Genomic DNA, 114,353 nt, shown 5'->3' on the forward strand with positions numbered 1-114,353 from the left:
ACCCGCGGACCATATCGGCCAAGGAAAGCAGTTTCACGGCTGCGGCATGATTGTCTGCGGTCAGCCTTTCCAGCACCTCGTCGACAAGCTTTTCGTAGCCGACGATCAGGCGGCGTTCCATCTTTCGCTCGATCGTATAGCCGAATGGATCGAACGCGGTGCCGCGTAAACGCTTTGCTTTCGAAAGCACGCTGAGAAGGGGGCTCATCCACCTTGTGGAGAATTCGCGCTTGCGCGGGCGACCGTTGACCGAGGCGCCACCCATGATCGGAGGTGCAAGATTGAAGCTGAGGCTGGCCTCGTCGCCGAATGTGCGCGACAGGTCGGCCTTCAGGCGCGGGTCGGTAAGCAGGCGCGCGACTTCGTACTCATCCTTGTATGCCAGCAGGCGCGAATAGTTTCTGGCAACGGCGAGTGCGAGTGCTTCCTTGCCCGCGCCGATCTTCTGTTCGGCATTGCTTATGCGGGCGATCATCTCTTTGTAACGCTTGGCGAGAGCGGCGTCCTGATACCGCGTCAGATGAGCAGACTGGGCTGCCACGACCTCGTTGAGCGTCTGGGGAAGAACGCGCTGCGGTGTGGACGGCAGCAGCGTTTCTACCTTTTCGCGGTCCGTGATGAACAGCCGGCCAAGGCGAAATGCGGTGAGATTGAATTCGACGGCGGTGCCGTTCAGCGCAATCGCCTGCTCAAGGGTTGCAGGTGCTATCGGCAAAAGACCACGCTGGACGGCCGCGCCGACCATGAACATGTTGGCCGCGATGCTGTCGCCCAGGAGTGCGAGCGCCAATGCGGTTGCATCTATGGGCGTGACCGCGTCCTCTCCGATGAGACGCTTTAGGCGCATCTGAAGCAGGCTGTTGTCGACCTTGGCGTCCCTGTTGAACTGGAAAGCGGCGGTCGCACTGACGTCGCTGTTGACGAGCGCGAGCGTCTTTCCCGACGCGAGCGTCGCGCTCGACTCGGCCGACAGCGCCGCCACCAGATCGAACGCAAGAAGCACGTCCGACTCGCCGCGCCCTAGCTTCTGGCTATGGATGTCGCCGGTCGACCGTGCGATGCGTACATGACTGAACACCGCTCCGTTCTTCTGGGAAAGCCCCGTCATGTCGAACAGGGACGCGGCAAGACCTTCAATGTGTGCTGCCATGCCGATCACTGCGGACACCGTTATGACGCCTGTTCCGCCGATCCCGGCCACCATCATCCCAAACCCGTCCTTGTCCAATGGCCTGCGGGCGGGGGTCGGCAGATCATCGAACCAGCGTGGATCTATCTTGGCGCCGCGCGGTTTTTTCGGTTCAGCGCCGCGCACGGTTATGAAGCTGGGGCAAAAGCCGTTGAGGCAGCTGAAATCCTTGTTGCAACTAGACTGATCGATCTTGCGCTTCATGCCGTGTTCGGTCTCGAGCGGCGTCAGGCTTACACATGTCGACTGGACGGAGCAGTCCCCGCACCCTTCACACACGGCCTCGGAAATAAAAAGCCTTTGCGGCGGATTGGGGAAGGTGCCACGCTTGCGTCGCCGACGTTTCTCGGCCGCGCAGGTCTGCTCGTAAATGAGAACCGTACAGCCAGGAATATCCCTCAGATCTCGCTGCACGCCATCGAGATCGTCCCGATGGGAGATTTGTACGCCGGGCGGAAGCCTCGGGTTTCCGCGATGATGATCTGGGTTGTCGCTGACGATCCGGATTGTATCGACGCCCTCGTGGCGTACCTGCTGCGCAATCTCGGCCACCGAGATCGGACCATCGACAGGCTGACCGCCGGTCATGGCGACAGCGTCGTTGTAAAGAATTTTGTAGGTGATGTTCACGCCGCTTGCGATGGCAGCGCGAATGGCGAGCAGGCCGGAGTGATAATACGTCCCGTCGCCCATGTTCTGGAAGATGTGCTTTGTGCCGGTGAAGTGAGACAGTCCGATCCAGTTGCCACCCTCACCGCCCATATGGGTAGGCGGCAGAGCCTCCTGCGGGCGCACCATGGTGACCATTGTGTGGCAACCGATGCCGGTCATTGACAGGCTGCCGTCGGGAATGCGTGTGGATCGGCTGTGCGGACAGCCGGAGCAGAAATAGGGCGTGCGGGCCATGATCGGCGCACCGTTGTCGGTCGGCTGCAAAAGCTTGAGAAAGAGGGCCGCCTTGCTCGATAAGTCGTCATTGTCGATGCCGAGATGACGCAGGCGATCAGCGATGGCGACGGCGATGCGCATCGGCTCAAGCTGTGTGGCCAAGGGCAAAAGAGGCTTGCCATGTTCGTCAAGCTTGCCGAGCAGATATGGCCTTCGCGCTTCATTCACGAGGAGCGAGGCAAATTGCTGTTCGATGAACCCCTTCTTTTCCTCGATGACGAAAACGGCGTCGTGATCTTTCGCAAAGCTGCGTGCGCCGGTGGGCTCGAGCGGCCAGATGCAGCCGACCTTGTAGAGCGAAACGCCGAGCATGGCCGCCTTCAGATCGTCCAGACCCAGCAAACTGAGGGCTTGGCGGGTGTCGCCATAACTCTTGCCGGCGGTGACAAGTCCAAGACGCGGGGTCGCGGCACGAAACGACGTGCGATCGATTTTGTTTTCGCGGACGAAATCGTGGATATGTGGAAGGCGATGTTCTGCAACAATCTGCTCATCGCGCAGCGGGCCGAACGCTTTGGGGCGAACATGCAGCCCTTCCGGCGGCAGTTCCCGATAAGACGGCAAAACCGGCGCGAAAGATGCGGCGTCGACGTCGCAGGAGGCTGTCTGCTCGACAACCTCGTTGACGAGTTTCAGTCCAACCCACGAGCCGGAAAAGCGAGACATCGCGTAGCCCAGCAGGCCATACTCGATAATCTCGCCGACATTGGCGGGATAAAGCGACGGTATCAGCGCCGAGGCGACGGCTTGCTCGCTGTGATGCGCGATCGTCGACGACTTGCCGCCGTGGTCGTCGCCGTAAAGGATAAGTACGCCACCGTTCGGGTGCGAGCCTGCGAAGTTGCCGTGCTTCAGCGCATCAAGCGATCGATCTATGCCGGGACCTTTGCCGTACCAGGCCGCGAAGACACCATCGTATTGAGGGTCGGGGACTGCGTCCAGTTGCTGGGTGCCGCGAACCGCAGTGGCTGCAATATCTTCATTGACCCCTGGAACGAACTTGATATGCGCTTCTTCCAGCCGCTTGGCTATGCCCCATAGCATCGCATCGACATTGCCCAGGGGAGAGCCGCGATAGCCGGAAACAAAGCCGGCCGTGTTGATCCCTGCTCGTATATCGAGCGCTTTCTGGGTCAGGAGCACACGGCCGATCGCCTGCGTTCCGTTCAGGAATATACGGCCTGCCTGCTTTTCCCATTTGTCATCGAGACTGATGGAGCCCGTTGTGGCCAGCGCTTGCGATCCCATTGATTCCCTCCGGTTTTCCCGCGCGTGCAAACGGCAACTGCGGAAATGCCTACTTGTGATGGCCTGCCGTCATCCCCGGCTCCGTATGTGGCGACACACATCCGGCTGCTTTTTGCAAGTTCATGAATGCGCGTGCCGACCTTTATGCTCGCGTGATCGGGAACACTCACTCCCTGATTGAGAATGACACAGACTTTGTCGTCTAGCAATCATACTCCGCATAGCGAACCGATAGTTCGTATTGCGGACATAGAAAGTTGACATTTGCAGAATACGCAGTCCATAAATCCGTTTTGCGAGACATGGCTGCGCTAGGCGCAGTTCGGGGGAGACGTGCAAGCAGCAACGAAGGCGAGCCGACTGGACGAGGGCGCTTCGCTGACAAGGGCGAGGGCGCGAACCGATCGTGAGGTCGCATCAGTGTCCAACGCCATGCGCCTGATCGAGGAGATGGGCCGTCGCGAATATGCAGGCGTTGCCGAACTTTCGCGGGCTTTGTCGCTTTCGAAGCCATCGGTCGACAGGCTTCTTTCCACGCTTATCAATTCCGGGTTCGTCGAGCAGGACGCCGATACAAAGAAGTACAGGCTGGGAATGAAGCTTGTCGCAATCGCCGACAGCATCAGGCCGCGCACCTCTCTGATCGACATCGCCAAACCCCACCTTGCCGTGCTGGCGCGACGGTTTGCCGAAACCGTCAATCTTGGCACACTGGTGGGAGGTTCGGTCATCTATGCCGACACGATCCCCTCGCAACGTCCTTTTCGGATCGAACTGCGTGCCGGGACGATGCTGCCTGCGCACAATACCGGCGTGGGGAAAGCAATACTTGCGTTCCGTCCAAACTGGGAGGTGGAGCGCTACATCGAAGAAAATGAGTTCGAGCGTCTGACACCTCGATCGACCGATTCGGGTGACGAGCTTCGAAAGCGTTTGTCGGAAACGCGCGCAAAAGGCTTTGCCGTCGATGACGGGGAGATTCTGGAAGAAGCGTGTTGTGCAAGTGCGCCTGTTTTTGACGCCGAAGGTTTAGCGATTGCAGCGATCTCGATCACTGCGCCCCGGTCGACATTCTATCGAATCTATGACGATGCCGTCGCGGCCATCCTTCATGCCGCAGCGCGGACCAGCGCCGACAATATCGTTGCGTCTGGACAAGGACGATCGCGGTGAAGAACGCACGGACGCTTCACGCAATTGTCGCGTTTAGCGATCGCCGCATTGCAGCCGACCGATCTGACCAGGTCTTCCAACCGATAGGAGTTGACTGACCGGCTTTGAGCATTGGTTTGGAAGGCACAGTCACACCCACCAATCAACGACTGCAACCGGCCCGCAGGGCCCAAATTCTGGGAGGAGAAAACCATGAACCGTCGTTCCCTTATCAAGGGTGCTGGCCTGGCAGGCTTCGGTGCTGTCGCCGCCACAACCCTTGCCGCGCCCGCGATTGCGCAAAGCACGCAGACCTGGCGAATGGTCACGACGTGGCCGAAGAATTTCCCCGGTCTCGGAGTGGGGGCTCAGCGGCTTGCCGATCGGATTACACAAGCTTCAGGTGGCCGGCTTGTCATTCAGGTCTATTCCGCCGGAGAACTCGTTCCTCCGTTCCAGGCGCTTGATGCCGTCATCGACGGTAATGCGGAGTTGAGCCATGGATCCCCGTACTACTGGCAGAACAAGAGCGAAGGCCTCTCGTTTTTCTCCGGCGTGCCCTACGGGATGACAGCGCGAGAACTCACTGCCTGGGTCAGGCACTTGGGTGGCCAGCAAATCTGGGACGAGATTTACGACCAGTTCGGTCTTCAGGGGTTCCTGATCGGCGATACGAGCACGCAGGCCGGTGGCTGGTTCAGAAACGAACTGACAGGTCTGTCGGACGTTCAAGGTCTGCGGTTCCGCACACCAGGTCTTGGCGGGCAGGTGTGGGCGAAACTCGGCGCGTCGGTGACGAATCTTCCCGCCGGTGAGATTTTCCAGGCATTGCAGGCAGGAACCCTGGATGCGGCCGAGTTCGTCGGACCCTATAACGATCTCGCATTGGGCTTGTATCAGGTTGCGAAGAATTACTACTTCCCGAGCTTCATCGAGCCGGGTCTTGCAGGCGAACTGGTGATCCAGAAGGAAAGATTGCTGAACCTCCCAGAAGATCTGCAGGCCATCATTCGTTATGTGTGCCAGGCCGACTACGACGAGGTAGCGTCCGACTTCGCCGCAAACGACCCAAGGGCCATGCAAACGCTTGTTCAGGACCACGGTGTCCAAGTGCGCCAGTTCCCCGACGAAATCCTGGAAGCAGGCGCAAATGCTTCCAAGGAAGTTCTCCAGACGTTGCTCGATTCGAGCGACCCTCTCACCAAGAAGACCGCCGAGAGCTTTGTTTCGGCGCTGAAGATCGTACGGCGCAAAACGGAAGACACGGACAGTCCATTCATTCTCGCGCGTGAAAAATACTTTGATATTTAAGATAAGAGCCGCTTGAATTTCAGACTGCAGGAGCGGTGGACGTTGCCGCTCCTGCGTAGACTGGTTGAGGCGTCTCAGTGAGGGCCGATGACGGCCCGTTCACCGAATGGTTCCAGGCCGACGATCAACCACATCGCCCGACATCAAACTGACGCTGATGTGGGCGTCTCCATAAAGATTGCAAGCTCTCGCCGGACCTCGCCGCGTTTCTGGAATAGCAATTCGTTGCGTGCCTGTTGTTGTTGGTTGGCCCTTTCTCAGCGCGGGTCAGAGCACTTCGAAAGCCAGCGCGATGCCCTGACCACCCCCGATGCAGAGCGTAACGATCCCCTTCGTCAGGCCGTCGCGCCTCATCGAATGCAGCAGTCGGGTTGTGAGGACCGCCCCGGTCGCACCGATGGCGTGCCCGTGAGCGACAGCGCCACCCTCGACGTTGACGATATCCTCGGGCAGGCCAAGCTCCCTGATGATGGCGAGCGGCACTGCGGCGAAAGCCTCGTTGATCTCGAAACGCTCGACGTCACCGATCGTCCACCCGGCCTTGTCGAGCGCGCGCCTCACGGCGGGCACCGGCCCAAGCCCGAACATCCCTGGCTCGACCGCGCCGACGCCATAGCCGGCAAGCCGCGCGAACGGTTCGAAACCGGCGCTATCCGCGAAACGTCTCTCGGCGACGACCATGGCCGATGCTCCGCTGTTCAGGCCCGGTGCGTTGCCGGCGGTGATAGTACCGTCCTTGCGGAAGGCAGGCTTCAGGCGGGCAAGTGTCTCGATCGTGGTGTCCGGCCGCGGCGCCTCGTCGACCGAGAAGGACTCGGCGCCCTTGCGTCCCCTGATCTCCACGGGCACGATCTCGGCCTCGAAGTGGCCGGCCTCGCGCGCGGCCGCGAAGCGCTGCTGGGAGCGCGCAGCGAAGGCGTCCTGTTCGTCGCGAGTGATTTGGAGTTTCTTTGCCAGATCCTCCGTATGCCAGCCTGAATGCTCTCCTGAAAAGGCGTCGTTGAGACCGTCCGTCAGCATACTGTCGAGAATCTGGGCCGGCCCCATGCGGTAGCCCCAGCGGCCGCCATTCATGAGGTAGGGCGCGCGGTCCATGTTCTCCATGCCGCCAGCGATCGCGGCATCGCTGTCACCGGCCTGCACTTCGAGCGCGGCCGAAAGGATGGCCTGCGCGCCGGAGCCGCAGACGCGGTTGACGGTGAGCGCCGGCACGGAGACCGGCAGGCCGCCGCCGATGGCGGCCTGCCGCGCCGGGTTCATCCTGTTGCCTGCCTGGATGACGTTGCCGAGGACGACCGTGCCGATCCTCTCGCCTTCGAGACCCGAGCGCCGCAGGGTCTCGCGGACGACCATGGCTCCCAGTTCGCTGGCCGGCACGCCCTTGAGAGCGCCGTTGTAGGCGCCGATGGCCGTGCGGACGGGATTGCAGATCACTAATTCTCGTTTGCTCATGTTGGTTCCTTCCTAGGTTCGCCTTGCGTCAAGCGACGACCTTGCCGGCCGGCATGGTATGTCCCCACGCCACTGGTGCTCGGGTGGGGGAGGCGGTGGCGATCCGGCTCACCTCATCTAGGCGGGTGATGTGGTCGACAGAGAGTTCCAGCGAGAGCGCTGCGATGTTGCTCTCGAATTGTGAGAGAGTGCGGGGGCCGATCAGAGGGACGGCGCCATGCGTGCCTGCCCATGCGATCGCCACCTTGTCGGGACTCGTCCCGAGCTCGGTGGCGATTTCCAGAACGGTGTCGATGATGCGGCTGCGCTGGTCGGAGTTCTCCGGCTGGAACACGCGGCCGCCAAATCCTTCGGCACGCCCTTTCTCGCCCTTGCGGTATTTTCCTGTCAGAACCCCGCCTCCGAGGGGCGACCAGGTGATGATGCCGAGGCCGAGAGCCTGCGCGGCGGGGAAGAGATCGACTTCCGGTTCGCGGTAGACAAGGCTGTGCTGAAACTGTGCGGCGGCGATCGGAACGGCGCGCGTCAGTTCCGCCAATGTAACCGCCCGCGATAGCCGCCAGGCCGGGAAATTGGAAAGACCTGCGTAGAGGATCTTGCCGGCACGCGCGAGGTCGTCAAAGCCGCGCACGATCTCCTCCATTGGCGTGATGCCGTCCGGATGATGGACCCAGTAGAGGTCGATCCTGTCTGTCTTGAGCCGCCTAAGGCTTGCTTCCACCGACGCCACCAGCGATTTGCGGCTGTTGCCTGTGACCAGACGATCCGCGTTCGGTTCAGCGCCATTGGTGAACTTGGTGGCCAGAACGAAGTTCTCGCGCCGACCCTTGATCAGATCGCCGACGATCTCCTCCGACTGGCCAAACTGATAGACGTCCGCCGTGTCGATGAAATTGCCGCCGGCCTCGACATAGGCGTTGAATAGGGTCGCGCTGTCTTCGGCATTGGCGCCATGGCCCCAGCCGGTGCCGAAGTTCCCGGTCCCGAAGGCGACTTGGGATACGCGCAGACCGGTCTTGCCGAATGGAATGTATTTCATGCTGTTTCCTTTCCGATTCGAATGGATGGCGCGAGCAGTGTCATGCCGTGGCGGGCGCGAGAGCGCTGCCGGATTTGCGGATGGCGAACACGGCCAGTGCCGCGATCAGGCAGAGGATTCCCGCTACGTAGAAGGCGGGGAGATAGGTGGCGTAGAAGCTTCGAATGAACCCCGCGCCATAGGCGGCGATCGCCGCGCCGAGCTGATGGCCGACGAAGACCCAGCCGAAGACGATCGTCGCCTTCGTGCCGAATCTGTCAGAGGCGAGCTTCACGGTCGGGGGCACGGTCGCGAGCCAGTCGAGGCCGTAGAAGACGGTGAAGATGGCAAGCTCGTAGATGCCGAAGTTCGTGAACGGGAGATAGAGCAGGGAGAGACCCCTGAGACCATAGTACCAGAACAGTAGCCAGCGGCTGTCGAAGCGGTCCGAGAGCCAGCCGGAGCCGATTGTTCCGATAAGATTGAATGCACCGATCGCCGCCAGCATTCCCGCCGCCATCACCGGCGCGATGCCGAAGTCTCCACAGATGGCGATGAGATGCGTTTGCACGAGGCCGTTCGTCGTCGCGCCGCAGATGAAGAAAGTCCCGAAGAGAACCCAGAAGGTGAAGGAACGCGAGGCTTCGCCAAGGACGCGGATCGGCGAGATGAGCATCGCCCAGAGCGAAGCGGACTGAGCCGGTTCCAGCGTTGCTTCGCTCGCGCCATAGGGCAGGAGACCGACATCGGACGGCCGATCGCGCATCAGGAAAAGGATGGCGAGCGATGCGATGAAGATCATTGCGAGTAGCAGCGACTGCGCGATGCGCCAGCCATAGGCTTCGGAAAGTGCGGCGAACGCCGGCAGGAACAGCAATTGTCCGGCCGCAAGGCTGGCGGTGAGCAGGCCCGTGACCATCCCGCGACGGGCGACGAACCATCTGGTTGCGACGGTTGCTCCGAGCACCATCGCCGTCAGGCCCGTCCCGAGGCCGACGACGACACCCCACAACAGGAAGAGCTCGACCAGGCTCGTCATGAAAAGTGAGCCGATCACGCCAAAGCCGATCAGCGTCATGGCAACCATCGCGACGCGCCCGACGCCGAACTGGATCAGCAGGACCGCGGCGAAAGGGCCGACGAGACCGAACAAGGCGAGGCGCACCGCGAAGGCGGCCGAGATGTCGGCGATGTCCCAACCGAATTCGGATTGGAGCGGGCCGATAAGCACGCCGGGAGCGCCGACGGCGCAGGCGCCAACCATCATGGTGAGAAACGTCACCGCGACTACGACCCAGCCGTAATGGATGCCCCGGCGCGCCAAACTGTCAGCGAAGAAGGACGGCTTGGTGACGGACGGGGATGGAGACGTCATAAACTCACCTGTTTGCGGGTATATGCCCGTTTTCCATAAAAGAATTTGTGCTCAGATCGAACGCAGAATGTCTTGCAGCGCCGTCACCTTCACAGGTCCGAGCCGCTGTTCGAACTCCTTCTGACATGACTCCCAGAGGGGACCTGCTTCCTCAAGCACCTCGATACCGCGTGGCGAAAGTGCAACCACCGCTTCCCTGTGGTCATCTTCGCTGCGCGCCGTCGAGACCATGCCCATTCGTTCCAGAACGCGGACGTTTCGACCCACGGTCGAGCGATCGAGTACCGCCTTGTGGCCGAGCTCGGTGAAGCTCACGGGCTGATACCGCTCTATCGTGCGAAGCAGCGAGTATTGAGCGATATTGATGCCCAAGGGTGCAAATGCTTCGTCATAGACCGAGCCAACCTTGCGGGCGGCAGTGCGCAGGAGGGTGCAATAGCAGCGAGACATATTGCGTGCATATACCCTCTTCCGGCCTATGTCGAGCGAGCGAGGCGTTTTTCCGCACCTGGCAGGGCGGACACGTTCCGTGAACCGCCGTCAAATGCCGGCCTCTCCAGACCTGCCACGAGAGTATCGACATGAAGGCGCAAGCCTGCGCGACGTGTATCGGGATCGGCCTTGTCTGACCTTAGGGTACCATAGGCTGCAGCTGTGAACATCCGTGCGGCGCCCGGAATCACCACGCCCTGCGATTCCAGAAGGTGGGCGATCAGCTCTTCAACCTGCGCCAGATGACGTTGGAGAATTTCCCTTGCACCGCGCCATGTGGGTTCGACCGCCTCCATTTCGTATGACGCGTCCCGCACCAACCGCTCGATTGCGCATATCTGGGTGTCTAGGATCGCGGCAATGCGGAAGGAGAGCGAGGCAGGCCGCGGTGCGACGTCGTCGACGACAAGCCGCACCGCGGCCTGCCTCATGATCTCCATGAGGGTAGCGAGGATTTCGTTCTTCGAGGCGAAATGGGTATAGACGCCGGGCCGGGAGACGCCTGCCCCTCCAGCTATGTCGCCGATCGACGTCCGCTTGAAGCCGTATCGGATGAAGAGCGTCCTAGCGGACTCCAGAATCCTCGCACGCTTCACCTCGGCTTCTGTGATTGGGCGGTCGCTTGGGCTGTTCATTGCTTCTCTGTGGTTTCTCCCGGTTGGCGTTCTACAAGCGCCCGTAGCCGGTCCAGTTCAGCCTCAACCGTGCGAACACGTTTCTCGAGCCTGACGAGATAGTCGCCCTGTGGGTCATCCATCCCCGACATTGCATCGAGTAAGGCAAGAGACCTTCGAAACAGCCGCGAGGTCGAGGATCGGATCGCCGGGTACATGGTTGGTTGCTCCAGATCGTGTCCGTAGGATTGGGAAAGCAAGCTTAAAAATGATAGCCATCATGAAAAGCGTCAAGGTATAATGATGACAGCTATCATTGATTGGTCGCGTCAGCCGAAAGGAGCCGTCGTTGCGTGTAACAAAGGAGAAGGCTCGGGAAAACCGCGAGCGCATCGTCGACACCGCGGCGATGCTGTTCCGTGAGCAGGGGTTCGACCGTGTGGGCGTTGCGCAGCTCATGGAGCAGGCGGGTTTCACCCATGGCGGCTTCTACAATCACTTCGCTTCGAAGGACGAACTGATCGCGGAAGCGCTTGCACGATGCTTCGACGAACGCTCCGAACAATATGCAGGCCATGAGGCAATTGCCATAGTCGAGCGCTATCTGTCGCGGGATCACAGGGATGCCCCCGGCCGCGGCTGTCCCGCCGCAGCTTTGGGCAGCGACGCATCGCGTCAGTCGGACGAGACGCGCTCGGCGTTTGCCGCAGGGGTCGAGAACATGATCGCGGCGATCGAGAAAGACGTGCGCCCGAAGCAGGCTCACGATCCGGTTTCGCGTGCGCGAGCCATCAGCGTACTGGCTCAGGCTGTTGGAGCAATGATCCTTTCGCGAGCTTGCCCGGAGAGTTCCTCATTGGCCGACGACATCCTCGATACCTGCCGTGCGGAGTGTATCTCGATCTTCGACAATCACGGGGAAAGAGAACTGTCCGGAGAATCGTAAGCGATGCCCAACAAGCATGACCAAGGACCGCACGACCATGCGGCACATGGCAGTTCAAGTCACTTGCCGCATGGCATCGCGGAGCCCTCGCCCGCTTTGAAAGACGCCGTCAAGGACCCGGTCTGCGGTATGACCGTGAATCCACAGACAGCGCAGCACAGGATCGAGCATCAGGGCACTGTCCACCATTTTTGCTCCTCCGGTTGCAAGGCCAAATTCGAGGCCGATCCCGAGCGCTACATTGCTACGGAATCGGCTTCCGACGGCGCTGTTGCCCACGACCATTCGCAGAGCGATCCTGCCGATGCCAACGCGCATCACCGCAAAAGACAAGTCGCTGCCGCTGAACCAGCGGCCGAACGCGCGGTGTGGACATGCCCCATGCACCCCGAAATACGGCGGAATGTACCGGGCAACTGCCCGATCTGCGGAATGGCGCTCGAACCGCTCGTGGCAGCGCCCGATACGGGACCGAGCCCGGAACTGAAGGACATGACGCGCCGGTTCTGGATCGGATTGGTGCTGGCCTTGCCGGTGTTCGTTCTGGAGATGGGTTCTCACCTAATTCCGGCTCTGCATCATCTCGTGCCGGGGCATATTTCCGTAGCGGTGCAAATGATCTTGGCCACACCGGTCGTGCTCTGGGCCGGCTGGCCGTTCTTCGAGCGTGCCCGGGAGTCAGTGCGCACGCGCAACCTGAATATGTTCACGCTGATCGCCATGGGCACTGGCGTCGCCTGGGCGTACAGCATGGTTGCGGCTCTCGTCCCAGGGATCTTTCCGGCTGCGTTCAGAGCCGGCGATGGAACTGTAGCGGTCTACTTCGAGGCCGCCGCCGTTATCACCGTTCTGGTGTTGCTCGGCCAGGTGCTGGAACTGCGCGCCCGTGAGCAGACCTCCGGCGCGATCCGCGCATTGCTGGACCTGGCCCCGAAAACTGCGCGCCGGATCGGAGAGGCCGGCGCGGAAGAAGACATACCCATCGACGCTGTGCAGATCGGCGACCTTTTGCGGGTACGACCGGGTGAGACGGTGCCCGTCGATGGCATGGTCACGGAGGGCCGCTCCTCGCTGGACGAATCCATGGTGACGGGCGAATCCATGCCGGTGACGCGCGCCGCCGGGGAAAATGTCGTCGGCGGCATGATGAACCAGACGGGCGCGCTCGTCATCCGGGCCGAGAAGATCGGCAAGGATACGATGCTCGCGCGCATCGTGCAGATGGTCGCGGACGCCCAACGTTCGCGAGCGCGGATCCAGCGCATGGCCGATCAGGTGTCCGGCTGGTTCGTACCGGTGGTGATCGCCATCGCGCTCCTCGCGTTTGCGGCATGGGGGATATGGGGGCCGGAACCGCGCCTTGCCCATGGCCTTGTCGCTGCCGTCTCGGTCCTGATCATCGCCTGTCCCTGCGCGCTCGGCCTCGCCACGCCCATGTCGATCATGGTTGGCGTCGGCAAGGGTGCGGGCGCGGGCGTCCTAATCAAGAATGCCGAAGCGCTGGAGCGCATGGAGAAGGTCGATACGCTGGTTGTCGACAAGACGGGAACGCTGACCGAAGGCAAGCCGGCGGTTACGAAGGTCGTCGCCGGGGAGGGGGTTGCGGAAGACGAGATCCTGCGGCTTGCGGCCGCGGTCGAGAAAGCGTCGGAACATCCGCTGGCGCTGGCGATCGTCGCGGCGGCGGACGGCAAGGGCATCGCCGTACCGGCGGTTAGCGATTTCGACTCTCCGACAGGCAAGGGCGCGCTCGGTACGGTCGAAGGACAACGGATCGTGCTCGGCAACGCAGCTTTCCTCAAGGAAAACGGCGTCGATGCGTCCGCGTTGTCGCAGGAGGCGGATGCCTTGCGCCATGACGGTGCAACGGCGATTTATATCTGTATCGACCATCGCGCAGCCGGCATCTTCGCGATCGCCGACCCGATCAAGGCCACGACGCGGGAAGCTCTCAAGGCTCTGCATGCGGACGGCATCCGCATCGTCATGCTCACCGGTGACAACCGTACGACCGCGGAGGCCGTCGCACGCGAACTAGGAATAGACGAGGTCGAGGCTGACGTGCTCCCAGACCAGAAGAGCGCCGTCGTTGCCCGGCTGAAGTCGGAGGGCAGGGTAGTGGCCATGGCCGGCGACGGGGTCAACGACGCACCGGCGCTCGCTGCCGCCGATGTTGGTATCGCAATGGGGTCTGAACCGATGTCGCCATCGAAAGCTCGGGCGTCACCCTTCTGAAGGGCGATCTGAACGGTATCGTCAAGGCGCGCCGCCTGTCGGAAGCGACGATGCGCAACATCCGGCAGAACCTCGTCTTTGCCTTCATCTACAATGCGGCCGGAGTGCCGGTTGCGGCGGGCGTGCTCTATCCGGTCTTCGGCATCCTGCTTTCTCCAATCATCGCCGCGGCGGCCATGGCGCTGTCTTCAGTCAGCGTCATCGGCAATGCTCTCAGGTTGCGTAGCGCCTTAGTGGCACATGACATCTAAGCGCTGTGCTCGGTAGATTGATTTCGTGCAAACGAATTCGCAGGAGAGGTCGGACGGCTTGCGATCAATGTGCCAGCTTGATCCTAGCGAAGTGCTTGGCAAATTCGGGCCTCATGTGCTCGGCCCTTTCTCTCAAGAGTGGACGGCATTCACCGCATTGGAGGCTAAGTTGCGGGTTACCCGCATCAATCAGTCCATCGGAACGGATTTTTCCAAATCATACTAATTCTATAAATTTTGTTCTTTATGGTTGGCGTCAGATTGGCATGATGAGCGCCTGCCTTTGCGCGGGTGTGTTCTTATCGAGGAGCATCATGTAGTCCCGATCAATATAGTCCCGCATTGTAACAGATTTTATTTTGCATCAGCCTGTAAAGATTCGGCTCGGTGAATGGAAACAATTATATGATCTCCACCATGTATATTATGATTTAGCGTTTAATAGTCTCTATTGAGTTTCTTAAATAGAAGAAAGAAGACAGTGACCTACTCGATCGTCGGCTTCTCCGGCAACATCACGCGTCCGTCCCGCACGCGCCAACTCGTGGACCATCTCGTTCTTTCGATTGCGGAGCGTGGCAGTGCCCAACGACGCCTTTTCGACATTGAGGATATCGGACCTTCTCTGGGCGCGGCGCGGAACGTGGGGCAACTCGACCAGAGTGGCCAAGACGTTCTACTACAGATCAAGTCGGCCGACCTTCTTGTCGTCGGATCGCCCACCTACAAGGGCAGCTATACCGGCCTCTTCAAGCACTTTTTCGACCTCATAGAGCCAGACGCGCTCCTTGGTAAGCCGGTGCTTCTTGCCGCGACAGGTGGAGGTCAGCGGCATTCTCTGATGATCGAGCACCAGTTGCGTCCGCTGTTCGGCTTTTTCCAGGCACTGACCTTGCCCACTGGTGTGTACGCCTCGGCTAAAGACTTCAGGGAGGGCGGTCCGGTGTCCAGCGAACTTCACGATCGCTCCCGGCAAGCCGTAGAGGAAGCGCTGCGACTGCTTCCCCGATCCTTCGCAGATGCTTCCATCGCCGCAGAGTGAGCGGCTCCTTGGCTAACGCGGGGCGACGCAGCTCTGCCACCGTAAACGAGGTAAGATCCATGACTGATCGCAAACTGCACATCGGTACATTCCTGGTTGGTATACATGCGGGACATTGGCGGGATGCCGAGACGCCAGCGGACGCCGTCTCCAACATCAAGTCCTTCATCAGATTTGCGCAGCTTGCCGAAGCGGCGAAGTTCGATTTCGGGTTCATTGCCGACTCCGCCTACATCAACAAGGATTCGGCATGGGCGCTTCTGAGTCGACTTGAGCCAATCACCGCGCTTTCGGCCCTGGCCACAGTGACCACCCATCTTGGTTTGGCCGGAACGGTCTCCAGCTCGTACTCGAACCCCTTCGAAGTCGCGCGCCAGTTCGCATCGCTTGATCGGATCAGCGGCGGTCGCGCCGGATGGAACGTGGTCACTTCGGCTCTCGAAGGGGCCGGTCGCAATTTCGGGCAAGAGCGGCTGCATTCCCACGAAAAGCGCTACCGTATCGCGGAGGAACACGTCGAGGTCGTGCGGGGGCTCTGGAACTCCTGGGCCGACGACGCCTTCACGCGGAACAAAGAGACCGGCGAATACTTCGATCGCGAGAAGCTCTTCACACTCAATCACAAGGGCGAGTTCTTCAAGGTGGAAGGTCCGCTCAACATCGAGCGGTCTCCGCAGGGGCATCCTGTCATATTCCAGGCTGGCGCTTCGCCGGCGGGCAAGCGGCTCGCTGCCCGGACCGCCGACGCGATCTACGCGCCTTCGCCGACCGACGAGGTCAAGGCTCGCGCAGATTACCAGGAATGGAAACGGCTCGCCGAGGAAAACGGGCGCAATCCGGACCATCTACTGGTCCTGCCTAATTTCCAGCCTGTTGTTGGGCGCACCGACGCCGATGCGCAGGAGCAATACGAGAAATCGAACCGGTTTATAGATGTTGATCACTCGCTGAGGATCATCAGCCGCTACTTCAACTATTTCGACTTCACGTCGATCGCGTGGGATAAGCCATTTCCGCACGATATCCTTGTTCATTCGAAGGAAGGCTTCGTCTCCGCCGCAGAACATCTCGTCGCCGATGCCCATCGCCATGGCCTTTCGGTCGCGGAGGCCGCGTTGAAGCACTCCAGGCCGTCGAAGGAGTTCGTCGGCAGCGCGGAACACATCGCCGACAAGATCGAGCGCTATTTCACCACCGGTATCCTCGACGGCTTCGTGGTGACGGTGAGCGAGGAGAACCTCGAGCGTTTCACCGATCTCGTGATTCCCATTCTGCAGCGCCGCGGCCTGTTCCGAACCGAATACGAGTCGACCACGTTGCGCGGACATCTCGGTCTGCCGTTCCCGGAAAACCCTAATGTGGCTACCGCCTCGCGCCGGGAGGCGGCCGAGTGATGAGCCAGACCATCCAGCTCAGGCGCTACTCGATTGCCGAGGGCAAGGAGGACGCTTTCCTCGCCTCGTGGTCGTCACAGATTCCGCAACTGCGACGGAAGTACGGCTTCGAGATCAAGTTCGCCTATCTCGATCGCGGGAATGGTCTCTTCGTTTGGGCGGTCGCGGTAGAGGGAGACGAAGAAGCTTTCCTCGCCGCGGAGCGAAGCTATTACGGGTCGCCGGAAAAGGCGGGGCTCGGAAACGGCGATCCTTCCATCCTGCGCGATATCTCGGTTGGCTTCGTCCAGCCCGTGCACTGACAGCCGCAATCGCAAGCACAATCAAGGTAATCACATGACACAGCTCATCGAAGCAGCCGACCTGCGCGCCGCGCCCAAGAACTACAGAATTGTCGCCATTCATTTCGATGCGGATACGGAGGACAGCCGCGCGGCGTTTGCTGCCGAACACATACCGGGTGCCGTTCTCGCAGATCGTCTCATTTTCTCCCGGGCGCCGGAGAAGGGAGAGGGCCGCAACCCTCTTCCGCGAAGGGAGCAACTCGAGAAGGATGTTCGAACCCTTGGGCTTTTGCTCGGTGATCGGATCGTCCTCTACGATGCGAAGAAGAACGTCTTTGCAAGCCGCGCCTGGTGGGTGCTGCGAAACGCCGGTTTCACCGATGTGCGGATTCTGAACGGCGGACTCAAGGCTTGGAAGGCCGCAGGGGGCGAGATCGCATCGGGTGACGTTACCGTCCGACCAAGCTCCGTCGAAATCAGTGACGATCGCCTGCCGGCCATCTCGGGCGACGACGCGGCAGTCTTTCCTCAGCGCGGCATCTTGCTGGACGCGCGTTCGGCCGCGCGTTTTTCAGGCCAGCCCGATCCGCTCGATCCCCGACCGGGCCATGTACCCGGCGCCGTCAACATTCCGTGGGAAGGGCTCATCGACGACCAGGACCGTTTCCTTCCCGCTTCAGAACTGCGTGAGCGTTTCGCCAGCCTCGGCATAAAGCCCGACACCGCAGTCGCGGCCTATTGTGGCTCGGGCGTCTCGGCCGCCCATGTCCTCGTATCGCTGGAAGTGGCCGGTTTCCCGACAGGAGCGCTCTATCCCGGATCGTGGAGCGAATGGGCGGCGGATCCGCGCCGGCCGGTCGAGGCGTGAGCGGCGTCATGGCGGGACTGCTGACAGATAAGGTCGTATTGGTCACCGGTGGCGGCCGGGGCATCGGCGCGGCCTCGGCTCGGCTTTTCGCCGCTGAAGGTGCGGCTGTCGTGCTTGCATCGCGCTCGTCCGATGAAATCGCGGCTGTCGCCGAAACGATCGAGGCAATCGGCGGGAAGGCATCGTGGCAGAGGGCCGATGTTTCGGTCGGCGACGAGGTCAGCGCGCTCATATCCTTCGTTGTCTCCAGGCACGGCCGTATCGACGGCGCGTTCGCATGCGCCGGAATGGGATCAGGCGGCTCCGGCAGCGTCTTAGACATCGAGGAAAAGGACTTCGACGCGAGTTTCGACGCAAATACGCGCAGCGCATGGCTAACCGTCAAGCATGTGTCGAAGGCGATGATCGCGGCCGGCAAGGGCGGGTCCATCGTGACCACGAGCAGCATCGCGTCGACCATGACCAACACGCGCGGTGGAATCTACGCAGCGGCAAAGCACGCCGTGGACCGGATTTCCACGGTTGCCGCCCGCGAGCTTGGTCCGTTGGGCATCCGCGTGAACACCATCGCTCCCGGCGCAACGCGCACCGAGATGTTCGCTAGGTGGGAGAAGAGCAAGCCCGGGATCACTGAGGAGATCGCCCGCACGACGCCTCTCGGGCGAATCGGAGAGGCCAGCGAGATCGCGGAGGCCGCCGCCTGGTTGCTCAGCGACAGGGCGTCCTATGTCAGCGGCGCCTTCCTGCTGGTCGATGGCGCGCGGAGCGTATGAGTCAGGTTCGAAAGAAGAAGGGGCATGTCATGTCCGATCCATTCATTTCCATTCACCTCGACCACAAGACCTTCCCTTCTGCCGCCGGCCCGGTCCGGGCGCTGTCCAAAATCGACCTCGATGTCGAGGAGGGCGGTTTCGTGGTGCTGATCGGGCCGAGCGGCTGCGGCAAGAGCACGCTGCTGCGCATCATCGCGGGGCTCGATCTCGACTATGCCGGTGCCGTGTCGGTCGGCGGAAAGCGGATTGACGGCCCCAGCCCGGAACGCGGCTTCGTGTTTCAGGAGCCGCGGCTCTTTCCCTGGCTCACGGTCGAACGCAACATCAGCGCCGGCTTTTCGCCGGCGCAGCCGGATGTCCGGCGCAAGATCGACGATCTCATAAGGCTGGTTCGCCTGGAAGGCTTCGAGAAATCCTATCCGAAGCAGCTGTCGGGCGGCATGGCCCAGCGCACGGCCATCGCGAGGGCGCTCTACAGGGACCCGACGACGCTGCTACTCGACGAGCCGTTTAGCGCGCTCGATGCCTTCACGCGTGCGCATCTCCAGAACGCCCTACTGGAGGCATGGCTGAAACATGGCACGACGACCGTCCTCGTCACGCACGACATCGACGAGGCCGTCACTCTCGCCAGGAGGATCGTCGTCATGGATGCGCGGCCGGGTTCGATTCGCGCGGTCATTCCCGTCGATCTAGAATATCCGCGGCGACGTGTGAGCCCGGAGTTCGAGGCGACCCGCTACAGCGTCCTTCGTGAACTTGAGACCGCCTACGGCGCCAAGGAGGAGGTTCGGCATGTCGCTTGATCTCGATCACCCCAGGGTGGGGTTCCAGCCGCGTGACATTGCGAGATGGGTTGTTCCGTTCGTCGCCGTCGTCAGGAACGTTGCCATCGGGTTCATCGCTCCGATAGTCGTGCTGGTGTTGTGGGAATATGCCGCGCGCAGCGGGCTTGTTCCCCGCATCCTTTTTCCGGCGCCCACGGCGATCTGGAAAAGCGCTGTCTCAGTCTACGACTCCGGCAGGCTCGCCGACCATATCACGGCGAGTGTGTCCCTGCAGCTCACCGGTCTCGCTGTTGGGTCGGTGCTGGGCGTGACGCTTGGGCTGCTCGTTGGTCTGCTGCGCAGCGCCGAAGACATATTCGACAGTTCACTCGTCATTCTCCAGGCCATACCAACCACGGCCGTGATACCGCTTTTCATCATCTGGTTCGGTGGTGATCAGGGCACTCGCGTCCTCGTTGTGGCGCTGGCCGTGTTCTTCCCTGTCTACGTCAACACGCTCGGCGGCATCAGGCTGACGGACAGGAAGCTTATCGAAGTCGGGCGCATCCTGAACTTTGGCCCGATCAACGTTGCCTTGCGAATCCTGGTGCCTCACGCCCTGCCGCAGATATTCGTCGGCATACGCCAGTCTCTGAAGATGGCATGGGTCGGGGTGGTCGCGGCAGAACTCCTGATCGCATCCTCTGACGGCATCTACTTCATGATGATGGAGGCGCGGTCCTTCGGCCAGACGCCGATCGTGTATCTCGGTCTCATCCTGTTCGGGGTTTTCGGCGTGGTGAGCGATCTGGTAGTCGGACGTCTTCAGCGAATTGCCCTGCCGTGGACGCATGAGGCGGGCCACGTGGGACGGCGCAAATGACTGCTGCAACCGGTTTCATTCGGCGTTGGGCGATTCCGCTGGCCGTCTTGGCTGCGTGGCAGGTAGCCGCCCCCCTGGGTTGGGTCGACCCGATCATGTTGCCCCCGCCGACCGCGGTTGTGGCGGAGGCATGGCGGCTGCTCCTGTCAGGCGAGCTTCTCCAGCATGTGGTGGCGAGCGGCACCCGGGTCTTACTGGGCGTGACCATCGCCGTGTCGCTCGGCTGCACCCTCGGTTTCCTGGTCGCCTCCTCGTCCGTGATGGCGCAGCTCTTCGACGGCACGATGCAGGCGCTTCGGCTGACGCCGGTCGTCGCGGCGGCGCCCTTGCTCATCCTCTGGTTCGGTTTCGGGGAGGCGAGCAAGATTGCCATCATCGGGGCGATGGGCATGTTCCCGATGTACCTCGCCGCGCTCAGTGCGTTCCGCGGCATCGATCCGCGCCTGATCGAGGTGAACAGAATCCTGCGGCCGGGACGCTGGTGGCTGCTATGGCGCTTCTACATACCAGCGGCGCTGCCTGAGATTCTGAACGGTGCGCGCTACGCGCTGGTGATTTCCTGGCTGTCGCTGGCCGTGGCCGAGCTCATCGGCACCAGTACCGGCATCGGTCATCTCGTTCTCGCGGGCAACGCCCACAAGAACCTCAACCTGCTGTTCGTCGCTGTCCTTCTTTTCGCCGTCTCGGGAAAACTCACGGACGCGCTGATCGCCCTCGTCCAGCGCCGTCTGCTGGTCTGGTCGGACACATTCTCCAATCGCGAGGCGGCAGGGGCCGCCCGATAACCCCCCACATCGATGCAAATGCAAACTCTGGAGCTCACGATGAAACTTCTAAAGGCCGCGGCTGCGGCCGCCTTCACTCTGGCGACCATATTGACGGTGTCTTCACTTCCGACCGCCGCTCAGGCGTCCGGCGCCACCCTGCGGTATGGTCACGTCAATTCCGGCTCGGCCGAACCGCTCGACGAGATCGGATGGGGTCTCCATCGCGGTATCATCCAGGAGGAACTGAAGAAGATCGGCATCACCGAAATCACGGTTGCGCCCGGAATGGTGGGGCCGGACCTGAACGATGCGATCAATTCGGGCAGTCTCGACCTCGTCACCTATGGTGACGGACCCGCCGTCGTGGCGCGGGCGATCGGCACGCCCACCCGGCTCATCGACTTCTCCTCGGTCACGCGCCAGTCGATCATCGTGACGAGGCCCGACTGGCCCCAGGATATCAAGTCTCTGGATGGCAAGAAGATAGCGGTCGTCGTCGGATCGACGATGCACCGCCAGACCGAGGAATTCCTCAAGAACAACGGCGTGAACGCCACCTTCGTCTCGGGCGGCAACGATCTGTCGCTGCTTCAGAGCGGAACCGTCGACGCCATCGCGGGCTGGCCCTATGGCGCGCAGTTGTACCTCCTTATCCATGAAAAGGGCTACAAGGTCATCTTCGACAGCGCGGATCATCCAAGCTACGCCTGGTCGCTGCTGAGCGCCTCTAGCGAGGATTTCCTGAAACTCCATCCGGACCTGCCGCGGGCCTGGGCTACCGCGCGCGCCAAGGCGACCGAGGACCTGCTTGCGAACCAGGACGAATTCTATGCGTGGTTCGGCTCAAAGTCCGGCGTGGACGCCGCATTGGCGAAGGCACTGTTCCCTGCGGACCAGATCGCGCGCGGCACGGAGGAGGAGTTTGCCCAGGGCACGCAGCTGATCGAGACGGCCAAGGCCATCCTGCTCAAGAGCGGCCGTATTCAGGAAGACTTCCCGGTTGCGGAATGGGTCGCGCGCTAGCAGCAAGGAGAAAGAGATGTCGCGAGAACCACAGGTCAGGCGTGTGCTTGTCAGCGGCGGAAGCCGGGGCATCGGCCTGCGCATCGCCCACGCATTCCACGAGGAGGGCAACGCGGTTGCCCTCCTCGCACGGGATGCCGAGCAACTCGAGCGCGCCGCGCGTTCGTTCGGCGGCGACGGGCAACGAATGCTCACGGTCGCTGCCGATGTCCGCTCGTCCCAATCCGTCGAGGCGGCAGTCGCCAGAACGGTGGAGGGGTTGGGCGGCATAGACATCTTGGTGAACACGGCTGCCGCTCCCGCCGATCAACTGGTCAACCGGCCGATTGCCGAGTTCGACGAGGACAGCCTGCGAGCGGAGCTGGAGACGAAGACACTCGGCTACCTGCGCACCATCAAGTTCGTGGCCCCGCACTTCATCGCCCAGCGCTGGGGGCGCATCATCAACATCGGCGGGCAGAGCGTAAGACATACGGGCTCGATCGCCGCGACGGTACGCAACGCCGCGATCTCGGCACTCACAAAGAATGTGGCCGACGAACTTGGATCGTACTCGGTCACGGCGAACGTGGTTCATCCCGGGTTCACCGTGACCGAGCGCACGCCAGAACTGCTAGAGGGGATCGCCGTTCGTACGAACTCGACAGTTGAGGAGGCCAGGAAGCGCCTGGAAGCTACCACCAGCAACCGAAAGCTGAACACTGCGGACGACATCGCGGCATTGGTCGTGTTCCTGGCGTCGGAACGCGGCAGCGTCATCAACGGAGAGGCGCTTCACGCCGGAGGGGGCGTCGCCGGCAGCATCTTCTCCTATTGAGTGGTGATCAGCTGATGGGAATATGTTCTGTCGCAGGGGCCGCTGGATCTGCAGCTCGATTCGAACAGATTGTACGCTCCACAGCCTTCTTCTAGGACCCGTGGCCGCAGGGGGCCATCCGGGCAAACCCTGCTCGTTCGCCGAGCATGTCCCAATCGCCTAGAGACGATCGTGTGGTGTGGGGACCTAGAAAGGCGATGCCTAAGAGCTCGCCTATCATTCGACGAGATCGAACTTACTAAAACCGAGTTCAGCTCTGACCAACGGTAGCGTCGAGGACCAGGGTTACGTTCGCAACAAACTGGCGTGGATACTGGAATTGCGATCCGTGTCCCGAGTCCGGATAGAGGATCAACTGTGCGTTCGGGATATGCTGTTGCAGGGTGAATGAATGCACCGTCGGCACCATGATATCGTTGCTGCCGTTGACCACGAGCGTCGGCTGGCGGATTTCCTTGAGATAGCCATAGCGCTCGCCGCGCGGCTGCCGCCATTCGCCGATCGCTGCCGCCTGCGCCTTCAGCGTATCGATAGAGGATGGCGGGTCCTGATCCTTACGCTCATGGCGACGCGCCCAGAAGGCACGGCCTGCGGCCTGGCTCGCTTCGGATGGCGAGAAGAACAGGTACAGGAAGTCGTCTTCCGTCGGTACCGGGTTGCCCGCGACCTGCAGAACCTTCGGATCGGGATTGGTCTCGCCGTTGCGCGGTCCCGTGCCGACCAGCACGAGCTTTCGGACGAGTTCGGGATAGCGGTGAGCGAAACTCTGGGCGACGAAACCGCCGATCGAGAAGCCGAGCACGTCCACTTGGGAGAGTCCGAGCGCCTTGACGAAAGCCGCGCCGCCATCCGCCATCCCGTCCACGGTAGTCGCATTCTCGCCGGACGAGCTCGCGACGCCCGCATAGTTGAACAGGATCACCGGGCGGCCCTTGGCAAGGCCGTCGGTGACCAGCGGGTCCCAGTTGTCGAGGCCGCCACGGAAGTGTTGGAAGAACAGCAACGGCGTTCCGGTCTCGGAGCCGAAGCGGCGATAGGCATAGCGAACGCCGTCGGCATCGACGAACTGTGTGGTGGCGGTGATATGTGTGCCGGTCATGTCATCCTCACTTTGAAGACTGGAGAATACGGATTGCTGGATGGCAGACCGCGATGACGCGGCCATGCCTCGGGACTGTGCGGCCTCAACCTGCCAGTGTGGGATAATCGGTGTAGCCCTCTGCGCCGCCGCCATAGAGGGTGGCGGGGTCAAGGGCGGCAAGCGGTGCGCCGCTCTTCAGCCGGGCCACCAGATCGGGATTGGAGATGAACGGGCGGCCAAAGGCGAACAGGTCCGCCTTGCCCTCCGCGAGGCGCTTCGCGGCAAGATCCAGATCGTAACCGTTGTTGGCGATGTAGGTGTTCGTGAACCTACTGCGCAGCGCGTCGAAGTCGAAGGGTGCGACTTCGCGAGGTCCGCCTGTCGCGCCTTCGACGACGTGAATGTAGGCGATTCCCAGTTCATCAAGCTTGCCGACGAGATAGTCGAACTGCGGTTGCGGATCGGAACTGGAAGCACCATTGGCTGGAGACACCGGCGAAATACGGATGCCGGTGCGCTCCGCCCCGATCTCGTCGACAATGGCTGCCGTGACCTCGAGAACAATACGGGCACGGTTTTGGACCGAACCGCCGTATGCGTCTGTGCGGGTGTTGGCACCGTCCTTGAGGAATTGGTCGAGCAGATAGCCATTTGCTCCATGGATTTCGACACCGTCAAAGCCTGCCTTGATCGCATTTGCGGCAGCCCTTCGGAAGTCCTCCACGATGCCGGGAATTTCAGTCAGCTCGAGGGCGCGAGGCTCCGATACGTCGACGAATCCGTTGTTAACGAAGGTCTTTGTCTCAGCACGGATGGCGGATGGGGCAACCGGGGCCTGCCCGCCGGGCTGAAGGTCGACATGCGAGATTCGGCCGACATGCCAGAGCTGCAGGACGATATGGCCGCCCCTGGCATGGACGGCATCTGTCACTTTGCGCCAACCGTCGATCTGCGCCTGGGTATAGATGCCGGGGGTATTCTGATAGCCTTGGCCCTGCTGCGAGATCTGTGTCGCTTCGGTGATGATCAGACCAGCCGAAGCCCGCTGCGCGTAATACTCGACGGCCAGGTCGCCCGGCACGAAGCCAGCGTCCGCCCTGTTGCGCGTCAACGGAGCCATCACGACCCGGTTGGAGAGCGTGATGTTGCCGAGTTCATAGGGTTCGAAAAGAGAGTTGTCGTTCATATGTTCCTAAGCCTTCCTTTTGTGCGAACACGGGAATCGCCAGACGATCCGCTTACGGGCTGCATCTAAGGTTCGTCTAATTAAAGATGACGGCCATCATCATAGACAAATATGATAGTCGTCATGAAAGAAGTCAAATGGCACACTGTGACTCCACACACAGCCGCTCTCGAGGAGACGAACATGACGCACCCTGCAGCCAAGCCACTCGCCCTTGTCACCGGAGTAGGGCCGGGGACCGGCACTGCCATCGTTCGCCGCTTCGCGAAGGGCGGTTATCGCGTCGCCATGCTGGCGCGGGACGCCGGGCGCCTTGCCGATCTTGAGGCAGAGATACCCAACACGATTGCGGTCCCCTGCGACGTGACGGATGACGACGCCCTTGAAGCTGCGATCGCCGGCCTGGGCGCACCGAAAGTCGTCGTCCATAACGCCGTGGGCGGCGCTTTTGGATCGTTCATGGAGATCGACCCCGACGTCTTGCGACGCAATTTCGAGGTCAACACGATGGCGCTTCTGCATCTTGCCCGGCTGACCACGCCGGCGATGGTCGAAGCAGGCGATGGCGCGCTGATCGTGACGGGCAACACGTCCGCCTTGCGGGGCAAGCCTAACTTCGCCGGCTTCGCCCCGAGCAAGGCCGCACAGCGGATTTTGTCGGAAGCGATTGCACGCGAGCTTGGCCCCAAAGGGGTTCACGTCGCCTACGTGATCATCGACGCCGTGATCGACGTTCCCCGGCAACGCGAGCGCTTCCCCGACGCAGCGGATGATTTCTTTGTCCAACCCGCGTCGATCGCCGCCGAAGTCTTCCATCTCGCTCACCAGCGCCGCGACGCCTGGTCGTTCCTTGCCGAGGTCCGGCCGTTCCACGAGCCCTGGTGATCGTCGCGATGCCCGACGTCGCAAGCGGGTCCGCTGACATGAAGTCGAAACCAGAGAAGGATTGAAGATGCCCACATACATATGCTGGACGGCCGCCGGTCTGCTCTCTTCGGAAAAGCGCGCGCAGATTGCCGAGGCCATAACGACCATCCATGCCGAAGAGGGACGCGCGCCGCTCTACTTCGTTCAGGTGCTTTTTAACGATGTGCAGCCGGCCAGTCACTTTGTTGGCGGCCAGCCCGCCGCCGACGGGCACATCTGGATACGCGCCGACATCAGAAGTGGCCGCACCGACGAGCAGAAGAAGGCCATCCTCGAGCGGATCGCCACCGAAGTAAGCACCGTCGCAAAGGTCGGCAGGGAAGACGTCTGGGTCTACATCTCGGACATTTCGGCGGCAGGGGTTCTCGAGTTCGGCCATGTCCTCCCACAGCCGGGCGAGGAAGATGCCTGGTTCGCTAAACTGCCGAAGGCGTTGAGGGAGCGACTGAAGGCGCTTTCCTGACCGCGTGCATCGGTCCTCGTTGAGCGGAGCATCAAACTTTCACACGAAAGCGCGGCACTTCGTCCGCGCTTGAGCCTCAAGCGTCCAGAAACGCCACGGCCTTTTCGACGAACGCCTCGTGGTTCTGGAAAATACCGCCGTGACCGGCATCCTCGTAAATGACCAGTTCGGTGTTTGGCAGACGGCGCGCGAGGTCGATCGAGTTGGGTGTGGGGACCATTATGTCGTTGTCACCGTTGGCGACCAGCACCGGCTTGCCGATGATGGACAAATCCTGCGGCGACTGTCTGCCCCAGGCGTGGATCGCCTTCAACTGTCTCAGCAGTATGGTGATCGTGGCCGGCTTGTCGCGATCGGCTTTCCGCTCCTTCAATCGTTCGAGAAAGGCTTTCGCGGCGCGGCGGCCGTTCGGGGTCGAAGTGAAGAACAGGAAGGTCTTCGGGTCCGTGAAGGTCAACACGCCCCTGATCATCAGCGGCCATGACACCGGCCCGACACGCGCGATCCCCTTGCCGCCTGCCGGCCCGGTTCCGGCCAGTACGAGTTTTCTGATCAGCTCGGGGTGTTCCACGACAATCTGTTGGGCGACGAAACCGCCGAGCGAGAATCCGATCAGATCGACTTCCCTGAAACCGAGCGCCCGGATCACGGCGACCATGTCCGCGGCCATTTCGCCAATCGTCACCGGCGCCGTGCCGCCAGATCTGCCGACGCCGCGATAGTTGAGTGCAATGACAGGGCGTGTCCGGGCAAGTCCATCGACGATGCGCGGATCGAAATTGTCCAACGTCGCGGCCCAGTGGTTGAGCAGGACGACGGGCACACCTGACGCGGCACCGAGTTGTCGATAGGCGAACGTCGTTCCCGCAGCCTCGATTCTTAAGGTGGGCGTGTCCCTCCAGGACGTCGCGCCAGCTTCGGATGGGTGTGGTCTTGTCACGACGGACTTCCTTGAGATGTGCCGGAACGAGCCCCGGGCGTCTACGGCTTCAACTTGACGACCACCTTGCCTTTGGCGCGCCCCGACTCGACGTAGGCAAGGGCATAGTTGGTCTCCGCGAACGGGAAGACCCGATCGACGACGGGACGAATGACGCCTTTCTCGATCAGGGCGGCGATCTGGCCCAACTGTTCGCCGTTCGCGCGCATGAACAGGAACGAGTAGTCAACCTGCCGCGCCCTGGCATTGCGGCGGATGCCCGAACTCAAGAGGCGCAAGACCTGCCGCAGGAGCCAGTTCAGTCCCTGCTCCTTTGCGAAGGCCGGGTCGGGCGGACCGGAGATCGAGATCAACTTGCCGCCGGCCTTCAGTACGCCGAGCGACTTCTCCAGCGTCTTCGCGTCGAGGCTGTTCAAGGCGACGTCGTAGCCTGACAGGATTTTTTCGAAGTCCTGCGTCCTGTAGTCGATGACGACGTCCGCCCCGAGGCTCGTGACCAGTTCGGCATTCGCGGCGCTTGTCGTCGTCGCCACCGTCGCGCCGAGATGCTTGGCGAGCTGGATGGCGAAGGTCCCGACGCCACCCGATCCGGCGTGGATGAGAACCTTCTGTCCCTTTGCCAGCCTGGCGCGTTCGACGAACACCTGCCATGCGGTCAGGCCGACGAGAGGAATGGACGCAGCCTCCTCCATCGTCAGGTTCTTCGGCTTCAGCGCGACATCAGCCTGATCGATGGCGATGAACTCCGCGAGCGTGCCGATCCGCCCGTCGCGCGGGCGGGCGTAGATCTCGTCGCCAGGCTTGAAGCGGCGCACGTTCCTGCCGACGCGGACCACGACGCCGGCCACGTCATGACCGAGGACGAGGGGGAAGCTGTAAGGCAGGATCAGCTTGAACTCGCCGTCGCGAACCTTGGAATCGAGCTGGTTGAGTCCCGCTGCGTGGACTTCCACAAGCACGTCTTCGTCCTGCACGACCGGTTCAGGCACGTCGCCGAACCGCAACGCGCTCTTCTTCCGGTATCGGTCGAGAATGAAGGCTTTCATGATATTCGGCTCTCTGTTTCGTTGCCAGGCCTGCGGGGCCGATGGCGGGTCAGTCAGGCGTTGACGTCGACAACGGTCCGGCCACGAACCTTTCCTTCGAGGATGCGCGGGGCGAGGTCCGGAACATCCGCGAGGCCGACGACCGTCGTGGTTTTGGCCAGCTTGTCGAGATCAAGATCGCGGGCGAGCCGCGACCAGGCTTCGAAGCGCACGCTTTGCGGCGCATTGACGGAATCGATCCCTGCAAGCGTGACGTTGCGCAGGATGAACGGCAATACGGAACCGGGAAGATCAGCGCCCTGCGCAAGGCCGAACGCGGCCACCACGCCCCGGTACTGCGTCTGTGCAAGGACGTTCGCAAGCGTGTGGCTGCCGACCGAGTCTATCGCGCCCGCCCATCGTTCGGAGGAGATCGGCTTGCCCGGTTCGGAGAGCGAGCGTCGATCGATGATTTCCGCCGCGCCAAGTTCACGCAGATAATCGGCTTCCTCCAAGCGTCCGGTCGAGGCGACGACCCGATAGCCGAGTGTCGAGAGCAGGGCGATAGCTATAGAGCCAGATCCCCCGTTTGCACCCGTGACGAGTATGTCGCCGCGGTCCGGCGTGATGCCGCCGTGTTCAAGCGCCAAGACCGAGAGCATGGCCGTGTAGCCGGCCGTGCCGATCGCCATGGCGTCTTTCGTCGAGAACGGCTCGGGAAGCTTGACGAGCCAGTCGCCGCTCAGCCGCGCCTTACGGGCGTAGCCGCCATGGTGGGTCTGGCCCAGGCCCCAGCTATTGGCGACGACCCGGTCGCCGACCTCGATGCCGGGATAGGAGGATGCTTCCACGGTTCCCGAAAGGTCGACGCCAGGGATCAACGGAAACTTCTGAATGATCGGCGCACGGCCGGTCAGGGCCATTCCATCCTTGTAGTTTACGGTCGAGTAGTCGACGGCGACCGTGACATCGCCTGGCATGAGATCGTTTTCTTCGAAGTCGACGAGATTGACGGAAAGCTTCTCGCTATCCCGCGTTGCCAAAAGAGCCTTGAACGTCATTGACCTGTTCTCCCGTATCCCAGCTTGGCACAGACTGGTTGCTATCCTGCGATCCTGTAGCGTTCGGCAGGTTGCGTCTGCCCGAACCCCTGGATCATGACCAGCCGCGCGGCCTGATAGGCATCCCAATGCGCGCCCTCGTGAAGGGCCGGGATGGTGATCGGCTCACGACGATCGAAACCCACGAGCGCGGCATCCACCAGTTCGCCAACGTCCATCAGCGGGGGAACCTTCTCCGGATCGGCGCCGGAGCGCTCCCAGATCTCGGTGCGCGTTGCCGCAGGAAGCACGGCCTGCACATAGACGCCCTTCGGGCCGAGCTCGAGGGCGAGTCCCTGCGAAAGATAGAGGACGAACGCCTTTGTCGCGCCGTAGACGCTCTGGCCGAACTCGGGCACAAGCCCCACCACCGACGAGATGTTGACGATGGTTCCCTGGCCGGCCGCCACGAAATTGCCGGCCGCCGCATGGGAAAGGCGCAGGAGAGCGGTCGTGTTGAGTGAGACGAGCCGTTCCACGTCGGCGATTGCCTGGCGCTCGAAAGCACCGGCAAGGCCCGCCCCGGCGTTGTTCACGAGAACTCCGATCTTGCGATCATCGCTCACGCGCTTTGCCACCAGGCCGAGATCGTCAGGATCGGTCAGGTCTGCGACGACGATCTCGACGGCAACGCCGGTCTCGTCGCGCAGCCGCGCGGAAAGAGCATTGAGGCGCGCCTTGTCTCTTGCGACGAGGACAAGATCGTGGCCGCGTCGCGCAAAGCGTTCGGCATAGGTTGCACCAATGCCGGACGATGCGCCGGTGATGAGGACTGAAGATGTGTCGGTCACGATACTGCTCTCGCTGTCGGATTATTATTCATGATGATTGTCATCATTGATGCTAAATATGATCGCCATCATCTCAATGTCAATGGCAGGGGGCGACGATTCCGACGGGTAGCGCCGGCCTGATCTGTCGATCGGCAATCGTTCAGGCCTGCCGTGGGAAGAACCTACGGCAAAGATGAACTCTGACGGTCAACGGGTCTTGGGCAGGTGTTCGCGCGATGCGGCTTGCCGCCCGTGCTGCGGTTCAGAACGACAGATAGCCCTGGAGTGCCAGAAAAAGCAGCGCCGAAGTCGGCAGCAGCGCATGCCTGTATTCCTTGTGGATCAGCAGCGTCGCGATCGCAGCCAGCATGACGGCAATGCCAAGTCCAACGCCCCAGACCCGCGTCGAGGCAAAAATCAGAAGAACCGCCACGACCAGCTCGAGGACCGCCGTTACGTAATGGAACCAGTCCGGATAGCCCCACCGGGCATATTCCGCCCGTACGTTCGCGGGAGCGATCCAGTTGCCGATCGCGCCCACGAAAAAGAATATCGCCAGAGCCCAGGCCAGCAGATCGTGCGCGGCGAGACCGAAAATCATGAGGGGGTCATCCTTCGCCATTTAGTCCAATGATGACATATATCATCATTACGCCAACGTATGACCGACATCATGATTATGTCAACGCTGTGGAAAACTGCTGCTGGAAACAAGCGCTTTTTCGCGGTCAACGATTGTGGCTCGACCGGCCCATCGTCCTAAAGAGCAAGCTTCAACCCCTTCAGGATCTTGTCAGCGATCTTGCGGTCCGCCCGGAACGCCAGTCCAATGACTTCGAGGGCGTCGGCGGACACGGCCGCGACGGCGGCGCGGTTATCGACATCGTTGAAGGTGCCAAAGAGATCCCGGGTAAAGATGGCGAACGGAACATCCCGGCTGCGCGCGCGCTCAATGGTGCGGCCAATCTCTTCGGGACTAGCGCCGAAGACGAGGACCGGGTCCTTGAACATCGGGAGGTAGCGATTGCCCGTTGCATCGAAATAGTCCTCGCCGACGGCGTCGGCCTGGCTCGCGACGCCGCTGATCGTAAAAGCGGCGACGTTCAGTCTCTGCCATGGCTCGAGGTCCGAGCGCAGAACGACGGCGATCTTCATCGACTGTTCGGTGGCGGGAGTTTCATCGCTATTGCCCGTTTCGTGATCGGCTTTGTTCATTCCTGCTTCACTCCGTCTCTTGTCCTCGCTCAAGGCAGGTTCGGCGCACGGCCGGATGGGCCGCCATTCATGTGCACGGAACTGACAGCAGCTCCGCTCCGGGATTTCCCTGTTGCCTGTCTTGGCGCTTCACCTATATACATGACAATTGTCATGATTGTAGGATGCGTTCGCATCCGCCTCGCAAGCTGGAGACGAAGGATGAAGGTCAGTCGAGAGCAGATGGCGGAGAACCACCGCCGGATACTGGATTCGGCCAGCCAACTGTTTCGCGAAAAAGGCTTCGAGGCCGTCACGGTCGCCGAGGTCATGAAGGCGGCCGGCCTCACCCATGGAGGCTTCTACGGCCATTTCGAATCCAAGGACGATCTGGTCGCCCAGACTCTCGCGCACGGCCTCACGCCACGCACCGACCGCAAGTTCGATCTCGATGCCTATATCGACAGGTATCTTTCGCCCGAACATCGCGACGATCCTGCCCACGGCTGCCCCACGGCTGCGCTTGTCGCCGAGACCCGCCATCAAAGCCCGGCGGCACGGGCAGCGATCACCGAAGGGTTCCGTGCGCAGATCGACAGACTGAGCGCGGCGGTCCCCGGGCCGAACGATGCCGACAAACGGCGTGCGGCCATCGCGACTTGGGCGGCGATGGTGGGGGCCGTGATCCTTGCGCGCGCCATCGACGATCCTGAGCTTTCCGATGAAATGCTGGAGCAGACACGCGCCTGGATCGGTTCCGGAACCGACCGCCTTTCTCCGGATCAGTAAAGGCGCATCGTGACAGATACCGTTGCGGCCATTGCTGAGCACCGGATAGACGCGCGTACGCAACGCCTTCTTGATGCTCCTGTTCTTCCGCTGCTTCTCAGCATGGCGTGGCCGAACGTTCTGATCATGGTCGCCCAGGCATCCACCGGGCTGATCGAAACGTGGTTTGTCGCAAAGCTCGGTACCGCGGAGCTCGCGGGCATGGCGCTGGTGTTCCCGCCCGTCATGTTGATGACGATGATATCGGGTGGAGCGGTCGGCGGCGGAATCTCTTCCGCAGTGGCGCGGGCGCTCGGCGGTGGGAGAAGGCAGGATGCCGATGCGCTCGTCCTTCACGCGGTCGTCATCAACATCGTTCTGGGCCTGTTCTTCTCGTTCATCTTTCTCGTGTTCGGCGAGCAGATCTACCGGCTGATGGGAGGTGAGGGCGCGGAGCTCGAGGCCGCGCTGATCTACTCGAACGTCGTCTTCGCCGGCAGCATCTTCATCTGGCTCATGAACGGTCTTGCCAGCGTCATCCGTGGCACCGGAAACATGCTATTTCCCGCTATTGTCATCTGCGTCGGTGTCCTCTTCCTCGTCCCGGTCTCACCGCTGTTGATTTTCGGCTTTGGTCCGATTCCTGCGCTCGGCATCGCCGGCGGGGGCGTTGCTCTGGTGTTGTTTTACGTTGCGGCGACTGTGGCGACCGCCTGGTACATCCTGGGCGGCCGCAGCTCCGTTCGATTCCGCTGGGTCAGGCTTCAGAAGGCCGCCACTACGAGCATCATGCGTGTCGGCGCCTTTTCCGCGATCAGTTCGATTCAGACGAATGTCGTCATCGGAGGAACAACCGCGCTGGTCGCGACCGTCGCCGGCGTCGGGGCCGTGGCTGGATACGGCACCGGAGCCCGCCTCGAATATCTGCTCATTCCGCTCATCTTCGGCATCGGGGCACCGCTGGTCGCGCTGGTCGGCGCGAACATAGGAGCCGGAAAGCCGGAACGCGCGCTCAGGATCGCCCTGACGGGGGGGGCATTGGCTTTTGTTCTGACCGAGGCGATCGGCATCGCCGCTGCCATCTGGCCCGAACAGTGGCTGGGGCTGTTCAGCACTGAGGCAGCAATGATCGAAACCGGAACCGCCTATCTGCGCATCGTCGGACCGGCCTATGGGTTCTTCGGCTTGGGATTGTCGCTCTATTTTGCCTCGCAGGGCGCGGCGCGGTTGTTCTGGCCGCTCTCCGGTGGCTTTCTGCGCATCGCAATAGCGCTCGGCGGGGGCTGGATCGCGCTCAGGCTGACCGGATCGCTGGAATGGCTTTTCGCGGCGATCGCTTTGGGAATGGTGGTCTACGGGCTGACGATCCTGGCCGCCGTCCGATCAGGCGCGTGGTTCCGATAAGGCCAATCTGTCACGTGCCAGGTCGCTCGACATCGGAGACGAGCAAGGTCGACGTCGCTGATGCGCAAAGACGGCCGGCAGCGTCGACAAGCGTGGCTTCTGCAAAGGCGACACGACGTCCGAGCGAGACCACTTTCCCCTCAGCTCGTACAGGACCGCTTTCGTCCGTCAGTCCACGATGGTAGGCGACCTTCAACTCAAGCGTCGTGTAGCCCTGTTCTGCTGATAGGCTCGAATGGACCGCACAGCCGCAGGCGCTATCGAGCAAGGTCGCCGCGTAGCCGCCGTGAACAGAGCCGATCGGGTTGTAGACCGCCGTCGACGGCTTGCCTTCAAAGACCGCCCGTCCTCGCTCGACAGCCACCAACTGAAAATCGAGCGTGTGGCCGATTGGGGGCTGCTTGCCCTGTTCGAGAAGAGCGGAAAGCTGTCCAAGCCCATCCCGCCGCTGCTGGTTGTCCGCAATGACATTCTGCGGCCTGACACTCATATCTGAACCCTTTCGTCGAAAATTCGGCCCTTCTGATACAGGGCCTTCCCCGATCGCTCGTGCGGCCGGTGCGTACTCCCTAACCTGCCGGCGGCTTCCTCTGTACGACGAGATTGTCGACTGAAACCTGAACGGCCTCGCCATTCTGATTGAGCGTTGTCGTTCTCGCCTTTATCATGCCTTGCGTCGGTTTTGTCTTCGAGGGCCGCACTTCCAGCACTTCGCTCTCAATGCGCAGTTCGTCGCCCGGTCGAACCGGCCGTGGCCATCGCAGCTCCTCGAATCCGGCACCGATAATGCCGCCGGCGGGCTTGAATGCGCTGCCGACCAGAAGACGCATCGTTATCGCCGCCGTGTGCCAGCCGCTTGCCGCCAGACCACCAAAGATGCTGGTGCGCGCGGCTTCGTCATCGAGATGAAACGGCTGCGGGTCGTAGACGCCAGCGAACGCCCGGATATCGTCTTCCCCGATGCGCAGGGGACCGGCCTTGAACACCTGACCTGCCGCAAAATCTTCCAGATAGAGCAAAGTCATCGATTGCCGTCCCTCCAATTTCTCATCGAAGCGCGATGGGTTTCGCTAGGACCTTTCGCGGCGAGTTGGTCATTCAGCCCAAGGCTCCAGACCCGTCTTGAGCACATCCGCCATGAGGCTGCGCATCGTCGCAGCCTTGGCGGCGCCGTAACTCTGTTCGAAGCTCTTCTGAGCCGCGCGCCACAGTGGCACGCAGGTTTCAACACGCCCCGCTCCATCTTCGGTTATCTCGATCAGGCGCGCTCGGCGATCGGACGGGTTCACCGTCAACCGTACCAGGCCGTCGCGCTCCAGCGGTTTAAGATTGGCAGCCAGCGTCGTGCGATCCATCGCCATCGACGCGGCGAGCGGCTTGACCTCCATCGGTCCCCGTTGCCGGAGCCTGTACAGGATCGTGAACTGGGTAACGCGCAGTCCGGAGGGCGACAAAGCCTTATCGTAGACCGCCGTCGTATACCTCGCGGCCATGCGCAAGGTTTGGCAGTTGCATGCGCTCGCCGCTTCTTTATCACCTGACTGCAATCACTGTGCCTTTATATTTCGGGCAGCCAATGGCCCTCGCCGGTCTAGATCCTGCATCAACAGCCCGAGCCTTGGCATGTGCGTCACTCGAATGGTCAGGCTTGCTTACAGAAAATAGGAGCATATACTCCCAAATTGCGCAAATGAAGAGGTCATGATGCCGGTTTTTGAAGCACACATTCCAGCCGGCAGGTTCAGCCGGCAAGAGAAGAGGGCGCTTGCGGATGCGCTCAATCGGTCACTGGTCGAAGGGCTAGGCATACCGGAAGACGACCGGTTCATCGTCCTGAGCGAGCATGGCGAGGATGAGCTTTTCCTGTCCCCGACCTTCATGGACATGAAGCGCGATCCCGCTAGCGCAATGATAATTACAGTTCTGGTTGGTGCTCACCGTCCCATTGAGGACAAGAGCAAGCTGGTCGCCGCGATCAACCGACTGGTCGTAGAGGCCGTTGGGGTATCGCCTGACGACGTGTTCGTCGCGCTCATCCCTGTACCCAACGAGAACTTCTCCTTTGGCAGGGGTGAGCTTCAATTGGCAGACGGCAAGCCACGCTGGTAGCCCAGGCGGGCCTCGCATCTTGCCTCCCGGTCGCCAGACTGACGACAGATGGCATCGGATTTCCGTCGGGTAACGTGGGGATGCATCGTGTTGAACAATTCGGGAGCAGACGTCACATGCCATCTTCCAGCAAGACCAATCGCCGTATTCTGCTTGCGTCGAGACCAAACGGTGCTCCGACGGCGGAGAATTTCCGCACCGAGGACGCAACTATCCCGGCCCTCTCGAAGGGGCAGGTTCTGTTGCGTGTGCTCTATCTGTCGCTCGACCCCTATATGCGCGGACGAATGAGCGCGGCCAGGTCCTATGCCAGACCGGTCGAAGTCGGCGACTTGATGGAAGGTGGTACAGTCGCGGAGGTCGTATTGTCGCGGCATCAGGATTTCGAGCCGGGCGATGTCGTGCTTTCGCATTCCGGGTGGCAAAGTTACGCCGTGTCGGACGGCGGCGATCTTCGCAAACTCGATCCCTCGCAGGCACCGGTCACGACGGCGCTCGGCGTTCTGGGCATGCCCGGGTTCACCGCCTATTCCGGTTTGCTGACCATCGGCCAGCCCAAGCCCGGTGAAACCGTCGTGGTCGCCGCCGCCAGCGGCGCGGTCGGGTCCGTCGTCGGCCAGATCGCGAAGATCAAGGGTGCGCGCGTGGTCGGCATCGCGGGCGGACCGGACAAGTGCGCATTCGTGCGCGACGAGCTGGGGTTCGACGCTGTGGTCGATCATCATGCTCAGGATTTCGAGGCCCAACTTGCAGCGGTTTGCCCCGACGGGATCGACGTCTATTTCGAGAATGTCGGCGGAAAGGTGTGGGACGCAGTGTTCCCGCTCGTTAACGAGTTCGCCCGCATTCCGGTCTGCGGCCTGATCGCACAGTACAACCATGCCGGCGACAGCTTCCCCGGACCTGACCGGCTTCCGCCTCTGATGCGCGCCATCCTGAGCAAAAGCCTGCTCGTGCGCGGCTTCATCCAGCGAGAATTCGTCGATCAGCGACCGGCCTTCTACCATGACGTTGCCGAGTGGATCGCTTCGGGACGGCTTCGTTACCGGGAGGATTTCGTGGACGGACTCGACAACGCTCCAAACGCCTTCATCGGCCTGCTTGAAGGCCGGAACTTCGGCAAGTTGATCGTGCGTGTCGCCGGCACATGATGCCGATGCCGATAGGGCATGAAGCTACATCCATTCATCGATAGACAGGAAGACATGCTATGATCGGAAAAATCGAGACACCGTCAAAAGGAAGCGTGCTCATCGCCGGCGTCGGTTCCGTTCAGGGACTCGGTGCAGCCATTGCGCGTCGTTTCGGTCGCGAAGGACATCCTATCGTTATCGCAGGCCGCAGCGCTGAAAAGCTGTTGGCAACGCGCGACGCTTTGCAGGCCGCGAACATCACGGTCGAAGCCGTTCTAGGCGATGTTTCGAAGCCGCACGACGTTCAGGGATTCGTCAAGGCCGCGCGATCGCTCGGTGCCCTTGTTGTTGCCGTTCATAACGCTGGCAGCAATCGGCCAACACCGTTTCTCGAAATGCCGGAAGAGGACTTCGAGATACACTGGCGAGAGCATGCGCTCGGAGGATACAATCTGGCGCGTGCGGCGTTGCCTGCCTTGCTGGAACACGTGAACACAGGCTCGCCCATTGATGAGAACCGCAGCCTGTTCTTCACAGGTGCCAGTGGCAGCCTTCGCGGCAAGGCGAATTTTGCGGCGTTCAGCGCTGCCAAAGGCGCTCTGCGCAACCTCTCACAGTCCCTGGCGCGTGAATTCGGGCCTCAGGGCGTCCATGTAGCTCATGTCGTGATCGACGGCGGCATCGAGGGCGAGCGACTGCTCTCGAAGTTGACGACGCTCAAGGAAGCCAGAGGTCCAGACGGGCTTCTCGGTATCGATGCGATCGCCGACGCCTACTGGTTCCTGCATCATCAGCATCGCAGCGCCTGGTCGCAGGAACTGGATCTTCGTCCGTGGAGCGAGAATTACTAACCGCAGGGACGGCCGAAGCAGAGTTCGAAGGATGCTCGAAAAGCATCCTCGCGGCGTCAGGCGATACAGAATACTACCGGTGAGCGGAATTTGAGCAGCTCATTCCTCTGCATCCAAGCCGCAGGCCACCATCTTACAGGGCGTCTCGGCGAACGGGGCGAATTCTGCCGATCGCCGCTCTGGAGTAGATCATGGCGAAGGATCGCAAACTACATCTTGGGGCGTTCATGCGGCCGGTGAGCCTTCACACCGGTGCCTGGCGTTATCCGGGAGCGTGGCCGGATGCGAACTTCAACTTCCCGCGTCTGCGGCAACTCGCGCAGAAGCTGGAAGCCGCAAAGTTCGACGCCTTCTTCATGGCCGATCATCTTGCCGTGCTAAACATGCCGGTGGAGGCGCTGAAGCGGAGCCACACGGTCACTTCGTTCGAGCCGTTCACGCTGCTGTCGGCCTTGGCCGGCGCCACCGAGCGGATCGGTCTGGTCGCGACCGCGTCGACCACGTTCGACGAGCCCTACCACGTCGCCCGGCGTTTCGCCTCGCTCGACCATATCAGCGGCGGGCGCGCCGGCTGGAACATCGTCACGACCGCCAATCCCGATTCCGCGCTGAATTTCGGGCTCAGCGACCATGTCGATCACGCTGCGCGCTACCGGCGGGCACGCGAGTTCTATGATGTCGTCACCGGCCTGTGGGATTCCTTCGCCGACGACGCCTTCGTGCGCGATGCTGAGCAGGGCATCTTCTTCGATCCGGAGTGCATGCATGTGCTCGATCACAAGGGCGAGCACCTGTCAGTTCGAGGTCCCTTGAACGTCGCTCGCCCGCCGCAGGGTTGGCCGGTGATCGTTCAGGCGGGCGCTTCGGAGCCGGGCCGCCAATTGGCGGCCGAAACAGCAGAAGTGGTGTTCGCCGCCACGCCAACGCTCGAAGCTGGCAAGGCTTTCTTCGCAGACGTCAAGGGCCGTGCCGAGCGGGCAGGGCGCTCGCGCGACAGCATCAAGATATTGCCTGGTGCGTTCGTGTTGGTAGCGGATACGGCGGAGGAGGCGCGCGAGCGGCGCGCGAAGCTCGACAGCCTCGTCCACTACGAAAGCGCCATCGCCTCGCTGTCGATCGCCATCGGGCACGAAGCCTCCGCCTTCGATCCCGACGGTCCGCTGCCCGACATCCCGGACACCCATGCCAGCAAGTCGAGCCGCGAACGTGTGATCGAACTGGCGCGAGCGGAAGATTTGACGGTCCGGCAAGCATGGCGTGACTTCTTAAAGCTAGGATCTGTCGTGATCTGCAAAATAGATCTCCGTCACCCTGAACCGGCCGCCGATGCGCTTGCACTGGACGATGATGTCGATCGAGATCTTGAGCAGGTTGCGGATGTCGTCGCGCTTGAGATCCTGCCCGCCTTCGGATTCCTTGATCAGCAGCGTCAGCTGCTCGAAGGCTAGGCTCGGGGAATCCGCATGCACCGTGGTGATCGAGCCGGGATGCCCCGAATTGATGTTGCGGATGTAGTAGAAGGCAGTGCCGTCCCGGAGCTCCTGCAGCAGGACACGATCGGGCCGCATGCGCAGGCAGGCTTCCAGCAGGTCCTTGGCGCCCAGCTTTGCGAGCCCCTGTCCTCCTTTGGAATAGAACAGCCGCACGTGATTGAGCTGCGGAATGATCAACTCGGGCGTGTCCTCGATGCTGATCAACCGCTCGTCTTCCGGAATGTGTCGGATCAGGGCCTTTGACAGCGTGGTCTTCCCCGAGCCCGTCGCACCGGAGATGATGATGTTCTTGCGCGCCATAACCGCAGCTTCGAGGAATGTCCGGTATTGCCCGCCGCGATATGCTTCGAGGAGCGGATCGTTCGTCGGCGCATTGTAAGCGCTCGGCACAGCATTCTCGAACAAGCCGCCTGCTTCCATGTTCGCCATGGAGAGAGATACCGAGGACGGCTTGCGAATGGTGATCGACACCGTATCGCGCCTCGTCGCCGGTGGGATCACGATCTGGATGCGTTCTTCGTCCGGAAGGGTCGCCGAGAGCAACGGGCGGGTCTCGTCGATCCCCTGATTGGAAAAGCTGGCGACGGCCCGCGCCAGTCGCATCAGCTTGTCGAACGACAGATCCGGCAGCTCGTGCCGCTCCCAGCCGGTTCTTCCTTCCGTGAGCACCTCTCCCGGCCGATTGATGACCACCTCATAGAGGCGCTCGTCCTTGAGGAATGGTTCGAGCGGCAGGAGCAGTTGGCGGACGACGCCGGCATCGGAGTTTTCCGCCATCCCTGCCCTACTTCGTTACCAGATCCGAACGCGGATAGAAGTCGCCCATTACCGCCCGGTCGTAGATCGTATTGCGTGGCTCGGTGACGCGCAGGCCATAGATGCTGGAGAAATCGAGATCTCGTGCGACGAATATCGACACCAGAGACCCCTGATGCTTCATCAGCGTCGGCGGAATATTGATCGACTGCTCGACCGCGATGGCCGTGGCATCCTTGCCCGCGCTTGTCGTACCCTGTGCCTGGACATCGCTCTGCTGCAGTTCCTGACCCGCCCAGGTCGCGACATCGCCGACAACGGACAGCAGCAGCGCGCTGCCAAAGCGCTCCCACCAATGTGTATCGACATAGCCGTCGAACCCGGCCCTCCCGATCGCGTCGGTCGCGGGAGAGGCGAGCGTGATGATGACGCCGGTCGGGGTCTTGGCCCGGTTCCACAGCACGAACAGCCGGCTCTGGCCACGTCGCAAGCCGCCGCGATATTCGCCGACGACCTGGGTGCCTTTCTCCATCAGCACCACCCGGCCATTATCGGAAAGGACGTCGCGGGTGATGACGCAGCTCGTGAAGCCGGGCTGGTCCGAAGACAAGGCGGTTTCCAATGCGCAGGGGATCGACGTGCCCATGGCGACGATGAAGTTGCGATTGCCGAGATGGCCAGCCTTGGAGCCCTCCAGTACGGTTGGCGTCAGCATGCGATTGAAGCGCTGATCCTCTTTCTCGCCCTGTTGACCGCCGCCCAGAAGACCATCGACCGGAAGGAAGCTGGAGTCGGTGGTGGCCGCCGCGCCGGCGGTTGTTCGATTGCCGGTTCCTGTTTGTCCGCCACCGAAGGCCATGACCGGGGCGCGCCGTGCCGCCTCGAGAAGTTCGTCGACAGGCGGCGTCTCCGGCGTGGCCAATGACGGCATCGGCAGAGTGACTGCCGGCATGGGAAGCACGACGGGTTCCGGCTCGGCGCGTGCAGGCTCGAATTCCGTGGTTTGTCGGATGACGCCTGTGCCCGGTTGATCAGCCTCCTCCCTGGGCGCCTGTCGCATCGACCACATGGCGAAGCCCATGAAGGCTACGACCGCCAAGACGACCGCCCCCCGCTTCATGAGCGGGTTCTTGTCTGCCTTGCGGGCCGTCGTCGTCTGCGCCCGTTCGCCCGGGATCGTCGTCTCTGTCGTTGTGTCGGACATCGTCTCCCCCCTTACTGGCCAGCCGCCGGCACCTTGACCACGCGTTCGACCGAGGGCGAGGTGGTGTTGGTGCCGGCATCGACGCCGGCCGGCGAATAGGCTTCGTTGAAGATGCAGAGCGTGTCGGAGCCGCGGCGCAGGATGAACTTGCGGCTGATCGCATGGACGAGAACGAGATCGCCCTGCACCGTCTTGGGGACCAAGCTTTCGGTACCATCCGAGTTCTCGATGTAGATGGCCGGCATTTCCTGGTTGCCGGAGAAGGCGAAGGTCGTGACCTTGCCATTATCATAGACCGCCTGCGGCTCGATCGCCGCCGACCCTTGCGCGGAATAACGCCAGTTTCGCGGACCGTATTGCTCGTGGATTCCCAGCACCTGATCGGCATAGCCGGCCTCGGCCGCCCGCTTCCGCGCCTCCTCTTCAAGCCGCCGCCGCTCGGCTTCATCGGCGGGATAGCGATATTTCACGTAGAAATAGGTATTCTGGCCGGCATCCACCGACCCGTCACGGACAACGAGCTCCATCTGATAGCTGCGCTTGGACCCGTCGCGCCGCGTGGTGACGACGGAGATGTTCGTTGCCGGCTGGTTCTCGCGGGGCTTGAGGAACAGGATGTGGCCGGCCGGCGCAACTTCCCAGGCGACGGTGTTGCCGAGGGCGACATGGGCGATTTCTTCATCCGGCGCAAATTCGACCTGCACCGACGAGCGGATCGTGCCGACGATACGGGTGATGTTGTAGGGCTGGTAGTTGACGAAGCGGACGCGATTGTCCTGCTGTGCGCTTGCCGGAATTTCCAGCGTATGCGCGGGCAATGGCATCAGGATCGCAGCCACGGCGGCTGCCAGGATGGTCAGTTTCTTCAATCAGAAAGCCTCCGGATCGGCCCGGTACTCGCTCACGACGAACCCAAGCGGGTTCACCAGCCGGTCGCTCGAGGAAATCGGGGCATTGGCGTAGGAATAGGTGATCGTCGCCACCCAATGGGTGGTGCGCACGTCGCCGCCGCGCGTGATGGTACGCGTGTAGCGAACCGACACGGCATTGGCGTTGATCAGCGAGATCGACTTAATGGCGATCTTCGATGTCGACGATCGACCATAGATGTTCTGCGGTGATTCCGGATTGCTGCCGCGATAGGCGGCGGCAAAACGCTGCTGCTCGGCGGCATTGGACATCAATGAGGCAGTGCGAAAATTCTCCTCGGCCTCCGACCACACATAGCCTTCGCGGGCACGGACATAGTGTGCCGCGAAATACTTGGTGACTTCCTCGTCATAGCTACCGGCTGTCGAGGAAAGGGCCGAGACGACGTCGACAATGCCAGTCGAATTATCGACGCGGATGACGAAAGGCTCGACGGTCTTGAGCGGCGTCAGCGCCACGACGGCGGCGATCGATATGCAGGCCAACACGCTGGCGACTGCGGCGACGAACCAGGCGAGTCGCCTCGAACGCTCGGCCGAAACCATCCGGTCCTGGTCGAAACGGCGCGCCTTGTCGAAATAATCCTTGAGACTGTCGTTGGTCACCATGCCCCTACCCTACCTGGCAGCCGCGGTGCGATCCGGCCTCATCGAACTGGGCAAAGGCGGTCTGAACCGGGGCTTGCTCTTCCCGCTCCGATGCAAGCGCCGCCTCGCCTTTTTCAACGGCATCGAGCGCGGAATGCTGGTTGGCTGCGGGCTGCTTCGTCCCCTCCCATTCCCACATGGAGCGATTGAGCGGGCGCTTGGCGTAGCCGTCGCATTTGGGAAGCGGATAGCTCAGCGTCGCGCAGCCGGAAAGAACGGCCAGCATGCCCACCAATGTCAGAACTCGAACTACAGGCACGCCTTATCTCCCCTTGTTTTCGCTGGGCTCGCGGCCCCTGCCCGTCAGCTTGCGCCAGCCCCAGCCAATGCTGCGCGTGACCGTGCTCTGATGCGCGTCACGGCCGGCGGCAAAACCGTAGGTCAAAGACGCACCGCCGGAAGCGAGCGCCGAGGCGATGCTGGGCAACTGATAAAAGACATAGAGCGAGGCGAGGCCGATGGCGCCAACGGCGATCGGCCGCATCAGCACGTCGCTATAGGCCTCGACCGTGGTGAACATGGTGGCAAAGCTCGTGACCAGCAGCGAGCCGACCGCCACGACCAGCACTTGCAGGATCACGAAATTCGCAAGCTGCCCGATCCACGCCTCGGTGAAGCGGCGGGTCGACTGGAACATTGCGAGCGCGATGAAGAGCGGGCCGATGGCTAGCACGATCGCGAGCGCCACGCGGGCATAGAGCGAGACAACATAGCCGATCGAGGCGACGATGAAGGTGACGAAGACCACGACCAGGCCGGCGAAGCTGGTCAGCGGATCGACCGGCCAGGCCGACTGCGCCCAGATGTCGTTTGCCGACTTCTGGCCCTTGTCGAGGAGCGAGTCGAAGGTCGAGGCGCTCGGTGCGCCACCGGTATTGAGCGCCTCGGACACTTCACGCGGAAGCGTCTCGAAGAAAACATCGGTCACATAGCTCTGATATTCGCCGGCATTCCTCACCAGCATCAGAATGATGGCGAGCTTCATCGCGCGGAACGCAAAATCCATGATCGGTTCCTGCACGGAGCCGCGCAGGATGAGGAAGCCGTAGAGAATGACATAAAGCGTCAGCGCCACCGTCAATGGCCCCGTCACCCAGGCGCTGATGCCGCTCGTGCCGGAACTGATGAAGTTCTGGAGCGGCGTCGTGAACTGGCTGTCGAGAAAATCGAAGACGGTGTACATGGCGCTATCCCCCAAGCGCCCTGTTCATGCGCTCGAGCCGTGCCTTGCCCTCGGCTTCCTCGGCGTTGCGGCAATTGGCGGTCTCATCCAGCGTGCCCGGGTTGTCGCGGCATTTCTCGAGATGCTCGGCGCGCAAGCTGTCGTCGGCAAGAAATTCGCTCACCGTGATAACGGTCTCACGCGGCGGCTCAGAGCAGGCCGCAAGCATTGCCATGAGAAGTAGCGCCGCCGGCTGCCTCATTGGCCGAGCGCCGTGTTCATGGTGTCGATGCGCTTGCGCCAATCCTCAGCCTTGCGCTGCTCCTCGACCTGGGCCTGCGCTGCCTGCACCATCTGCAGGCCCTGCATGCGCAGAAGATCGGTTTGCAGGAAGGCGCTCTCGGCTTGAAGCCGCGCCTGCAGATCGGCTACGTCCTTGGCGTCGCTTGCGGAGCTGATCTGTTGGCGCAACTGGTCGATGCCATCGATGCGCTTGGTCGCTGCGTCATAGATCTGCTGGCCAAGCGACATCTGGCCGGCATTGCGGTTCTGGATACGGGCCAGTTCCTGTGCATAGAAATCGTTGGCTGAGGTCTGATAGGTCGAATTGCTTTCGAGGAACCGCGAGGCTGAATCCCCGAACACACCCGAGCCATTGCCGCTCAGCAAACTCTCGATCGCGGCAAAGTCCTGTGGCAGCGCCTTGCGGATCTCCGGCTGGTTCAGTAGCGAGGCCACGTCCGCCATGTTCGTTAGCTTGTTCAGCGAGCCATAGAGCTGCTCGGCCTGCGCAATCTGCTGATTGAGCGCGTCGAACTGCTCTTTCATCGCCTCGAGCTGGCTCGCCCAGCGCAGGATAGCCGTCTTGTCGATGACCGGAATGCCCTGAGCGAGCGACATGGTCGTCGACAGGGCAAGAGCGGCAGCGGCCGCCAGGATCGCTTTGCGTGTGCGCATCAGCCTGCACTCCTTTGCTGCTGGAAAAGCGGAAGCCAGGCTTCCGGATCGTCGCCCGTCTGGGCGCGGATCGTGTCGGCAAGCTCGACATTGGCCGTGCGGCCGGAGAGAATTGCGAGCTCGTCGTCGAAACCGCCGAGATTGAGCTCGGCTACCACGCTGTTGTGCCCCTGCTTGACGATGAAGCGGCGGCTCTCATTGGAGAGCTCACGTGCGATCAACTCGTATTCCCGTTCGGTGAGCTTGAAGCCGTCGACATAGTCAGCCCGGCTGCCGCGCGAGTTCGGCATGAACACCTGCGTCGGGCACTGTTCGATGATGGTATGAGCGATCGGGGAATTAATCGCGTCGCGCGGGCTTTGCGTCGCAAACAGCATCAGCCCGTTCTGTTTGCGGATCGTTTTGAGCTTGTTCTGGGCGAGATCCCGAAAGCCTTCGTCGGCGAGCGCCTTCCAGAACTCATCGATGACGATGATGATCCGGCGGCCGTCGATCAGTTGCTCGACGCGATGGAAGAGATAGGCCATCAGCGGCGTGCGGATTTCCTCATTGTCGAGGAAGTCGGTCATGTCGTAGCCGAGGAATTTTGCGCCGATACCGATCTCGTCGCTGTCATTGTCGAAGACCCAGCCGAGCGGCCCTCCCCTCTCCCAGCGGCGTAGCCGTGCTGCGACGCCTTCCGGATCTGTATTGTTGAGGAAGGTACGGAGCGCTCCAATAGTGCGCTGCTCGACGGGCAGGTCGGCAAGCCCGTCGATCCCGCCAGCGATGTCGCGGGTCTCCGCAACCGAGATTTCGTGGGATTTCGAGCTGACCAGCTTGGTCACCCACTGGGCAAGAAACACCCGGTTCTCGGGCGTGAGCTCCATGCCCTTGAGCGGTGCGCAGCCTGTGGGTCGGCCATTGTGCAGCGGCAGATAGGTTCCCCCGGCGGCGCGGACGAAAAGATCGGCGCCACGATCCTTGTCGAAGAAGACGATATGGGCATCGAACTTCTCGGTCTGGGACAGGAGGAAGTTCAGAAGCACGGTCTTGCCTGATCCGGAGGGGCCGCCGATGAAGGTGTTGCCGAGATCGCCATAGTGCAGATTGAAATAAAGCGGAGACCCCGAGGCGGTCTTCAGCATGGCGACCGCCGGTCCCCATTCATTGCCGTCGCGCTGACCGACGGGATAGGAATGGAAGGGCGAGAAGGCGGCGAAGTTTTTCGAGGTTATGGCGCCGGAGCGAACGCGATATCGGAAATTGCCCGGCAGCTGCGCCCACCATGCGGCTTCCAGGCCGAGATCCTCACGCGCGACGACGGCGCCCCCATTGGTCAGATGCGTCCGGCTCTTCGCCAGATTGTCGGTCAGCGCCTTCACACTATCCGCAAAGACCGTCAGCGTTAGATGATGGTCGCCGAGCACGAAGCGGTTCGATTCCAGATCGTCGAGAGCATCGTCGAGCTCCTCGAGCTGCGAGCCTGCCTTGTCGCCGGCGCTGACCATCTGGTTCTGCTTGCGTCCCATGACAGTCTTGGCGTCAGCCTTGGACAGGAACGAGAAACTCTGGGTCAGGATCAGCTCGTAGGGCACGGTGAGCAGGCCATCGAACATGCCCGATCGCGTCCGCGCAGGATATTCCTTGAAGCCGAACATGCCGGCATAGCGGCTCGATCCCTCGTGCCGAATCTCGACCGTCTCCCTGCCGACTATTACCCGATCAGAATAGATCGCCGATGAGATGCGGCCTTCGGTCAGCGGCACTGCCTCGCGGCGTCCGCCGACCAGCTGGTGCAAGACCTCGCTGGGTTCGGAGAAAACCAGACCGTCACGGTCCTGGAGCGTCAACACCCTGGGATTGAAGCGCTTGAGGCCTGCGGTGACGTCGACGATCGCGTCGTCGAGGTTCTTGAGGGCGTCCCTATCGAGTTCGACGCCACCCCGTCTTGCCTTGCGCAGGCTGGCCAGAAACGCCACCACGCGCTCCGCCGCGTCGCGACCGGGATGCCAGACGAGGCTCACATAGAGATCGTTGCGGAACAGGTCCTCGCCGATCATGCGCGCACGGTATTTCTCATTCAGGGTTCTGGAGAAGGCATTGGCGAAGCTGCCGTCGGGATATTCATTGTCGCGGCGGCGGATGAGATGCGTCCACAGTGCCAGACGCTCGTCGGCGATGTTCCGGTAGAGCGTGTTGAGGTCTCGATGCAGCGCGTTGAGATCGATTGTGTCGGCGGTCTCGAATGACACGCCCTCAAGGGCAATCACCACCACCAGGGCGCGGGAGTCGAGCGCGATCACCCGCTCGTCCACATGCCGCACATAAGGGATGAAGGTCTCGGGCTCGAGCTCGCGGCTCCTGACGGCAGTGGTTCTAGGCAAGGCCGAGATCCCTTTCGTCATAGCGGCGAACGAGACGCAACGGGGTCAGTGTCGAGCCGCCCCAGAAGCCGGCGTTGCGAGCCCTGCCCCGCGTTTCGATCCAGCCGAGCAGCACCCGGAACATGTTGTGGTCGTGCTTGACGATCGCCTTGAAGATGACGTGGAACACCAGTCCGACAAGGGCATAGGCAACGGATCCCGCGAGGATGAAGAGGATCGTTGTGAAGATCATGTTGATCCCCATCGCCTCCATGGTGACGCCGCCGATCATCGCCGGACGGGTGCAGGCGACGAACAGCGTGTCTTCTTCGAGCGTGATCCGTTCCGCCATCCCTTAGCCTCCTGAGATCATCCCGACGATTTCGGTCGCCCCGAAGATGATGCCGATGCCCAGAACGACGAAGGCCGCCTTGCGCAGGTCGAGATAGCCGAACATCCAGGCGATGCCGACGATGATGACGGCGATGATCGCCAGCAGCCGGGCAACGTTGCCGGTCAGCATGTTGACGATGTTCTGAAGCACGCTTTCGATGCCGCCGGCCTGGGCGAAACTCGGCTCGATCAGGGCCAGGGAAAATACAGTCGCCATCGTCGCGACGGTCGCGACGGGCCTGATGCGGGCCGACATGTTCATATGATCGTCACTCCTTATGTTGATTGGAAAAGACCAGGACGGAGGATCGCCGCCCTGAACCGAAGACATCCCATCGCGGCGCTGCATCCGACGAGCCCTGCTCGTTCGGCCGCGCCTGCGGGCTATTGGCGGCAGCGTTGCGACCTTCCAGGTCCGCCTGGCCAGCGGCGGATCCCTCTCCCGCCACTACGGTAATCTCCAGGCGGTCGAGGTGCCCCGATAGCCGTGATTGCTCGGCCAGGACTTTGGTGTCGTAGCCGACCATCTCACCGATGGAAGCATCTCCACGGCCATACCAGGCGCGCAGCATGGCAACGCGCGCCTCGGCGGCAGACGCGCCGTCGCCCACGGCGACGCGGTAGTAGCCATCGAGCAGGGTCGCACTGGCCTTGAGATTCATGCAGAAATCGAAGCTGTCGCCGACCGAGAGGCCAAGACGAGGCAGATCGCGGGCGGGGAGGCCGGTCAGACCCAGATCGATGTCGACGCCCTCGGCGATGAGGATCGTTGCGGTCTCGATCGCTTCTGCTCGCGTTCGCGGCGGATCCGCGAGCGGGTGATCCGAATTGATCCGGATGGCGAAGGGCCGGAATGCGCTTTCCACGCTCACGATGGCGGCCAGCGTCTCCACAGTGATCTGGGGCGCGCATTGCTGGGCGAGATCCACGAAAGCCACCGGCATGATCAGAACCACACGCGCTGTCGGCCGGCGCCATCGATCGTCACATCGACATAGCGCGGTTGTTCACGAACATGAGGGCGCGCCGTGACGAAGGCTTTGCAGACCCGCGTCCCGTTCTCGACGTGCCAGCTGCCCGTCATTGCGCCGCTTTCATCGTGCCTGCATGCTTCGTTGCTAACCACCACAGGCTCGGTCGAAACACAGCCGACTTCGCTGCGGCCGCGATCGCCTTTCTTCGTGACGAGGCGGAAGCCGGCGTCGCAATAGTAGGGCTCGTATCGCGGTCTGGTCGTCGTGAAGCCGACCCCGCTGCAGATCGGGAACGATCGCCCCTTGGCAAGGTGCGACCAGAGCCTTTCGATCGGGGGGCGGCACTCGGCGAATTCGGTCGCGCCGCCTGGGTTCGACAGGCACAGCAGAACTTGACAACCCCAATCATCACTGCGCGCTACGGAAGATGAAAACGTGTATAATGAAACGCAGAGTAAAACGCCGGAAAGCGCGCGAATGGCCGCATTTTTCATGCAAATCCCCCCGTTTAGACATCCTTCGAGCCATGGCCGAGGCGCTTTCACTATCTTGTCATACTGCACGATAACGCATAGATAACGAGATGCCAAGCCAATTAGAGAGCCGCTGGCACAACACGATTTTCGCGACCTTGACCACGCACGAGATCATGTCCAAGCCCCTGCCCGATGAGACGCCGAATTCGCGTCTGCGTCAGCTTGGGATGATGAACCTGCTTTACAGCCTGCAAAAAGCCGACACCGCGCTGACCATTACGAGCGTCACGGAAGTGACTGGAATGACGCGAAAAGCCGCCCAGGAAGCGATAGATCCGCTTGTTGCACGTGGACTGCTAAAGGAATCCTGGGGGCGGACGTCGATCGGCCGGGGCAAGGCCCGGCAGTACGAGATCGCGCCCGAGATATTCGTAAAGCTTCAGGGTGTGTACGGCGCCTAGTCTTGGCGAAGCACTCTCCAATACCACACGAAAACGCATAGTATTGATTGCGCCTTAGCGCGCAAGCATACTCGACGCTGCGACTCAGGATGCCGCGATGCAAACTGATTCGTTTGGCGCAGATAAATCGTCTGATGGAGAAACTATAGAGCAAAAACGGAACGACCTCGGAAGTTGGCGCTTCCAAGGCCGGTTCAAAGAAGATCGGTAGTTTTGATCGGGCTGTTTGCCTGTCCGTCAATCAGTATCCGGACAATCGCAAACCCCCAAATTGCTGTCAAGACGAAACGCCGCTTCGGTGAACGCTCCTGCTTTGCCATTTCGGGAGGAAACCGAATTGAGCACGACAGAAAGCCATACACCCCACTCATGGGCCAGACCGGTCGCAGGAGTGCGACAGGTCACGCAGGCGAGCCTCGACGCGCAGCGCGCCGCACGTCGCTATGCCGGATCAAGGAGCCCACGGATCAAACGCGTCGATGCGCTGCGGATTGCCAAACGTGCAGCGGCGGCCATGGGCTTGAAGGCGGCCAAGATCGCCATGATTGACAAGCTGTTCGGCTTCTCACCAACGGCAGACTGGGAGAGTTTGGACGCCAACCCCGTGGTGTGGCCGTCGAACGACGCCCTGGCGCGGCAGCTTGGCCTGTCGGTTTCGACAACGCGGTATCATCTGCGCGGTCTGGCGGCGGCCGGACTGATCGCCCATACATCCCACCCGACCTATCAGCGCCGCGGTGTCCGCAACGGACAGGGCCACATCGTCGAGGCCTTCGGCATCGATCTCTCTCCGATCATCATGCGCTATGACGAGCTGCTCGAGATCGCACTCGCCTATGAGCAGGACGGGCGCGAGCGCCGTGAACTCTCCTGCCGGCGCACCCAGTTACGCAGGGAGATCGAGTCGGTCTTTGCCGCGGCACGGCGCGACGACATCGCCGGCGACTGGCAGCCGTTCCAGGCGAGGCTCGATCGGCTGCGCGAAATCACACCCGCCGACAGCGAGGCCTTTCATCAGCTGATCGACGGATTGTCCGCACTTCGCGACGAGGTCGAAGGCGCATTCAGCGATGCTTGTGAGCGCTCAAATTTAGACACCGCGGTGATCAAATTTCGACAGGTACAAACTACAGCCGAATCTTCACCTCGTAGAAGTAGTCTCGCCCCTGCCCCGCGGGGTCTTGCGGACTCTACTCATCTCCGGCAGTGGCGTGAGCCGACCTCTCCTTCCGAAAGAAGAAGCAAAGGCAGCGGCCAGGCGGATGCGGACGGGCCGAACACGCTTAGGAGCGGCGGCGACGAAATCACCAATGTCTCGCTCGCTCTCGTCCGGACGGCGTGCCCTGCCCTCGCCTTCCACGTCCCGCAGGTCTTCGATAGCTGGGCGCAGCTGCGTCAGTCCGGCCGCCGCCTTTGCGCCGCCGCGTCGATCAATCCGCAGGTATGGACTGAAGCGGAAACGCACCTCGGCCCCGATACGGCTATCGCGGCACTCGCGGTCACGGTGCAGCGCGCCGAAAGTGGCCACGTATCATGCCCCGGCGCCTACCTGCGCACCCTCATTCAACGCGGCAGGAAGGGCCAACTGCGCATCAGTCGCTCGCTCTTTGCTCTCGCCGACCGTCAGCACAAGACAGCCCTGCCGGAAATCATCGCGTCAAAGCCGCCCGATCGTGGCTTCCCACCCGGCCCGATTTCCTGGACCGGATGGTCCGAGCTAGTCCGCCGTCATGCGCCCGAGCCGATCCCGGACGCAGAGAACGTCGCCGAGGCGTTCAGGGCCTGGTGCCGCAAGAGCAATATCGACCTTGAGCAGCCGAGCATCGAAGTAGCTTTCATTGGCTTCTGCAAGAAGTCGCGGCCGCGTTCCAATGGCTAGCGTGACGCCGCCGTCGCGAATGGTAGTCGCTGCGGCCCTATGGCTCGCTCATCTGACGGGTGCCGTATGGGCGCAGCAGCTTCCCGAGACCGTGACAGGGTTCGCCCAGGTCTATGACGGCGTGACCTTCGATCTGATCGAAAGCGGAAGCCGCTATCGAACGGTCACTCGCGTCCGCCTCGAATCGGTCGAGGCCTGCGAGATCAGGCAGAAGGCGAAGCTCGCCGGCTTCGACTGGCCCTGTGGCGTTGTCGCAGCCGCGTGGCTCGTATCCAGCACCATGTCACGCCCGGTCGAGTGTCGGCCGACGCGCATCCTCAAGGGCGGCGGGTACTGGGCGCAATGCTTCGTGGAAAATCGCGATATTGGGGCGGAGGGCATTAGAGTCGGCATGTACGTGCTTGCGGCTCCAGCAGGTGAGGTGGCGCTGCCTCGATATAGCGAGCTCGAAGAAAACGCCAGGCAGGATCGGGAGGGGCTTTGGTCCAGTGAGTTTATGATGCCGGCAGACTGGCGCCGGGCGAACGGAAGCTACAATCCGTTAGCCCCGAGCAGGTGACGTGTGATGGCCGTCGATGCCTGGAAGCAGGCAAAGTTGGACCAGTTTCTTGTCAGCCGTTTTTTTGTGAGAAAAAGGCAGACAGAACAACGGGCTATGCAATTTGACGGGTATTTTGCGGTCGCTTTTTCAGCGCAAAGGGACGTTAACTTCTCGTTAACTTTAAATCCGTTGCGCGGCTTGGAGAATCGGTCGTATAATTGCGCATCTTTTGGCAGGTGGTGCTTCTTTGCGAAACTATCGCGATTTAGGAAATAGTTTTCAAAATGAACGAACAGGTGGCACCACGGTTTGACCTCGAGATCGCGCAGCAGGGGACACGAATCTCGAATGCGCTCAATCTTCTGCGAAACCAGCAGTACCCTCCAGATGCAAAGAAGGGACTGCGCAAGTTCCAGATCGCCGAGGTCGCCGACTTCATCGGCGTGACTCAAAGCCATCTTCGTCAGTTGCACGCTGAGGGCAAGGGGCCTGAGGTCGAGACGGTGTCCGGCCGCCGCTACTATACCGCCAACCAGATGTTGGAGTTGCGCGAGTTTCTCGAAGCGAACAAGAAATCCGATAAGAGAACTTACGTTCCCCATCGCCGTCCTGGCGAGGCGCTGCAGGTCTTATCCGTCGTCAATTTTAAAGGCGGCAGCGGCAAGACGACGACTGCTGTGCACCTATCGCAGTATCTTGCGCTGACTGGACATCGCGTTCTGGTCATTGATCTTGATCCGCAGGCCTCTCTGACTTCGGTCTTTGGCATACAGCCGGAACTCGACGACACCGTATCGCTCTACGAATCCCTTCGGTTCGACGATGAGCGGCGGCCTTTGGCCGACATAATTCAGAAGACAAATATTCCCGGCTTGGACATCGTGCCGGCGAACCTCGTCTTGCAGGAGTATGAGTACGATGTCCCATTGGCAATTGCCGGCAAGACGGGGCAGGAGGGTCGGCTGTTTCATACCCGCATCCGGAATGCGGTTAAGGAGGTCGAGGATGACTATGACCTGGTCATCATGGACTGCCCTCCTCAGCTTGGCTATCTCACAATCACGGCTCTGATGGCATCGACCGGGATCATTGTGACAATCCACCCCGAAATGCTGGACATTATGTCGATGAGCCAGTTCCTCATGATGTTGGGTGGCATAATGACAACGGTTGCCGACGCCGGCGCCGAGATTGGGATCAAATGGTTTCGCTACCTCGTCACGCGGTTCGAGCCTACCGACATCCCGCAGGCGCAGATGGTCGGTTTCATGCAATCCCTATTCGCGCAGAACATGCTCAACAATCACGTTCTGAAATCGACGGCGATATCAGACGCTTCAATCAAAAAGCAGAGCCTCTACGAGGTAGAGCGCGGCGAGATTGTCCGGGCGACCTATGATCGAGCGATGGAAAGTCTCAATGCAGCGAACGGAGAGATCGCGAAGTTGGTCCACAAGACATGGGGGCGCCTATGAGCCTCTTGTCAGCCGTTTTTTTTGCCGCGTTGTGCCGTGAAATCAATCCCTTATCGGATCTGACGAGGCGAGGGGGAACACTTCATGTCTCGTAAGAATCCCTTTGCAGAACTGGATATCGGTTCGATTAGCAACGAAAAGCCCGCATCGAAGCCGGGATACGGTATGACGGGAGCTGCCAAAGTCGTCGTTCGGTCCATTGAGGAAATGGCGGAGAACACGAAAAGACTGATGGAGGGCGAGACGATCATCGTGCTCGATCCCGATGCTCTTGAAGTCTCATTTGTTCCCGACCGCCTTTCCAGCGATGACGAGGAGTATCTGGAGTTAAAGCAGGCGATACGCGACCAGGGACAGTCGAGCCCTATTCTCGTCCGTCCTCATCCCGTCGATCGAAACCGATACATGGTTGTTTTCGGCCACCGGCGCGTGCGCGTAGCGCGTGAGCTCGGTATCAAGGTCAACGCTGTCGTCAAGGATCTCGATGACATCACCTCGGCGATCGCACAGGGACAGGAGAATTCCGCTCGTTCGAACCTCTCGTTTATCGAGCGAGCATACTTCGCCCGGAACCTGCTCGAGGCTGGACTGACCAAGGACGTGGTCAAATCCTCCTTGGGCATCGATGATGCCTTGCTCTCCAAAATACTCAGCGTGTTCGAAACGGTTCCGCAGTCGATGTTGGATGCGCTTGGCGCGTCGAAAAGGATCGGCCGCGACAGGTGGCTCGATTTGCGCCAGATGCTGCTTAATCCAGCCCATGTGAAAGTGGCGCTTGAGTATGTGACGACCCCGAGCTTCCTCGAGACGGCGCATGAGGGTCGATTCGAGAGCCTGCATGCGTTCCTAAAGCGCTACAAGAAGAAGTCCGCTGCAAAGACGCCGAAGAAAGATGCCGGCGTCACGACCTGGGCATCGAAGGACGAGTTGCTCAAGCTGGCCATGAATACAAAGCCAAGAAGAGTTGCGATCGAATTGACCAGTGCTGAGGCGCGGCCGTTCAGCGATTGGCTCTCATCCCGACTGGACCGTCTTTACGACGAGTACAGGCAGACCAAACCAACAAACGAGGGAAACTGAACCGCAAAAGAAAAAGGCCCCCTACGGCGCGCCGCGGAAGCCCTTCTCAGATGTAAGCAGTCAGAGAATCTCATTTCCGCGAATCGGTGTCAAGAGTCACTGCGTCGTCCAGTGAGCTGAATTCTTTTGCCTAACTACAGGTGAAAGAGATGCAGACGCATATCACAACGACGCCCTTTGGGCGGCGAGCGTTGACGCTTGGCCAGATTTCCAGCCAAGTGGCCGCCAAGGCCATGCCTGAAGCGGCACTGACGAACAAATGGAAGACATTCGGACATATCCGTGAAGCACGGGAGCTGATCGGCGCGACTGATCGCGGTCTCGCAATCCTGAACGCGCTGCTCACCTTTCATCGCGAAACCGATCTGTCTGCCGAGAGCGAGCTGGTCGTCTGGCCTTCTAACGAACAACTCATGGCACGCGCCAACGGCATGCCTCCGACCACACTTCGCCGGCATCTGGCCGTCCTCGTCGATTGCGGACTGATCATTCGCAGGGACAGCCCCAACGGCAAGCGCTTCGCCCGCCGGGGCAGGGGAGGAGAGGTCGAGCAGGCCTATGGCTTCGATCTGTCGCCGATCGTCGCCCGCGCCAGCGAGTTCGCAGACCTGGCCGAGACGGTGCAGGCTGAGAAGAAGGCCTTCAGGGTCGTGCGCGAGCGCCTTACGCTTCTGCGCCGTGACATCAGCAAGATGATTGAGACGGCCATCGAGGAGCATGTTCCGGGCAACTGGGGCAGGGTGCTGCAGAACTATCGCTCAATAGTCGAGAGGCTTCCTAGGACGGCGCCACGACAGCTTCTGGAGGATATCTGCGTTGATCTGGAGATCCTTCACGGCGATATCCGGGAAGTGTTGGAATCATTCGTAAAAACACAGAATCCGGACGCCAATGAGTCCCATTTTGGTCGCCACATACAGAATTCAAATCCAGACCAATCTTATGAATCTAAATATGGCTTACGAGAGAAGGAGGAAGCGGGCGGCGGCGCCGCGGAAACCGACAACGTGCGGAGCCTGCCGAAACGGGATCTGCCCCTGAGCATTGTAGTGAACGCCTGCCCGAACGTGACCGACCTGAGCGGCGGGAACGAGGTGCGATACTGGCGCGACCTTGTCGCTGCGGCCGAAACCGGACGGAAAGTCCTTGGGATCAGCCCCAGCGCCTGGCAGGAAGCTTGCGAGGTGATGGGCGACCAGCAGGCTGCGATCACACTGGTGGCGATTTACCAGCGGACGGACCAGATCAGCAGCGCCGGCGGCTATCTGCGAAATCTCACCGACAGGGCCCGGGAAGGCAAATTCTCGACATGGCCGATGATCATGGCCCTTGCGAGGGCGAAACTGGAGGAAAGCAGGAAGCCGGATATCGCACCGGCCGCCACCAAGCAGGACGATGTTCCGAAAATGCCGGTTTCCGACGCCTTGCTCAAAACGCTGCAGAAGCCACGGTTTCGGACGTGATCGATGAGCGCCTTCTCGTTTTCACGTCTCGTTTGGCCCCGAGGTCAGCAATCCCGATCGCTTGGCGCGATCGATCAGGTTCTTGACCGAGGAAGGCGACCATTTCGAGCCGCCGCGCGGCGTTCGCTCATGCAGGCGCTCGAGCTGGCCCGCGATCTCGCGAAGGGTGAGCTCGGGATTGGACGAGTGAATGCCAGCAACCAGCGTCATCAGCCGGTCCTCGGGAAGACGGGGAGGGGATTTTCGGAGCAAAACCGCATCCGCCATGCCCTCGGCTACCATCCATTTCACCGCACGGCGCAGTCGTTCCGGTGTCCACTCGGTTCCCCGCTGCTTCAGGACGCGGGCAACATCGTCCCAGGTATGATCCGGCCGCATGCGGCGTACCGTAGGAAGCCACTGGTTTGCGGTCGCCTGGACCCGCTCGCCATAGGCAGCCTTCTGCGCGGCCGTCATCTTCGCCAGCGCCTCCGGCCGCCGCTCACGAATACCGGGATTTCCTGGTTTCTTTCCTCTCGCTTTTGCAGCCCGGATCCCCGCTTTGGTGCGTTCCGAGATCAACGCGCGCTCGAGCTGCGCCACGGCGCCGAGAACCTGCAGCGAGAACATGCCCTGGGGTGTCGACGTGTCGATCGGATCGCGCAGCGAGCGGAAATGCGCGCCCTTGGCAGCGAGATCCTCGATCACCTCAAGCAGATGGCTGACCGATCGCGCCAGGCGGTCGAGACGAACGACGACCAGTGTGTCGCCAGCGGCGATGTCGCGGATCAGTTTCGCAAGAGCAGGGCGAGCGCGCGATGCGCCCGAACCGTGTTCCTGTACGATAAGGTCGCAGCCGGCCGAGCGTAGCTCGATCTCCTGCGCTTCCGTCGCCTGCTCGTCGGTGGAGACGCGGGCGTAACCGATAAGGCGACCCTGTGGTCGACGGGAAGCTTGATTTTGTGAGTCAGCGGCCATTTGGAGCGCCTGAGAGAGTAGGGGAGGGCAGTTTTCCAAATGCAGAAGATACGCCTAACCGATCGGTTGTAAACGTCTTTTGACGATATTGAAGACGTCGCCACACCGCGAAAACACCGAGAAAACGGTCATTCTCGGTGATCTGAAGCGTGATTGGCGGGCGTCTGTTCAATCCCGATGGCCACAGCGCGCTAGATCGTACCCGCGCGAGAGAACTTTACCTATATGACGGAAGACAATGGCGTGATAGCTTCCGTATCATGCTTTGGGACGTTCATTTCCAATGACTTATGAAATCGGCAAATTGCTTCTGGAGAGCCTTCTGCCGGCCATGGCGCGGGCGGAAGATCAACTCGCCCGTTTGGACGAGATCGTGCGACGCAGTCCGGCGGGCGAGGGCTTTGTCGAGCGCGGACATTTCTTCGACGCGGCTGCCAGCATGTGGGTCGCCGGGGAACTCGTCCATATCGAGGATCTCGTTCTGCACGATGCCCGGATGGACGTCCGGGCGCCGACGCACGAGCTGACGATCGCGCACGCCATCCTTCGATCGCGACGTCGGATCGCCGGCGTCGAGCCGAGTTGGGCGTTCAGCGAAGCCGGCCTCGCCGCGCTCGCTGGATCCGCTGCCATAGAGCCGGACCGCGATTTTGCATCGCCTGACCCGGTAGGGCAGGTCGATCTTGATTCCGCGGACGAGCGGGATGACGACCCCCTCGCCAGGGAGTTCGCTCATATCGATGCCGTCATCACTCGCTCGCAGCGCGTATTGGAGCACCTAGCCGAAGGCGTCATTCCGAAGCCCCCCGAACGGTCGCTGCTGGCCGTTGGCGATCTCGTAATCCGCGATCCGGACTGGGATGAGCGCGAGCGCATGGCGGAGTGGCGCAACGTCTTGAAAGCCACAGAGGAATTCCCCCCGGTCCTGTCGGCGGCGCTTCTGTTCGATGCCTGGGAAACCCTCGAACCGCTGCAACGACAACATGGGTTGGGCGGCCAGCTCGTCGCTGCTCATCTACGCGCGCGGGGCAAGGTCATGTCGCACCTGCCGACCTTTCATGTCGGGCTGAAAGCCGTACCGCGTGAACGCAGGCGCGCGCACGGAAGGACGGCGCGACTCCAAGCGTTCCTCGATGCGATGTCGGCTGCGGCCGAAGCAGGCTTCAAGGAAATCGCTCGGCTCAGTCACGCGCGCGAGCAGATGGAGCGGAAGGCGAGGGGGCGGCGCTCTTCGAGCAGCTTGCCCGCGGCGATCGAGCTGATCCTGTCGCGCCCAATCGTCTCGGCGGCGACCGTGGCTAAGGCGGCTGGCGTGACCCCGCGCGGGGCGCTCAACCTGATCGCCGACCTCGGCATTCGCGAGGCGACCGGGAGGGGGCGATATCGAGCCTGGGGAGTCATTTAACGCCCGTGCAGAAGTATCTCTACTGCGCGTTCACCGCAGCTCCCCTTTTCAGCCGGTGCTGAAAAGGCGCGTTGTGATGAAAGGGATTGACATATTTCACCAAAGGAACCACTTTCAGCAAATGCTGAAAGCGACCGAAAATGTGAAGCAGCTCGAAGGTCAGGCGGCGGATGCTGTCCAAGCCCTGCTGCGGGATGTGCCGGTTATCCGCACGTTTGCGGTCGAGTCTGCACCACCTGGTTCCTACGTCGATCTTGTTGTCAGACTGAATCTCGACGGGCACGAGCGGCTGCTGGTTTGCGAAGTCAAGTCGATCGGACAACCCCGGCACGTGCGGGCGGCTCTCCTTCAGCTGCAGAAGGTGGCGAGCAGCTTTGACCCTCCGGCGACGCCGATCTTCATCGCTCCTTATCTGTCCACGGACGCGCAAGCCCTCTGCCGCGAGTTCGACGTGGGTTTCGTCGATCTCGTAGGCAACGCAAGGGTCACGTTCGACAGCGTGTTCATCGAGCGGCAGGTAGATGCCAAGCCGCCCGCTGTCCAACGCAGCCTGAAATCCATCTTCAAGCCGAAATCCGCGCAGGTGTTGCGCGTCCTTCTTCGCGAACCTGCGCGGGCATGGCGAGTCGCGGATCTGGCGGAAGCATCCGGCGTGAGCCTTGGCCATGTCAGCAATGTTCGCGGTGAACTGGTCGATCGCGAATTGGCCGAGGTTGCCGATGACGGCCTTCGGCTGTCGCATCCGGACCGTCTCCTCGACGCTTGGCGCGAGGCTTACGAGCCGCCCCTTGGCGAGCGCGTGGAGTTCTACACCACGCTCCATGGGCAACCTCTCGACCATGCCCTGCGCAGTGTTTTGCACATGGAGGACAGTGGATCCCACGCCGTCTTGGCATCATTCTCGGCGGCACATTGGCTCTCGCCCTACGGGCGAGTACCAACTCAGTATTGCTACGCGGATGCGGGCGGGCTTGTCGCTCTGCGCTCCGCCCTGAAGATGGCACCTGCCCGGTCGGGAGCCAATGTAGTCGTGACAGTCCTAAAGGATCACGGCGTCTTCCTGGATGCAGTGGAACCTGCGCCCGGCGTCTTCTGTACGAGCCCGGTCCAGACTTATCTCGACCTTGCCTTTGCCGGCGAACGCGGCGCCGAGGCTGCCGACCACCTGCGACAGGAGCTTCTCGCATGGCGAAAATAGTGCCACCCGACCCTCAATCCGCCTCGGACTATGAGGACCGTACCACAAGGGCCGTGAAAGGCGTCCTGATCGAGATCGGCCAGATCCTCGGCAGCTTCAAGGGCAAGTTCGCCGTGATCGGCGGCGCGGTCCCCTGGCTGCTTCTCGACAATGAGGACATGCCGCATGTCGGCACACTCGACGTCGACCTTGGTCTCGATGCAGAGGCTCTCGGGGATGGCGAGTATGTCACCCTCGTCGAGGCTCTGATGGGGCAGGGCTATAAACAGCGGGAGGAGCTTCGCCGCTTCCAGCTCGTGCGGGAAGTCCCTGTCGATGACGGAGGCGCGCCCATCGACATCGTCGTCGATTTCCTCATGCCGCGGCATGCGGAAATCGTGAAGAACAATCCGCCGATCCTGAGCGATTTTGCTGTCCAGAGGGCCGATGGAGCCGATCTCGCCCTTCGCTTCTATCAGCTCGTCGCCATCTCGGGCGACATGCCCGAAGGCGGCACGAACCGCGTTGAAGTCGCAGTATGTTCGATTCCTGCTTTGTTGGCGATGAAGGGCCATGCCCTGAACGGCCGGCATAAGCAGAAGGACGCCTACGACATCTACTATTGCATCCGCAATTATCCGGACGGGACCGATGCTTTGGCTGAGGTCTGCAAGCCCTTGCTCGAACACAAGAGCGGAGCCCAAGGCTACAAGTTCATCTCAGAGAAGTTCGATGTTCCGGAAGGCTATGGTCCGACTAGCGTGCGAAAATTCGTCGACGAAACGGCGATACTCGACGGTCGCACACCCGAGCAGTGGCAACAGGACGCCTTCGGCCAGGTTGATGCTTGGCTGCGGGCGCTCGGAGTACGTCGGTAGCGAGATCGATACTACATCGCCGGAATGACTGATGAGCGGAAAGACAGGGTCCTCAGGCGCGGGGCGTCATTGCTGCGAAGAGAAGACGGACATCGAAACCGCCGGCGTCGGGCTCACAGGACGCCGCATTAGATCATGCGGTGTTCCTCATGGTTTCAAGCTGAAATGGAGATACTGCCATGCCGCTTCCGGCTTTCGATGAGCTACCGTTCAACGCTCGCCCTGACCTGACGCCCTATCTTCTTCATCTGACCAAGAACACAGATTCTGAAGACAAATTCTCTGGCTATGACAATCTAGTAAGCATTTTGAGAACGGGTGAGATTTGGGGCAGCAGTTCGAAGAGGGGATTCATCAAGGGGCCTAATAAGGCCGCTTGTTTTATGGACGTCCCGTTCGCCTCGCTCAAATATGTGCTTACTCCGGAGAACTCCGATCCGCAGGCGCCACGCTACGAGCCCTACGGGATCGCAGTTACGAAGCGCTACGCCTATGGCAAAGGCTGCCGGCCAGTGCTCTATCTCTCGGACGCTGAGACCACGGAGTTGCAGATTCCTCGCAATGAGCTCTGGCGCGTCGTGCGTTTTGAGGTGAGCAAGAAGGGGTGGATCAGCTGGCTGCATGAACGGGAATGGCGCTGCAAGGGCAACTTCGTGCTCCCTTCAAGCGTTCAAGCCGTCTTCGTGCGCAACACGCGGGAGGCCGAACGCTTGAACAAGGATCTCGCGAGCTCAAAGTCAGATTTCAAATGCCGCCCGCGCGCCGTTGTCCCGCTGACCGTTATGTGCCAGGGTCTTCTCGCCTGAGAAGACCCACGGAGGCTTCCCAGCTCCGTGCGGCTCAGCTCAACGCGCTCCGGAACCGCTCATGCATTACCGCCGCGCGTTTTCCGACTTCTCATTTCTTCGGCTTCATCTGTGGTCGGGCTGCTTCCGCAGCATCGCTATCGGCCTTTAGGTTAGAGATGAGGGCCTCAAGCTCGGCGACGTCAGTAGCGAACTCAGCCGGCGAGGGGACCGGCACTGTATCGGCTGCGGGATTATCGTGGCTGTGCGTATTGGCTCGGGTCATGCCCTCATGGAAACGAACGGCGAGCGCATCCGAGAGGCAGACATATCGCAACAGCTGAGTCTGAATCACATCGGTGCCGCGGCGCACGATATCCTTGAAAATGATCTCCTCCACGACACGTTCATAGGTGTCGCGAAGCCGCCCATACAGGTTCTTCACAGCGACTTCGTAGTCGGCAGGACTCGTTGTATGGAGTTTCGACAGCTGCGCTGAATCATTCTTTATTCGGCCGATGCGCTTGGCGACGTTCATGCCCTTCCAAGGCATTCCGGCCGCATCGATCTTGCCCGCAGCGCTCTTGTCGCTGAACAGCGCGACCGTGACGGGTTCGATCCCCTGCGCGTCGGCTGTTCGGCAGAGCTCATTGAAGAAGACGATGTCGTGCGTGAACACGATCACCTGCCTTCTTAGCGCCTCCTCACTGATGCGCTCCGCCACCTTGACGCTCCGATCACGGTCGAGCGAGGAGACGGGATCATCGATCACGATCGCACCTGATCCGTCGGTGAGGGCGACTTCCGTCAGGAAACCGGCGAGGGCCAAAGCGCGCTGCTCGCCTTCGCTGAGAATTTCAGATGTCACCTTCGTCAGCTTTGTTTGTGGATTGACCTCGAATTCCGCCTTTGTCTTGTCGCTCTTGCGTGCGAGTCCGACATTCAGGTGCATGATGTCGAACCCGGTGCGCTCCGCATCAAAGCGCGTGACCACGGCCTTCGTCAGGTGAGTATCCAGTAAATCGTTCGCCCGTTGTGTAATTCCTTTAGTCTGGACATCTGCGAGAGCCTTCAAATATGCGTCGTCGACGACCAACAGATCGCGTCGCGCGACAAGCTTCGACTTGTTCGCCGAGAGGGTCTTGCGATCCTCAAGCTCGGCTTTCTCAGCCGTGAGTTTGGTTCGCTCCTCTGCATTCCCGGCTTGCGCAAGGCCGTCCTTCTCGGCTTTCAGCTTGAGTGCAAACGCTTGCACCTCAAGGAGCGGCACCACCATCGGGGGCGCCGTCTCGTATGCATCACCGTGAAGGCGCGCAATCGCTTGGTCGCGGCGTTTCACCGCCGCTGCCTGGAAGCTCACGAGAAGATCAGCTAACCCCGTATCGCGCTTTCGAATTTGCTCGAGCCGGTCCGCGAAATCCACCGCCCGAAGGCAGGCTAGTTCGTGCAGTGTTGCAACCGCATCAGCGACCGCCTTCTCCGCCGCTGTCGCCGCTCGGTCCAACGTATCGTCCATGTACTTTTGGAAGCGCTGCATCCGGCTCGCCCCTTCGGGCAGCAGAGGCTGCTGACACAGCACGCAGGCAGAGGGCGCGTCGTCCACGGACACCACCGGGAAGGTTTTGCCGACATAGGCTTCCTTAACCGAGTAGTCGCGGGCGGCTGCCCAGAGCGCCCGCCACGTGTCGCTGCCCACTCCCGGGAGAGGCTCGTCTGTAAAGAGAGCGCCGGCGGCGACCGTGGCGGCGTTCCTTGCCGTGGTTGCCATATCGCGCAGAGCGGTAAGCTTCTCAAGGGGTTCGTCAGTCAACGTCGCTCCAACAGCGGCGCTTTCGGTAGCAAGCGTCTCTGCCCATTTGGCGAAAGCCGTGACGTCGGCGGCGGCAGCAGCACCAGCCGACAGCGCCACGGTGATTTCTACCAGGCGCTTTTGGTCTGTCTCGCAAAATGCGGTCGCCGTGTCGATCTGGGCGTCCGTCGTGAGTTTGTTGAGCGCCTTGTCGAACCGCTGGGCTGCGGTGTCCCGCGCCGGGGCGAACGATATTGCTGTAAGGCTGACCTTGTTTCCAACCTCGGTCGCGCGCTCCGCCTCGAGCGTGTCCTTCAGGCCGAGGCAGACGCCGTTCAGTCGATGAGGCAGGGCCAGTCCGAAGGGAAGAAAGCGGATCTGATTGCCGCCATCGACGTAGATCTGCGCGGAGGCAGAATCGAAGACCGCCACCTGCATGAGTTCAGGGGAAGCCGTATTTCCCGGAGACCATGCAATGGGAATATCTCCAGCACCTGCGTCGATGATGATCTCTGCGGTTTGCGGTCCTGTCGATACTCCATAAACGTCGGCGAGAACCTTGAGTTTGGCCGGATTCTCGACGCGCGTGCGGCAGGCAGTTCTCAAAATCCGCACGAAGCCGCTCTTGCCGCTGCCATTGCGGCCATAAACGATCGTCAGAGCTTTCGGACAAAAGGTGAGGCCTGCCTTTGGTACGAGCCGGTTAATGTTCTCGGCATTGGCGATACCCTTCAGCACGATGGGCTGGTGTTTTCCGCCCCCGAAATGGCTTTTGACGAAAGGAACGGCCGCCGGCGGAGCGCTGGCAAGGGTGAATCCGGCAGCTTTTTTGACCATGCCCAGCAGCTCGCCGAGGTCGCCGTCCGTAAGGTCATTGCTGATCGCGAGTCTGCGCAGGGCATCCTGCTTCCAGGACGACAATTTATTCGACCAATCCAAGACATCGTCTATCGGCTCTCTAGTCATTATTGTCCCCCCGAATGATGATATGCTTTTATACGATTTTCTGCGGGTAATGCCCGCCCGATCAGCTAATTCAATACCACGGCGGTTGCCCAACGCGTAAGGTCCAACCCCTACGAGCAGACGGCAAACAAAAAGGGGCAGGAATTGACGTATCGCTTTGTTCACGCTGCGGATATCCATCTCGACTCGCCGCTACGTTCGCTCGCGCTACGCCATACCGATCTCGCCGAGCTGATCGGCAACGCCACTCGGCAAGCCTTCGTGCGTACTATCGACCTTTGCCTCGACGAACAGGTCGATGCTCTCGTGATCGCTGGCGACCTCTACGACGGGGATCAAACCTCGATGAAGACGGCCCGCTTTCTGGCCGAGCAACTGCGGCGCCTCGACCAGGCGGGCATCCGCGTCTTCATCATCCGCGGCAATCATGACGCGCTGTCGAGGATCACCAAGGAATTGGTGCTCCCCGATTCCGTGAAAGTTTTCGGCGGACGAGCGGAAGCGATCGCTATCGATCGGGCTCCCGGACGCGTCCCCGTCGTCATCCATGGCCTGAGCTTTGCTCAGCCCCATGCGCCGGAGAACCTCCTGGGGCGGTTTCGACCTGTGGTGGATGGGGCGATCAATATTGGCATTCTGCATACGAGCCTAGGCGGCTCCCGCGATCACGACCTCTATGCTCCGTGCAGCCTTTTCGATCTCCAGGCGACGGGATTTCACTATTGGGCGCTTGGCCACGTGCACAAGCGCTCCACCGCCGAGGGAGCGTGCGCGATTGTGATGCCGGGCATGCCGCAGGGTCGCGATATCAACGAAGCGGGACCTAAATCGGTCACGCTCGTGACCATCTCCGACGATCGTTCGATTCGCTTGGAAGAGCATTTCACCAGCGTCGCTCAATTCGAGCGGATTTCCATCGACGCCACCGGTTTGGACGATTGGCGCGATTTGGTGTCGGCCCTGACACGCGCGCTCGAGAACGTGCGCGATGAGGTCCGCGCCGAACATCTTGTTGCGCGCGTGCGCATAACGGGCGCGACACCGTTGGCTTGGCGCATGCGGCGTGACAGCGACTTGCTGAAAGCCGAAGCCGACGACAGAGCCTCCGTGATCGGTCGCAGCTGGATCGAGCAGCTCGAAATCGCTAGCCGTCCCGTAGAAGAGCGAGGCGAGGCCTCCGGCGACCCAATCAGGGAGCTTCATCGCCTGATCGAAGACGATGTCCTCACGTCGGCGGCATTGCGAAGCGAACTCACCAGCATCGCCGAAGAGATACGGGCTCAGTTGCCGCAAGAATGTCGGGACATTTTTGGCAAGGATGAAGCCGCCTTCCAAGATGTCGTCGCTCGTCTGGCACAAGAGGGCGCCGAGGGCGTCGTGGCGCGCCTCGAGGCTGCCGGCGGGGAGAGTTGAGCCATGCGCCTCCGTCGTCTTGACCTCACCCGCTACGGCAAATTTACCGACCGCAGCATTGACTTCGGCGAGCCAACAGCAGGCGAGCCAGACCTGCATGTTATCTATGGTCCGAATGAAGCCGGGAAATCGACGGTATTTTCCGCCTTTCTCGATCTCTTGTTCGGGATCGGCCCACAGAGCCCGTACAACTTCCTCCACCCATATGCGACCATGCGGATCGGTGCCTTGCTGGATAGCGGCGGCGAAACTAGGCGCTTCGCGCGCCTCAAGCGCCCGCAGAACAGTCTCATCGATGGTGAAGACCGCAGCATTCCTGAAGTCGCTATCCGCGGCGAACTCGGCGGCATTGATCGCGATGCCTATCGCACGATGTTCTCGCTTGACGATGAAACGCTGGAAAAGGGCGGCGAAAGCATCTTGTCCAGCAAAGGCGATCTCGGCCAATTGCTGTTCTCGGCCAGCGCGGGTCTCTCGCATCTCAGCGACAGACTCGGTGCTCTGACAGCGGATGCAGAAAGCTTTTACAAGTATCGCGCGCGCTCTGGCGCGCTGGCTGACCTGAAAGCACGTCTGGCCCAACTCAAGGCGGAGCGTGAGCAGTTCGATACGCTCGCGACGGAACATGCCAGGCTTGTAGACGGCCGGGACCGGGCAGCTACCCAGTATAATGAAGCGATCAAGGAACGTGGAGACATCCACCGCCGCATGGACGAGATCCAGCGTTATCTCACCGCATTGCCTCGCCTTTTCGCTTTGCGCGGCATCCGTGCGCGACTCGCGCCCTTGGCCGATATTCCCGAAGCTCCGCGAGGGTGGGCGTCCGAGGTACCCGACCTCCAGCGAAACGAAATCGAGCTCGGCGTCAAAACCAGGACGGTCGCGGACGAGATCAGCCAGCTTTCACACCAGATGAAGGAGATCGTCGTCAACGAGCCCGCATTACGGATTGCCGAGCGAGTGGAGCGGTTGGCCGAGCTGCGCGCGCGTTACGTCACGGCTGAAAAGGACCTTCCCGAGCGGCGTGTGCAGTTGCGCGAGCTCGACCTCGCGATTTCCGGAATTCTTCACCGCATTGAGCGGCCCGAGGAAGCTGAGCCCAAGCGGCTTGTACTGGGCGCAGCTACCATCGGTCGTCTGCGCGATCTGATCGAGTCGCGATCTGGCATCGACGCCGCGATCCGCACTGCTGCCGGAGAGCTTGAAGAGGCGCGGCGCCGGCTCGATGAAACTTCCGCGAAGCTGCCAGTGAGCGATTCGGATTCTCAAGCGCGCGGCGAACGTGAGCGCGCTTTCGCGGAACTGGCCGTCGTGGTCGAGGCGCTTCGTTCCGCCGACCATGATGTTCGGCGTCGGCACGCCGAGCGCGCTCGCGCTGCCGCCGTTGAGGTGCTGAACGATCGACTCGCTGAATTGCGCCCGTGGCAGGGTACCGAGAATGAGCTCGTCGCCATGGACTGCCCAAGTTCAGAAGCGCTTCAGAATTGGAAGATGCGCCGTGGCGAGGCCGAGTCGACAGGGTCCCAGCGCGCGGCAGAGATTGAACGGCTGACGACCATCCTTAGGCATTGCGAAGCCGAGCAGGCCAGCTTCGCATCGACGACAGGTGTCGTCTCCGACCACGAAGCTGCAGAAATCCGAACTCAGCGTGAGCAAGCTTGGGCGGTGCATCGTCGGACGCTTGACGCGGCGTCCGCTGATAATTTCGAGGCCGCCTTGCGGCACGATGATATCGTAAGCGCCGGGCGCTTTTCTCACATGGGCGATCTTGCGAGGCTGCATCAGAATGGGCAAGCGCTCGCCGTCGCCAAGGCGGATCTGACACGCGCCGTCGAGCTTGGCCGCGGGGCCGATGCAATGTTGGCGGCAATCGATGCGGAGATCGCGACCGGAACCGGTACGATAGCCTCCTGCTTCCCTGGGACACCGTCGCTCACGCAGCTTGAGTCTTGGCTCGCTCGTCGTGACAAGGCGCTCGAGGCCCGCCAAGCGGTTCAAATCGCCTCGCGGGACATCCGTTCTGCTGAGAAAGATGCGGCCGTCGCTGTCGAACGGCTTATAGCCGCGATGACGGCCGCTGGCCTTTCGCCGGGCTCTGACGCGAGCTTCGATGTTATACTCGCCAAGGCTCAGACGTCGCTCGATCGCGAAGCTGAGCTCCGCCGTCTCCGTGACGAGCTGGATGACCGCGGCCACGATGTCGTCCTGCGAGAACGCACTGTGGAACAGGCAGGATCGGATGATCGGGCCTGGGCAGAGGCGTGGGCAAAGACGTGCCGCGGGTGCTGGCTAGGCGAGGCGCTTGAGCTGCCCGGCGTGGGCGCCGTACGCGAGGCGCTCGCTGCGGTCTCCGAGCTTTCGCCCACCATCGAGAAGCGCGCTACACTGCTGGATCGTATCGAGAAGATGGAAAGGGACCAACTTGCATTCAATGAGGAGGTCGTTGCACTCACACGACTTCTGGAAATCGAAGTCGGGTCCGAAACCGTGCTCGCGTTGGCGCAGCGTATCGGAGAACAGGTTCGCAACGCAGCCGTCGACCGAGATCGCCGATCCAGCTTAACGAATAGGGTCGAAACGGCAAAGGAACGGCAGAGCGAGCTCGCTGAAGCCGAAGCCGTTCACAACGAGCACAAGCGACGAATGACGGCGTTTTTCGGAGTCGTCTCTCTTGAAGAGGTGGGCCAGAAGCTGTCAGCCATCGAGCGACGAGCCGAACTTATGGCTCAGGCGCGGGATGCGGAGCAGGACATTGTCGAGGCATTGCGAGCGTCCGATGTTGCGGCTGCCGAGGTAGCCCTCGATCTGTCGGACAGACCTGCTCTCGATTCGGAGTTAGCCGAGTTGACCGCACAAGCGGACGAACACGACAAGCGGTGTCATGAGCTGTTCGCGGCAAAATCCGCCGCTCAGGACCGGGTCGAAGGGATTGGTGGAGACGCAAAGGTGGCTCTCATAGAGGAGCGCCGACGTACAACGCTTCTCGAGATCGAGGACGGCGCCGTGCGTTACCTTCAGCTCCGCGCCGGCATCGCGGCTACACAGCAGGCGCTTGCTGCTTATCGAGAACGCCATCGCAGCTCGATGATGGCGCGAGCTTCCGAAGCGTTTCGAACCATCAGTCGGGACGCCTATACCGGGCTCGTCGCGCAGCCTGGCAAGGACGGCGACACGCTGATAGCGCTTTCGGCCGAGGGCGGCTCGAAAGCCGCCGACAAACTCTCCAAGGGCACGCGCTTTCAGCTCTATCTTGCCTTGCGCGTCGCAGGATACCACGAGTTCGTCCGCTCCCGCAGTTCCGTGCCCTTCGTCGCAGACGACATCATGGAGACGTTTGATGATTTCCGCGCCGAGGAGGCGTTTCGCCTCTTCGCGGAAATGGCTCAGGCCGGCCAGGTGATCTACCTGACACATCACCAGCATCTGTGTGACATTGTTCAGCGCGTTTGCCCGGCGGCGCGGCTGCACCGACTAGACGGCGATGAGATGACAAGGAACGTCGCTTGATGTCGTATGCTACGATTTGTGACGGCTGAGCCGCGCATTACATCAGCGATCAGGTGACGCGATGATGGACACAGAGGGATTGTCAGGCGACGTATACTTGGCACCTTAGCGAATTGGAGAGGCAAACCAGATAATGGCGGACGGCGGGGATCGACCGTATTTCAAGTATTCCATCGTTCAGCTTGAAGAACTCTTCGAGCGATCCGGTGGGGATGTGGTTATCCTGAAGGCATTGGGACGCGAGCTCGCCGATCACCGAGGTACTGACCGCGCCGCGCGGCTCCTCGAGAAGGTGAAGCTCACATTGTCCGCTACTCGTCAGCGACGCGTCAACGCGGCTGACGAATTTGTCGAGAGTCCCCCTCCACTCGGAGCGAAGGTCATCGCATTCCCCAAGCCGGATCCGATGACGCCCAAGCCATCGCCATCGCGGCCGGCTGAACCGTCGGGAAGAGTTGAGCTTCCGCCTGTCCTCGACCTAGGCGCGCTTCCGATCTTCACCGCAACCCATACGGAGAATGAGCCGCGCGCCATTCTGGCTGCATGGAGCGCGCTTGAGTCACTGTCGCCCCAGACATTTCGGCGGCCGGAGGATCTCGCCGCCGGCGATCGCCGCAGTGTCACGGATTTTGCCAAAGGCGGCGTTCCCTGGGGCAGGGGAGAGCGATCGAAGCCGAAGTATCAGCTCTACTACCAGATCATTCTGGAATCGGTCGCCATGGACAAGGCGACAGAGGCGCTGATCAAATCCTTCGGACAGGACGAGGAGCGTGGGACTCGGGTCAGGGAAAAGGCCGCGATCGGCGCGATCCTCGTCGACAAGGACGGCTTCCTGCTGGAAGATAAATCCGTGGCCATATCGAGCTTCGCATGGGCCCTTCCTCTCGCCTTGCGGCTTGAACTCGGTGCGCTCGGCGCTTGGCCGACGATCGAGGAGAAGATCAAAGCCAAGGTCGAGGAAATCCTGCGCAGACGCGGTCACGACGGTCAGCCCCTCGCATTGGATATTGCCACGATCGAGACGGCATATCGCTGGCTTGTGCGCCAGTTTGGCCTGGCCTCGGATCTGTTGGAGCCACCTTCTTTCGCCCTGCGGGTGTACCACTACTACAAAGCCAAGAATCCTCCCGAGGTCGCTCTCCTCAATTCCTTCTTCCTGAACGATCTCGCGAAGGCCGCAGCCCTCGTCGCAGGCCCGTCTGCGCCGGCTGGTCTTAAGGGCTATCTTGGTCTCGAACGACCCACCACCGCCGTCGACCTTTTCGCCTCTGCGGGGGCGGTCGAAGAGGCGGTCGCCCCTAGGTTGACGCCGCTGGCGCGATGGCCGTCTCCCGGCGGCCATCCGCTTGTTCTGCTGCAGCAAGCAGCCGTGAACCTGACTCGGAAGGAGTTGCTGGGTAAGGACCGTATTATTGCCGTCAACGGACCACCCGGGACCGGGAAGACGACGTTGCTGCGCGACATCGTCGCCGCGAGCGTGCTCGATCGGGCGCTCGCCATGGCGACCTTCGAGGATCCGGAATCCGCATTCACACCGTCCGGCCAGAAACTCCAGACCGGCGATGCCGGCTATCTGCATCTGTACAAACTCGATCCCCGGCTCCGGGGCCATGAGGTCCTTGTCGCGTCGAGCAACAACAAGGCTGTCGAGAACATCAGCCGTGAGCTTCCCGCCCGCAAGGCTATCGGCCGAGGGGCGGACGAGATCAGCTATTTCCGCACCGTGAGCGATCTGGTTTACGGCCCGCGCGAGTCGGAGGACGATGACGAACGGGCGCGCCAGGAGCCGATCGAAACCTGGGGAATGATCGCAGCGGTCCTGGGCAACGCCCTAAACAGGGCAACCTTCACCCAGCGGTTCTGGTGGCACAAGGATCGTGGCTTTCGGATCTACCTGAAGGCGGCGAAGGGCGATTCCGTTGTCGAGGAGGTCAAGGACGAGGCGACCGGCCGGATCGTCGAGCGTCGTATTCCGGCCATCGTGTCGTTGGAGGCCCCCCCGTCGCCCCAGCAGGCGAAGGCGAACTGGCGCAAGGCGCGGGCCCGGCTGAATGCACTCAAGCGCGAGGTCGAGACCGAGCTCACGGCGATCGAAGGCGTGCGTGCGCTGTGTTTGAAGCTCTCGCCGGCCAGGGCAGAAATAGCCGAGGTAGAGAAGGTCAAATCCCGCCTCGCCGGCCAACGTCTCGAAGTTGAGCGGGAGCGTGACGCCAGCGAAGCGACCGTCGCGGATCGCCGTCGCGCACATGAAGCGGACTCTGCCGCGCTTGCTGCCGTCCGTCGCCGTCGCCCCGCTTTCTTCGCGCGCCTCTTCCGCATGCAGGTGTGGAGGGATTGACAGCTAGCCAACGAACCGTTGCTCGCCGCCGCCGGAGCTTCCGCGCAGAAGTTGCGCGAAGCCGAGCGATCATTCTCCGATGTCGTCGCGTCGTTGGGCAGGATCTCCGCCGAGATCACCAAAGCAGATGCTCGTCTGGCGCCGCTTGCAGCGACCGTCCGGACGCTGATGGAAGAGCTGGAGCCACATCGCGCGGTCCTCGGCGATCGCATCGTTGATGCCGACTTCTTCGCCCGCGGTCACGAGGCGTCGAATCTTGAGGCTCCCTGGATTCCCGATCGGCTGCACCGGAAAAGAGAAGACCTATTCGTTGCCGCGATGGAGGTGCATCGTGCCTTTATCGATGCGTCGGCCCAAAAGATCCTGCACAATGTTGGCGCGCTGATGAACGTCTTCAGCGCGGGACCGCCACCCGACGAAGCGCGCCGCAGTCTGCTCGGCGACCTCTGGTCGACCCTGTTCATGGTGGTGCCTCTCGTCTCCACCACCTTTGCCTCGGTTGACAGGATGCTCGGACTGTTGCCGCCTGGCAGCATTGGCTGGTTGCTGGTCGACGAGGCCGGCCAGGCGCTCCCTCAGGCTGCCGTCGGAGGTGTGATGCGCGCTCGCCGTTCGATCATCGTCGGTGATCCGCTGCAGATCCCACCGGTCGTGACACTGCCGGCGCGCCTCAACGCCGAGATCTGCCGGTTCTTCAGGATCGATATGGCCCTCTGGTCGGCGCCAGAAGCCTCTACCCAGACACTTGCCGACCGTGCCTCCTCCTATCAGGCGAGTTTTCGGTCCGATCAGGGGCCGCGTCGTGTTGGCATGCCCCTCCTCGTGCATCGGCGTTGCCAAGAGCCGATGTTCGGGATTTCCAATCGCATAGCGTATGATGGGCAGATGGTGCACGCGCCCGCACCGAGGGATGCTGGCGAGGTAGGCTCTGTCTTGGGGCCGACCAAATGGCTCGACATCGATGGCGAGGCGGATACGAAATGGTGCGCAGCCGAGGGCGATGTCGTTGTCGCGATGCTTCGCAAACTCACCAGCGCTGGCGTCACGGAGCCTGACCTCTTCATCATCACGCCGTTCCGCGTCGTCGCCCAAGAAATGCGCCGCCGGCTGCGGCAGGAGAAGGATCTGGTTGAGCGCCTGAATATCGATATTGAGGAGTGGACCGAAGATCGTGTTGGCACCATCCATACCGTGCAAGGCCGAGAAGCCGAGTCGGTCATTCTCCTCCTCGGCGCCCCGGCGGCCTCCCAGCACGGCGCAAGGAACTGGGCGGCCGGCACGCCCAACATCCTGAACGTTGCTGTGTCGCGTGCAAAGCAGAACTTTTACGTCGTTGGCTCGTACGCTGCCTGGTCAAGCGTCGGCCATGCAAGGGAGCTTGCGTCGTTACGGCGGGCGCGCATCGGTCAGACAGGCGCGTAGGAAACACTGTCCGAAATTCATATACAAACTTCGGATAGCACCGGCCTTCGATCGGTGGCTGGAGGCCGTTTCCTGTCCTCGGTTTGGTTCGCGTCAAACCATCAGCTTAAGCTGATGCGTCCCACCTTGCTTGTCGTCCTCGAACGACGACAAAGTAACACCAATCAGCCGAGCTCCATCCCCTTTCCTGTCGGAAAGAGAGGATCGAGCAGGCTGCGCAAGACGCCGTCCATCTCGGCGATCCGCGCGGACTGCCGAAGGTGCGAAGCACGCCCAACGAACGAATACGTCTGGAGGACTCATGGGGCTGCTTATTGAAGATCGTGTCCGGGGACGTGCTCGTCAGGCCGCTGCTGCCGCGAAGCTTTCTGTGCATCACGTGCTGGCGCAACGTGCGCGGCTGGAGAAGCCACGTTACGACATATTTCTCTCGCAGGCGCTGAAGGATGAGGAGATCGTGCTCGGTATCTACACGATCCTCACCGAGGATTTAAGGCTGACCGTCTTCTGCGACTGGATCGACGCCGGGCATTCCGACCATGCGGGAACGACGCCGTCGGACGCGGCTTACATCCGGGACAAGATGCTCGCGTCTACCGGGCTTGTGTTCGTCGATTCCGAGCATGCTGTCGGCTCTAACTGGATGAGCTGGGAAATCGGGTGGTTCCATGGCGCGAAGGGACGCGTCTGCGTGCTGCCCGTTGTGACGGACGAGGCCGAGCAATATCGTGGCCGGCAATATCTGGGGCTCTATCCGGTGGCGGAGGACGACGTGGAGCACGTCCTTCGGGTGTCCGTGCCGCTTGCAAGGGTCGCTGCCGGCTACCCGCCTGGAACGCCACTCGGTCTAGCCACATCGTTGCCTATGAGGATCTGGAACTCGCTGGAAACGTTGCCACGCTATTTCCTTGGGTAGCCAGGCCTAATTCCGCAGCCAGGCGGCAAGCTCGGTCGCTGTATTCTTCTTGTGGTCCAGGACCATCCATACCTCGCTTCGATGGCCCTCCAAACGGCCCCAGACGATGCGGTGGTAAAGTCCAAGATATTCCCATTCGGCCCACGCCATGTCGTAGGCGGTCTCGGACGACGGGAACAGTGCAATGTTCGCCAAGGTCTTGCAGCCATCCGCTATGCCGAGTTCCCATGGGACCCAACGGCTGTCCTTGCTGTTCTTGCTGGTGAGGACGACAAATTTCCTCGATTGCGAGATGCGCCTCTTCAGAATCTTAGCAGTTTCCGCGCTTGTATACGGCGGCATCTCAGGATCGACCTCGTCGACATAGACACGAGCGCCGTGGTTCTCGAGCACTATCGTGGCACCGACGACCAGATCCCCGTCCTTGCTTGAGTGGGAAAGGAAGGTTGCGCCTTCCGGGGAGCGGGAGGCTGCATTCTTCCGAATGGTCGCCTGCTCCGAGGCAGTCCTCTGGTCCGCGAAGCCACGCAGTTCTGCCGATGTGACGAACTGAGCCACGCGCGCTACCTATCCGACCTTGGCCAGGCGATCGAAGATGGCTCGAACGGTGGAGAGGATTTTGTCGTCGGCCGCGCCGGCATCGGAAAGCACCCGGAGCTCGTCATCGGTAGGCCGTAGTGCTTTGGGTCCGGTTGCGGGTGTCGCCGAACCAAGCAGTTCTCGGCTTATCGCCTCCGCGGCGCCGCCAAACGTACCGATCGGGAGCAGGAACGACCCGGCGGTCTGTGCAAGTGCAAACTCCTCCATGACGCCACCGGCGACGACCTCGGTGCCTGCTTCCGACTTGATGCCGCCGAGGAACGTGACGATACCCGAATGGCGAGCCAGCTCGGCTCGAAGCGCGCGCCATTGATCACGATCCGGCATTTTTCCAGGCAGAGGTTGAGGGAAAGGTCGTACAATCAACCGGCGGTCTATGTCCCAGCCACCGCCGGTCCGCAATGCGTCCATGAACCCCGCTACAGTCGCCGGCCCCACCAGAAGTCCGGCGCCCGAGACCAGATCTCTGCCGGTGTCGCCGACCATACGGCCGAGCTTCTCGGCAATCGCGTAGATTCTCGGTGTCCGGGAATCGGAGCGATCCAGTGGCCAGCTACCACTCACCCAAACCCGCTTTTCCGCCACTCGCTTCTCGACTTGATGAAGCAACTGTGGGACCTCGTCATAGTCGTCGATCTCGACGGCGACTAATCCGTAGCGCCTCAGATCCTTGGCCCAGAGCTGATGCTGCGCCAGTCGAGCCTTGAACTCGTCATCAGTCTTGAAATGGGTCCGTTTTGGAGGGCGGAGGATTGCGAAGTGTTCGGGCGGCGACTCCGTGAAACTCTCGCGGATTAGCGAAAGCACATGCCGAACATTCGGGTCCGTCAGGCTGAGGCCCACGAAAAGCATGGACATGCTACTAAGATGCGCCTGCAACAACGGTAGGAACGCGCCACGTCGCGTTCGATAGAGCTCGTAGTCGTCGGTAGAGATGACCAGGTCGTCAAGCCTGTCGACCGAACCGTGCATCTTGTAGAGGCGCGTGGCTCCGGGTGTCGGCCTAAGCGCGAGATCCTTTGCTCCCGAGATTGCGTCGAGTGGCCGGTTGATACCTGCGAAGGCGCGCTCGACGAGCCGGTCGTAGTTGGTCGTCCAGATATGACGAACGGGAAGGCGCGCGAGAATCTGCAGGGTCTCTGGTACGGCCAATTCCTGGCCAATCTCTCTTTTGATGACATTGCGCACGCCGGTTGCGTTGCCAGTTTCGAGGATATGCCACTGCGCGAGCGCGGCGAGATCGTGGATGTCCTTGGAATTGACGCCGATCTCTTCACCGATCTCAGTCAGCAGTTCCGTCCATGAAGGATAGCCGGCAGCCATTGAGACGCCCGCACCCACAAACGTCACGCCGGCCCCATCGTGCAGCGAGGACGGGAACTCTTTGAGGAACTTAGTCCGACCTGCGCCCGCCATAGTTATTTCCCGGCAGCTCTAGCTGCCGCCTCGATCCAAGTCTCGATATTGTTGTATCCGTCGTTGAGGACCCAGTCGTAGTTTGCATAGAGCGTATTCATCCTCCGCTCCCCAACCGAAAAGTAGGACAGTGGATTGGTGCCTGGGACGTCAGCGCCGGTCTGCGGATGCCTGATGTTATGGATGTCGATCGCCAGAAGCCCCTTGCCCAGCTCGAAGCTTCGTTTGATTTCGTGCTGGACCCATGGTCGATGATAGGTCTCGGCGCCATAGAGGACGACAGTAACCGATGTCCCCGCCAGTTGCTGCTCGATCCACTTTTCGATACCGCCAGCGCGGCGCTTGACTTCCTCGAATTCAGCCTTGTCGTAGAACGGAGTTGCCTCACCATTTCGACGGACGACCCAAGAGTTACGGACCTGCATCACGCGATGCACATCGCGATCGTAGTGGAAGCTGAAGAATACCTTTCGCGTCAACATATCCTCCTGAGTCATAAAACAATGGAAATTGCGAGTAGAAATCGCTCGTTCTCATTGAGCGCTAGATCGACCTAGAATAATAGCGAATACATCTCTTATTACGCGTGTGGATCGGTCGGACACATTTTTCCTCCGAAATCGACGAAATCGGTACTCGGTGCTGCGCAACACGACGCGGCGAGCGCATCGAATCAAGCAGATATCAATGTCCGTTATGGCGCAACCGCGCATGTGCCGTGCGGACACTCCGACACCCGACTTCCAAGAGGTGGCTACGCTTCACTCAACAGCCGATCCGAGACGCGTTGCTGCCGAAACTGATTGGCTAGGTAAATGGCAGTCTTTCCGGCGGGCCGTTTGAAATCTGTCAGTCCGTTTCTCACCCCGTTGGGAAGTCTCGTCTATACATCAATGCAAATTGCGGGATCGAGGCTGGTGAGTTCAAGATAGGCGTCGCCCTTTAGGCCGGGCTCTTGGCGAAGCCGAAGCCTGACGGTGTTCGCCCATACGGGCTTCGGTCCCTGACGCGAGGCCGGCTGCCGCCGGAGAGGAGACCTGGAGGATGTTCGCTATCCTGAACTCCTGGCTGCAGCGCCGCCGTGCCATTCGCTGGCGTTGGCAGGCCGACGCGCGTCGCCTCGTGCGAGAGGATGAGCGGGGCGCCTATTACGAGGCGCAGCGCCTCGCGGCACGGGCGCTGGCCGCGGGCAGCGGTGCGGAGTTCGCCCATTGGGCCAAGGTCGCGGCGGAGGTGGCGCGGATCTCGCCGCGTGCGGACATGGATCTCGCGACCGTACATGCGATCGTCGACGCGGAGCTGCGGCGGGCGGGCAGGCCTTAAGCGGTGTCACGCCGGGCGGCGCGACAAGGATCATCAACGGCGATGCCGCGGCAGCGCCCGGCGAGAATGGTTCGTTCGGGAGAGGCAGGGGACCAACGGGAGCGGGCCAATCCCGCTCTTCTGCGATGTCTCTTGGTCCGGTCCCGGATCTTCCACGATCAACCCGCTGCGGGGTCGGCTACGCGGAGCGTGCCGCCGCTTTCGTCTTCGACTTCAGGGTGATCGCGACCGGGACAGGCCCTTCCGAGGAGCCATCGAGCGGGATTGGCCCGCTCCCGATGGAGCCTCACCCATGTCGAACGACCTTGATCTCGCCCAGAACGCCGCCTTCCAGCTCGCCCGCACCCTGATGGTCCCGGTCTCCCTGTTCGAGGTCGACGGCTCCTACGGTGTCCTGCCGGCCGACGAGCTCGACGGCGCCGATGTCACAGTGCTTTTCGAATACGATCCCTTCTCGGGCGCACGGCCGGCTCATTGAGCCGGCCTTTTGCTTTTCGGGCTGCCGCTTGCGAGCGGCATGCGGCAAGGGAAGCTTCGCCGCGGCTGGCACGGAATGGGCGGCGCAAGTTGCAAGTTCTCATCTTGCCAGCCGCGCCCTTGCCCCCTTTGCTCTTCGCGGCCTCCGGAAGCGGCCCCCAAAGACTGGGGCAAGGCAGAACAGGAAAGGCGGCCGCAAAGAAGGCCGGGCAAAAAATGGAAAAGAAGGAACTGGAAGAACTGCGGGACCGTGTGAGTTGCGCCGCCGTACTGGAACATGCAGGCTTTGCGATCGATCTGAAGGAAAGCACGCGCAAGGCGGTCAAATACCGGCGCGGGGGCGAAATCGTCATAGTCATCCACGATGGCAAGGGATGGTTTGATCCGCTGAGCGACGCCAAGGGCGACGTTTTCAATCTAGTCGAGCATCTGGAGGGCTTCACCTTTGTGGAGGTCCTCGATCATGTCGCATCACTTATCGGGCTCGTGCCGACAGAGCCGGTATGGATGCGGCAGGCGCGGGAGAGCCAGCCAGCAGATTCCATCCCCGAACGCTGGCAAAACCGCCGCAAGCCATGGCGGGGATCTGCCACCTGGCGCTATCTTCGCGATGAGCGATGCCTGCCGGAATCCATCATCCGCTCCGTCATCCAGCATGATCTTCTGCGCGAGGGGCCGCGTAGCTCAATGTGGGCGGCGCACAAGAGCGATGATGGCACTGTCACAGGCTGGGAGGAGCGCGGACCTGAATGGCGAGGTTTTTCAACAGGTGGCGCAAAAGTGCTACTCAGGCTTGGCCCACCCAACGCTTTGCGTCTGTGCGTTACCGAAGCCGCAATCGACGCGATGAGCCTTGCCGCACTGGAAGAGGCGCGTCCCGGCAGCCTCTATCTCAGCACGGGCGGGGGATGGTCGCCGTCGACCGAGGCTGCGATCCGCCATCTTGCGATGCAGGATGGCGCAGAGCTTGTCGCCGCCACCGACAATAATGAGCAGGGCGATCGATATGCGGAAAGGCTGGAGGCAGTCGCGACTGAATCCGGTTGCAAATTCGCGCGCCTGCGTCCGGTCGAAGACGACTGGAACGCAGAACTGAAGGCAAAGGTAAAAAGAGAAAAAGGGGGAAGGGAAGAGGAGGAGGAATCCCGGCTGCCGCATGCCCGCCGTCCGCCTCAAGGGTAAAGCTTCGCCCGGCTGCGCCGGCCCTTGACCCGGCCGGACGGAGAGGCGGCCGCGGGGAGGGGTCAGGAAGGCCGAAGAGGATGGTGATCCGCATGGGATGAACCGCGCTCCGGCCTGACGAGGCTGAAGGAGCCCGCCAATGACCCTCACCGCCATCCGCAAAGTCTATCAGGGCGTCGCCGATCGCCGGCAGACGTTCCGCATGTTCGATCGCCATGCCCAGAGGCCTGACCGCTGGCAGAATGACGACAGCGCACTCTTCATCGGAGAGTGGTTCGAACATCGCCAGAGCGAGCACGACTACATGCTCAACATCCTGCAGCCGCTCTGGATGCGGCATGATATGTTCGCCATGCGCGAGTTTCTGACGGGCAGCGTGACCAGCGTATTCTTCTCGCTCGCGATCGACGGAGCCGTTCGTCATTTCCACGGCTATTGCGATCTTGCCGACAATGGCTCGCCCGAGCGCATGAAAGCCGCGATCATCGAGCGGGAAACCCGGCCGGTACGGGCAATGACGCGCGACGAGCGGCTCGAGCATATCTGGAGCGCGACCGAGGACGGCTATCGCGGCTATGCCGATGAGCGTTTCCCGGTAACGCAGCGTGGCCAGCGTGTCGTGATGATGTGTGCATCCCGGCAGGCGCGGACCTTCAGGCTGCTCGACCAGCTCACCGATGCCGAGGTGTCGACGAAGCTACCGGTGCATCTGCGCTACCTTCCCGAACAGATAGCGGCTTGAGCGGAGGCGGGACCATGCTGACTTTCCCGATCTGCGATGTGCGCAAGGTCATAGCGCAGGGTATTGCCGACGCTCTCGCCAATGGCGGCTTCAGCGACCCGCATCTGGGCCTGTCGGAACACGACAATTGCAAACCCGGCCTTTGGCTGGTTGGCGATCATGGGGTCTATCTGTGCTCGAACGGCAAACTGGCCGAGGGGCAGAAGCCTTTGGTCGCCTATGCCGAAGAGTGCAATCCCGATGTCAACGAGGACTGGTGGGACGTCAAACGCGCCACCTTCGGCAGTGACGACGGCGTGGACTTCCTCAGCGCGACCTCTCTTGAGGCGCTGTTTGCCGGTACGCCTGACGGCACGCATCTGCGCATAGCCTTCATGACGGAGTCGATGCAGCTCTTCATTGTCCGCAAGGACTGATCCGCTTCGCCGCAAGGCGTAGCGCAATTCCACCCTTTCCAACTGATCGCGTTCAACCAGCTTGCCGGCGCTCCGGCGGGAGGGTGACGCGCGCCTTCAACACAGGAGATATTTGAAATGGCGCAAGACGATCCTTTCACGCTCGATATGTTCGGCAGCACCTCGCTGTCCTCCGGTCTTGGCCTTGGCGTGACCGCCTTTACCGACGACTTCGACCCGGATGACGATCCGGATTCCACCACGCCCGCACCGGCCATTGCCGGTGTGGTGTGCTCGCCGAATCCGAAGACACAAAGCAATCCAGCTCGCGGCATGAACTTCCACCTCGCCGACAGCCGCGGTCTGGCGAAGGGCTGGAAGAAGCGTGCGCGCGACAGCATCGCAGCGATCCGGCTCGCCGCCGAAATCGAAGAGGAGGATCGTCCCGCCACAGGCGAGGAGCAGGAGCAGTTGATCCGCTTCACAGGCTTCGGCGCATCGGAACTGGCCAATGGCGTGTTCCGCAAGCCCGGCGCGGTCGAATTCAGCAAGGGCTGGGAGGAGATCGGCGGCGAATTGCAGGATGCCGTGGACGATACGGCCTATGCTTCGCTGTCACGCTGCACGCAATACGCCCATTTCACGCCAGAGTTCATCATTCGGGCGATCTGGTCAGGACTTCAGCGGCTTGGATGGCGTGGTGGCCGCATGCTCGAACCCGGTATCGGCACAGGTCTGTTTCCAGCGCTGATGCCCGAGGCGCTGCGCGACATCTCCCATCTGACAGGCATTGAGCTCGATCCAGTCACCGCCCGCATCGCCAGGCTGCTGCAGCCACGCGCCCGCATCATCACCGGCGATTTCGCGCACACCGATCTGTCGGCCAGTTTTGATCTCGCCGTCGGCAATCCGCCATTCTCCAGCCGAACGGTCCGCTCCGACCGTGACTATCGCTCGATGAGTCTGGTGCTGCATGACTATTTCATCGCGAGGTCGATCGACCTGCTGAAGCCGGGGGGCTTTGCCGCTTTCGTCACCAGCCATGGTACGATGGACAAGGCCGATTGCTCGGCGCGCGAGCATATTGCGAAGTCCGCCGACCTGATTGCCGCGATCCGTCTGCCCGAGGGCAGTTTCCGGGCCGAGGCCGGTACGGACGTCGTCGTCGACATCCTGTTCTTCCGCAAGCGCAAGACTGGAGAGCCTGAGGGCGATCAGGCCTGGCTCGATATTGATGAGGTGCGTCCAGCGACGGAGGACGAGGGGGCGATCCGCATCAACAGATGGTTCGCCCGCCATCCCGACTTCGTGCTCGGCGAGCATGTCGTGCGCCACGGTATCTATGGCCCGAAGGAGACCTATTCCTGCCCGCCGCGCGACGGCGAGGATCTCGACGCGGCTCTTGCCGCCGCCATCTCCCTTCTTCCGGAAGCCCTTTATGACGGTGAGCCGACCGTCATCGATGCCGATCTGGAAGATATAGCCGATGGCGCCCCCGTCGATCTTCCGTCAGAGCGCCACGTTCGCGAAGGCAGCTTCTATTTCGAAAGGTCGCAGGGCCTGATGCAGATCATCGACGGCGAGCCCGTTCCGGTGAAGGTTCGCAGGGGCCGCAGCAGCGACGGTATCCCGGAGAAGCATGTCGGCATCATCCGCAAGCTGATCCCGGTCCGCGACGCCGTGCGCGAGGTGCTGAAGGCGCAGGAGCTCGACCGTCCCTGGAAGGATTTGCAGGTCAAGCTCAGGATCGCCTGGTCGAGCTTCGTGCGCGAGTTCGGCCCGATCAACCACACCACCGTCTCAATCACGGAGGATGAGGAGAGCGGCGAGGTTCGCGAAACTCATCGGCGTCCGAACCTCCAACCTTTCCTGGACGACCCTGATTGCTGGCTGGTAGCGTCGATCGAGGATTATGATCTCGATACCGATACATCCCGCCCAGGCCCGATCTTCTCGGAGCGGGTGATCTCGCCGCCGGCGCCGCCTGTGATCACCAGTGCGGCCGACGCGCTCGCCGTGGTGTTGAACGAACGCGGCCATGTCGATCTCGACCACATCGCCGAGCTTCTGCACCGTGATGCGGATTCGGTCGTGGAGGAACTTGGGAGCGCGATCTTCCGTGATCCCGCAGATGGCTCGTGGCAGACCGCCGATGCCTATCTGTCCGGCCATGTTCGCGACAGACTGAGGGTGGCGGAAGCAGCAAGCGCGCTCGATCCCGCCTATCAGCGCAATGTCGCCGCACTTGCCGCCGTGCAGCCGATCGATCTTGGCCCTTCGGACATTACCGCTCGGCTCGGCGCGCCGTGGATACCGGCCGCCGATATCGTCGCCTTCATCAAGGAGACGATGGATGCCGACATAAAGATCCATCACATGCCCGAACTCGCGTCATGGACGGTCGAGGCGCGGCAACTCGGCTGGCTCGCCGTCGGCACATCGGAATGGGGGACCAACCGCCGTCATGCCGGCGAACTGCTTGCCGATGCCCTCAACAGCCGCGTTCCACAAATCTTCGACACCGTGCGAGAGGGCTCCAGCGAACGGCGGGTGTTGAATGTCGTCGACACCGAGGCGGCAAAGACCAAGCTGCAGAAGATCAAGGATGCGTTCCAGCGCTGGATCTGGTCGGACGCCGATCGCACCGACCGGCTGGCGCGCGACTATAATGATCGCTTCAACAACATAGCGCCGCGCCGTTTCGACGGTTCGCATCTCCATCTTCCAGGCGCCTGTGCGGCCTTCACCCTCTATCCGCACCAGAAGCGTGGGATATGGCGGATCATATCGTCGGGCGCGACCTATCTGGCGCATGCCGTGGGGGCCGGCAAGACGATGACCATGGCAGCCGGTATCATGGAACAGCGTCGTCTCGGCCTGATCGCCAAGGCGATGCTGACCGTCCCGGGCCATTGCCTCGCTCAGGTCGCGCGTGAGTTCCTGGCGCTCTACCCGAATGCCCGCATTCTCGTGGCCGACGAGACCAATTTTACCAAGGACAAGCGGGCCAGGTTCCTGTCGCGCGCGGCGACTGCGACATGGGACGCGATCATCATCACGCATTCGGCATTCAGGTTCATCGGCGTGCCCTCAGCCTTCGAGCAGCAGATGATCCATGATGAGCTGGAACTCTACGAGAAGCTGCTGCTCGACGTCGAGGACGACGACCGCGTCTCGCGCAAGCGGCTTGAGCGCCTGAAGGAAGGCTTGCAGGAACGGCTCGAAGGTCTCGCCACCCGCAAGGACGATCTGCTGACTATCTCCGAGATCGGCGTTGACCAGATCATTGTCGACGAGGCGCAGGAGTTCAGAAAACTCAGCTTCGCGACCAACATGTCCACGCTCAAGGGCGTCGATCCAAACGGTTCGCAGCGCGCCTGGGACCTCTATGTCAAATCCCGCTTCATCGAGGTGAAGAACCCGGGCAGGGCGCTCGTACTGGCGTCGGGAACCCCGATCACCAACACATTGGGCGAGATGTTCAGCGTGCAGCGGTTGATGGGCCATGCGGCGCTGATGGAACGCGGACTGCACGAGTTCGATGCCTGGGCGAGCACGTTCGGAGAAATGACGACCGAGCTCGAACTTCAGCCATCCGGCAAATACAAGCCGGTGTCACGCTTTGCCAGCTTTGTGAATGTCCCGGAACTGATCGCCATGTACCGGTCCTTCGCCGATGTGGTGATGCCGGATGACCTGGCGCGCTATGTGAAGGTGCCGGCGATCTCTACCGGCCGACGCCAGATCGTCACGTCGAAGCCGACTTTAGCTTTCAAGCGCTACCAGATGATCCTGGCCGAGCGCATCAGGAAGATCGAGCTTCGCGAGCGGCCGCCAGAGCCCGGTGACGACATCCTGCTTTCCGTCATTACGGATGGCCGGCATGCCGCGATCGATCTTCGCCTGGTCGATTGCGACAATGACAATGAGCCCGACAACAAGCTCAACAGTCTGATCTCCAACGCCTATCGCATTTGGCAGGAAACGGGAGCCAACAGCTACGTTCGCCCGGACGGCAAAGCCTATGAGCTTCCCGGCGCGGCGCAGATGATCTTCTCCGATCTCGGCACGATCAATGTCGAGAAGACGCGCGGCTTCTCTGCCTATCGCTGGATCCGCGACGAACTGATCCGTATGGGCGTGCCCGCGTCCGAAATCGCCTACATGCAAGACTTCAAGAAGTCCGAAGCCAAACAGCGGCTGTTCGGCGATGTCCGTGCCGGCAAGGTACGTTTCCTTCTTGGAAGCTCCGAGACGATGGGCACCGGCGTCAATGCCCAGCTCAGGCTGAAGGCATTGCATCACCTCGACGTGCCATGGTTGCCATCGCAGATAGAGCAGCGCGAGGGCCGCATTGTCAGGCAGGGCAACCAGCATGATGAGGTCGATATCTTCGCCTATGCCACCGAGGGTAGCCTCGACGCGACCATGTGGCAGAACAATGAGCGCAAGGCACGATTCATCGCCGCAGCATTGTCGGGCGACACCACCATCCGCAGGCTGGAGGATATGGGCGAAGGCCAGGCCAATCAGTTTGCGATGGCGAAAGCGATTGCTAGCGGCGATCAGCGCCTGATGCAGAAGGCCGGTCTTGAAGCTGACATTGCTCGACTTGAACGGCTGCGCGCCGCCCATATCGACGATCAGCATGCCGTGCGCCGCAATATCCGTGATGCCGAGCGCGATATCGAGCAATCCACCCGCCGCATTGCCGAAATCGGCGAGGACATCGCGCGGCTCGTTCCAACCTCGGGCGAGGCCTTCTCGATGAAGGTGACCGGCAAATCCTATGTCGACCGCAAGGATGCCGGTCGCGCCTTGCTCAAGGAAATCCTGACCCTGGTGCAGGTCCAGCAGGAAGGCGACACCATCATCGCCTCGATCGGCGGCTTCGATCTCGAATTCTCAGGCCAGCGCTTCGGCAATGACAGCTACCAATATGTCACTTCGCTTCTAATCACCGAGGCCGACGACGAGATCGACCTGCCGATCACGGTAACGCCGCTCGGCGCGATCTCCCGCCTCGAGCACGCGCTGTCAGGCTTCGACCATGACCAGGAGCGCTATCGCCAACGGCTTGCCGATGCCAACCGTCGGCTGGCGTCCTACCAGGCTCACGGCGACGGCGGAGACTTCGCGTTCGCCAACGAACTCGCCGACAAGCATCGGCAGCTTGCCGAGGTCGAGGCCGATCTGGCGCAGGATATCGATGGCATTGTCGACGTTGAGCCGCTCGCCGCCTGAATGATCATGATGGCCCGCCATGTCCTCGGACGTGGCGGGCTATTCTCATGTCGTCGCCAGAAAAGATGGGGAGGGAAAAAGAAAAAGGGGAGGGAAAAGCCCGCTCGCAGATCGGGCGGTCAGGTGACGCTGGCGCTCAACCGCGCCGCTCGCGATCCCGGCCCGTCTTCCTCGCAAGGCGCTGACGCGCCCCGCTCGTCTGGCCGGGCAGGGATGCTCGGCCGCAGTTGCACCAGGCCGTCCGCTCCGCGGGCCGGTGGGGGTCTTCGGGAAGAAGACAGGACCGGCAAGGCCCGGTTCTCCAACCCCCATGAAGGAGTAATTCCATGCATGTCATGAAGGTCGATCCGCGCGCGCTGAACGAGAATCCCGACCGTTCGCGCCAGACCAAGTCCACCCCGCAGGCAGACCTGTTGCTGCTTGCGACCATCAAGGCTGTCGGTATCGTTCAGCCCCCGGTGATCTTTCAGCAGACCGATGGCGGCAATGGCTATGTCATCGATTCCGGTCATCGCCGTGTCCGGCAGGCAATCAAAGCCGGTCTTGAAGAGATCGACGTGATCGTTGTCGAGGCTTCCAACGACAATGGCGCAATGCGCTCGATCGTCGAGAACACGGCGCGCGATCCGCTCAACCCAGTCGATCTTTGGCGCGCAATCGAGCGCCTGGTTGCTCTGAGCTGGACCGAGGAGGCGATTGCGATTGCTCTGTCACTCACGGTTCGCCGTGTCCGTCAGCTCAGGCTAATGGCCAATGTGCTGCCGGCCATGCTCGATCACATGGCGAAGGGCGATATGCCCAACGAGCAGCAGCTACGCACGATCGCATCCGCCTCGCTCGATGAGCAGAAGGAGGTCTGGAAGGCCAACAAGCCGTCGAAGTCCGACCCCAGGGCGAACTGGTGGGGCATTGCCAATGCGCTGACGAAGACGCGCATGTTCGCCAAGGACGCCAGCTTCGATGACGAGCTTGCGCGCGCCTATGGCATCGAATGGGAGGAAGACCTGTTCGGTCCCGCCGACGAGGATGGCCGCTACACCACCAATGTGGAAGCCTATCTCGGCGCGCAGCAGGAATGGATGACCAACAACCTGCCCAAGCGCGGCATCGTTGCCGAAACCGGCGACTACGGCGAGGTCAAGCTGCCGAAGAAGGCAGAGCGCGTCTATGGCAAGCCGACGAAGTCGGATCACACCGCCATGTATATCGACCGACAGGGCAAGGTGCAGAGTGTCGTCTATCGCATGCCCGAGGAGAAGAAAGCGAAGGGCGACGCCGGTGATACGGATGTGGCTCCGACTGCACGACCCGACGTCACCCGCAAGGGGCTCGACATGATCGGCGACCTGCGCACCGACGCCCTGCATGAGGCGCTTGCCCGAGCACCGATCGAGGACGACACGCTGATGGCGCTGCTCGTTCTGGCCTTTGCCGGCATGAACGTCTCGGTGACATCAGGGGCCAGCGGCGCATCGCCCTATGGGTCGGCCAATCTTGGCGAACATGCTGCACGGCTATTCAACCCCGAAGGCGCTTTCGCCTTCGACATGGACACGCTGCGCATCGCGGTTCGGTCCGTGTTGATCGAGGTGCTGTCATGCCGCTCGGGTCGGTCGAAGAGCGGCACTGTCGCGCTCGTTGCCGGCGATGCGGTCGGCGCTGACGGCTTCCTCGCCAATATGGGGACGGAGGAGTTCCTGTCGTGCCTGTCGCGTCCGGCTCTGGAGGCATCGTGCAAGGACACGCCGGTCCTGCCGTGCCGGAAGGTGAAGGACACGCGCGCCGCTCTGGTCGAGCATTACGCAGAGGGACGGTTCGTCCACGCTTCTGCGCTGTTCGAGCCGAACGCGATCAAGCTCGCAAACTGGCTCAAGGAGAACGAGCCAGTCGCCGAGGATCAGGACGAGGGTGACGACGATCAGGTCGATCACGCCGACGAGTCCGAAGGCGAAGAGTTCGACGAGCCATTCCGCGAAGCCGCCGAATAGGCCGTCCCTTCTCTTTCCGAATGCCATTCCGCCGCCGGGTCACACCGGCGGCGTTTTCATTTTCAGCAACAGATAGGTTTGCACCATGTCAGCATCGCTGATCTTCGACATTGCCCCGATAGGCTCGATCGTCTCCTGGTCGGACAGGACCCCGCGTCCGCCCGAGCGCCACCGCAAGAAGCTATCGGCGTGGAAGGGCTCCAATAGCTTTGGACGCCTGATCCGCAAGCAGGGCCAGCGCATCATGGGCAGTGTGATTCTGCCCGCCAGCTTCACCCTCCATGAAGGCGATCATGGCGCGCATGGCGTGGTCGTCATCCGCGTGCATCGCAGCTTCTCCGTCAACACGAACCTGCGCTTCACCGTGCTCGAGCGCCCTGCCATCGGATCGGTGCGGATATTTGACCGCGCTGGCGACAATGCCGAGCTCGTGCATCTCGCCGGCAGCAGGCAGCAGGCCGAGGAATGGCTGTCGCGCCATGGCTATCCGCGCGCCGTCATGCAAACCGTGTCGGCCGACGAGGTTGCCGCCGACAGCGTTGAGGGGAGGGCGGCGTAATGGCGAACTCCCCGCACACAACAACAACGGGCTCCACTTCCCGGTTTCCGGAGGTGGAGTTCGGCCACACGGCAGACGGCATGTTCGCCGCCCGTGTGGCCGACAACGCTTTTGCCATGGCGCCGTGCCGCGACGGTTCTCATTATCTCGTGACGGCCTGGCGGATCGGCAGGCCGATCACTGAGTGGAAACGCGCCGATTTCTATGGCCATTCCGGCTCGCTCGCCGACGAAGCCGGCTTCCGCGCCAGAGTTCTGGAAAATGCGGAGCATCAGCGTGAGAAGCTGGCGCTCGGTCGGCGCGAGATCCACTCGAGCGCCTCTACGCCATGGGGCCCGTCTCAGGGCGGCACTGTCTTTGCCGAGGGCATCACCTGCCACTCGACCGCCGGCCATGGCGGTTTCCATCTGTCGGCCGATCGTAACCGCAAAGTCCATCCGTCGCTGCGCGCCAATCGCGGTTGGTATGAAGAAGATGAGTGCTGGGCGATCGTCGCGATCAGCTTCCCTCATCTCTTCACCAGCTTCGAACGGCGTTGCGCGGAATCTACGATGAAGGACAGTTGGCCCGACCAGTGGGAGGCCATCACTGGCATAGTCCTTCAGCCGGGTGAATCCCGCACGAAGGACGAGCGCGCCTTCCTCGCAGAACATGCCGATGACTGGCTGGTGCAGTCGGCCATCATGTCCGATCCGCATCCGGGCTTCACCGAGGTCATCGCGACCAGAGGCGGTTGCCGTGAGGATGGCGTCGAGCGCCGGCGTTTCCTCGTCCCTTCGTCCGAATACAAGATGGGGCGCTTTGGCTTCGTCATCGATACCGGACGTCATGCCGAGTATAGCGATGCGTCGAGCTTTCCGGGCATCCACGGCAAGAGGGTCGCGTGATGGCCGCCCTCGATCCCCGCGCGCGTCTCTTCCGCATGGAGGAGGCACGTCGCCAGACCCAGCATCAGCTCAGCATGATTGAGCGCCAGATCACCCGGCGAATGACTGCGTTGATCCCGCAATTGCAGCCTAAGCGAAAAGCCTTCCATCGCGGCAGGCCACCCGATCCGGCATCGTTCCTCGAACGCTACCGGTCCAATCTTGCCGCGATCACGGCTGAGCGTCAGCACGAGATCGATGCCCTGTCGCGCAAGCTGGCGCGGCAGGAGGACGCGATTGTGGTGTTTCGCAGGCGTTATGCGCTCGGAGCTGCTCAAGCCGCTTAGAGGCCTCGACTCTTACGGGTCGAACAAGGCGCTCAACCTCTTTTTTTGATGCCGGTGTCTGTGAGCAGCCCTTGGCCCTTCTTGCCGGCGGGTTTGCTGCGGTCTGAACCAGCGGCTTGCCGCTTCAAGGCCGCTATCGCGCCGCAGAGCGGCCGAAGCACAGCCGATCTCGGCAGGGTTACCCCGCGCACTGCGCAGGGACCAGTGAAGAACTGGCCCACGCTTGTCCGCAAGCCAGCCCCGCTCGCCTGTCTGGCTCCGGACCCTGAAGCGCCCAGCTTGCGCCGGTTCTGTTTGACCGCACCCGCAGGCAAGAAGGGCCGAGGGCCAATCACCTGAAGGGCATCGTCAGAAAGGTAAGCTCAATGTCCAGTTCAACCCGTCAACCCAAGTCCCGCGCCCGCGCTGCGCAGACCCGCAAGGGCACCACGTTGGAAATGGTCCGGCTCTGCTGCCCCGACAGCAACCAGGCATCCCTCATCTCCGAAAGCTTCGGGCTCCCTGTCCTCGACAGCGGCGGCATCCGCGAGTTCCACGAGCGCAGTCTGATCGAAGGCGCCGACACCCTCTCCGAGGGGCTCTCCGACAAGGCGATGCAGATCCATCTCCAGAGGATAGTCGGATCCTATGTCGGCTCGGCCTACGGCGCAGGCCAGTTCTACTCGAAGGCCGTCTCCGAGGCGAAGGATGCCTCGGCAAGGCTGGCCAACGACGCCCGCGACGAGGATCTCGAAGGCCCCGTGGGCTTCGACAGCGCCGCCCAGCGCAAGCGCGAGTTCGCCGCTGACATGGGGCTCCAGTCCCACGCCCTGCGCATGGCTGCCGAAGGCGCGGTAGCCGCCTACGAGCACATCGTCGGCGAGGCGTGGAAGCCCTACGAGCGCCAGGTCGAGAACCCCGGCCAGAGCGTCAGCCGCAAAGCGGCCGAACTCCAGATGGCGGCTCTCGGCTGAGCCCTTTCGGGCGGAGCTTCGGCTCCGCCCATACATACCCCATCAAGGCCGGTTTCCTTCGGGACGCCGGCCTCTTCGCGTGTCCAGACTGGGATTCAGAATGAGCAGGGTCAACGTGACCGCACCGATCGCGGCCGTCACGAAAGCTGGTCCTGCTCCGGTCCTCGTCCCGCGAAACGGCTGCGCCGTCCTTCACTGGCGTTGCGGCCCGCAGGCGACATCTCCCTTCCTTCCGATTGCTCATCGCGGGTTCGCGGACCTGCGGTCCTGCGCGGTCGGACCTCGTGACGGCCGCGATCGGCGCGGCCCCGAACTGGAGGTCCGGTAAATGGACAGGAAGAGCAATAAACCCCGCGTCGACATCTATGCGAAGATCACCGACCGGATCGTCGCGGATCTGGAGAAGGGCACGCGCCCCTGGGTGAAGCCATGGAGCGCGGCCAATACCGCCGAACGGATCACCCGCCCGCTTCGGCACAACGGATTGCCGTATCAGGGGATCAATACCCTGCTTTTGTGGTCGGAGACGGTCGCGCGGGGCTTCGTCTCGCCAACCTGGATGACCTACAAGCAAAGCGCCGAACTGGGCGGTCAGGTCCGCAAGGGCGAGACCGGCTCGATGGTCGTCTATGCCAGCCGATTCACGCGTACCGAAACCGATGCGCGGGGCGAAGAGGTCGAGCGCGGAATTCCGTTCCTCAAGGCATACACCGTCTTCTGCGCCGATCAGATCGATGATCTGCCGGCGCAGTATTACGGCAATCCTGCGCCGGTGGCCGATGCTGTCGAACGTATCGCGCATGCCGATGCGTTCTTTGCCAATACCGGCGCGATCATCCGCCACGGTGGTAACCAGGCCTTCTTCAATCCGCTGCTCGACATCGTCCAGATGCCGCCCTTCGAGTGCTTCCGCGATGCTGCCGGATATTATGCGACCCTCGGTCACGAGATGACCCATTGGGCTGGGTCGGACAAGCGGCTCGATCGCAATCTCTCGCGCTATAGCAAGGATCGGTCGTTCCGTGCCCACGAAGAACTCGTGGCAGATCTTGGCGGTTGTTTCCTCGCCGCCGATCTCGGAATAGTGCCCGAGCTCGAACCACGCCCCGATCACGCCAGTTACCTCGCCAGTTGGCTGACGATACTCAAGAACGACAAGCGGTACATCTTCGCAGCCGCCGCCCATGCCCAGCGTGCCATCACCTATCTGCACGGACTTCAGCCGGACGCCGAGCAAATCGCGGAGGCGGCGTGATCTGGCAGGCCGAAGGCCCCGCCTCACGACGGAGTGCTGTCGCAGCGCTCATCCCGTGTGGCGGAACCGGATCAACAGGCTGTATTGACCGTCACCACAGATGGGGTGGGCCATTCGAATGGCGAAGGCGGATGTCTCCGGCTTGCGAGGGGAAGGCGTTAAACCTCATTGAGTTCTCCCGGCACGCCGGACGACATGCGACCGGCAGGCGGATGGTATCCCGGTCTGGTCGAGCGGGGGTCTCGCAGGCGCGCGTGGCAAGATGCCGGGAGGCCGGGCTGGAAAGCGTCTGCCTAAGCTGTGTCGAAATGAACGTCCCGACAGGGTGGCCAGTCGTCTCGCCAGTGGTTTCCTGGAGAGGGCGCAACCAACTGCGTCCTCGATGTGGCTGGTCTGACCGAAGGCCGTCTTCGCTGCGCTGTGTCTCGTTCTAAAGCCCGCAACATCCGTTCGGTACTTTCTTCCCCTGCCGAAACCACCCCACGCGACAGGTCGCGCGGGGACCCCGGTTTTGCCGTCATTCCCCGCGGAACAAGAAAGACCCGCCCTGGCTGCCCTCCTCTGCGTTCCGGCCCCTGCGGGGTGCGAGCCGATCGCCTCCGGTCTGTCGACCGCCATCGAGGTCGCGATGGTCGCGGCCCGAGAAAAACACGGAGACGACATCATGGCTACCATCGGCACCTTCACCTCCACCGGCAACGGCTTCACCGGCGCCATCAAGACCCTCAACCTCAACGTCAAAGCCAAGCTGGTCCGCGTCGAGAACCCCTCAGACAAGGGACCGCATTTCCGCATCTTCTCAGGCTCGGTTGAGCTCGGTGCGGCCTGGCAGAAGGTCTCCAACGAGGGCCGCGACTACCTCTCGGTCAAGCTGGACGATCCGAGCTTCCCTGCTCCGATCTACGCCACCCTGATCGAGGTGGAGGGCGAGGAAGGCCTGCAGCTGATCTGGTCTCGCCCCAACCGGGACTGATTGCCCCGAAAGAGGGCTCCGCCGCGAGGCGGGGCCTTCGGCCGTTCGAGGCCCGGTGGTCGATGCGTATCTCGGACCGCGTACGGATTGGCGGGTAATTCCCGCGCTCGATGCGGAGACACGTCAGCGTTTCCCGGCCGCTCAGCCGTTGAGAGCGTCCTTGATCGCCTTGGCCGGCGTGAAGATCAGCTTCTTAGCCGCGGCGATCTTGATCGTAGCGCCCGTCGAAGGATTGCGGCCCTCACGCTCCGGCGTTTCCTTCACCTTGAATTTGCCGAAAGCTGGGATACTGGTTTCTGCTCCGCTCTGAGCGGCATCCGCGATCTGCTTGAACACGCTCTCGACAACGGATTTGGCCTGAGCCTTGGTCAGACCCTGCTCGGCTGCGATCTTGTCGGCGATTTCATTGGTTGTGGTCATGTAAAGTGTGCCTCTGTCCTTAATAGCCCCCACAATCTATGCCGATGAAAGCAGGTTTGGGGAAGAGATTGCGCGTTCCATGGCAGAGGCAGAAACGGCAAAGTCACAGGCAATAGCCGTACCATCGTCTTGGTTCTGTGCCAGTTTATTCCCTATAGCCGCGCCGCCGCTTTGATCGTTCCAGCTTCGACAGGGCGAGAACGGCGTCGTCCGCTTCGTCGAATGTCTCCATCAAGGATTGACCATTCGTCCCGATACGTCCCCAGTTGCGGATGACGGAAGCGCCACCGAACAGCGTTGGCTGAATGGCAAGCGAGTAGAACCGCTGCATGTTCTGCTGCGGATCAATACGGCGCATATGAACTGGGCGATCACCATCACTGGACATACCCGGAGTCTCGCTTCCTTCGGAAGCGGCGTCCAACGAGTTTCATGAATCGTACCGGCAGGTTCGATTCACGCCGTTGATGGGTCTTTCTCCGCTCTCTTTCCGGAAGCTCCTCACGCCAGCGTACGAACTATGTCCGGCAATTTGGGATTCCATACTTGTCGATTTCGCATAGATTGGAACTCGTGCGAAAGGACTGATCATGACAGAGCATGGTGATAACGACGCCGCTGCGACGGGTCCTCATGGGACACTGCGCGCCATGCCTTTGCTTAAGGTCTCCCGTTCAGCGCTCTGGAGGCAATCGGCCGCGCCGGTTTCTACGGCGCATGGCATCTTCTCTACTTCGCTGCATGTGCGTTTCGTGCCTTCACCGCCTTCATGGTTCTCGCCGCCATCGTCATGCTGCCAATGGCACTTTGCGTATTCGTCAATCCGAACGCCGCCCCCATGCCGTGGTGGACCTTCCTGATGATGTCGCTCGGCATGATCGCCTTCGCCATCTTCTATTGCAGGTTCCTCGACTGGTTCACGCCGCCCGGGGCGACGGACCCCTTTGGCCGATACCGGCCATCGGTCAGGCGGAAGTCTTGACGAAGCGATTCGGACTGGCGGCCGCGTCCATGTCCTTTCTCCGGAAGTAGATCGCCCGTCCGCAGCGGATAGGATCGTGGCCCTGCACGATGATGATCTGCTCATCCTTGCGCATCTGCTGGGTGATCTCATGCGGCATGATCAGCGGTCGGCGTTGCAGGTTGAGGCTTTCGGAGCGGCGCGAGCCGCTGTTCGAATTGCTCCAGCCGACATTGCGCGATTTGCCCTGCACCTCGACGGTCATCTCCCCACATTGCGCTGACACGTTGCGCGCCGTGTCGAGCGCCTTGATCGCGGCATAGGATGCAAAGGCGCATCCGTCGATCCAGGACGTCGCGCCGTCTTTCCCGAAATGCCGTTTGAGCTGCCCGACCGATTGATACATCAGCATCAGCGTGATGCCGTATTTGCGGCCGCGGTCTCGCGCCTCTTCGAGAACGCGCATATAGCCGAGCAGGTCGACCTCATCGAGCATGAACAGAGCGCGCCGCTCGAACGCGCCATCGGCCTGCGTCATCGCATTGATCAGCGATCCGATGATGACCCGGCCGATGCCGGGATAGGATCGCAGGATCGCGGCGGGGATGTTGAGGAAAACATCCTTGCCGCCTGCGACGATGTCGGCCGAGCGGAAGGTGCGGCCGCAGACCAGTGCGGCATAGTTTTCCAGCGACAGCCATTGCGTATCCTTCGATGCGGTCGAATAGACGCCGGAAAATGTCTGCTCGGTCATGTTGGTGAAGACGCCGAGCGTTTCGCGGATAAAGGCGGACTCCGACGTCTCCTGAATGTCGCGCAGCATGGCCAGAACCGAGGGCTCCGGCTCGGAGACGATCTGGCGGAGGCTGCGCAAGTTTCGCCGACCGGCATATTCGGGCGAGAGCACGACATGGGCGAGCAGGCCGGTCAGGAGATTGTGCGCCTGGTTCTGGAAGTAGCTGCCGGTCGAGGATTCGAAGCGGGCGCTTTCCGACAAAAGTATATGGGCGACAGCAACGATATCCTCTTCCTTGTGCCGGGAGGTTTCGATCCAGTCGAGCACATTGAAGCCCGTCACCGGATTGGCCGGATCGAGCACCATGCAGTCACGGCCGAGTTTTACGCGGCGATGCTCGACGACCATCGGCGCAACCTCTGTCGATGGATCGAGGCAAATCAGTGGGCCGGTATAGCGCAGCGCGGTCGGCACAACATTGCTCGTGGTCTTGAAGCCGCCCGAGCCGGCAAAGAACAGCATGTGCGTGGAGTCGAAATCCTGCCGGTAGGTCAGAAGCGGGGCCGTGCCGCCGCTGCCCCATGTCTCCCGGTCGGCCGGATCGAAGGGAATGTCGCGGATGGTTTCCCGGTCGACGCGATAGCGCTCGCCAACGACGATCTCGCCATCGGGCGGAAACAGCTTTCCCGCCGCCGGCATGGTCAGCCAGTCCGCATCGCCGAAGGTCGCGCGGCGCGCGCGTTTGACGGAATCGGAAACGACGACAGAGAGGCGGGCCGCGATCGCCACGATGACGAAACCGACAGCGGCAGCAATGACGGCGAAGAAGTCGAGATAGGACAGCACTTCGTCCCATGTCACCGCGCCGCTTTCGACAGAGGGCGACAGCCGGGCATATTCGCGCAGGCCGTAAAAGCCGGCGACGCCGAGAAAGCAGAGCAGGCTCATCATCGCCACCGGCCGCCGGCGATGCAGCGGCAGGGCGAGAACCGTGACCAGCCCCGCAATCGGGCCGAAAAGCAGATTGGGGATCGGCGCGGACCGCAGGAACCAATATGCGTTCGCCGGCGAAAACCCGCTCGCCATGATCTGCCAGCGGTATGATGTGATCGTCAGCGTGATCGCCGTGACGGCAATCGGCACGACAGCCCATATCACCGACCGGCTGACTTTGCTTCGCGACACCATACCCGGTCTCCCCCTTCCGGCACTCAGCCGTCTGCTATCTTTCCGGAAGCCGGCTCTGACGATGGTTGCTGATCCGGCGCTCCGGCTCTCGCTGCGCGGTCACTTCGAAATGCCATTGCACCCTTGGCTTTCAGCCTGTGGTGCTCATTCGAGTCCGTGCGGATTGATGCCGCCTCCAGAAGCACGCCGAGCAGAAAAGCACGGTCTGCCTGTCGCAGACCGGCCTTCACCACCAGACCACCCAGGGTGATCTTTTCCCGTGCGTCCTTCTTCCGGTCATTGGTCATGTCTTTGCGCCGCCTCCGCTCCAGAACGAGAATGCGCTGATCGACCCGCCTAAGCAGAAGCGCCTGACGGCTTCTTCGCTCCGATCCGAAATCGGCCGGCGATCTCCTCGAAAATGGCGTCGAGCTCATTGTCGGGAATATCGAGTTCGGCCAGCCCAGCCTTGGCGGCAGCACGCGCAAAGCGCTCATTGGCCTTTGCCAGAATAGAGCGGCGCTTTTCGCGCAGTTTCTCTATCTGGGCATCAATCTCTGAAATCGACGATTTCGCGCGCATATGCTGTTTTCCTTCCGGTCGCAATGGCATCAATGCAGCGATTATACCGTGTAGAAACGCATAGTAAAAGATGCTAGTTTTCACCGAGCCGAATGGCTCGTTTCAGGTCTGCGCCCGTTCGGGCGCATCCCGAGAGACGGCATCGGCCCTTCGGTCCGATCTGTTCGAGGGCGCAATATACGTCGCTGAAGCGACATGCTTGGGAGGCTTAGGCGATCGCATGGCGATCATGTTCGTGCGGGCACAGGTGATCAGCCGGGGAGCGGGACGCAGCGTCGTCTCTGCCGCTGCCTATCGCCATCGCACAAGCATGGAGGAAGAGCTGACCGGCGAGAGCTTCCGCTACGAGGCGGGGAGGGCGGAGCTTGTTCATGAGGAGCTAGCTTTGCCCGATGACACGCCGGCCTGGTTACGCACCATGATTGACGGCAGGACGGTCGCCGGCGCCAGCGAGGTGCTGTGGAATGCCGTCGACACGTTCGAGAGAAGGCTGGACGGTCAGCTTGCGCGCGAGATGATCTTCGCGCTGCCCGAGGAATTGTCGCGGGCGGAGAATATCGAGTTGGTTCGGGAGTTCGTGCGCGACAACCTCACCTCGAAAGGCATGGTCGCCGACTGCGTATATCACGACAAGGACGGCAATCCGCATATCCACCTGATGACCACTTTGCGGCCTTTGACCGATGACGGGTTCGGCAAGAAAAAGGTGGCGGTGCTCGGCGCGGACGGAAAACCGCTGCGCGTCGTTACACCGGATCGCCCGAAGGGCAAGATCGTCTATCGGCTCTGGGCGGGCGACAAGGATACGATGAAGGCGTGGAAAATCGCCTGGGCCGAAACCGCCAACCGGCATCTCGCCCTTGCAGGTCACGATATTCGCCTCGATGGCCGCTCCTATGCCGAGCAGGGTCTCGACGGCATTGCGCAGAGTCATCTTGGACCCGCGCGGGCGGCTCTCGCCCGAAGAGGCCAGGAGCGGTATTTCGCGCCGGCCGCTTTGGCGAAACGCCAGGAAATGGCCGACCGTCTCAGCGACGAACCTGGACTTCTGCTGAAGCAGCTTTCCGCCGAAAGATCGACTTTCGACGAGCGCGAGATCGCCAAGGCGCTGCATCGCTATGTCAACGATCCCACGATCTTCGGCAATATCCGCGCCCAGCTGATGGCGTCATCGGATCTGGTCGTGCTGAAGCCGCAGCAGATCGATCCGGAGACGGGCAAGGCGACCGATCCCGCCGTCTTCACCACGCGCGCCATGCTGCGCACCGAATATGACATGGCGCAGTCGGCGGCTGTTCTTGCCGGGCGGTCAGGCTTCAAAGTCGCAGCCGAGAAGGTCGATGCAGCCATCCACGAGGTCGGGCAGCGTGACCCCGAGAACCCGTTCCGGCTGGATGCCGAGCAGGTCGATGCCGTCATGCATGTCACGGCTGACACGGGTATTGCCGCGGTCGTCGGTCTCGCCGGTGCGGGCAAATCCACCCTGCTCGATGCGGCGCGGATCGCATGGCAGGCGGATGGCCGGCGCGTCATCGGCGCCGCCCTTTCCGGCAAGGCGGCCGAGGGACTGGAAGAAAGCTCCGGCATATGGTCGCGCACCCTGGCCGCGTGGGAACTGGCCTGGGCCGACGGAAAGGATCAGCTTGCAAAAGGCGATGTTCTGGTTATCGACGAGGCTGGCATGGTGTCCTCGGAGCAGCTCGCCCGCATCCTGAAAATTGTCGAGGATGCCGGCGCAAAAGCCGTATTGGTCGGCGATCCGATGCAGCTTCAGCCGATCCAGGCGGGCGCGGCGTTCCGCGCGATTGTCGAGCGGATCGGCTTTGCCGAACTGACAGGCGTGCGCCGGCAGCGTCAGCAATGGGCGCGCGATGCCTCGCGGCTGTTTGCGCGCGGAAAGGTCGGTGAGGCGCTCGATGCTTATGCTCAGCATGACTGCATTCTCCAGCTCGAAACCCGTAAGGCGGCGATCGAGAAGATCGTCTTCGACTGGGGACAGGCGAGGCAGCAATATCGGGCTGCGGCCGAAGCCGAAGATCGCTCTCTCGACGGTTCCGAGCTTCTGGTTCTGGCGCAGACCAATGATGACGTGCGCCAGCTCAACGAGGCGATCCGCACCATCATGGCCGCACAGGGCGCGCTCGACTACAGCCGCGCCTTCCAGACCGAACGGGGCGAACGCGAGTTTGCCATTGGCGACCGTCTGATATTTCTTGAAAATGCCCGCTTCTTCGAACAGCGAGCCGAGCACCTTTCCGTCCAGCATGTGAAGAACGGCATGCTGGGAACCGTGATCGGCACCACGACCGAAAGCGGCGAGACGCTTTTGACCGTCAGGCTCGATGCCGGCCGCGAGGTCGTATTCTCTCAGGACACCTGTCGCAATATCGATCACGGCTATGCGGCGACGGTGCATAAATCTCAAGGGTCGACGGTCGACCGGACTTTCGTTCTCGCCACCGGCATGATGGATCAGCATCTCGCCTATGTCGCCATGTCCCGGCATCGCGATCGTGCCGACCTCTATATGGCGACGGAGGATTTCGAGCAGCGTGGGCCTTGGGGCAGGGTCGCCCGGGTCGATCATGCCGCCGGCGTCACCGGCGAATTGGTCGAAACAGGCGAAGCCCACTATCGCGGTGACACCGATGCCAAGAAAACGCCCTATGCCGATATCCGCACCGATGACGGCGAGGTGCATCGTGTCTGGGGCGTCAGCCTGCCGAAGGCCATCGAGGCAGGCGGTGTTGCCGTTGGCGACACCCTTACCTTCCGCAAGGATGGTGTCGAACAGATCACCATCAAAGTTCCCGTCACCGATCCCGAAACCGGCAAGAAGACATTCGAGGAGCGCGAGGTCGACCGCAATGTCTGGACCGCCAAACAGGACGAGACGGCCGCAGCCCGTCAGGACCGCATCGTGCAGGAAAGCCATCGCCCGGCTTTGTTCAACCGGCTGGTCGAGAGATTGTCGCGTTCCGGCGCCAAGACCACGACACTCGATTACGAAAGCCAGGCGGGCTACCAGGCTCAGATTGTCGACTTCGCCCGCCGCCGCAACATGGATCACGCCGCCGAGATTGCGGCCGGAATGGAAGAGGGGGTGGAGCGGCATCTGTCGTGGATTGCCGCGCAGCGCGATCGCGTGGCGAGGCTGTGGGAGCGAGCCAGCGTCGCGCTCGGCCTGACGATCGAGAAGGAGCGTAGCGTCTCCTATGACGACGATGTGTGCGTCCGTACCAATGTGCCGGTGCAGGTTCCGGTCGAGCTGGACAGGGCGCATTCCCTGCTTGCCAGCGCGGAGCGGTTCGCGCGGTCGTTGGAGGAGAGTGCCCGCGTCGAGCAGCTTGCCTCCGCCAGATGGACGGAGCGCGAGGCAATCCTGCTGCCGGTCCTCGGACGCATCTATCGCGATCCGGAATCCGCACTTGCTGCCCTTAACGAGCGAGCATCGGCCTTCGACGGAGATCCGCGCCGGTTTGGCGAAGAGATTGTGCGGGATCCGTCCATACTCGGCGCGCTGCATGTTAGTGCCAGCCTGGTCGACAGTCAGGCTATCCGCAAGGAGTGGGCGGTGGTGGTAAAGGCCGTATCCGAACTTGCCCCGCTTGCCCGTAACCATGCCGAGAATTTTGCCCGCGACCGCGGCGCGTTCGAGAAGCGCGAGCAGACCCGCCGTGCGGCCATGTCGATATCGGTGCCTGCTCTCTCTCCGCATGCCATGGCCCGGCTTGCCGAGATCGAGGCGGTGCGCGAACGGGGCGGGGAGGGCGCATACAAGACAGCGTTTTCCTATGCCACCGAAGCGCGTTCGGTCGTTCAGGAGATGAAGGCAGTCGGCGAGGCGCTGACGGCTCGCTTCGGTTGGAGCGCCTTCACCGACAGGGCAGACGACTATGTGCGGAAGCAGATGCAGGATCGCATGCCGGAAGGCATGACGCCGGAACGCGGTCAGGAACTGGCGGTTCTGTTCTCGCAGGTGCGGCGCTTCAACGAGCTCGAGCATCACTCCGAAAGGCGCGATCCTTCTCGCATCGTCGCGCCTGCGGCGCATGATCCGTCCAGCGCTCCGGAGAGTTCGATACCGCCCACGCTGCCGATGCTCGCCGCTGTCACCGAGTTTACGGTTTCCATCGATGACGAGGCCCGTCGTCGTGCCATAGATGTTGCAAGCTACCGGCAGAGCCGCGCCAGTCTCGCCGATACTGCGCAGCGGATCTGGCGCGATCCGGCCGTGGCGCTGTCGATGATCGAGGATCTGATCGGCAAGGGTGTCGATCCCGAACGGATAGGCCGCGCGATAACCAACGATCCTTCCGCCTATGGCGCGCTACGCGGCTCCGATCGCATGATGGATCGGCTGCTCGCGCCCGGACGGGAGCGCAAGGCGGCCGAGCGGGCGCTGAAGAGCATCCCCGCCTTGGCGCGCGGTATGGGTCAGGCCTGGCGCAAAGCATTCGATGCCGAAAAGGCTGCGGTCGAGGCTGACCGCAACCGCATGGCTGTGTCCATCCCCGCTCTGTCGCAGCGCGCCGAGGCCGAGCTTGCGCGCCTCAGCGCTGCGATCGCCAAATCGCCGAACGAGACCACGGTGCTGGTGCGCTCCGTCGACGCCACGGCGCGCGCGGAATTTGCCAGGGTCAGCAAGGCGCTCGATGCGCGGTTCGGGCCGAACGCCGTTGCCCGCAGCGACCCGGGTGTGATCGACCGCGTGCCGGCGGCGCAGCGCAACGTGTTCGAGGCTATGCAGCCGAGGCTGAAGGTCCTGCAGCAGGCCGTGCGTGTCGACCGATCACAGGAGATCGTCGCTGAGCGCCAGATGCGGGCGCTGCGACAGGCCAAGGGCGTTACGCGATAGGCAGGGAGGGAAGGTCATCATGGACAGACTGGAATCCGCAGCGGAACTGAGAGCATCTATCGATGCCGAGATGGCGATGTTCAGGCGCGATGCCGAGAAGTCATCTCAAGGTGAGCCGCAATCGGCGGATGCGAAACGCCGCCGCCTGTCCAATGAGATGGTCGAGGATATCGCCGGCCGTTGGGAGAAGGTTCTCGCGCTGATGAAGGAGAGTGGCGCGTCCGCCGCGATGCTGGATGAAGCACGCGCGCGATCGAGCGAAGATATCGCGTGGCTGATGGCGGAGCGCAAACGCCGGGAAGCGCCCGCGGGAGACGAAGGCACACGCGGGCTGGATCGCGGCGTGACCGGCCTAGTGCTTGCCGGCGCGTTGCTCGTATCGGCACGCGACCTGCCTGCCCTGCGCGAGGACGAAATTCAGGCCTGGCTCCAACAATCCATCCCGCTCGCCAAAAGAAACTGTGCGCAATGGCGGGGTCGGACCTCTCGCCGGTCAAGCAGGAGGGTTCCTGCCCGCGGAGAGCACTGAGCACCAGACCGCCAAAGCCAATATTACTCTGCTCGCCGCCGCGCTCGAGGATTATGGCCGGTCGGTCGAGTTCGAGCGCCACCAAGTCGAGAACCAACATCGCGAGGAACAGCATCGACACCGACAGGAAATCCTAGCGTCGTCGCAAGGTCTGGCCGCGATCCTCAATGCGCCGGCGCATGAGCGAAGCGCGCGATTGAACAACGTTCGGCAGTTCCGGCGCGAGCTCGACAGCATGGTGAGCGACATCAGTCGGCGGCTGACGTCCGCGGATCGGGCAGCCTTAAAGGCCGGCAATGCTGGTCGATTGTCGGACGGCATTTGAATATACCTAGATCAGGCGCAGGTTCAGCGTCAGCAGATGGGCCGCGCACGCGGGGCGGCGATTTCGATCAAGCGGTAGGCTCACAACTTTCAAGCGAACTAGGCAGCCGCCGGCATAATTGGGCGAAATATTCTCGCCAGATTCGAGATGCCCTGCTGCGTAACTGTATCTTCAGGCCGCATCCTCGTGCTTGACGAGCTCACGCTAAAAATCGTTTTTTGCGGCGTTGCGAGAGACAATTGCGTCGAATGGCTCGTCCGACCCCGCAACCCAAAGGAGATTCGCCGGCATGCATTTGGCGTGCTTGTGGATGTGGCTTACAATCAGCGCCTTGGAGCCCTCGTTGTCGACAACTACTTCCGCGAGCACCCGGATCAACAAGCTTCCATCCTCCACGCGGATCGTCGCCGTCGCGGTCTCGAAATCGAGCTCATAGTGGCCCTCGTATCTGGTAATGCCTCTGCAGTACCGTTCGAGGTCTCCTATCGCACTTTCAATCACGGCACCTGCGTCCCTCAATAATACGATAGCTTCATAAGCATGCGGCATACAGACAGTCCTCGTCGTGATGCGCCCGAGATTGCCCCCTTATACTGACGCTGCTTCTGTTGTTCTGCTCCCCGGAGATATCGTTCACAGTATGTGTTACGGTCTAATCCCTTGCCGGTAATACACAGACTGAACAAAGCACGGCGATAACTTCCAAAGTAGCTTTTATAAATTCGACAGAGACGCCGATCTGGTTCTATGACGCAGTCTTGAACCCAACTACTGCTAACCTGAGAAGTGACCGCCCCAGACATCCAGACGGGAAAAACTGATTGAGATGCTGGGCTGGCTTCGATTGACATCCATGAGTGTCATGGAGTGACCCCGAAAAATCTCTTTGGTTGGAACGACTCCTTGCCCGCCGGCGGTCGCACAAAGGGCTGAAGTGACTCCTTCAACTGTTCCTGGGTAATCGCAAAACTTATGTGCTGGATCTGACTTGCGGTCATTGCCGGTTCTCGAGACAGCTCACCGTCTGAGCGCACCTTGAGCAACATGAACCACACAGCGTATAGGCTCCCACCCAAGAGGATTGCACGAACGCCGTGTGTCTCCAAGCGCATGGCTGCGGAGTGCGTGTCATTGGTTCGGTTCTAAGTTGGCCGATTCGCTTGAATGTCTGAAGTTTGGCTTTCTGCGTTCGCGAAATGCTGAAAAAGCTTCCGCAAAGTCGGGACCTTTCAGGAGGTGATTAAAGGACGTCTGCTCAAGTTCCATCTGACGATTTACCGTGTCAGATAGTCCGTATGTCATAAGGCGCTTCGTTGCCTGGATCGCTGTCGCCGGCTTATCGGCGATCTGCTTCGCCTTTTTCATAACCTGTGGCAGAAAGTCTTCGACCGAATAGATGTCGTTTAGCAGGCCAAAGGAGAATGCTTCCTCAGCGGTGAACGGCTCGCCCGTGAAGAGAAGATTGCCGGCGATCTTTCGTCCGACGAGCAGCGGCAAAAGGATAGAGGATGCGGCTTCCGGCACCAGACCCAGACTGACGAAGGGAAGCTGGAATCGCGCGTTCGGAGTTGCGTAGGCGAGATCGCAGTGCAGTAGCATCGTCGTGCCAATGCCAATGGCGAGACCGTCCACAGCAGCGATTACTGGCTTTGGATGCGTGCTGAGCGCCTCAAGGAAACGCCACGCAGCAGTTGCCTTGTCATCTTCCGGCCATTCAGCGAAGTTCGCTAGATCGTTGCCGACAGTAAAGGCTGCCTGCTTACCTGCAATAACCACCACGAACACGTCGGTCCGCTCGGCCGCGTCCCGCAACGCTCCGATCAACGCCTCGTACATCTCGAAGGTGATGGCATTCTTCTTTTCGGGACGGTTGATCGTGATCTGCAAAACGCCGTCTTCTGCAGAGAAATGTTTCTCGATCATTGCTTGTCTCTCCTGACTATCCGCCTGCACGGGCGGCAACACATCTACAACTCTTCCGGGCTCGGCCGATGGACAGATTCCTGTCGTGTCTACCGCACGAGCCAGAGAAGGGGGACGATCAGCAGCAACAGGACGCCGAGGATGGCGAACTGGCCTATCGCGACCTCGTTCTGCGCCTTTTCCCGTTCACGGTCCTCTTGGCCAACGACCGAAACAACACCACAGCATTCAAGATAGGTTACCCTCACTACTGGGCTCTCGTTCTTCATAGCTCTCCTCCGTGGGATCGGTCGCTTGGGAGAATTTCATTCCACTGCGCTTGCAAATCCCGAGATGATTGTATATGCAAACGATGCCCGGTTGTCCATCGGGCTTGAAGCGGCGAGACATCAACGACAGGCGGATTTCGTTATGAGGCAGGTGCACCCTGTATTCGAAGCACTGCGCACATCGGTCGATGCGTGCACATGCGCCTCGATGAGGAAGGCCACGAGGATCACGGCGCAACTGTATGATCGGCTGCTCGAACCCTCCGGTCTGACGACTGCGCAATTCTCGCTGCTTGCGGCGCTCTATTATGCCGACGCGGTACCAATGACCCGGCTTGCCGAAAAGCTTGTGCTTGACCGGTCCACGCTGACCCGGACGCTGGCGCCGCTTGAGCGTGAGGGACTGGTGGAGGTGCGGCCGGGAGCAGACAGGCGCGTCCGCGTTGTCGCGATTTCGGTTCGCGGTCTCGAACGGCTGATCGGCGCTTTGCCTTATTGGCAGGAAGCACAGGAGAGGTTGCAGTCCAATCTCGGCGATACGGAATGGGCGGCCCTGCGGCGTTCGCTGCAGTTCGTTACGTCTGCTTCGCGCAAGTCGGTCGCGGAGCTTCCGTCTTCGAGATCAGCTCATTTCCAGGAGGGATAAGTCTACTATGTCAAAAAGCGTCGAGTTCTTTTTCGACTATGGAAGCCCGGCAACCTATCTTGCCTACAAGCGGCTGCCTGATATCGCGCGCGCCCACGGTGCTGAAGTCAAGTATCGCCCGTTTTTGCTGGGTGGCCTGTTGAAAGCGGTAGGGAATTCCGCGCCCACCGACTTGCCGGCGAAACGGGAGTGGATGTGGCAGGATCTTGCGCGGATCGCCAAGCGGTACGACATTCCATTCAAGGTCAATTCGGCCTTTCCGGTCAACACGCTGGTGCTGATGCGTGCTGCAACCGCGGTCGAGCCCACCGGCCGGCTGCTCGAATTCTCGGACGCCATCTTCGGCGCGTTGTGGGAGAAGGACCGCAACCTGGGCGACCTGCATGTCCTCAGGGAGGTGGTTACCGGGGCGGGTTTCGACTTCGAGCAGATCGCAGCCGACAGCCAAAAGGCCGACGTCAAGGACCGTCTCCGTGTCTCGACGGAGGAAGCCGCCGACCGCGGCGCGTTTGGTGCCCCGACGTTCTTCGTCGCGGGCGAGATGCATTTCGGGCAAGATCGCCTTGAATATGTGCAACTTGCGCTAGCCGGAGCTGCGAAACAAAACGTGTCGCAGGGGGCCGTCTAGGAACGGCCATCCGAGTCCTGCCACTTAGTTTCGACACCGTGGGTATCGCAAGCCAACGAGAACGTGCAGAGGCGTATCTAATTACTTGTATATACACGTAAACGCATGAAATCATCGGGAGGAGAAAATCGATGACATCGAAGCAAAAGGCATTTCTGACGACGGCAATGGCTGCGGTTCTCGGTGCGCTTGCGCCGGCAGCTTACGCCCAGACCGTTTCGGGCGACGTGGTCAGGCTCGGCGTGCTGACCGACATGTCCGGCATCTATTCCGACATATCGGGGACGGGTGCCGTGGAGGCGGCACGGATGGCCATCGAGGATCATGGCGACGCTGTTCTCGGCAAGCCGATCGAGCTCGTCTCGGCGGATCACCAGAACAAGGGCGACGTGGGCTCGGCGAGGGCGCGCGAATGGTATGACGGGGGGGTCGACGCCATCTTCGAGATGATGGCGTCGTCGGTCGCCCTGGCGGTGTTCGAAGTAGCGACGGAAAAGGAAAAGGTCGCAATCGCTGCAGGCGCGGCGAGCTCGGCCTTGACCAACGAGAACTGCTCGCCCTTCGGCGCGCACTGGGTCTACGACACCCATGCTCTGGCCGCGGGCACGGCGCGCACGCTTGCGACCCAGCCGGATTCGAACTCCTGGTACTTTATCACGGTCGACTACGCCTTCGGTCATGCGCTTGAATCCGACTCGTCGGCCTTCGTAACGTCTGCAGGAGGTCAGGTGGCCGGCTCGGTGCGGCATCCGATCGGTGCTCCCGACTTCGGCTCGTATCTGTTGCAGGCGCAGTCTTCCGGGGCGCAGGTCGTGGCGCTCGCCAATGGCGGGGCCGATATGGTCAACTCGCTTCGGCAGGCGGGCGAGTTCGGTATCGTGCAGAGCGGGCAGAAGCTGGTCGCGCTGCTGCCGCACCTTACCGACATCAACGCCGTTGGCTTGGAGACCGCCCAGGGCCTTCTTCTGACCGAGGGCTTCTACTGGGACCGCACCGATGAAACCCGCGAATGGTCCCGGCGCTTCTTCGAGCGGCACGGCGCGATGCCAACCATGGTGCAGGCAGGTGTCTATTCGTCGGTCCTCCACTACCTGAAGGCGATCGATGCGGCGGGCACGGACGAGGCCGCGGCCGTGATGGAGAAGATGCGCGAGCTTCCCATCAACGACATGTTCGCTACGAACGGACTGCTGCGGATCGATGGCCGGATGGTCCACGACATGTATGTCGTTCAGGTGAAGAGCCCGCAGGATGCGCAGTATCCGTGGGACTACTACGAGATTCTGCACACGATCCCCGGCGACGAGGCCTTCCGCCCGCTCGAAGAGAGCGCCTGTCGCCTGGTCGAAGGCAATTGAACGCAACGCATCACAGCAATTGAAGTGGAGAAGTAATTGTCCGCAGATCAGAAAAAAGCAGACGAGCGCAGTCCTGTTGCGCTCGTCGTCGGCGCTGGCGATGCCCTTGGCAGCGCGATTGCCAAGCGGTTCGCTCGTGAAGGCTTTACCGCGTGCGTCGTCAGGCGTTCGGAAGACAAGCTCCAGCCGCTTGTGGACGACATCAAGGCGGCCGGCGGCAAGGTGGTCGCCATCGGAGCCGACGCGCGAAAGGAGGATCAGGTTGTCGAACTTGTCGACCGGATCGAACGCGACATCGGGCCCATCGAAGTCATGGTCTTCAACATCGGCGCGAACGTGCAGTTCGACATCGTCGAGACGACCGCACAGAAATACTACAAGGTCTGGGAGATGGCCTGTTTCGCCGGCTTCCTGTCAGGCCGCGAGACGGCCAGGGTCATGAAGTCTCGCAAGCGCGGCACGATCCTCTTCACGGGCGCCACCGCGGCGGTGCGCGGCGCCCGCGGCTTCGCAGCCTTCTCGGGAGCCAAGCACGGCCTTCGGGCTCTTGCGCAGAGCATGGCGCGCGAGCTCGGACCGCAGAACATCCATGTCGCCCATATCGTCATCGACGGTGCGATCGACACCGATTTCATCCGCGACCGCTTTCCGGAGCGCTACGCATTGAAGGATGTGGACGGGATTCTCAACCCCGACCACATCGCGGAGACCTACTGGTTCCTGCACACGCAGAAGCGCACCGCCTGGACCTTCGAACTGGACGTGCGGCCATACATGGAGCCCTGGTGAGGAGGCGGACATGAAAGCACTTATCGTACACGCCCATCCCGAGCCGCAATCCTTCACGACATCGATGAAGGATACCGCGCGGCGGGTACTCGAGGCGCAAGGCTACGACACCGTGGTCAGCGATCTCTATGCGCAGCAGTTCAATCCGGTCGCGTCCGCGTCCGACTTCGGCTCCCGCAAGCGGGACGACTATCTGGTCTATGCCCTTGAACAGCGCAACGGCTTCGAGACGTCGAGCCTAGCGCCGGATATCGCGGAGGAAGTCGACAAGCTTCTCGCCGCCGACCTGCTGGTCCTGAACTTCCCGTTCTACTGGTTCTCAATGCCCGCGATCCTGAAGGGCTGGATCGACCGCGTCTTCCTGTCCGGGCCGCTCTATGGTGGCGTGCGCTTCTACGACAAGGGCGGTCTGCGCGGGCGCAAGGCGTTCGTGACCGCGACGCTTGGGGGCCGCCCGCACATGTTCGGGCCGAAAGCCATCCATGGCGAGATCAACGACATGCTTCGCCATCTGCTGCGCGGGACGCTAGGCTATGTCGGCTACGACGTTCTCGAGCCCTTTTATGCTTATCATGTGCCGTATTTGCCGGAAGACGAGCGGCGGAAGATCATGGACGATTTCGAGACGGCGCTTCGTGGGCTCGATACCCGTCCTGCCCTCAGTTTCCCGAGCCTTGACAATTTCGATGGTGAGCTCTTTCCGCTTGACCACCTCGCCGTGGCGAAATGAGACAGGAGGGCGAAGATGTATAAGGCACCCGTCGGGGACTACCTGTTTCTGATCAACGAACTTACCGCTGTGGAGGGAACGTCCTCGGTGCGCCAGCAGGTGGACGCGGCGACCGTGGAAGCGATCATCAGTCACGCGGCAACCTTCTACGAGGAGGTTCTGGCGCCGACGAATGCAGTGTCCGACAGGGAAGGCGCGCAACTCTCCAATGGGACGGTCAAGGTGCCGGGCGCGCTGGCCAGCGCGTATCGGGCCTACGCGGAGGCAGGCTGGGGCGGCCTGCGTTTCCCGACCGAATGGGGAGGGCAGGGTCTTCCGCGGGTGCTCGCCGCTGCCTCCGTCGAAATGCTCAATGGCGCCAACCTGACTTTCGGGTCGGGGATGCTGCTTTGCGACGGCGCGATAGAGGCGCTGCTGGCCTGTGGCACCGACGAACAGAAGCAGACCTATCTTCCGAAGCTGCTGTCGGGGGAATGGACGGGCTCGATGAACCTGACCGAGCCGCAGGCGGGTTCCGACCTGTCGCAGATCAGGACCACGGCTGTTCGCGACGGCGACCGCTACCGGATTAGCGGCAGCAAGGTGTTCATCACCTTCGGCGATCACGACATGGCCGACAACATCGTCCATCTCGTGCTGGCGCGGATCAAGGATGCGCCGACCGGTATCAGGGGGCTTTCGCTGTTCCTCGTGCCGAAGTTTTTACCCGGTGAGGACGGCAAGTCGAGCGTCGCTAACGACATAAAGGTGGTGTCGATCGAACACAAGCTTGGCCTGAAGGCGAGCCCGACCTGTCTGCTCGCGTTCGGTGATGGCGAAGGTGCCGAGGGATGGCTCGTCGGCGAGGAGAATCGGGGCCTCGAGCACATGTTCGTCATGATGAGCGCCGCCCGGTTCACGGTGGGCATGCAGGGGATCGGTATCTCCGAGGCCGCATATCAGCTCGCAGCCGCCTATGCGAACGAACGCGTGCAGAGCCGGACGCTACTCGGCGGCGAAGGCGCCCCGATCGTCCACCATCCCGACATCCGCCGCATCCTGATGACTATGTCGTCGCAGGTCGAGGCCAACAGGGCGCTTGCCGTCCAGCTCGCCGAATGGCTGGACCTCGCCGAGGAGGCGGAGGATCGGGATCGATACCTTGCGTGGGCAGAGTTCTTGGTTCCGATCCACAAGGGTCACGCGACAGAATGCGCTGTCGAGATCGCATCGGCCGGCATTCAGGTGCATGGCGGGATCGGCTTCACGGAAGACCGCGAAGCCGCCCAGTTCTACAGGGATGCGCGTATCCTTCCGATCTATGAAGGAACGACCGCCATCCAGGCGAACGACCTGATCGGGCGCAAGATAGTGCGGGACGGCGGCGCGGTGGCACGCGACCTGCTCGGCATGGTCGCCAAAACTCTGCCCGCCCTGCGAGTGAGCCGCGATGGTCGGCTGGAGGCACTTGCCAATCCGCTGGAAAGACTGGTCGAGACCGCCGAAGGGCTTGTCGACTTTATCGTGACGACAGCGCCGACTGATCCGGCTCGCGTCTATGCGGGGGCCGTCCCGACTCTGAGAGCGCTTGGGCGTCTGTTCTCGGGCTGGATGCTCTGCAGGAGCGCGATTGCGGCAGCCGACGCGATCTCCGAAGGAGCGAGCGACGACTTTTACGATCGCAAGCTGACGACATCGCGCTTCTTCATGGACTGGATCGCCCCTGTCGCCACTGCCGAGATGCGCTCGGTGATGGCGTCGGACGATCAATATTTGCGCACCACTACCAAGGCTGTTTGAGCGCTAACCGGATGCGCGGGCTGTACATCGATCAGGAGGACTTACATGCGAGGGCTGATACAGGATCGTCAATTGTCGCTTACGGGGGCGCTTCTCCACGCGGCCGCCAATCATGGCGACACCCCGCTCTTCTCGGTGGACAGGGAAGGCCTTATCCAATCGTCCACATGGGCTGGTATGGAAGGGCGTGTCCGTCTTCTGGCCAGCGCGCTCTCTGCCCGCGGCATAGGAGAAGGAGACCGTGTCGCCACCCTCGGGTGGAACAACCTCCGTCATCTGGAAATCTACTACGCCGTCACTGCGATCGGCGCCATCTGCCACCCGATCAACCCCCGCCTGTTCACCGACCAAGCCGTCTATATCGCGCTCCATGCGCAAGACCGGGCGCTGTTCTTCGACGTCGACTACGCGCAACTGGCGTCAGAGATCGTGAAGGCCTCCCCACATCTGGAATTCTCTGTACACCTGGACGATGCGGCCCCCGCGCCCGAATGCATCGAAAAGGCGATTTGGTACGAAGATCTCCTGCTGGAAGGGAACGACACCTTCGCCTGGCGGGAGTTCGACGAGAGGACAGGGGCATCGCTCTGCTACACGTCCGGAACCACTGGCAATCCCAAGGGCGTGCTGGCCAGCCATCGCTCTCTGGTGTTGCATGCCATGGCGGCGCGCACCGACGACCTCTTTGCACTGTCGGCCCAGTCCACCGCCTGCTGCATCGTACCACTCTACCATGCGCATGCGAGTTGGGGACTTCCCTTCGCGGCCGCCATGTCTGGCTCCGCGCTCGTCATGCCTGGAACCAGGCTCGATCCCGCCAGTCTGCTGGAGACGTTTGACAACACCGGCACCACGGTCGCAAACGGCGTCCCCACCATATGGCACTCCTTCGCGGCCCATCTCGATGCGACGGGCCTGTCCACGACTTTGGGCAGGGTGGTGATCGCAGGTTCCGCGCCCGCCGAGGGCCTGATCAACAGGCTCGAGAACGTGCATGGAGTGAAGGTCTGCCATATCTGGGGTATGACGGAGACCGGTCCGTGCGGCACTGCCGGAGGCATGCCGTCGCGCACGAAATCATATAGAAGCGAGGAACTGGCGTCGCTGAAGGCCAGGCAGGGGCATTCGCTCTTCCCGCTGGAGCTACGCGTCGTCAACGACAACGGCACGCCGTTGCCGCGCGAGGAAAGCAATATCGGCCAGTTGCAGGCGCGGGGACCTTTCGTGATCTCGGGCTACTATCGCGGGGAAGGCGCGGGGGCCGTCGACGCGGACGGATGGTTCACCACCGGCGACATCGCGTGCATCGACAGGCACGGCGCGGTCAAGCTTGTCGATCGCGCCAAAGACCTCGTGAAATCCGGCGGGGAATGGATTTCGTCAATCGACGTCGAGAACGCCGCCCTTGAGCATCCGGATATCAAGGAGGCGGCCGTTATCGCCGTGCCTCATCCCACCTGGATGGAGCGCCCGCTGCTGCTAGTCGTGCCCTATCCCGATCGCGAGATCGATGAAGGCGCGATCAGGGATTTTCTCTCCCAACGGATAGCGAAGTGGTGGCTGCCCGACCGCATTGTGTTCGTGTCCGAACTTCCGCGCACGGCCACCGGAAAGGTGATGAAGGCGGAACTCAGGAAGACCTATTCAAGCGAATCGGCCGCATAGGCGACGGGAGACAGGCAGTGGAAACGGTATTCATCGTCGACGGCGTCCGTAGTGCAATCGGAACATTCGGCGGATCGCTTAAGGACGTCGCGCCGACAACACTTGCAGCGAAATGCATCGAGGCGGTGGTTCAGCGCTCGGGCATCGACGCGGATGAGGTCGGACATGTGGTGATGGGCAACGTCATCCATACGCAGCCCTCGGACATGTACCTATCGCGCGTTGCTGCGATCGAGGCGGGAATTCCGAAAGAGGCTCCTGCCTTCACCCTGAATCGCCTTTGCGGCTCTGGTGTGCAGGCCGTCGTCTCCGCGGCGCAGACTATCATGCTCGGCGACACTGATTGCGCGATCGCCGGCGGTGCCGAATCCATGTCCCGTGCGCCGCATTCGACGCAGGCCGCTCGGTGGGGAACGCGGTTTGGCGACCAATCCGTGACGGACATGCTCATCGGCGCACTGACCGATCCGTTTGGAAACGGGCATATGGGCGTGACGGCCGAAAATGTGGCGGATCGCTGGGACGTGTCGCGCGAGGCCCAGGATCGCTTCGCTCTTAAGAGCCAGCGGCGTGCGGCCGCAGCCATCGACGAAGGCCGGTTCCGGACCCAGATCCTTCCCCTTGAAGTCAAAGCCAAAGGCAAGGTCGTCACCTTCGACACGGACGAGCATGTCAAGCGTGACACCACGCTCGATGGCCTCGGAGGACTGAAGCCAGCTTTCAAGGCCGGTGGCTCGGTTACAGCGGGAAACTCCTCCGGCGTCAACGACGGCGGCGCGGCGCTTCTGCTCATGGGCGAAGGCAAGGTCAAAAGCGCCAATGTGAAACCGATGGCGCGCATAATCGGCTATGCGCATGCGGGGGTCGATCCTTCGGAGATGGGCGTCGGCCCGATCCCGGCGGTGAAGGCGTTGCTGGCCAGGACGGGGATGAAGGCCTTCGAATTCTCGGTCATCGAGTGCAATGAAGCTTTTGCGTCGCAGTCCTGTGCGGTCGCCAGGGAACTCGAGCTCGACCCGGAAACGCTCAATCCAAACGGCGGGGCCATCGCACTCGGGCACCCGATCGGGGCGACCGGCTCCATCATCATCGTGAAAACTCTGTACGAACTTCAGCGCACCGGAGGGCGCTATGGGCTCGTGACGATGTGCATCGGGGGAGGCCAGGGCATCGCGCTGGCTATCGAGAACCTGAGCACCGCGTCCTGAGCGGCGAGGAAAAGCGGGATCGTCGCTCCAGGCGACCAACGTGAAGTGGGAGGAGAGAATGGAAGACGAGCCGATCATACTGGAGGCAAGGGGGCTGACGAAGGAGTTTAAGGGCTTCTTTGCGGTAGAAGGCGTTGACCTGAACGTGCGTCGCGGAACGATTCATGCACTTATTGGTCCAAACGGAGCCGGCAAGACGACCTGCTTCAACCTGCTCACGAAATTCCTGCCGCCGACACGCGGCACGATCACCTACAAGGGCGAGGACATCACCGCGCTGTCGCCCGCCGACATCGCGCGGCAGGGGCTGGTGCGCTCGTTCCAGATCTCGGCAGTGTTTCCGCACCTCACGGCGCTGGAGAACGTGCGCATCGCCCTTCAGCGCAAGCGCGGCGACTCATTCGACTTCTGGCGGTCGCAGAAGGTACTTTCGTCTTTTGACGACGAGGCACGCCACCTTCTCGGTGATGTCGGCCTTTCCCGTTTCGAGAACATCAACGCCTCCGACCTCTCCTACGGTCGCAAGCGGGCGCTGGAAATTGCGACGACGCTGGCGCTAGACCCTGAAATGCTGCTGCTCGACGAACCTATGGCCGGCATGGGCCATGAGGATGTCGATCGAATCGCCGCGCTGATCCGGCGCATCTCCGCCGACCGCACGATCCTGATGGTCGAGCACAATCTTTCGGTCGTGGCGAGTCTGTCGGACACCATCACCGTGCTTGCACGGGGCAAGGTACTGGCTGAAGGCAACTACGCCACCGTGTCGAAGGACCCGCGTGTCGTCGAGGCCTATATCGGAGCGGGACATGGCTGAGGCGGTTTTTACAAGCGACGCGCGCGACGTGTCCGTGGACTCACCGCTGCTGGCGGCTAAGAATCTCGAGGCATGGTACGGGGAAAGCCATGTACTGCACGGCGTGACGTTCGACGTGAGGCCGGGGGAGGTGATCACGCTGCTGGGCCGCAACGGCGCGGGAAAAACTACCACCCTCAAGGCGATCATGGGCATTCTGCCTAAGCGTAAAGGCTCGGTACTTTTTCAGGGCAAGGAACTGATGCATACGCCGTCCCGCCACGTGGCGCGTGAGGGCATCGCCTTTTGCCCTGAGGAGCGCGGCATCTTCGCCTCGCTGTCGGTCGAAGAGAACCTGATGCTGCCGCCGCAGGTCAGGCCGGGCGGCATGAGCGTCGATCGCATCTTCGAGCTGTTCCCGAACCTCAAGGAGCGGCTGTCGAGCCAGGGTACGAAGCTGTCGGGCGGTGAGCAGCAGATGCTCGCCATTGCGCGCATCCTACGCACTGGGGCGAAGATGTTGCTGTTGGACGAGCCGACGGAAGGCCTGGCCCCCGTCATTATCCAGCAGATCGGCAAGACCATCGCACGGCTGAAGCAAGAGGGCTTCACCATCGTGCTGGTCGAGCAGAACTTCCGCTTTGCCTCCACCGTCGCTGATCGACACTATGTCGTCGAGCAGGGCAGGGTCGTCGACATGATCGAAAACGACCAGCTCAATGCGAACGTGGCGAAGATCGAAGCCTATCTTGGGGTATGAGACCATGTTCGAGCTAATAGGAATCCCGCCGCAGGCTCTGTTTGGGCAATTGCTTCTCGGTCTGATCAACGGGTCGTTCTACGCGATCCTGTCTCTCGGGCTTGCGGTAATCTTTGGCCTTCTGAACATCATCAACTTTGCACATGGCGCGCAATACATGCTGGGTGCGTTAGTGGCGTGGATGCTGCTGAACTATCTCGGCATCGGCTATTGGTGGGCGCTTCTGCTGGTACCGCTGATCGTCGGGGTGTTCGGCATCGTGCTGGAGCGTCTCATGATCTCGCGATTGTATCATCTCGATCATCTCTACGG

The 114,353-nt window shown here is 61.5% G+C and carries 105 protein-coding genes and 2 pseudogenes (1 of these 107 running past the window's edge); 63 read left to right on the top strand and 44 right to left on the bottom strand.

Annotation, left to right across the window (positions count from 1 at the left end; all coding sequences use genetic code 11):
* Positions 1-3,385 (bottom strand): indolepyruvate ferredoxin oxidoreductase family protein (locus AAFN55_RS25730; RefSeq protein ID WP_347801863.1); only part of this gene is annotated, 3,385 nt, incomplete at its 3' end.
* Positions 3,386-3,805: 420 nt separating this feature from the next.
* Between AAFN55_RS25730 and AAFN55_RS25735 the strand changes: the two genes are divergently transcribed.
* Both AAFN55_RS25735 and AAFN55_RS25740 read left to right on the top strand, forming a co-directional pair.
* Positions 3,806-4,558 (top strand): IclR family transcriptional regulator, encoded by a 753-nt coding sequence (locus tag AAFN55_RS25735; RefSeq protein ID WP_347801983.1) that lies wholly within the window; start codon positions 3,806-3,808, stop codon positions 4,556-4,558.
* A gap of 192 nt (positions 4,559-4,750) precedes the next feature.
* Positions 4,751-5,848: a TRAP transporter substrate-binding protein gene (locus AAFN55_RS25740; protein WP_347801864.1), complete on the top strand. Its 1,098-nt coding sequence runs from the start codon at positions 4,751-4,753 to the stop codon at positions 5,846-5,848.
* A 267-nt stretch (positions 5,849-6,115) separates the two neighbouring features.
* Here the strand turns inward: AAFN55_RS25740 and AAFN55_RS25745 are convergent, their stop codons facing one another.
* The 5 genes from AAFN55_RS25745 to AAFN55_RS25765 are packed head-to-tail and all read right to left on the bottom strand — an operon-like array spanning position 6,116 to position 10,820.
* A complete protein-coding gene (locus AAFN55_RS25745; RefSeq protein WP_347801865.1) occupies positions 6,116-7,300 on the bottom strand; it encodes a thiolase family protein in 1,185 nt (394 codons plus the stop codon).
* Between the two features lie 28 nt (positions 7,301-7,328).
* Positions 7,329-8,339: an aldo/keto reductase gene (locus AAFN55_RS25750; RefSeq protein ID WP_347801866.1), complete on the bottom strand. Its 1,011-nt coding sequence runs from the start codon at positions 8,337-8,339 to the stop codon at positions 7,329-7,331.
* A 40-nt stretch (positions 8,340-8,379) separates the two neighbouring features.
* Positions 8,380-9,693: an MFS transporter gene (locus tag AAFN55_RS25755; RefSeq protein ID WP_347801867.1), complete on the bottom strand. Its 1,314-nt coding sequence runs from the start codon at positions 9,691-9,693 to the stop codon at positions 8,380-8,382.
* Positions 9,694-9,744: 51 nt separating this feature from the next.
* Complete coding sequence (locus AAFN55_RS25760; protein WP_347801868.1) at positions 9,745-10,143, bottom strand: MarR family transcriptional regulator; 399 nt, start codon at positions 10,141-10,143, stop codon at positions 9,745-9,747.
* Positions 10,144-10,169: 26 nt separating this feature from the next.
* Positions 10,170-10,820: a TetR/AcrR family transcriptional regulator gene (locus AAFN55_RS25765; protein ID WP_347801869.1), complete on the bottom strand. Its 651-nt coding sequence runs from the start codon at positions 10,818-10,820 to the stop codon at positions 10,170-10,172.
* A gap of 328 nt (positions 10,821-11,148) precedes the next feature.
* On the opposite strand from AAFN55_RS25765, the gene AAFN55_RS25770 reads away from it, so the two are divergent.
* The 12 genes and pseudogenes from AAFN55_RS25770 to AAFN55_RS25825 all read left to right on the top strand — a co-directional run bounded on the left by AAFN55_RS25770 (position 11,149) and on the right by AAFN55_RS25825 (position 22,849).
* Entirely contained in the window at positions 11,149-11,745 is a 597-nt protein-coding gene (locus tag AAFN55_RS25770; RefSeq protein WP_347801870.1) for a TetR/AcrR family transcriptional regulator, read from the top strand.
* A gap of 129 nt (positions 11,746-11,874) precedes the next feature.
* Positions 11,875-14,231 (top strand): annotated as a pseudogene (locus tag AAFN55_RS25775) (heavy metal translocating P-type ATPase).
* 481 nt (positions 14,232-14,712) lie between these two features.
* Positions 14,713-15,273, top strand: coding sequence for an FMN reductase (gene msuE, locus AAFN55_RS25780; RefSeq protein ID WP_347801871.1), 561 nt, complete (start codon positions 14,713-14,715; stop codon positions 15,271-15,273).
* An 8-nt stretch (positions 15,274-15,281) separates the two neighbouring features.
* Positions 15,282-16,667: an NtaA/DmoA family FMN-dependent monooxygenase gene (locus tag AAFN55_RS25785; protein WP_347801872.1), complete on the top strand. Its 1,386-nt coding sequence runs from the start codon at positions 15,282-15,284 to the stop codon at positions 16,665-16,667.
* Positions 16,667-16,969 (top strand): hypothetical protein, encoded by a 303-nt coding sequence (locus AAFN55_RS25790; RefSeq protein ID WP_347801873.1) that lies wholly within the window; start codon positions 16,667-16,669, stop codon positions 16,967-16,969. Before AAFN55_RS25785 ends, AAFN55_RS25790 begins: the two co-directional genes overlap by 1 nt.
* Before the next feature lie 34 nt (positions 16,970-17,003).
* Complete coding sequence (locus tag AAFN55_RS25795; protein WP_347801874.1) at positions 17,004-17,819, top strand: sulfurtransferase; 816 nt, start codon at positions 17,004-17,006, stop codon at positions 17,817-17,819.
* 8 nt (positions 17,820-17,827) lie between these two features.
* Positions 17,828-18,592: an SDR family NAD(P)-dependent oxidoreductase gene (locus AAFN55_RS25800; RefSeq protein ID WP_347801875.1), complete on the top strand. Its 765-nt coding sequence runs from the start codon at positions 17,828-17,830 to the stop codon at positions 18,590-18,592.
* 29 nt (positions 18,593-18,621) lie between these two features.
* The gene (locus tag AAFN55_RS25805) at positions 18,622-19,398 is read left to right on the top strand and encodes an ABC transporter ATP-binding protein (RefSeq protein ID WP_347801876.1); all 777 of its coding nucleotides are present in this window, start codon (positions 18,622-18,624) and stop codon (positions 19,396-19,398) included.
* Positions 19,388-20,242, top strand: a complete 855-nt coding sequence (locus AAFN55_RS25810) for an ABC transporter permease (RefSeq protein WP_347801877.1) — start codon at positions 19,388-19,390, stop codon at positions 20,240-20,242. The genes AAFN55_RS25805 and AAFN55_RS25810 overlap by 11 nt, the downstream gene beginning before the upstream one ends.
* A complete protein-coding gene (locus AAFN55_RS25815) occupies positions 20,239-21,027 on the top strand; it encodes an ABC transporter permease (protein WP_347801878.1) in 789 nt (262 codons plus the stop codon). The genes AAFN55_RS25810 and AAFN55_RS25815 overlap by 4 nt, the downstream gene beginning before the upstream one ends.
* Positions 21,028-21,066: 39 nt before the next feature.
* Positions 21,067-22,032 (top strand): ABC transporter substrate-binding protein, encoded by a 966-nt coding sequence (locus AAFN55_RS25820; protein ID WP_347801879.1) that lies wholly within the window; start codon positions 21,067-21,069, stop codon positions 22,030-22,032.
* Positions 22,033-22,048: 16 nt separating this feature from the next.
* Complete coding sequence (locus tag AAFN55_RS25825; RefSeq protein ID WP_347801880.1) at positions 22,049-22,849, top strand: SDR family oxidoreductase; 801 nt, start codon at positions 22,049-22,051, stop codon at positions 22,847-22,849.
* Between the two features lie 250 nt (positions 22,850-23,099).
* On the opposite strand, the gene AAFN55_RS25830 is transcribed toward AAFN55_RS25825, so the two are convergent.
* Both AAFN55_RS25830 and AAFN55_RS25835 read right to left on the bottom strand, forming a co-directional pair.
* The gene (locus tag AAFN55_RS25830; RefSeq protein WP_347801881.1) at positions 23,100-23,948 is read right to left on the bottom strand and encodes an alpha/beta hydrolase; all 849 of its coding nucleotides are present in this window, start codon (positions 23,946-23,948) and stop codon (positions 23,100-23,102) included.
* Positions 23,949-24,033: 85 nt separating this feature from the next.
* Positions 24,034-25,116: an alkene reductase gene (locus AAFN55_RS25835; RefSeq protein ID WP_347801882.1), complete on the bottom strand. Its 1,083-nt coding sequence runs from the start codon at positions 25,114-25,116 to the stop codon at positions 24,034-24,036.
* A 183-nt stretch (positions 25,117-25,299) separates the two neighbouring features.
* Between AAFN55_RS25835 and AAFN55_RS25840 the strand changes: the two genes are divergently transcribed.
* Positions 25,300-26,001: an SDR family NAD(P)-dependent oxidoreductase gene (locus tag AAFN55_RS25840; protein ID WP_347801883.1), complete on the top strand. Its 702-nt coding sequence runs from the start codon at positions 25,300-25,302 to the stop codon at positions 25,999-26,001.
* 67 nt (positions 26,002-26,068) lie between these two features.
* Positions 26,069-26,506, top strand: a complete 438-nt coding sequence (locus AAFN55_RS25845; protein WP_347801884.1) for a tautomerase family protein — start codon at positions 26,069-26,071, stop codon at positions 26,504-26,506.
* 76 nt (positions 26,507-26,582) lie between these two features.
* Here the strand turns inward: AAFN55_RS25845 and AAFN55_RS25850 are convergent, their stop codons facing one another.
* From AAFN55_RS25850 to AAFN55_RS25875, 6 genes are all read right to left on the bottom strand, one after another.
* On the bottom strand, positions 26,583-27,383 hold the full coding sequence (locus AAFN55_RS25850; protein WP_347801984.1) for an alpha/beta hydrolase: 801 nt from the start codon (positions 27,381-27,383) through the stop codon (positions 26,583-26,585).
* A gap of 104 nt (positions 27,384-27,487) precedes the next feature.
* The gene (locus AAFN55_RS25855) at positions 27,488-28,492 is read right to left on the bottom strand and encodes an NADP-dependent oxidoreductase (protein WP_347801885.1); all 1,005 of its coding nucleotides are present in this window, start codon (positions 28,490-28,492) and stop codon (positions 27,488-27,490) included.
* 53 nt (positions 28,493-28,545) lie between these two features.
* Complete coding sequence (locus AAFN55_RS25860) at positions 28,546-29,532, bottom strand: MDR family oxidoreductase (protein WP_347801886.1); 987 nt, start codon at positions 29,530-29,532, stop codon at positions 28,546-28,548.
* A 41-nt stretch (positions 29,533-29,573) separates the two neighbouring features.
* Positions 29,574-30,362, bottom strand: coding sequence for an SDR family oxidoreductase (locus AAFN55_RS25865; RefSeq protein WP_347801887.1), 789 nt, complete (start codon positions 30,360-30,362; stop codon positions 29,574-29,576).
* A gap of 244 nt (positions 30,363-30,606) precedes the next feature.
* Positions 30,607-30,945 carry a DoxX family protein gene (locus tag AAFN55_RS25870; protein WP_347801888.1) on the bottom strand — a complete coding sequence of 113 codons (339 nt, stop codon included), beginning with the start codon at positions 30,943-30,945 and terminating at the stop codon, positions 30,607-30,609.
* Between the two features lie 158 nt (positions 30,946-31,103).
* Entirely contained in the window at positions 31,104-31,559 is a 456-nt protein-coding gene (locus AAFN55_RS25875) for a DUF2000 domain-containing protein (protein WP_347801889.1), read from the bottom strand.
* Between the two features lie 201 nt (positions 31,560-31,760).
* Between AAFN55_RS25875 and AAFN55_RS25880 the strand changes: the two genes are divergently transcribed.
* Together AAFN55_RS25880 and AAFN55_RS25885 are read left to right on the top strand one after the other, a co-directional pair.
* Positions 31,761-32,327, top strand: a complete 567-nt coding sequence (locus tag AAFN55_RS25880) for a helix-turn-helix domain-containing protein (protein ID WP_347801890.1) — start codon at positions 31,761-31,763, stop codon at positions 32,325-32,327.
* Between the two features lie 9 nt (positions 32,328-32,336).
* Positions 32,337-33,710 carry an MATE family efflux transporter gene (locus AAFN55_RS25885; protein ID WP_347801891.1) on the top strand — a complete coding sequence of 458 codons (1,374 nt, stop codon included), beginning with the start codon at positions 32,337-32,339 and terminating at the stop codon, positions 33,708-33,710.
* 10 nt (positions 33,711-33,720) lie between these two features.
* Here AAFN55_RS25885 and AAFN55_RS25890 read toward each other — a convergent pair whose 3' ends face one another.
* The 3 genes from AAFN55_RS25890 to AAFN55_RS25900 all read right to left on the bottom strand — a co-directional run bounded on the left by AAFN55_RS25890 (position 33,721) and on the right by AAFN55_RS25900 (position 35,257).
* Positions 33,721-34,200, bottom strand: coding sequence for a PaaI family thioesterase (locus AAFN55_RS25890; RefSeq protein WP_347801892.1), 480 nt, complete (start codon positions 34,198-34,200; stop codon positions 33,721-33,723).
* 79 nt (positions 34,201-34,279) lie between these two features.
* Positions 34,280-34,735 carry a MaoC family dehydratase gene (locus AAFN55_RS25895; RefSeq protein ID WP_347801893.1) on the bottom strand — a complete coding sequence of 152 codons (456 nt, stop codon included), beginning with the start codon at positions 34,733-34,735 and terminating at the stop codon, positions 34,280-34,282.
* A gap of 69 nt (positions 34,736-34,804) precedes the next feature.
* Positions 34,805-35,257: a MarR family transcriptional regulator gene (locus AAFN55_RS25900; RefSeq protein ID WP_347801894.1), complete on the bottom strand. Its 453-nt coding sequence runs from the start codon at positions 35,255-35,257 to the stop codon at positions 34,805-34,807.
* Positions 35,258-35,414: 157 nt separating this feature from the next.
* Here AAFN55_RS25900 and AAFN55_RS25905 point away from each other — a divergent pair, with 157 nt between their 5' ends.
* The 4 genes from AAFN55_RS25905 (at position 35,415) to AAFN55_RS25920 (ending at position 39,251) form a co-directional block, all read left to right on the top strand.
* The gene (locus AAFN55_RS25905; RefSeq protein ID WP_347801895.1) at positions 35,415-35,819 is read left to right on the top strand and encodes a tautomerase family protein; all 405 of its coding nucleotides are present in this window, start codon (positions 35,415-35,417) and stop codon (positions 35,817-35,819) included.
* A 116-nt stretch (positions 35,820-35,935) separates the two neighbouring features.
* The gene (locus AAFN55_RS25910) at positions 35,936-36,970 is read left to right on the top strand and encodes an NADP-dependent oxidoreductase (protein WP_347801896.1); all 1,035 of its coding nucleotides are present in this window, start codon (positions 35,936-35,938) and stop codon (positions 36,968-36,970) included.
* A gap of 59 nt (positions 36,971-37,029) precedes the next feature.
* Positions 37,030-37,803, top strand: a complete 774-nt coding sequence (locus tag AAFN55_RS25915) for an SDR family NAD(P)-dependent oxidoreductase (protein WP_347801897.1) — start codon at positions 37,030-37,032, stop codon at positions 37,801-37,803.
* Between the two features lie 191 nt (positions 37,804-37,994).
* Positions 37,995-39,251: an LLM class flavin-dependent oxidoreductase gene (locus AAFN55_RS25920; RefSeq protein WP_347801898.1), complete on the top strand. Its 1,257-nt coding sequence runs from the start codon at positions 37,995-37,997 to the stop codon at positions 39,249-39,251.
* Here the strand turns inward: AAFN55_RS25920 and virB11 are convergent.
* The 13 genes and pseudogenes from virB11 to AAFN55_RS25985 all read right to left on the bottom strand — a co-directional run.
* A pseudogene (virB11, locus tag AAFN55_RS25925) lies at positions 39,156-40,073 on the bottom strand (P-type DNA transfer ATPase VirB11); the annotation flags it as partial. The gene AAFN55_RS25920 and the pseudogene virB11 overlap by 96 nt on opposite strands.
* A 7-nt stretch (positions 40,074-40,080) precedes the next feature.
* The gene (gene virB10 / locus AAFN55_RS25930) at positions 40,081-41,256 is read right to left on the bottom strand and encodes a type IV secretion system protein VirB10 (protein ID WP_347801899.1); all 1,176 of its coding nucleotides are present in this window, start codon (positions 41,254-41,256) and stop codon (positions 40,081-40,083) included.
* Between the two features lie 11 nt (positions 41,257-41,267).
* Positions 41,268-42,095: a P-type conjugative transfer protein VirB9 gene (gene virB9, locus AAFN55_RS25935; protein WP_347801985.1), complete on the bottom strand. Its 828-nt coding sequence runs from the start codon at positions 42,093-42,095 to the stop codon at positions 41,268-41,270.
* A 30-nt stretch (positions 42,096-42,125) separates the two neighbouring features.
* The gene (locus tag AAFN55_RS25940; RefSeq protein WP_347801900.1) at positions 42,126-42,794 is read right to left on the bottom strand and encodes a virB8 family protein; all 669 of its coding nucleotides are present in this window, start codon (positions 42,792-42,794) and stop codon (positions 42,126-42,128) included.
* Positions 42,795-42,798: 4 nt separating this feature from the next.
* Positions 42,799-43,092: a type IV secretion system protein VirB7 gene (locus tag AAFN55_RS25945; RefSeq protein WP_347801901.1), complete on the bottom strand. Its 294-nt coding sequence runs from the start codon at positions 43,090-43,092 to the stop codon at positions 42,799-42,801.
* Positions 43,093-43,095: 3 nt separating this feature from the next.
* A complete protein-coding gene (locus AAFN55_RS25950) occupies positions 43,096-44,016 on the bottom strand; it encodes a type IV secretion system protein (protein WP_347801902.1) in 921 nt (306 codons plus the stop codon).
* Positions 44,017-44,020: 4 nt separating this feature from the next.
* On the bottom strand, positions 44,021-44,257 hold the full coding sequence (locus AAFN55_RS25955; RefSeq protein WP_347801903.1) for an EexN family lipoprotein: 237 nt from the start codon (positions 44,255-44,257) through the stop codon (positions 44,021-44,023).
* On the bottom strand, positions 44,254-44,952 hold the full coding sequence (gene virB5, locus AAFN55_RS25960; protein ID WP_347801904.1) for a P-type DNA transfer protein VirB5: 699 nt from the start codon (positions 44,950-44,952) through the stop codon (positions 44,254-44,256). Before virB5 ends, AAFN55_RS25955 begins: the two co-directional genes overlap by 4 nt.
* On the bottom strand, positions 44,952-47,318 hold the full coding sequence (locus tag AAFN55_RS25965; RefSeq protein WP_347801905.1) for a VirB4 family type IV secretion system protein: 2,367 nt from the start codon (positions 47,316-47,318) through the stop codon (positions 44,952-44,954). The genes virB5 and AAFN55_RS25965 overlap by 1 nt, the downstream gene beginning before the upstream one ends.
* Complete coding sequence (locus AAFN55_RS25970) at positions 47,311-47,649, bottom strand: type IV secretion system protein VirB3 (RefSeq protein ID WP_347801906.1); 339 nt, start codon at positions 47,647-47,649, stop codon at positions 47,311-47,313. Before AAFN55_RS25970 ends, AAFN55_RS25965 begins: the two co-directional genes overlap by 8 nt.
* Positions 47,650-47,652: 3 nt before the next feature.
* Complete coding sequence (locus AAFN55_RS25975; RefSeq protein WP_347801907.1) at positions 47,653-47,952, bottom strand: TrbC/VirB2 family protein; 300 nt, start codon at positions 47,950-47,952, stop codon at positions 47,653-47,655.
* A 7-nt stretch (positions 47,953-47,959) separates the two neighbouring features.
* Positions 47,960-48,634, bottom strand: coding sequence for a lytic transglycosylase domain-containing protein (locus AAFN55_RS25980; RefSeq protein ID WP_347801908.1), 675 nt, complete (start codon positions 48,632-48,634; stop codon positions 47,960-47,962).
* A 2-nt stretch (positions 48,635-48,636) separates the two neighbouring features.
* On the bottom strand, positions 48,637-49,158 hold the full coding sequence (locus tag AAFN55_RS25985) for a hypothetical protein (RefSeq protein WP_347801909.1): 522 nt from the start codon (positions 49,156-49,158) through the stop codon (positions 48,637-48,639).
* Positions 49,159-49,247: 89 nt separating this feature from the next.
* Between AAFN55_RS25985 and AAFN55_RS25990 the strand changes: the two genes are divergently transcribed.
* From AAFN55_RS25990 to repC (AAFN55_RS26015), 6 genes are all read left to right on the top strand, one after another.
* The gene (locus tag AAFN55_RS25990) at positions 49,248-49,601 is read left to right on the top strand and encodes a MarR family transcriptional regulator (RefSeq protein ID WP_347801910.1); all 354 of its coding nucleotides are present in this window, start codon (positions 49,248-49,250) and stop codon (positions 49,599-49,601) included.
* 337 nt (positions 49,602-49,938) lie between these two features.
* Positions 49,939-51,480, top strand: a complete 1,542-nt coding sequence (gene repC / locus AAFN55_RS25995; RefSeq protein ID WP_347801911.1) for a plasmid replication protein RepC — start codon at positions 49,939-49,941, stop codon at positions 51,478-51,480.
* A gap of 19 nt (positions 51,481-51,499) precedes the next feature.
* A complete protein-coding gene (locus tag AAFN55_RS26000) occupies positions 51,500-52,039 on the top strand; it encodes a thermonuclease family protein (protein ID WP_347801912.1) in 540 nt (179 codons plus the stop codon).
* Positions 52,040-52,305: 266 nt separating this feature from the next.
* Positions 52,306-53,496, top strand: a complete 1,191-nt coding sequence (gene repA, locus AAFN55_RS26005) for a plasmid partitioning protein RepA (RefSeq protein ID WP_347801913.1) — start codon at positions 52,306-52,308, stop codon at positions 53,494-53,496.
* A gap of 84 nt (positions 53,497-53,580) precedes the next feature.
* On the top strand, positions 53,581-54,576 hold the full coding sequence (repB, locus tag AAFN55_RS26010; protein WP_347801914.1) for a plasmid partitioning protein RepB: 996 nt from the start codon (positions 53,581-53,583) through the stop codon (positions 54,574-54,576).
* A 149-nt stretch (positions 54,577-54,725) separates the two neighbouring features.
* Complete coding sequence (repC, locus tag AAFN55_RS26015; protein WP_347801986.1) at positions 54,726-56,039, top strand: plasmid replication protein RepC; 1,314 nt, start codon at positions 54,726-54,728, stop codon at positions 56,037-56,039.
* A 21-nt stretch (positions 56,040-56,060) separates the two neighbouring features.
* Here repC (AAFN55_RS26015) and AAFN55_RS26020 read toward each other — a convergent pair whose 3' ends face one another.
* Positions 56,061-56,996 carry a recombinase family protein gene (locus tag AAFN55_RS26020; protein ID WP_347801915.1) on the bottom strand — a complete coding sequence of 312 codons (936 nt, stop codon included), beginning with the start codon at positions 56,994-56,996 and terminating at the stop codon, positions 56,061-56,063.
* Positions 56,997-57,279: 283 nt separating this feature from the next.
* Between AAFN55_RS26020 and AAFN55_RS26025 the strand changes: the two genes are divergently transcribed.
* The 4 genes from AAFN55_RS26025 (at position 57,280) to AAFN55_RS26040 (ending at position 61,262) form a co-directional block, all read left to right on the top strand.
* Entirely contained in the window at positions 57,280-58,401 is a 1,122-nt protein-coding gene (locus AAFN55_RS26025; protein WP_347801916.1) for an RHE_PE00001 family protein, read from the top strand.
* 76 nt (positions 58,402-58,477) lie between these two features.
* Positions 58,478-59,599 (top strand): type IV toxin-antitoxin system AbiEi family antitoxin, encoded by a 1,122-nt coding sequence (locus tag AAFN55_RS26030; RefSeq protein WP_347801917.1) that lies wholly within the window; start codon positions 58,478-58,480, stop codon positions 59,597-59,599.
* Positions 59,587-60,456, top strand: a complete 870-nt coding sequence (locus AAFN55_RS26035; protein ID WP_347801918.1) for a nucleotidyl transferase AbiEii/AbiGii toxin family protein — start codon at positions 59,587-59,589, stop codon at positions 60,454-60,456. The genes AAFN55_RS26030 and AAFN55_RS26035 overlap by 13 nt, the downstream gene beginning before the upstream one ends.
* Before the next feature lie 179 nt (positions 60,457-60,635).
* Positions 60,636-61,262: a hypothetical protein gene (locus AAFN55_RS26040; RefSeq protein ID WP_347801919.1), complete on the top strand. Its 627-nt coding sequence runs from the start codon at positions 60,636-60,638 to the stop codon at positions 61,260-61,262.
* A gap of 91 nt (positions 61,263-61,353) precedes the next feature.
* Here the strand turns inward: AAFN55_RS26040 and AAFN55_RS26045 are convergent, their stop codons facing one another.
* Positions 61,354-63,996, bottom strand: coding sequence for an AAA family ATPase (locus tag AAFN55_RS26045; protein WP_347801920.1), 2,643 nt, complete (start codon positions 63,994-63,996; stop codon positions 61,354-61,356).
* A gap of 144 nt (positions 63,997-64,140) precedes the next feature.
* Here AAFN55_RS26045 and AAFN55_RS26050 point away from each other — a divergent pair, with 144 nt between their 5' ends.
* The 5 genes from AAFN55_RS26050 to AAFN55_RS26070 all read left to right on the top strand — a co-directional run bounded on the left by AAFN55_RS26050 (position 64,141) and on the right by AAFN55_RS26070 (position 73,592).
* A complete protein-coding gene (locus AAFN55_RS26050) occupies positions 64,141-65,409 on the top strand; it encodes a DNA repair exonuclease (RefSeq protein ID WP_347801921.1) in 1,269 nt (422 codons plus the stop codon).
* Between the two features lie 3 nt (positions 65,410-65,412).
* Positions 65,413-68,916 carry an AAA family ATPase gene (locus AAFN55_RS26055; RefSeq protein WP_347801922.1) on the top strand — a complete coding sequence of 1,168 codons (3,504 nt, stop codon included), beginning with the start codon at positions 65,413-65,415 and terminating at the stop codon, positions 68,914-68,916.
* Positions 68,917-69,049: 133 nt separating this feature from the next.
* Positions 69,050-71,254 carry a hypothetical protein gene (locus tag AAFN55_RS26060; protein WP_347801923.1) on the top strand — a complete coding sequence of 735 codons (2,205 nt, stop codon included), beginning with the start codon at positions 69,050-69,052 and terminating at the stop codon, positions 71,252-71,254.
* A gap of 18 nt (positions 71,255-71,272) precedes the next feature.
* Positions 71,273-72,676, top strand: a complete 1,404-nt coding sequence (locus AAFN55_RS26065) for a DEAD/DEAH box helicase (RefSeq protein ID WP_347801924.1) — start codon at positions 71,273-71,275, stop codon at positions 72,674-72,676.
* A gap of 301 nt (positions 72,677-72,977) precedes the next feature.
* The gene (locus AAFN55_RS26070; RefSeq protein ID WP_347801925.1) at positions 72,978-73,592 is read left to right on the top strand and encodes a hypothetical protein; all 615 of its coding nucleotides are present in this window, start codon (positions 72,978-72,980) and stop codon (positions 73,590-73,592) included.
* A gap of 6 nt (positions 73,593-73,598) precedes the next feature.
* Here AAFN55_RS26070 and AAFN55_RS26075 read toward each other — a convergent pair whose 3' ends face one another.
* From AAFN55_RS26075 to AAFN55_RS26085, 3 genes are read right to left on the bottom strand one after another with little or no spacing between them, the layout of a single operon-like run.
* Entirely contained in the window at positions 73,599-74,150 is a 552-nt protein-coding gene (locus AAFN55_RS26075) for a toll/interleukin-1 receptor domain-containing protein (RefSeq protein ID WP_347801926.1), read from the bottom strand.
* Positions 74,151-74,159: 9 nt separating this feature from the next.
* Positions 74,160-75,608 carry an SIR2 family protein gene (locus tag AAFN55_RS26080; protein WP_347801927.1) on the bottom strand — a complete coding sequence of 483 codons (1,449 nt, stop codon included), beginning with the start codon at positions 75,606-75,608 and terminating at the stop codon, positions 74,160-74,162.
* Between the two features lie 2 nt (positions 75,609-75,610).
* Positions 75,611-76,087: a TIR domain-containing protein gene (locus AAFN55_RS26085; RefSeq protein WP_347801928.1), complete on the bottom strand. Its 477-nt coding sequence runs from the start codon at positions 76,085-76,087 to the stop codon at positions 75,611-75,613.
* Positions 76,088-76,652: 565 nt separating this feature from the next.
* Here AAFN55_RS26085 and AAFN55_RS26090 point away from each other — a divergent pair.
* From AAFN55_RS26090 to AAFN55_RS26150, 13 genes are all read left to right on the top strand, one after another.
* The gene (locus AAFN55_RS26090; protein ID WP_347801929.1) at positions 76,653-76,931 is read left to right on the top strand and encodes a hypothetical protein; all 279 of its coding nucleotides are present in this window, start codon (positions 76,653-76,655) and stop codon (positions 76,929-76,931) included.
* A 292-nt stretch (positions 76,932-77,223) separates the two neighbouring features.
* On the top strand, positions 77,224-77,409 hold the full coding sequence (locus AAFN55_RS26095; protein WP_347801930.1) for a hypothetical protein: 186 nt from the start codon (positions 77,224-77,226) through the stop codon (positions 77,407-77,409).
* A gap of 215 nt (positions 77,410-77,624) precedes the next feature.
* The gene (locus tag AAFN55_RS26100; protein ID WP_347801931.1) at positions 77,625-78,590 is read left to right on the top strand and encodes a DUF3991 domain-containing protein; all 966 of its coding nucleotides are present in this window, start codon (positions 77,625-77,627) and stop codon (positions 78,588-78,590) included.
* Between the two features lie 139 nt (positions 78,591-78,729).
* Complete coding sequence (locus AAFN55_RS26105) at positions 78,730-79,332, top strand: DUF1419 domain-containing protein (RefSeq protein ID WP_347801932.1); 603 nt, start codon at positions 78,730-78,732, stop codon at positions 79,330-79,332.
* Positions 79,333-79,346: 14 nt separating this feature from the next.
* Entirely contained in the window at positions 79,347-79,748 is a 402-nt protein-coding gene (locus AAFN55_RS26110) for a DUF3085 domain-containing protein (RefSeq protein ID WP_347801933.1), read from the top strand.
* Between the two features lie 117 nt (positions 79,749-79,865).
* The gene (locus AAFN55_RS26115; protein ID WP_347801934.1) at positions 79,866-84,971 is read left to right on the top strand and encodes an N-6 DNA methylase; all 5,106 of its coding nucleotides are present in this window, start codon (positions 79,866-79,868) and stop codon (positions 84,969-84,971) included.
* Positions 84,972-85,297: 326 nt separating this feature from the next.
* Positions 85,298-86,959 carry a ParB/RepB/Spo0J family partition protein gene (locus AAFN55_RS26120; protein ID WP_347801935.1) on the top strand — a complete coding sequence of 554 codons (1,662 nt, stop codon included), beginning with the start codon at positions 85,298-85,300 and terminating at the stop codon, positions 86,957-86,959.
* Positions 86,960-87,044: 85 nt separating this feature from the next.
* Complete coding sequence (locus tag AAFN55_RS26125) at positions 87,045-87,518, top strand: hypothetical protein (protein WP_347801936.1); 474 nt, start codon at positions 87,045-87,047, stop codon at positions 87,516-87,518.
* On the top strand, positions 87,518-88,405 hold the full coding sequence (locus tag AAFN55_RS26130) for a hypothetical protein (protein ID WP_347801937.1): 888 nt from the start codon (positions 87,518-87,520) through the stop codon (positions 88,403-88,405). Before AAFN55_RS26125 ends, AAFN55_RS26130 begins: the two co-directional genes overlap by 1 nt.
* Positions 88,405-88,731 (top strand): hypothetical protein, encoded by a 327-nt coding sequence (locus tag AAFN55_RS26135; protein WP_347801938.1) that lies wholly within the window; start codon positions 88,405-88,407, stop codon positions 88,729-88,731. The genes AAFN55_RS26130 and AAFN55_RS26135 overlap by 1 nt, the downstream gene beginning before the upstream one ends.
* A gap of 365 nt (positions 88,732-89,096) precedes the next feature.
* A complete protein-coding gene (locus AAFN55_RS26140; RefSeq protein WP_347801939.1) occupies positions 89,097-89,684 on the top strand; it encodes a hypothetical protein in 588 nt (195 codons plus the stop codon).
* Positions 89,685-90,012: 328 nt separating this feature from the next.
* Positions 90,013-90,939, top strand: a complete 927-nt coding sequence (locus AAFN55_RS26145) for a zincin-like metallopeptidase domain-containing protein (RefSeq protein ID WP_347801940.1) — start codon at positions 90,013-90,015, stop codon at positions 90,937-90,939.
* Between the two features lie 664 nt (positions 90,940-91,603).
* Complete coding sequence (locus AAFN55_RS26150; RefSeq protein WP_347801941.1) at positions 91,604-91,912, top strand: DUF736 domain-containing protein; 309 nt, start codon at positions 91,604-91,606, stop codon at positions 91,910-91,912.
* Between the two features lie 141 nt (positions 91,913-92,053).
* Here the strand turns inward: AAFN55_RS26150 and AAFN55_RS26155 are convergent, their stop codons facing one another.
* The 6 genes from AAFN55_RS26155 to AAFN55_RS26180 all read right to left on the bottom strand — a co-directional run bounded on the left by AAFN55_RS26155 (position 92,054) and on the right by AAFN55_RS26180 (position 95,778).
* Complete coding sequence (locus tag AAFN55_RS26155) at positions 92,054-92,332, bottom strand: HU family DNA-binding protein (RefSeq protein WP_347801942.1); 279 nt, start codon at positions 92,330-92,332, stop codon at positions 92,054-92,056.
* Positions 92,333-92,477: 145 nt separating this feature from the next.
* Entirely contained in the window at positions 92,478-92,720 is a 243-nt protein-coding gene (locus AAFN55_RS26160) for a WGR domain-containing protein (protein WP_347801943.1), read from the bottom strand.
* Between the two features lie 341 nt (positions 92,721-93,061).
* On the bottom strand, positions 93,062-93,223 hold the full coding sequence (locus tag AAFN55_RS26165; RefSeq protein WP_347801944.1) for a hypothetical protein: 162 nt from the start codon (positions 93,221-93,223) through the stop codon (positions 93,062-93,064).
* A gap of 74 nt (positions 93,224-93,297) precedes the next feature.
* Positions 93,298-95,217, bottom strand: a complete 1,920-nt coding sequence (gene traG / locus AAFN55_RS26170; RefSeq protein WP_347801945.1) for a Ti-type conjugative transfer system protein TraG — start codon at positions 95,215-95,217, stop codon at positions 93,298-93,300.
* A gap of 23 nt (positions 95,218-95,240) precedes the next feature.
* Positions 95,241-95,504, bottom strand: coding sequence for a conjugal transfer protein TraD (locus AAFN55_RS26175; RefSeq protein ID WP_347801946.1), 264 nt, complete (start codon positions 95,502-95,504; stop codon positions 95,241-95,243).
* A 49-nt stretch (positions 95,505-95,553) separates the two neighbouring features.
* Complete coding sequence (locus AAFN55_RS26180) at positions 95,554-95,778, bottom strand: TraC family protein (RefSeq protein WP_347801987.1); 225 nt, start codon at positions 95,776-95,778, stop codon at positions 95,554-95,556.
* A 220-nt stretch (positions 95,779-95,998) separates the two neighbouring features.
* Between AAFN55_RS26180 and traA the strand changes: the two genes are divergently transcribed.
* Together traA and AAFN55_RS26190 are read left to right on the top strand one after the other, a co-directional pair.
* Positions 95,999-100,636 (top strand): Ti-type conjugative transfer relaxase TraA, encoded by a 4,638-nt coding sequence (gene traA / locus AAFN55_RS26185; RefSeq protein WP_347801947.1) that lies wholly within the window; start codon positions 95,999-96,001, stop codon positions 100,634-100,636.
* A 19-nt stretch (positions 100,637-100,655) separates the two neighbouring features.
* Positions 100,656-101,165 carry a hypothetical protein gene (locus tag AAFN55_RS26190; protein ID WP_347801948.1) on the top strand — a complete coding sequence of 170 codons (510 nt, stop codon included), beginning with the start codon at positions 100,656-100,658 and terminating at the stop codon, positions 101,163-101,165.
* Positions 101,166-101,694: 529 nt separating this feature from the next.
* On the opposite strand, the gene AAFN55_RS26195 is transcribed toward AAFN55_RS26190, so the two are convergent.
* The 3 genes from AAFN55_RS26195 to AAFN55_RS26205 form a co-directional block, all read right to left on the bottom strand.
* Positions 101,695-102,039, bottom strand: coding sequence for a hypothetical protein (locus tag AAFN55_RS26195; protein ID WP_347801949.1), 345 nt, complete (start codon positions 102,037-102,039; stop codon positions 101,695-101,697).
* 579 nt (positions 102,040-102,618) lie between these two features.
* Positions 102,619-103,413: an enoyl-CoA hydratase gene (locus tag AAFN55_RS26200; protein WP_347801950.1), complete on the bottom strand. Its 795-nt coding sequence runs from the start codon at positions 103,411-103,413 to the stop codon at positions 102,619-102,621.
* A gap of 89 nt (positions 103,414-103,502) precedes the next feature.
* Positions 103,503-103,682: a hypothetical protein gene (locus AAFN55_RS26205; protein ID WP_347801951.1), complete on the bottom strand. Its 180-nt coding sequence runs from the start codon at positions 103,680-103,682 to the stop codon at positions 103,503-103,505.
* A gap of 142 nt (positions 103,683-103,824) precedes the next feature.
* Here AAFN55_RS26205 and AAFN55_RS26210 point away from each other — a divergent pair, with 142 nt between their 5' ends.
* The 11 genes from AAFN55_RS26210 to AAFN55_RS26260 all read left to right on the top strand — a co-directional run.
* A complete protein-coding gene (locus AAFN55_RS26210; protein ID WP_347801952.1) occupies positions 103,825-104,328 on the top strand; it encodes a MarR family winged helix-turn-helix transcriptional regulator in 504 nt (167 codons plus the stop codon).
* A 7-nt stretch (positions 104,329-104,335) separates the two neighbouring features.
* The gene (locus tag AAFN55_RS26215; RefSeq protein WP_347801953.1) at positions 104,336-104,956 is read left to right on the top strand and encodes a 2-hydroxychromene-2-carboxylate isomerase; all 621 of its coding nucleotides are present in this window, start codon (positions 104,336-104,338) and stop codon (positions 104,954-104,956) included.
* Between the two features lie 131 nt (positions 104,957-105,087).
* Positions 105,088-106,314: an ABC transporter substrate-binding protein gene (locus AAFN55_RS26220; RefSeq protein WP_347801954.1), complete on the top strand. Its 1,227-nt coding sequence runs from the start codon at positions 105,088-105,090 to the stop codon at positions 106,312-106,314.
* Between the two features lie 36 nt (positions 106,315-106,350).
* On the top strand, positions 106,351-107,103 hold the full coding sequence (locus AAFN55_RS26225) for an SDR family oxidoreductase (RefSeq protein WP_347801955.1): 753 nt from the start codon (positions 106,351-106,353) through the stop codon (positions 107,101-107,103).
* A 10-nt stretch (positions 107,104-107,113) separates the two neighbouring features.
* A complete protein-coding gene (locus AAFN55_RS26230) occupies positions 107,114-107,833 on the top strand; it encodes an NAD(P)H-dependent oxidoreductase (protein WP_347801956.1) in 720 nt (239 codons plus the stop codon).
* A 15-nt stretch (positions 107,834-107,848) separates the two neighbouring features.
* Positions 107,849-109,612 (top strand): acyl-CoA dehydrogenase, encoded by a 1,764-nt coding sequence (locus tag AAFN55_RS26235; RefSeq protein ID WP_347801957.1) that lies wholly within the window; start codon positions 107,849-107,851, stop codon positions 109,610-109,612.
* Positions 109,613-109,657: 45 nt separating this feature from the next.
* Positions 109,658-111,277, top strand: coding sequence for a long-chain fatty acid--CoA ligase (locus tag AAFN55_RS26240; RefSeq protein ID WP_347801958.1), 1,620 nt, complete (start codon positions 109,658-109,660; stop codon positions 111,275-111,277).
* Between the two features lie 17 nt (positions 111,278-111,294).
* Complete coding sequence (locus tag AAFN55_RS26245; protein WP_347801959.1) at positions 111,295-112,485, top strand: acetyl-CoA C-acyltransferase family protein; 1,191 nt, start codon at positions 111,295-111,297, stop codon at positions 112,483-112,485.
* Positions 112,486-112,543: 58 nt separating this feature from the next.
* Positions 112,544-113,302 (top strand): ABC transporter ATP-binding protein, encoded by a 759-nt coding sequence (locus AAFN55_RS26250; protein ID WP_347801960.1) that lies wholly within the window; start codon positions 112,544-112,546, stop codon positions 113,300-113,302.
* Positions 113,295-114,041: an ABC transporter ATP-binding protein gene (locus AAFN55_RS26255; RefSeq protein WP_347801961.1), complete on the top strand. Its 747-nt coding sequence runs from the start codon at positions 113,295-113,297 to the stop codon at positions 114,039-114,041. Before AAFN55_RS26250 ends, AAFN55_RS26255 begins: the two co-directional genes overlap by 8 nt.
* 4 nt (positions 114,042-114,045) lie before the next feature.
* Positions 114,046-114,353, top strand: partial view of a branched-chain amino acid ABC transporter permease gene (locus AAFN55_RS26260; RefSeq protein WP_347801962.1) — the 5' end (the start) only. The gene runs 580 nt beyond the window's last position; only the first 308 of its 888 coding nucleotides appear in the window; its start codon is at positions 114,046-114,048; the stop codon falls past the right edge of the window.

Origin of the sequence: Mesorhizobium sp. CAU 1732 (assembly GCF_039888675.1) — a bacterium.
Taxonomy (GTDB): domain Bacteria; phylum Pseudomonadota; class Alphaproteobacteria; order Rhizobiales; family Rhizobiaceae; genus Aerobium.

What these genes read in the sequence shown, in the direction of transcription:
- AAFN55_RS25975 (WP_347801907.1), bottom strand. Translation starts at nt 47,952, where the DNA reads ATGAACATGTCGGCCCGCATCAGGCCCGTCGCGACCGTCGCGACGATG.
- AAFN55_RS25920 (WP_347801898.1), top strand. Translation starts at nt 37,995, where the DNA reads ATGGCGAAGGATCGCAAACTACATCTTGGGGCGTTCATGCGGCCGGTG.
- AAFN55_RS26045 (WP_347801920.1), bottom strand. Translation starts at nt 63,996, where the DNA reads ATGACTAGAGAGCCGATAGACGATGTCTTGGATTGGTCGAATAAATTG.
- traG (WP_347801945.1), bottom strand. Translation starts at nt 95,217, where the DNA reads ATGGTGTCGCGAAGCAAAGTCAGCCGGTCGGTGATATGGGCTGTCGTG.
- AAFN55_RS26035 (WP_347801918.1), top strand. Translation starts at nt 59,587, where the DNA reads ATGGCGAAAATAGTGCCACCCGACCCTCAATCCGCCTCGGACTATGAG.
- AAFN55_RS25845 (WP_347801884.1), top strand. Translation starts at nt 26,069, where the DNA reads ATGCCCACATACATATGCTGGACGGCCGCCGGTCTGCTCTCTTCGGAA.
- AAFN55_RS25970 (WP_347801906.1), bottom strand. Translation starts at nt 47,649, where the DNA reads ATGGCGGAACGGATCACGCTCGAAGAAGACACGCTGTTCGTCGCCTGC.
- AAFN55_RS26205 (WP_347801951.1), bottom strand. Translation starts at nt 103,682, where the DNA reads ATGAAGAACGAGAGCCCAGTAGTGAGGGTAACCTATCTTGAATGCTGT.
- AAFN55_RS26220 (WP_347801954.1), top strand. Translation starts at nt 105,088, where the DNA reads ATGACATCGAAGCAAAAGGCATTTCTGACGACGGCAATGGCTGCGGTT.
- AAFN55_RS26255 (WP_347801961.1), top strand. Translation starts at nt 113,295, where the DNA reads ATGGCTGAGGCGGTTTTTACAAGCGACGCGCGCGACGTGTCCGTGGAC.
- AAFN55_RS25765 (WP_347801869.1), bottom strand. Translation starts at nt 10,820, where the DNA reads ATGAACAGCCCAAGCGACCGCCCAATCACAGAAGCCGAGGTGAAGCGT.
- AAFN55_RS26140 (WP_347801939.1), top strand. Translation starts at nt 89,097, where the DNA reads ATGTCCAGTTCAACCCGTCAACCCAAGTCCCGCGCCCGCGCTGCGCAG.
- AAFN55_RS25895 (WP_347801893.1), bottom strand. Translation starts at nt 34,735, where the DNA reads ATGACTTTGCTCTATCTGGAAGATTTTGCGGCAGGTCAGGTGTTCAAG.
- AAFN55_RS25830 (WP_347801881.1), bottom strand. Translation starts at nt 23,948, where the DNA reads ATGACCGGCACACATATCACCGCCACCACACAGTTCGTCGATGCCGAC.
- AAFN55_RS26025 (WP_347801916.1), top strand. Translation starts at nt 57,280, where the DNA reads ATGACTTATGAAATCGGCAAATTGCTTCTGGAGAGCCTTCTGCCGGCC.
- AAFN55_RS25790 (WP_347801873.1), top strand. Translation starts at nt 16,667, where the DNA reads ATGAGCCAGACCATCCAGCTCAGGCGCTACTCGATTGCCGAGGGCAAG.
- AAFN55_RS26070 (WP_347801925.1), top strand. Translation starts at nt 72,978, where the DNA reads ATGGGGCTGCTTATTGAAGATCGTGTCCGGGGACGTGCTCGTCAGGCC.
- AAFN55_RS26235 (WP_347801957.1), top strand. Translation starts at nt 107,849, where the DNA reads ATGTATAAGGCACCCGTCGGGGACTACCTGTTTCTGATCAACGAACTT.
- AAFN55_RS25815 (WP_347801878.1), top strand. Translation starts at nt 20,239, where the DNA reads ATGACTGCTGCAACCGGTTTCATTCGGCGTTGGGCGATTCCGCTGGCC.
- AAFN55_RS25955 (WP_347801903.1), bottom strand. Translation starts at nt 44,257, where the DNA reads ATGAGGCAGCCGGCGGCGCTACTTCTCATGGCAATGCTTGCGGCCTGC.
- AAFN55_RS25825 (WP_347801880.1), top strand. Translation starts at nt 22,049, where the DNA reads ATGTCGCGAGAACCACAGGTCAGGCGTGTGCTTGTCAGCGGCGGAAGC.
- AAFN55_RS26030 (WP_347801917.1), top strand. Translation starts at nt 58,478, where the DNA reads ATGAAAGGGATTGACATATTTCACCAAAGGAACCACTTTCAGCAAATG.
- AAFN55_RS26120 (WP_347801935.1), top strand. Translation starts at nt 85,298, where the DNA reads ATGCATGTCATGAAGGTCGATCCGCGCGCGCTGAACGAGAATCCCGAC.
- AAFN55_RS25990 (WP_347801910.1), top strand. Translation starts at nt 49,248, where the DNA reads ATGCCAAGCCAATTAGAGAGCCGCTGGCACAACACGATTTTCGCGACC.
- AAFN55_RS26055 (WP_347801922.1), top strand. Translation starts at nt 65,413, where the DNA reads ATGCGCCTCCGTCGTCTTGACCTCACCCGCTACGGCAAATTTACCGAC.
- AAFN55_RS25860 (WP_347801886.1), bottom strand. Translation starts at nt 29,532, where the DNA reads ATGACGTTCAAGGCTCTTTTGGCAACGCGGGATAGCGAGAAGCTTTCC.
- AAFN55_RS26115 (WP_347801934.1), top strand. Translation starts at nt 79,866, where the DNA reads ATGGCGCAAGACGATCCTTTCACGCTCGATATGTTCGGCAGCACCTCG.
- AAFN55_RS26105 (WP_347801932.1), top strand. Translation starts at nt 78,730, where the DNA reads ATGACCCTCACCGCCATCCGCAAAGTCTATCAGGGCGTCGCCGATCGC.
- AAFN55_RS26130 (WP_347801937.1), top strand. Translation starts at nt 87,518, where the DNA reads ATGGCGAACTCCCCGCACACAACAACAACGGGCTCCACTTCCCGGTTT.
- repA (WP_347801913.1), top strand. Translation starts at nt 52,306, where the DNA reads ATGAACGAACAGGTGGCACCACGGTTTGACCTCGAGATCGCGCAGCAG.
- AAFN55_RS25915 (WP_347801897.1), top strand. Translation starts at nt 37,030, where the DNA reads ATGATCGGAAAAATCGAGACACCGTCAAAAGGAAGCGTGCTCATCGCC.
- AAFN55_RS26040 (WP_347801919.1), top strand. Translation starts at nt 60,636, where the DNA reads ATGCCGCTTCCGGCTTTCGATGAGCTACCGTTCAACGCTCGCCCTGAC.
- repB (WP_347801914.1), top strand. Translation starts at nt 53,581, where the DNA reads ATGTCTCGTAAGAATCCCTTTGCAGAACTGGATATCGGTTCGATTAGC.
- traA (WP_347801947.1), top strand. Translation starts at nt 95,999, where the DNA reads ATGGCGATCATGTTCGTGCGGGCACAGGTGATCAGCCGGGGAGCGGGA.
- AAFN55_RS25820 (WP_347801879.1), top strand. Translation starts at nt 21,067, where the DNA reads ATGAAACTTCTAAAGGCCGCGGCTGCGGCCGCCTTCACTCTGGCGACC.
- AAFN55_RS25740 (WP_347801864.1), top strand. Translation starts at nt 4,751, where the DNA reads ATGAACCGTCGTTCCCTTATCAAGGGTGCTGGCCTGGCAGGCTTCGGT.
- AAFN55_RS25755 (WP_347801867.1), bottom strand. Translation starts at nt 9,693, where the DNA reads ATGACGTCTCCATCCCCGTCCGTCACCAAGCCGTCCTTCTTCGCTGAC.
- AAFN55_RS26000 (WP_347801912.1), top strand. Translation starts at nt 51,500, where the DNA reads ATGGTAGTCGCTGCGGCCCTATGGCTCGCTCATCTGACGGGTGCCGTA.
- AAFN55_RS25880 (WP_347801890.1), top strand. Translation starts at nt 31,761, where the DNA reads ATGAAGGTCAGTCGAGAGCAGATGGCGGAGAACCACCGCCGGATACTG.
- AAFN55_RS26210 (WP_347801952.1), top strand. Translation starts at nt 103,825, where the DNA reads ATGAGGCAGGTGCACCCTGTATTCGAAGCACTGCGCACATCGGTCGAT.
- AAFN55_RS25840 (WP_347801883.1), top strand. Translation starts at nt 25,300, where the DNA reads ATGACGCACCCTGCAGCCAAGCCACTCGCCCTTGTCACCGGAGTAGGG.
- AAFN55_RS26100 (WP_347801931.1), top strand. Translation starts at nt 77,625, where the DNA reads ATGGAAAAGAAGGAACTGGAAGAACTGCGGGACCGTGTGAGTTGCGCC.
- AAFN55_RS25905 (WP_347801895.1), top strand. Translation starts at nt 35,415, where the DNA reads ATGCCGGTTTTTGAAGCACACATTCCAGCCGGCAGGTTCAGCCGGCAA.
- AAFN55_RS25805 (WP_347801876.1), top strand. Translation starts at nt 18,622, where the DNA reads ATGTCCGATCCATTCATTTCCATTCACCTCGACCACAAGACCTTCCCT.
- repC (WP_347801986.1), top strand. Translation starts at nt 54,726, where the DNA reads ATGCAGACGCATATCACAACGACGCCCTTTGGGCGGCGAGCGTTGACG.
- AAFN55_RS26020 (WP_347801915.1), bottom strand. Translation starts at nt 56,996, where the DNA reads ATGGCCGCTGACTCACAAAATCAAGCTTCCCGTCGACCACAGGGTCGC.
- AAFN55_RS26190 (WP_347801948.1), top strand. Translation starts at nt 100,656, where the DNA reads ATGGACAGACTGGAATCCGCAGCGGAACTGAGAGCATCTATCGATGCC.
- AAFN55_RS25745 (WP_347801865.1), bottom strand. Translation starts at nt 7,300, where the DNA reads ATGAGCAAACGAGAATTAGTGATCTGCAATCCCGTCCGCACGGCCATC.
- AAFN55_RS26195 (WP_347801949.1), bottom strand. Translation starts at nt 102,039, where the DNA reads ATGCCGCATGCTTATGAAGCTATCGTATTATTGAGGGACGCAGGTGCC.
- AAFN55_RS25910 (WP_347801896.1), top strand. Translation starts at nt 35,936, where the DNA reads ATGCCATCTTCCAGCAAGACCAATCGCCGTATTCTGCTTGCGTCGAGA.
- AAFN55_RS26160 (WP_347801943.1), bottom strand. Translation starts at nt 92,720, where the DNA reads ATGTCCAGTGATGGTGATCGCCCAGTTCATATGCGCCGTATTGATCCG.
- AAFN55_RS25810 (WP_347801877.1), top strand. Translation starts at nt 19,388, where the DNA reads ATGTCGCTTGATCTCGATCACCCCAGGGTGGGGTTCCAGCCGCGTGAC.
- AAFN55_RS25875 (WP_347801889.1), bottom strand. Translation starts at nt 31,559, where the DNA reads ATGAACAAAGCCGATCACGAAACGGGCAATAGCGATGAAACTCCCGCC.
- AAFN55_RS25760 (WP_347801868.1), bottom strand. Translation starts at nt 10,143, where the DNA reads ATGTCTCGCTGCTATTGCACCCTCCTGCGCACTGCCGCCCGCAAGGTT.
- AAFN55_RS25940 (WP_347801900.1), bottom strand. Translation starts at nt 42,794, where the DNA reads ATGGTGACCAACGACAGTCTCAAGGATTATTTCGACAAGGCGCGCCGT.
- AAFN55_RS26165 (WP_347801944.1), bottom strand. Translation starts at nt 93,223, where the DNA reads ATGGCGAAGGCGATCATGCCGAGCGACATCATCAGGAAGGTCCACCAC.
- AAFN55_RS25855 (WP_347801885.1), bottom strand. Translation starts at nt 28,492, where the DNA reads ATGAAAGCCTTCATTCTCGACCGATACCGGAAGAAGAGCGCGTTGCGG.
- AAFN55_RS26180 (WP_347801987.1), bottom strand. Translation starts at nt 95,778, where the DNA reads ATGCGCGCGAAATCGTCGATTTCAGAGATTGATGCCCAGATAGAGAAA.
- AAFN55_RS26155 (WP_347801942.1), bottom strand. Translation starts at nt 92,332, where the DNA reads ATGACCACAACCAATGAAATCGCCGACAAGATCGCAGCCGAGCAGGGT.
- AAFN55_RS26215 (WP_347801953.1), top strand. Translation starts at nt 104,336, where the DNA reads ATGTCAAAAAGCGTCGAGTTCTTTTTCGACTATGGAAGCCCGGCAACC.
- AAFN55_RS25870 (WP_347801888.1), bottom strand. Translation starts at nt 30,945, where the DNA reads ATGATTTTCGGTCTCGCCGCGCACGATCTGCTGGCCTGGGCTCTGGCG.
- AAFN55_RS25795 (WP_347801874.1), top strand. Translation starts at nt 17,004, where the DNA reads ATGACACAGCTCATCGAAGCAGCCGACCTGCGCGCCGCGCCCAAGAAC.
- AAFN55_RS25890 (WP_347801892.1), bottom strand. Translation starts at nt 34,200, where the DNA reads ATGAGTGTCAGGCCGCAGAATGTCATTGCGGACAACCAGCAGCGGCGG.
- AAFN55_RS26090 (WP_347801929.1), top strand. Translation starts at nt 76,653, where the DNA reads ATGTTCGCTATCCTGAACTCCTGGCTGCAGCGCCGCCGTGCCATTCGC.
- AAFN55_RS26135 (WP_347801938.1), top strand. Translation starts at nt 88,405, where the DNA reads ATGGCCGCCCTCGATCCCCGCGCGCGTCTCTTCCGCATGGAGGAGGCA.
- AAFN55_RS26125 (WP_347801936.1), top strand. Translation starts at nt 87,045, where the DNA reads ATGTCAGCATCGCTGATCTTCGACATTGCCCCGATAGGCTCGATCGTC.
- virB10 (WP_347801899.1), bottom strand. Translation starts at nt 41,256, where the DNA reads ATGTCCGACACAACGACAGAGACGACGATCCCGGGCGAACGGGCGCAG.
- AAFN55_RS25950 (WP_347801902.1), bottom strand. Translation starts at nt 44,016, where the DNA reads ATGTACACCGTCTTCGATTTTCTCGACAGCCAGTTCACGACGCCGCTC.
- AAFN55_RS26110 (WP_347801933.1), top strand. Translation starts at nt 79,347, where the DNA reads ATGCTGACTTTCCCGATCTGCGATGTGCGCAAGGTCATAGCGCAGGGT.
- AAFN55_RS25750 (WP_347801866.1), bottom strand. Translation starts at nt 8,339, where the DNA reads ATGAAATACATTCCATTCGGCAAGACCGGTCTGCGCGTATCCCAAGTC.
- virB5 (WP_347801904.1), bottom strand. Translation starts at nt 44,952, where the DNA reads ATGCGCACACGCAAAGCGATCCTGGCGGCCGCTGCCGCTCTTGCCCTG.
- AAFN55_RS25985 (WP_347801909.1), bottom strand. Translation starts at nt 49,158, where the DNA reads ATGAAAAATGCGGCCATTCGCGCGCTTTCCGGCGTTTTACTCTGCGTT.
- AAFN55_RS26060 (WP_347801923.1), top strand. Translation starts at nt 69,050, where the DNA reads ATGGCGGACGGCGGGGATCGACCGTATTTCAAGTATTCCATCGTTCAG.
- AAFN55_RS26200 (WP_347801950.1), bottom strand. Translation starts at nt 103,413, where the DNA reads ATGATCGAGAAACATTTCTCTGCAGAAGACGGCGTTTTGCAGATCACG.
- AAFN55_RS26145 (WP_347801940.1), top strand. Translation starts at nt 90,013, where the DNA reads ATGGACAGGAAGAGCAATAAACCCCGCGTCGACATCTATGCGAAGATC.
- AAFN55_RS25980 (WP_347801908.1), bottom strand. Translation starts at nt 48,634, where the DNA reads ATGCCGGTGGCTTTCGTGGATCTCGCCCAGCAATGCGCGCCCCAGATC.
- AAFN55_RS26230 (WP_347801956.1), top strand. Translation starts at nt 107,114, where the DNA reads ATGAAAGCACTTATCGTACACGCCCATCCCGAGCCGCAATCCTTCACG.
- AAFN55_RS26175 (WP_347801946.1), bottom strand. Translation starts at nt 95,504, where the DNA reads ATGACCAATGACCGGAAGAAGGACGCACGGGAAAAGATCACCCTGGGT.
- AAFN55_RS25835 (WP_347801882.1), bottom strand. Translation starts at nt 25,116, where the DNA reads ATGAACGACAACTCTCTTTTCGAACCCTATGAACTCGGCAACATCACG.
- AAFN55_RS26240 (WP_347801958.1), top strand. Translation starts at nt 109,658, where the DNA reads ATGCGAGGGCTGATACAGGATCGTCAATTGTCGCTTACGGGGGCGCTT.
- AAFN55_RS25800 (WP_347801875.1), top strand. Translation starts at nt 17,828, where the DNA reads ATGGCGGGACTGCTGACAGATAAGGTCGTATTGGTCACCGGTGGCGGC.
- AAFN55_RS26095 (WP_347801930.1), top strand. Translation starts at nt 77,224, where the DNA reads ATGTCGAACGACCTTGATCTCGCCCAGAACGCCGCCTTCCAGCTCGCC.
- AAFN55_RS26250 (WP_347801960.1), top strand. Translation starts at nt 112,544, where the DNA reads ATGGAAGACGAGCCGATCATACTGGAGGCAAGGGGGCTGACGAAGGAG.
- AAFN55_RS26150 (WP_347801941.1), top strand. Translation starts at nt 91,604, where the DNA reads ATGGCTACCATCGGCACCTTCACCTCCACCGGCAACGGCTTCACCGGC.
- AAFN55_RS26080 (WP_347801927.1), bottom strand. Translation starts at nt 75,608, where the DNA reads ATGGCGGGCGCAGGTCGGACTAAGTTCCTCAAAGAGTTCCCGTCCTCG.